Genomic DNA, 115,343 nt, shown 5'->3' with positions numbered 1-115,343 from the left:
CACCAAAGCCCGCGCGGCAGTCTATAAACGCACCAGCGCGATGTTAAGCGAGATTATTACTGAGGATCGCGAACATCTGTCATTAATTCAACGGCATGGCTGGCAGGGAACCGAAGAAGGCAAACATACCGGCAACATGGCGGATGAGCCAGAAACTAAGCCATCGTAATCAGAAAGTGTGATGTAGCACACGCTTTACAACTAACTGTTTGTTTTTGCGCAACTGTAATGAGGCGAGTCCAGGGGCATAGCGTGGACTCGCCAGCAGAATATAAAATTTTCCTCAACATCATCCTCGCACCAGTCGACGACGGTTTACGCTTTACGTATAGTGGCGACAATTTTTTTTATCGGGAAATCTCAATGATCAGTCTGATTGCGGCGTTAGCGGTAGATCGCGTTATCGGCATGGAAAACGCCATGCCGTGGAACCTGCCTGCCGATCTCGCCTGGTTTAAACGCAACACTTTAAATAAACCCGTGATTATGGGCCGCCATACCTGGGAATCCATCGGTCGTCCTCTGCCAGGACGCAAAAATATTATCCTCAGCAGTCAACCGGGTACGGACGATCGCGTAACGTGGGTTAAATCGGTGGATGAAGCCATCGCCGCGTGTGGTGACGTACCGGAGATTATGGTGATTGGCGGTGGACGCGTTTATGAGCAGTTCCTGCCCAAAGCGCAAAAACTGTATCTGACGCATATCGACGCAGAAGTGGAAGGCGACACCCATTTCCCGGATTACGAGCCGGATGACTGGGAATCGGTATTCAGCGAATTCCACGACGCCGATGCGCAGAACTCTCACAGCTATTGCTTTGAGATTCTGGAGCGGCGGTAATTCTGTATATTAGAATTCCGGCATCACTGATACGTGCAGATATCCGTGTATACTAGACGTATAAATTGTACAGGAGCACGATATCATGACTGCAAAACGTACCACACAAAGTGTGACCGTCACCGTCGACCGTGAGTTAGTCAATCGCGCTCGTGATGCAGGGTTAAATATGAGCGCCACCCTTACGGTTGCGCTCAATGCTGAACTTAAAAAACATGCAGCAACACGTTGGCGTGAAGAGAACGCAGAAGCTATCGCTGCGTTAAATCAATTGGCTGATGAAACCGGATGTTTCTCTGATGAGTACCGGAGCTTCTAGCGATGCAATTTACGGTATACCGCAGTCGCGGCAGGAACGCCGCGTTTCCCTTTGTTATCGATGTTACCAGCGACATTATTGGTGAGATTAATCGCCGTATCGTTATTCCATTAACACCTATTGAACGATTTAGCCGTATTCGCCCACCAGAACGGCTTAACCCAATCCTTTTACTGGTAGATGGCAAAGAATATGTGCTCATGACGCATGAGACTGCCACTGTTCCAGTTAACGCGCTGGGAACGAAATTTTGCGATGCCAGCGCGCACCGAACGTTGATTAAAGGAGCATTAGATTTTATGCTCGACGGGATTTAAGACGCGACCGCCTCTCCTTCGCCCAAATCCTTATGCCGGTTCGACGGCTGGACAAAATACTGTTTATCTTCCCAGCGCAGGCAGGTTAATGTACCACCCCAGCAGCAGCCAGTATCCAGCGCGTAAATACCTTCTGGCGTACCTTTGCCCTCCAGCGATGCCCAGTGACCAAAGGCGATGCTGTATTCTTCAGCGACAGAGCCAGGAATCGCAAACCACGGTTTCAGTGGGGCAGGGGCCTCTTCCGGCGATTCTTTGCTGTACATATCCAGTTGACCGTTCGGGAAGCAAAAACGCATACGGGTAAAGGCGTTGGTGATAAAACGCAGTCTTCCCAGCCCCCGCAATTCCGGTGACCAGTTATTTGGCATATCGCCGTACATAGCGTCGAGAAAGAAGGGATAGGAGTCACTCGACAATACTGCTTCTACGTCGTGAGCACACTCTTTGGCTGTCTCTAAGTCCCACTGCGGCGTGATCCCCGCGTGAGCCATCACCAGTTTTTTCTCTTCGTCGATTTGCAGCAGAGGCTGGCGACGCAGCCAGTTAAGCAGCTCGTCGGCGTCCGGCGCTTCCAGCAGCGGTGTCAGGCGATCTTTGGGTTTATTACGGCTGATCCCGGCGAATACCGCCAGCAGATGCAGATCGTGATTACCCAGAACCAGACGCACGCTGTCGCCTAAGGATTTTACATAGCGCAGAACATCAAGCGAACCAGGCCCGCGCGCGACCAGGTCGCCCGTCAGCCAGAGGGTATCTTTCCCAGGGGTAAATTCCACTTTATGCAGCAATGCGATCAGTTCATCGTAACAACCATGAACGTCGCCAATAAGGTATGTCGCCATATTATTTTAATGAATGAGTATTGGAACGGAGAGTCGGAATACAGGAATGTCGATGCTGAATGGAACGCCATTTTCATCGATCATTTCGTAGTGACCCTGCATGGTGCCCATCGGTGTTTCAATAATCGCACCGCTGGTGTACTGGTACTCTTCGCCAGGGGCGATATGCGGCTGAACGCCCACCACACCTTCGCCCTGGACTTCGGTTTCACGGCCATTGCCGTTGGTGATCAGCCAGTAACGCCCCAACAACTGCACTGGCGCTCGCCCCAGGTTGCGTATGGTTACGGTATAAGAAAAAACGTAACGTTCATTATCAGGTGAAGATTGCGCTTCAATGTAAACACTTTGAACCTGAATACACACTCGGGGCGAATTGATCATCGTTAACTCTCCTGCAAAGACGCGTTCTCCGCCAGATAGTTCGCCATCTGGCAATATTGCGCGACAGAGATATTTTCCGCTCGCATCGCCGGGTCGATGCCCATTCCCGTTAACACCTCGACGCTAAACAGGTTGCCGAGGCTGTTACGAATGGTTTTACGACGCTGGTTAAAGGCTTCGGTGGTGATACGGCTTAACACGCGAACATCTTTAACCGGGTAAGGCATCGTTGCATGAGGAACCAGGCGCACGACGGCGGAATCCACTTTTGGTGGTGGTGTAAAGGCTGATGGCGGTACTTCCAGCACCGGGATCACGTTGCAATAATATTGAGCCATGACGCTTAATCGACCATACGCTTTGCTGTTCGGTCCTGCAACCAGACGATTCACCACCTCTTTTTGCAACATAAAGTGCATGTCGGCAATGGCATCAGTATAGCTAAACAGATGGAACATCAACGGCGTGGAGATGTTATACGGCAGGTTACCGAAAACTCGTAGCGGCTGCCCCATTTTCTCGGCCAGCTCACCGAAGTTAAAGGTCATCGCATCCTGCTGATAAATCGTCAGTTTCGGGCCTAAGAACGGATGCGTTTGCAGACGTGCCGCCAGATCGCGGTCAAGTTCGATGACCGTCAGCTGGTCCAGACGTTCGCCGACCGGTTCGGTCAATGCCGCCAGACCGGGGCCGATTTCGACCATCGCCTGACCCTTCTGCGGGTTAATGGCAGAAACAATGCTGTCGATCACGAACTGATCGTTGAGAAAGTTTTGCCCGAAGCGTTTACGGGCTAAGTGGCCCTGGTGGACTCGTTTATTCATTGGGTATTAACAATCATTTTGATGGCGAGATTAAGCGCCGTAATAAAACTGCCGACATCGGCTTTGCCACGTCCCGCCAGTTCCAGCGCGGTGCCGTGGTCAACCGATGTGCGAATAAAGGGCAGGCCCAGCGTAATGTTCACACCGCGCCCGAAGCCCTGGTATTTTAGCACGGGAAGACCCTGATCGTGGTACATCGCCAGCACCGCGTCGGCGTTGTCGAGATATTTAGGCTGAAACAGGGTATCGGCAGGCAAAGGCCCGTTGAGTTTCATCCCCTGCGCCCGTAACTCGTCGAGCACCGGAATGATGGTGTCTATCTCTTCCGTGCCCATATGACCGCCTTCACCTGCGTGCGGATTCAGTCCACAGACCAGAATGCGCGGCTCAGCAATACCAAATTTGGTTTGCAAATCGTGATGCAAAATAGAAATGACTTCATGCAGCAGTGGTGGGGTGATGGCGTCAGCGATATCACGTAGCGGTAAATGCGTCGTTGCCAGCGCCACGCGAAGTTCTTCGGTTGCCAGCATCATCACGACTTTTTTTGCCTGCGAGCGTTCTTCGAAAAACTCGGTATGACCGGTAAACGGAATACCAGCGTCGTTAATGACGCCTTTATGCACGGGGCCGGTAATCAGTGCGGCAAATTCACCGTTCAGACAGCCATCACACGCTTGCGCCAGCGTCTCTACCACGTAATGCCCATTTTCAACCGTTAATTGCCCCGCAGTCACAGGTGCACGTAGCGCGACAGGAAGTAGCGTTAATGTGCCCGCAGTTTGCGGTTGGGCAGGGGAGTCTGGGGAATAAGGGCGGAGTGTAAGCGGCAAACCGAGCATCGCTGCCCGGTCGGTAAGGAGAGTGGCATCGGCACAAACAACCAGTTCGACCGGCCACTCACGCTGTGCAAGCTGGACAACTAAGTCCGGGCCAATCCCGGCGGGCTCGCCGGGAGTGATCACAACACGTTGGGTTTTAACCATTAGTTGCTCAGGATTTTAACGTAGGCGCTGGCACGTTGTTCCTGCATCCAGCTTGCTGCTTCTTCCGAGAACTTACGGTTCATCAGCATGCGGTATGCACGATCTTTCTGCGCAGCGTCGGTTTTATCAACATTACGGGTATCCAGCAGTTCGATTAAATGCCAGCCGAATGAAGAGTGAACCGGTGCACTCATTTGGCCTTTGTTCAGGCGGGTGAGTGCGTCACGGAACGCCGGATCAAAAATGTCCGCTGTTGCCCAACCGAGATCGCCGCCCTGGTTAGCAGAACCTGGATCCTGCGAGAACTCTTTCGCTGCGGCAGCAAAAGTCGTTTTACCACTCTTGATATCAGCAGCAATTTGCTCCAATTTCACACGGGCCTGTTCGTCAGTCATGATCGGCGACGGTTTCAGCAGAATATGGCGAGCATGAACTTCGGTCACCGAGATATTTTTGCTTTCGCCGCGCAGATCGTTAACTTTCAGGATATGGAAGCCAACGCCGGAACGAATCGGGCCAACAATGTCGCCTTTCTTCGCGGTGCTTAATGCCTGGGCGAAGATCCCCGGCAACTCCTGAATACGGCCCCAGCCCATCTGGCCGCCGTTCAGCGCCTGCTGGTCGGCAGAATGAGCAATCGCCAGCTTACCGAAATCAGCGCCGTTACGCGCCTGATCGACAATGGCGCGCGCCTGGCTTTCCGCTTCGTTCACTTGATCAGAGGTTGGGTTTTCCGGCAGCGGGATCAGGATGTGGCTCAGGTTCAGCTCAGTGCTGGCGTCGTTTTGGTTACCCACCTGCTGCGCCAGGGATTCGACTTCCTGCGGCAGGATGGTGATGCGACGACGCACCTCGTTGTTACGCACTTCAGAGATAATCATCTCTTTGCGGATCTGGTTACGATAGGTGTTGTAGTTCAGACCATCGTAAGCCAGACGGCTGCGCATTTGATCCAGCGTCATGTTGTTCTGTTTCGCGATGTTAGCAATCGCCTGATCCAGCTGCTCATCGGAGATTTTCACTCCCATTTTCTGCCCCATCTGCAAGAGGATTTGATCCATGATCAAACGTTCCATGATTTGGTGGCGCAGCGTCGCGTCATCAGGAAGTTGCTGCCTTGCCTGGGCGGCATTCATTTTTACCGACTGCATTAATCCATCAACGTCGCTTTCCAGCACGACGCCGTTATTGACGACGGCTGCGACTTTATCGACTACCTGGGGGGCAGCGAAACTGGTATTCGCGATCATCGCGATACCGAGAAGCAGCGTTTTCCAGTTCTTCATACTTTTTCCATTTCAATTAACCGCACTGCGGATTACGTGGTAAATCAACAAATCACAAAGAGTTTTGATACGGCAGAATGTTCGAACGCAGCATCTCTTGCGTACCGAGACCGTAGTTAGAGCTCAGGCCGCGAAGTTCGATGTTAAAGCCGATTGCGTTGTCATATACCGCATGTTGTTTATCGTTATCCCAACCGTTCAGCTTCCGCTCGTAACCGACGCGAATCGCATAACAGCAGGAGCTGTATTGCACGCCTAACATAGAGTCGGCTTGCTTGTTCGCATTGGTGTCGTAGTAGTAAGCCCCGACAATTGACCAACGATCGGCGATTGGCCAGCTGGCGACTGCGCCTACCTGCGAAATACCGTTTTTGTACTGCTCGGCAGTGGAATAGTACTTAGGCAGCGTAGCCTGAATATATTCCGGGCTGGCGTAACGGTAGTTCAGCTGTACCAGACGGTCTTCATCCCGGCGATATTCAATGCTGGAACTACTGGTCGCCACGTTATCCAGGCGAGTGTCGTACTGAATCCCGCCACGCAGTCCCCAACGTTCGGAAATGCGCCAGTAGGTGTCGCCTGCCCACACCAGTGATCCCGTTTTGTCGTCATTCTCCCATGTTATGTTGTCATCGCCAGTGCGAGACTCCGTGAAATAGTAGATTTGACCAACGGAAATATTAAAACGTTCAACGGCTGCGTCATCATATACGCGAGTTGTGACACCGGTCGTCACCTGGTTAGCAGAAGCAATACGGTCAAGACCACCGTAAGTCCGATCCCGGAAGAGGCCAGAGTAGTCAGATTGCAGCAGAGACGAGTCGTAGTTGTAGATGTCGCTCTGATCGCGATACGGCACATACAAATATTGTGCGCGCGGTTCCAGCGTCTGGGTGTAACCCGGTGCCAGCATCTCCATATCGCGCTCGAAGACCATTTTGCCGTCAACTTTAAATTGCGGCATTACACGGTTAACAGAATCTGCCAACTTATTGTTTTGCGGATTGCTGTTATACCAGTCAAGATTGGTCTGTTGATAGTGCGTCGCCATCAGTTTGGCTTCGGTATTCAGACTACCCCAGTTATTCGACAACGGAAGATTGATTGTCGGTTCAAGGTGCAGACGTGTGGCTTCTGGCATATTGCTATTGGTATTTACAAAATGCACAGCCTGACCATAGATGCGGGTATCAAACGGACCGAGATCGTTATGGTAGTAGTTGACGTCTAACTGCGGTTCAGCGGCGTAGCTGTTGCCACTGTTATCGTCAAAGACCTGGAATTGTTTGGTTGAAAGCGTAGCGTCAAAGTTCTGCACCGCATAGCCAACGCTGAATTTTTGCGTTGCGTAACCATCGGTACTGGAACCATATTTATTATCAAAATCGTTGAAATAGGTCGGGTCGCTGACTTTGGTGTAGTCGATGTTAAAGCGCCAAACCTGGTCCATCACTCCGGAGTGTTGCCAGTAGAACAACCAACGGCGTGAATTGCTATCTTCTGGATGTTCATCTTCATAGACTTTATCCGAAGGCAGATAATCCAGTTCCATCAAGCCTGCGCCTGCCTGGGTGAGATAACGGAATTCGTTCTCCCACATGATGTTGCCACGACGATGCATATAATGCGGCGTGATGGTGGCATCCATATTTGGCGCGATGTTCCAGTAATATGGCAGATAGAACTCAAAGTAGTTGGTGGTGGTGTATTTGGCGTTCGGGATCAAGAAACCAGAACGGCGTTTATCACCCACCGGCAACTGCAAATACGGGCTGTAAAAGATCGGAACCGGACCCACCTTAAAGCGGGCGTTCCAGATCTCCGCAACTTGTTCTTCGCGGTCATGAATAATTTCGCTACCTACCACGCTCCAGGTATCAGAACCTGGCAAACAGGAAGTAAAGCTACCGTTATCCAGAATGGTGTAGCGGTTTTCGCCACGTTGTTTCATCAGGTCCGCTTTACCACGACCCTGGCGACCCACCATCTGGTAATCACCTTCCCAGACGTTGGTATCTTTGGTGTTCAGATTCGCCCAGCCTTTCGGCCCTTTGAGGATCACCTGGTTATCGTCGTAATGGACATTACCGAGCGCATCAACAGTACGTATCGGCTCCGGTTGTCCTGGTGCCTCTTTTTGATGGAGCTGCACTTCGTCGGCCTGCAGACGGCTGTTACCCTGCATGATATCTACGCTGCCAGTAAACACGGCGTCATCGGGGTAATTCCCCTTTGCGTGGTCAGCATTAATCGTCACGGGTAAGTCGTTAGTATCGCCCTGTACCAGAGGACGGTCATAGCTTGGCACGCCCAACATACACTGTGAGGCGAGGTCGGCTGCCAGTCCCTGTTGACTGTAAAGGGCGGTGGCAATCATGGTGGCCAGGAGAGTGGGGATACGTTTTTTCATACGTTGATTTTATTGTTCCATCATCGGTAACGTTGCGCGTGACAAACGGTCAGAGACTAACGTACTCGTCATCTCTACGCTAGTGTTAATCCTGTCCGAATAGCGTCAGTGGTGTTAGGCACGGCATTGAATGACAGGTATGATAATGCAAATTATAGGCGATGTCCCACAATTGACCGCAGCCGGAAAACGGTAAAAGCACCTTTATATTGTGGGAGATAGCCCTGATATCCGTGTGTCGATTTGGGGAATATATGCAGTATTGGGGAAAAATCATTGGCGTGGCCGTGGCCTTACTGATGGGCGGCGGCTTTTGGGGCGTTGTATTAGGTCTGTTAATCGGCCATATGTTTGATAAAGCCCGCAGCCGCAAAATGGCGTGGTTCGCCAACCAGCGCGAGCGTCAGGCGCTGTTTTTTGCCACCACTTTTGAAGTGATGGGGCATTTAACCAAATCCAAAGGACGTGTTACTGAGGCTGATATTCATATTGCCACATTGCTCATGGATCGGATGAATTTACACGGTGCTTCCCGTACTGCGGCGCAAAATGCATTCCGGGTGGGAAAATCAGACAATTACCCGCTGCGCGAAAAGATGCGTCAGTTTCGCAGTGTCTGCTTTGGTCGTTTTGACTTAATTCGTATGTTTCTGGAGATCCAGATTCAGGCAGCATTTGCCGATGGTTCACTGCATCCAAACGAACGGGCGGTGTTGTATGTGATTGCTGAAGAGTTGGGGATCTCCCGCGCCCAGTTTGACCAGTTTCTGCGCATGATGCAGGGCGGAGCGCAATTTGGCGGCGGTTATCAGCAGCAGTCTGGCGGTGGTAACTGGCAGCAAGCGCAGCGTGGCCCGACGCTGGAAGATGCCTGTAACGTGCTGGGCGTGAAGCCGACGGATGATGCAACCACCATTAAACGTGCCTACCGTAAGCTGATGAGTGAACACCATCCCGATAAGTTGGTAGCGAAAGGTTTACCGCCAGAGATGATGGAGATGGCGAAGCAAAAAGCGCAGGAAATTCAGCAGGCGTATGAGCTGATAAAGCAGCAGAAAGGATTTAAATAAGTTTTAGGGCGAGTCAGACATTGTAGGCCGGATGCGGCGTGAACGCCTTATCCGGCCTACCGAGCTGCACCAGCGTGACTATTAAAAATCCGCAGGCGCCTTAAACGTCATACTATTGCCATATGCCGGATGGGTAATCGTCAACATCTCTGCATGTAGCAGCAAACGCGGTGCCATCGCCCTGGCTTCTGGTGAAGCATAAAAACGATCGCCGAGAATCGGATGACCCAGCGCCAGCATATGCACACGTAGCTGATGCGAACGTCCGGTAACCGGCTTTAACACCACTCTTGCCGTGTTATCCGCCGCATAATCCACCACTTCATATTCCGTCTGCGCAGGCTTCCCCGTTTCGTAACAGACTTTCTGTTTCGGGCGGTTTGGCCAGTCGCAAATCAATGGCAGATCTATCAGACCTTCGGCGGGGGATGGATGCCCCCAGACGCGAGCCACATACTGCTTTTTCGGCTCGCGCTCGCGGAACTGGCGTTTTAATTCCCGTTCCGCCGCTTTGGTCAGCGCCACTACAATCACGCCGCTGGTGGCCATATCCAGACGATGCACCGATTCTGCCTGCGGATAATCACGCTGAATGCGCGTCATCACGCTGTCTTTGTGCTCTTCCAGACGCCCCGGCACAGACAACAAACCGCTCGGCTTGTTGACCACCATAATGTGGTCATCCTGATACAGGATAACCAGCCAGGGTTCCTGCGGTGGATTGTAGTTTTCCATCCCCATTTTCGACTCCGTTACTGATGCGTCACAACGATTAAACGCAGGGCATCCAGACGCCAGCCTGCCTGATCCAGGCTTTCCATCACCTGCTGACGGTTGCTCTCAATGGCGGTCAACTCGTCGTCACGAATGTTCGGGTTCACCGCGCGCAGAGCTTCCAGACGCGACAGTTCCGCAGACAGTTTTTCGTCAGCTTCGTTACGCGCCGCATCAATCAGTGCACGAGCAGACTTCTCAATCTGCGCTTCACCCAGTTGCAGGATAGCGTGAACCTCTTGCTGGACGGCGTTAACCAGCTTGCTACCGGTGTGGCGATTCACTGCGTTAAGCTGACGGTTAAAGGTTTCAAACTCTACCTGCGCCGCCAGGTTGTTGCCGTTTTTATCCAACAGCATACGTACCGGCGTCGGCGGCAGGAAGCGGTTAAGCTGCAACTGCTTCGGCGCTTGTGCTTCAACCACGTAAATCAGCTCCACCAACAGCGTACCTACCGGCAACGCTTTGTTTTTCAACAGTGAAATCGTACTGCTACCGGTATCGCCAGAAAGGATCAGATCCAGACCGTTGCGGATCAGCGGATGTTCCCAGGTAATAAACTGCGCATCTTCACGCGCCAGCGCCACTTCACGATCAAAGGTGATGGTGATGCCATCTTCCGACAGACCCGGGAAGTCCGGCACCAGCATGTGATCGGACGGTGTCAGCACGATCATGTTGTCGCCGCGATCGTCCTGATTGATACCAATAATATCGAACAGATTCATGGCGAAGGCGATCAGGTTGGTATCGTCATCCTGCTCTTCAATGCTTTCTGCCAGTGCCTGGGCTTTTTCGCCACCGTTGGAGTGGATCTCCAGCAGGCGGTCACGCCCCTGCTCCAGCTGTGCTTTCAGGGCTTCATGCTGCTCGCGGCAGTTTTTGATCAGCTCATCAAAGCCTTCGGTTTGATCGGGTGAAGCCAGGTAGTTAATCAGATCGTTGTACACGCTATCGTAAATAGTGCGTCCGGTCGGGCAGGTGTGCTCGAAGGCATCAAGACCCTCGTGATACCAGCGCACCAGCACTGACTGAGCGGTTTTTTCCAGATAAGGTACGTGGATCTGAATATCGTGCGCCTGACCGATACGATCCAGACGACCAATACGCTGCTCCAGCAGGTCTGGGTTGAACGGCAGATCGAACATTACCATGTGGCTGGCGAACTGGAAGTTACGCCCTTCAGAACCGATTTCCGAGCACAGCAGCACTTGTGCGCCGGTATCTTCTTCAGCGAACCATGCGGCTGCGCGGTCACGTTCGATAATCGACATGCCTTCGTGGAACACCGCTGCGCGAATACCTTCACGCTCGCGCAGCACCTGCTCCAGTTGCAGCGCGGTGGCGGCTTTAGCGCAGATCACCAGCACTTTCTGAGAGCGATGGCTGGTCAGGTAGCCCATCAGCCACTCAACGCGCGGATCGAAGTTCCACCAGGTGGCGTTATCACCTTCAAATTCCTGATAAATACGCTCCGGGTAGAGCATATCGCGGGCGCGGTCTTCCGCACTTTTACGTGCGCCCATGATGCCGGAGACTTTAATAGCCGTCTGATATTGCGTCGGCAGCGGCAGTTTAATAGTGTGTAGCTCGCGTTTCGGGAAGCCTTTCACACCGTTACGGGTGTTACGGAACAGCACGCGGCTGGTGCCGTGGCGATCCATCAGCATCGAAACCAGCTCCTGACGGGCGCTCTGGGCATCTTCGCTGTCGCTGTTTGCTGCTTGCAACAGCGGCTCGATATCCTGCTCGCCGATCATCTCGCCAAGCATGTTCAGTTCGTCATTGCTCAGTTTGTTACCTGCCAGCAGCATGGCAACGGCGTCCGCAACCGGACGATAATTTTTCTGCTCTTCAACGAATTGCGCAAAATCGTGGAAACGGTTCGGGTCCAGCAGACGCAGACGGGCGAAGTGGCTTTCCATCCCCAGCTGTTCCGGGGTTGCGGTCAGCAGCAGAACGCCAGGCACATGCTCTGCCAGTTGTTCAATGGCCTGATATTCACGGCTCGGCGCATCTTCGCTCCACACCAGGTGATGCGCTTCATCGACCACCAGCAGGTCCCACTCGGCTTCACAGAGATGTTCCAGACGCTGTTTGCTACGACGGGCAAAATCCAGCGAGCAAATCACCAGCTGTTCGGTGTCGAACGGGTTGTAGGCATCGTGCTGGGCTTCGGCGTAACGCTCATCATCAAACAGGGCAAAGCGCAGGTTGAAACGGCGCAGCATTTCTACCAGCCACTGATGCTGTAAGGTTTCCGGGACGATAATCAGCACACGTTCAGCAGCGCCAGAGAGCAACTGCTGATGCAGGATCATCCCAGCTTCAATGGTTTTCCCTAAACCCACTTCGTCAGCCAGCAGAACGCGCGGCGCGTGGCGGCGACCAACATCATGAGCGATGTTGAGCTGGTGCGGGATCAGACTGGTACGCTGACCGCGCAGGCCGCTGTACGGCATACGGAACTGTTCGCTGGAATACTTACGTGCGCGATAACGCAGCGCAAAGCGATCCATACGGTCGATCTGCCCGGCAAACAGGCGGTCTTGCGGTTTGCTGAACACCAGTTTGCTATCAAGGAAAACTTCGCGCAGGGGCACGCCGGCTTCTTCAGTATCCAGGCGAGTACCGATATAGGTCAGCAAGCCATTTTCTTCTTTTACTTCTTCGACTTGCATCTGCCAGCCGTCGTGGCTGGTAATGGTATCACCAGGGTTGAACATCACGCGGGTCACGGGGGAATCACTGCGTGCGTACAGACGGTTTTCACCAGTAGATGGGAAAAGCAGAGTGACAGTTCGCGCATCCACCGCGACAACGGTTCCAAGTCCCAATTCGCTTTCTGTATCGCTGATCCAGCGTTGACCAAGTGTAAAAGGCATATGTGTTCGGCTCTATATCTTTAATTGCAGGCAATAACTACCCGCTACCGGGCTTATGTGGTAGTGGCGTTATTCAGGTCCAGGAATGGAAAGGGCGCTATGGTACTGGATGGCAAAGGATTCGTCACGCATCAAAATGGTATCTGGCGAACTCTTTTTTTTGCTCAAAATAGCCCAAGTTGCCCGGTCATAAGTGTAGCAAAATTATCCTCAATAAAGGGGAGTATTCCTTCCGCCACCGGTTGAAGCTGGCGAGTCAGATAGTGTTCGTAATCCAGCGGTGAACGTTGATAGTCCAGCGGCTCCGGGCCGTTAGTGGTCCAGACATATTTAATGGTGCCTCGGTTCTGATATTGCAAGGGGCGTCCGCGCTTTTGGTTTTCTTCATCGGCAAGGCGAGCGGCGCGTACATGAGGCGGCACATTACGCTGATATTCGCTCAGTGGGCGGCGTAGCCGTTTGCGGTAAACCAGCCGTGCATCCAGTTCACCTGCCATCAGTTTGTCGATGGTTTCGCGGATATAATCCTGATATGGCTCGTTGCGAAAGATGCGCAAATACAGCTCCTGCTGAAACTGCTGAGCCAGTGGTGTCCAGTCGGTACGCACGGTTTCCAGCCCTTTAAACACCATCCGCTGCTTGTCGCCTTCCTGAATCAGTCCGGCGTATCGCTTCTTACTGCCGGTATCGGCTCCGCGAATAGTTGGCATCAGAAAACGGCAGAAATGAGTTTCATACTCCAGTTCCAGCGCACTGGTCAGCCGTTGTTTTTGCAGCGTTTCCGCCCACCAGGTGTTAACGTGCTGCACCAGTGCACGACCGATTTTCGCCGCCTCTTCTTCGCAATGAGCGCCTTTCAGCCAGACAAACGTTGAGTCGGTATCGCCATAGATCACGTCATAGCCCTGCGCTTCAATCAACGCTTTGGTTTGCCGCATGATCTGATGACCGCGCATGGTGATCGAGGACGCCAGGCGCGGATCGAAGAATCGGCAGGCGGTGGTGCCGAGTACACCATAAAATGCATTCATGATGATTTTCAGTGCCTGCGACAGGGGCTTATTGCCCTGACGTTTGGCTTCATCGCGGCCGTGCCAGATGTTAGTTACGATCTCTGGCAGGCAATGTTTTTCCCGCGAGAACCAGGCTTCGAGAAAACCTTCGGTGCTGTGCTCTGGATCAGGCTGCGCCATGCCTTCCACCAGCCCGACGGGATCAATCAGAAAGGTGCGGATGATCGATGGGTACAGGCTTTTGTAGTCCAGCACCAGCACCGAATCATACAGCCCTGGTTGCGAATCCATCACGTAGCCGCCAGGGCTGGCGTGCGGTGGAACTTCGCCGAGATTGGGCGCGACATATCCGGCGCGATGCATTCGCGGGAAATAGAGATGACCAAACGCCGCCACCGAGCCCCCGTGGCGGTCTACCGGCAGGCCGTTAACCGTCGCTCGTTCGAGCAAAAACGGCATGATTTCGGTTTTGTGGAAGATCTGGGTGACCAGTTCGCAATCTTTCAGGTTATAAGTCGCCAGTGCGGGCTTATCTTCGGCGAAACGGCGGTCAATTTCGTCCATCCGATCCCACGGGTTATCGATAGATTTTCCTTCGCCTAATAACTCCTGAGCGACGGTTTCCAGCGAGAACGAAGAGAAATTCCAGAATGCGGATTTCAGCGCCTCGATACCGTCGATAATCAGTCGCCCTTTGGCCTGGGCAAAAAAGACACCGTTTTTAAAGCCGTGCTCGCGCCACTCCAGCTCGCTGTTATCGCGCCCCAGCCGCAGCGGAATACGATAACGCTCGGCATGTTTTTGCAGCATTCGCAGATCGAACTGCACCACGTTCCAACCGATGATCACATCAGGATCGTAGTTGGCAAACCAGGCGTTGAGTTTTTCCAGCAGTTGCGGACGGCTGGCGACGTACTCCAGTTCGAAATCAAGTGAGGAAGCGTCGCCATTCTCTGGCCCCAGCATATAAACGATGCGCTGCCCACAGCCTTCCAGGCCGATACAGTACAGCTCACCGTGGCGGGTAGTTTCAATATCTATAGAGACCCACTTGAGCGGCGGGCGGTAGTCGGGATGCGGTTTCAGACGGGCATTAACGATAGCGCCATCACGCAAATCACCCTCGACCCACACAGGAGCGGTAATAAACCGCTCCATCAGATAGCGTTCAGGCGGGCGCACATCGGCCTCGTAAACGGTAACGCCACTTTCACGCAGGCGCTTCTCGTAATTCATCAACTGGCGATGGGCGCGACAGTAAAGGCCATACACCGGCTGACGGTGAAAATCCTTTAACGCCAGCGACGTCAGGCGAAATCCTTGCTCACCCTGCAAAATATGTTGAGCGCGGGGAACGTGATCGGCGGGAATAAACGCCACGGACTCTTGCGGCGCAAGCGTAACCTGCAACGGCCCGTTGTCCGTCGCTAACCAAAAGGAAACTTCGGTTCCTTGCGGGGTATCCCGCCAGTGTCGGGTTAAGATAAAACCTGCCTGCGCCACGTTGAAAATCCAATAAAAAACCAGGCTTGAGTATAGCCTGGTTTTGGTTGACTGGCTGTGGTTTTATACAGTCATTACTGCCCGTAATATGCCTTCGCGCCATGCTTACGCAGATAGTGCTTATCCAGCAACGTTTGTTGCATATCCGGTAACTGCGGCGCTAACTGGCGGCAGAAAATCCCCATATAAGCGACTTCTTCCAGCACGATGGCGTTGTGCACCGCATCTTCGGCATTTTTACCCCACGCAAATGGACCGTGAGAATGCACCAGTACGCCTGGCATTTGCGCCGCGTCGATCCCCTGTTTTTTGAAAGTTTCAACGATGACGTTACCGGTCTCCCACTCATATTCGCCGTTGATTTCCGCATCGGTCATTTTACGCGTACAGGGAATGGTGCCGTAGAAATAGTCGGCGTGGGTGGTGCCGGTTGCCGGAATCGACTGACCTGCCTGCGCCCAGATGGTGGCGTGGCGGGAGTGCGTATGCACAATGCCACCAATGGACGGGAATGCCTGATAGAGCAGCCGGTGAGTTGGCGTGTCGGAGGAGGGCTTTTTCTTGCCTTCAACCACTTCACCGGTTGCGATACTGACCACGACCATATCGTCGGCGGTCATGGTGCTGTAATCGACGCCGGAAGGTTTGATCACAAAGACGCCGCGCTCGCGATCAACGGCGCTGACGTTGCCCCAGGTCAGCGTGACCAGGTTGTGTTTTGGCAGCGCCAGATTGGCTTCTAATACCTGACGTTTGAGATCTTCTAACATGTTAACTCCAGAGAGGTCATTTCCCCTCACCCCGACCCTCTCCCCAAAGGGGCGAGGGGGAAAAGAATGCCGGATGCGCTTTGCTTATCCGGCCTACAAAATCTCAGCGCGTAGGCCTGATAAGACGCGCCAGCGTCGCATCAGGCGTTGAAAGCCCGATGCGGCTAATTAGCGACGAAATCCGTAATACACTTCGTTCCAGCGCAGCGCGTCTTTAAACGCTGGCAGGCGGGTGTCGTTATCAATCACCGTGATTTCAATGTCGTGCATCTCGGCAAACTGGCGCATATCGTTCAGGTTCAGCGCATGGCTGAAAACGGTATGGTGCGCGCCACCAGCAAGGATCCACGCTTCGGAAGCAGTTGGCAGATCCGGCTGTGCTTTCCACAACGCATTCGCTACCGGCAGTTTCGGCAGGGAGTGCGGGGTTTTCACCGTGTCGATGCAGTTAACCAGCAGACGATAACGATCGCCGAGATCAATCAGGCTGGCGACAATGGCCGGACCGGTTTGGGTGTTGAAGATCAGGCGGGCAGGATCGTCTTTACCGCCAATGCCAAGGTGCTGAACGTCGAGGATCGGTTTCTCTTCTGCGGCGATCGACGGGCAGACTTCCAGCATATGGGAGCCGAGCACCAGGTCATTACCTTTCTCGAAGTGATAGGTGTAATCCTCCATAAAGGAGGTGCCGCCCTGCAGACCGGTTGACATCACCTTCATGATGCGAAGCAGGGCGGCAGTTTTCCAGTCGCCTTCGCCCGCAAAGCCGTAGCCCTGCTGCATCAGACGCTGTACGGCCAGACCAGGAAGCTGTTTCAGACCGTGCAAATCTTCAAAGGTGGTGGTGAACGCGTGGAAGCCACCTTGTTCCAGGAAACGCTTCATCCCCAGCTCAATACGTGCCGCTTCCAGCACGTTCTGCCGTTTTTCGCCGTGGATTTGTGTGGCAGGCGTCATGATGTAGCTGCTTTCATACTCATCGACCAGCGCGTTAACATCGCCATCGCTGATGGAGTTCACCACCTGCACCAGATCGCCAACCGCCCAGGTATTCACCGAGAAACCGAACTTGATCTGTGCGGCAACTTTATCGCCGTCAGTGACCGCCACTTCACGCATGTTATCGCCAAAACGGCAGACTTTCAGATGACGCGTATCCTGTTTAGAGACCGCCTGGCGCATCCAGGAGCCGATACGCTCATGCGCTTGTTTATCCTGCCAGTGACCGGTAACGACGGCATGTTGCTGACGCATACGCGCGCCGATGAAGCCGAACTCGCGGCCGCCGTGCGCGGTCTGGTTCAGGTTCATAAAGTCCATATCGATACTGTCCCACGGCAGCGCCGCGTTAAACTGGGTGTGGAATTGCAGCAACGGTTTGTTGAGCATGGTCAGGCCGTTGATCCACATTTTTGCCGGGGAGAAAGTGTGCAGCCACACCACCAGACCGGCGCAACGATCGTCGTAATTGGCGTCGCGGCAAATAGCAGTGATTTCATCCGGCGTGGTACCCAGCGGTTTCAGCACCAGTTTGCAGGGCAGTTTCGCTTCTGTATTCAGCGCATTAACAACGTGCTCGGCATGTTGGGTGACCTGACGCAGGGTTTCCGGGCCATACAGATGCTGGCTACCAATGACAAACCACACTTCATAATTATCAAAAATCGTCATTTTCGTGTCCTTATAGAGTCGGAACGGCCTGGGCAGCCTGTGCCGGGGCGGAAGTTGGAAGATAGTGTTGTTCGGCGCTCATCGCCCATTGCTGATAGCGGCGATAAAGCTGTTCAAAGCGTTGTGCCTGTTCGCTGCGCGGTTGTAGGGTTTTCTCTACCGCACTGGCCATTTTTTGCTGTGCTGATGGGATGTCTGCGTGTACTTTCGCGGCGACGGCAGCGAAAATTGCCGCACCGAGCGCACAGCACTGGTCAGAGGCTACAATTTGCAGCGGGCGATTCAGCACGTCGCAGCAGGCCTGCATAATGACCTGGTTTTTCCGCGCGATGCCGCCCAGCGCCATCACGTTATTGACGGCGATTCCCTGATCGGTGAAGCACTCCATGATTGCGCGTGCGCCAAAGGCGGTGGCGGCAATCAAACCGCCGAACAGCAGCGGAGCGTCGGTAGCGAGGTTCAGATCTGTAATCACCCCTTTCAGGCGTTGGTTCGCGTTCGGTGTGCGACGACCGTTAAACCAGTCGAGCACCACCGGCAGGTGATCCAGAGAAGGATTTTTGGCCCACGCCTCGGTCAGCGCCGGAAGCAGTTGTTTTTGGCTGGCGTTGATTTGCTCTTTCAGTTCCGGATATTGGGCGGCGAGCTGTTCCAGAGGCCAGCCGAGTACGCGACCAAACCAGGCGTAGATATCACCAAATGCCGATTGACCTGCTTCCAGACCGATAAATCCAGGCACCACGCTGCCATCAACCTGGCCGCAAATGCCTTTCACCGCGCGTTCGCCGACGCTGTGTTTGTCGGCAATCAGAATGTCGCAGGTGGAAGTGCCGATAACTTTTACCAGCGTGTTAGGCTGTGCACCCGCGCCGACCGCGCCCATATGGCAGTCAAACGCGCCGCCGGAAATCACTACACTTTCAGGCAAACCGAGACGCTGCGCCCATTCCGGGCATAAGGTGCCCACCGGAATATCGGCAGTCCAGGTGTCAGTGAACAACGGGGAAGGTAAATGACGGTTGAGGATCGGATCCAGCTCATCAAAGAAACTGGCTGGTGGCAGGCCACCCCAGCTTTCATGCCACAGTGATTTATGCCCGGCGCTGCAACGTCCGCGACGAATATCCTGCGGGCGCGTGGTGCCGGAAAGCAGGGCAGGAACCCAGTCGCACAGCTCAATCCACGATGCGGCAGATTGCGCAACGGCGCTGTCCTGACGGGTAACGTGGAGAATTTTCGCCCAGAACCATTCGCTGGAATAAATACCGCCAATATAGCGGGAGTAGTCAACTTTGCCCGGTGTGTGACATAAGCGGGTGATCTCTTCCGCTTCTTCAACCGCTGTGTGGTCTTTCCACAATACGAACATTGCGTTCGGGTTTTCGGCAAACTCCGGGCGCAGCGCCAGCACGTTGCCGTCGGCGTCGATTGGCGCAGGCGTGGAGCCGGTGCTGTCCACGCCAATACCGACCACTTCATCCCGTTGTTCGGCGCTAAGCTCTGCAAGCACGGTTTTCAGCGCCGCTTCCATTGACTCAATGTAGTCACGCGGATGATGACGGAACTGGTTATTCGGGGCATCACAAAATTGCCCTTTCTGCCAACGGGGATACCACTCTACGCTGGTGGCGATCTCTTCACCGGTGGCGCAGTCCACCGCCAAAGCTCGCACAGAATCACTGCCAAAATCGAGGCCAATTGCAATCGCCATCGTTTCACTCCATCCAAAAAAACGGGTATGGAGAAACAGTAGAGAGTTGCGATAAAAACAGTCAGGCAGTATTCGCTAATCTTATGGATAAAAATGCTATTGCATAGCAAAGTGTGACGCCGTGCAAATAATCAATGTGGACTTTTCTGCCGCGATTATAGACACTTTTGTTACGCGTTTTTGTCATGGCTTTCGTCCCTCCTTGTTACAAAATGCTTTTCACAAGCGGGGTTGTCGGTTGGATTAGTGAAGATAGCCCACCAGAGACGCAATGCTGATGATGTTTAATGCAATATGGACAATTGGTTTCTTCTCTGATTGGCGGGAGTATGAAAAGTATGGCTGAAGCGCAAAATGATCCCCTGCTGCCGGGTTACTCGTTTAACGCCCATCTGGTGGCGGGTTTAACGCCGATTGAGGCCAACGGTTATCTCGATTTTTTTATCGACCGACCGCTGGGAATGAAAGGCTATATTCTCAACCTCACCATTCGTGGACAGGGTGTGGTGAAAAATCAGGGACGAGAATTTGTCTGCCGGCCGGGCGATATTTTGCTGTTCCCTCCGGGCGAAATTCATCATTACGGTCGTCATCCGGAGGCTCGTGAATGGTATCACCAGTGGGTTTACTTTCGTCCGCGCGCCTACTGGCACGAATGGCTTAACTGGCCGTCGATATTTGCCAATACCGGTTTCTTTCGCCCGGATGAAGCGCACCAGCCGCATTTCAGCGACCTGTTTGGGCAAATCATTAACGCCGGGCAAGGGGAAGGGCGCTATTCGGAGTTGCTGGCGATAAATCTTCTTGAGCAATTATTACTGCGGCGCATGGAAGCGATAAATGAGTCGCTCCATCCACCGATGGATAATCGGGTACGCGAGGCTTGTCAGTACATCAGCGATCATCTTGCGGACAGCAATTTTGATATCGCCAGCGTCGCGCAGCATGTTTGCCTGTCGCCGTCGCGTCTGTCGCATTTGTTCCGCCAGCAGTTAGGGATTAGCGTCTTAAGCTGGCGCGAGGATCAACGCATTAGTCAGGCGAAGCTGCTTTTGAGCACCACCCGGATGCCTATCGCCACAGTCGGGCGCAATGTTGGCTTTGATGATCAACTCTATTTCTCGCGGGTATTTAAAAAATGTACCGGGGCGAGTCCGAGTGAGTTCCGTGCCGGTTGTGAAGAAAAAGTGAATGATGTAGCTGTCAGGTTGTCATAACTGGTAACGAATCAGACAATTGATGGCTTGACGGAGTGGCAATGGGTTTGCAGAATCCCTGCTTCGTCCCTTTGACAGGCACATTATGCAAGCATTGCTGGAACACTTTATTACCCAATCCACCGTGTACTCATTGATGGCGGTGTTATTGGTGGCTTTTCTGGAGTCGCTGGCGCTGGTCGGGTTGATTCTACCCGGTACGGTGCTGATGGCGGGGCTGGGGGCGCTGATTGGCAGTGGCGAGTTAAGTTTCTGGCACGCCTGGCTGGCAGGGATCATTGGCTGCCTGATGGGCGACTGGATCTCCTTCTGGCTGGGCTGGCGTTTTAAAAAGCCGTTGCATCGCTGGTCATTTCTGAAGAAAAACAAAGCACTACTCGATAAAACCGAACATGCGCTGCATCAGCACAGCATGTTCACCATTCTGGTCGGTCGTTTTGTCGGCCCGACGCGTCCGCTGGTGCCAATGGTGGCGGGGATGCTGGATCTGCCGGTGGCGAAATTTATCACGCCAAATATTATCGGCTGTTTGTTGTGGCCGCCGTTTTACTTCCTGCCGGGGATTCTGGCGGGCGCGGCGATTGATATTCCTGCCGGGATGCAGAGCGGTGAGTTTAAGTGGCTGTTGCTGGCGACGGCGGTGTTTTTGTGGGTTGGTGGCTGGCTGTGTTGGCGGTTATGGCGCAGCGGTAAAGCAACTGACCGTTTAAGTCATTATTTGTCGCGTGGTCATTTGTTGTGGCTGACACCGTTGATATCTGCCACTGGCGTGGTGGCGCTGGTGGTGTTAATTCGCCATCCGTTGATGCCGGTGTATATCGATATTTTGCGGAAAGTGGTTGGGGTTTAGGGGATAGTTTGCACTGGCGCTGGTTTGTTCCCCTCACCCTAACCCTCTCCCCAGAGGGGCGAGGGGACTGTACGTGCGCTTTTAACCTTTAATTCCCAACAGAGGCGAAGCACTCGCCTTACCGCTCAACAACTCATCGGTCTTACCCTGCCAGGCGATGCGCCCGTCGGCGACCACCACCGAGCGCGTGGCGATCCGCGCCGCATCTTCCACACTGTGCGACACCATCAATAGCGTCATTTTTTGCTGCTGGCAGCTCGTGCTCACCAGCGTCAGCATCTCCTGACGCAGCGCCGGATCGAGCGCGGAGAAGGGTTCATCGAGCAATAAAATGGGCTGTTCACGCACCAGACAACGCGCTAACGCCACGCGCTGCCGTTGACCGCCGGAAAGCTCGCCCGGTAACCGTGCCATTAAATTATCAATCCCCATTTGACGGGCGATAGCGTGCATTTTCTCCTGCTGTACCGCGTTCAGCTTCAATCCCGGATTCAACCCCAGCCCGATGTTCTGCGCCACCGTCAGGTGACTGAACAGGTTGTTCTCCTGAAACAGCATCGACACCGGGCGGCGTGACGGCGGCGTTGTGGTGTGATCAACGTCATTGATAGTCAGCGAGCCACTGGCAGGCGTCAGAAAACCGGCGATCAAATTCAGCAGGGTACTTTTACCTGCGCCGCTTGGCCCGAGGATCGCCACCTGCTCGCCGCGTTCCACCGTTAGGCTAAAACGCATCGGTAAATGGTGGTAAAGCCAGGTGATATCAGTCAGTTTTAACATTTCGCCCCGGTAGTTTTTCAATCACGGTAAACAGCATAAAACAGAGCAGCAGCAGAATTAACGCGGTGACCGCGCCGTCCTGGCTGCGGTATGAGCCAATTTGCTGGTAGAGATAAAACGGCAGGGTGCGGAAATCATCGTTACCGAACAACGCCACTACGCCAAAATCACCAATCGACAGCACGCAGGCAAAGGCCAGCGCCTGCGCCAGTGGGCGTTTCAGGGCACGCAGTTCCACCACTTTTAAGCGCGACCAGCCTTCAATGCCCAGCGACTGACACAACATGCTGTAGCGGGCGGTAATATCGCGCATCGGGTTTTCCAGCACTTTCAGCGCGTAAGGGATTGCCATTAACGCATTGGTGAAAATCACAATGCCGTCAGCAGATTGCGGCAGGCCAGTAGTGTTGTTGAGCAGCAAAAAGAAACCCGTTGCCAGCACAATACCCGGCATGGCGAGGATTAGCATTCCGCTCATCTCCAGCGCCTGACCCGCCAGTATTTTTTGCCGCGCCCGCAGTTCGCGACTGCTCCATAGCAGCATCATGGTCAGCACCACGCACAATACGCCTGCCGCCAGCGCAATACGCAACGAGGTCCACAGCGCCTGCCACAGCACTGGTTGCGTCAGCACTTCCGGCAATTGGCGATTTACCCCATCGACGATCACCGCCAGTAACGGTGGCAGCAACAACAGCAGCGCCAACACAATCAACACAGTGTCACAAATGCGGCTGTGCAGACGATCGTCCGGGTCACGCCAGCCTTGCAGCAGCGTGGTGCCGGGCGCAATGGCCTTACTTAATCGCTGACTCAACAGCACCAGCCCGAGGCAGCAGACCATCTGGATCAACGCCAGCATCGCCGCGCGGGCAGGATCGTAGTCGTAACTCAGCGCCTGATAGATTGCCAGCTCGATAGTGGTCGCCTGTGGCCCGCCGCCCAGCGATAGCACGGTGGCGAAGCTGGCAAAACAGAGCATAAAGATAAGCGCAGTAACTGGCGGGATTTGTCGCCGTAACCACGGCCATTCGACGAAACGAAAGAAGTGCCAGCCGCGCATCCCAAGCTGTGCGGCAAGCTGGCGCTGCTCGCCGGGGATATTTTCCAGTGCCTGGAGTAATAAACGGCTCGCCATCGGCAGATTAAAAAATACGTGCGCCAGCAAAATACCTTGCAGGCCGTAGGGCGAAAAGGTCCATTCCAGACCGAGCGTTTGCCAGAGCGATGCCAGCCAGCCCTGACGACCATAGACGCTAAGAATACCAAAAACGGCGACCAGCACCGGCAGGATCAAGGTCATGGCGCACAGACGCAGCAGCGCCAGGCGTCCAGGAAAGCGTCTGCGATAGAGGGCGCGGGCAAGGAATATCGCGGGTACGACAGAAAGCAGCGCCGAGAGAAACGCCTGCCAGAAGGAGAAGCGCACCACGTGCCACAGGTAACTGTCCTGCCAGATTGTTGCCCAGTCACCCTGCGGCGCGTTCCACCACAGGGCGAGAAACGCCGCCAGTGCAACCGCCACCACAAGCGTAGCGGCGCTTACGCCTGGAATTAACCAGCCGGGAATTAACGGCTGACGGCGCGTTGCCATTCGCTAATCCATGCCTGACGTTGTGCCGCCACTTCGGCTGGCGTGAACTCCAGCGTGGTTGCTGGTTTGGTCAATTGTTCAAAACCGGCAGGCAGCGTGACGTTTGCCACCGGATACATCCAGTTGCCGGTTGGGATCGCATTCTGGAAAGCCGGAGAAACCATAAACTGGAGGAATTTTTGCGCCAGCTCCGGCTGCTTGCTGGCAGCGGTGCGGGCGGCGACTTCCACCTGCAGATAGTGACCTTCGCTGAAGTTGGCGGCGGCGTAGTTATCTTTCTTCTCTTCGAGAATGTGATAAGCCGGAGAGGTGGTATAACTCAGTACCAGATCGCTTTCGCCTTTTAAAAACAGGCCGTAGGCTTCGCTCCAGCCTTTGGTGACCGTGACGGTTTTCTTCGCCAGTTTCTGCCAGGCCTGCGGGGCGTCATTGCCGTAGACTTTTTGCATCCACAGCAGCAGGCCCAGCCCCGGCGTACTGGTGCGCGGATCTTCATAAATCACCCGCCAGTTCTGATCGCTCTCAACCAGCTCCTTCAGGCTTTGCGGCGGATTTTTCAGTTTGTTCTTGTCATAGACGAAGGCGAAGTAGCCGTAATCAAACGGTACGAAAGTGTCATTATTCCAGCCGCCGGGAACGTTAACGGCATCGGCTGCCACGCCGCTTTTGGCAAACAGTCCGGTTTTGCTGGCGGCGTCTAACAGATTGTTATCCAGCCCCAGCACCACATCGGCTTTACTGTTTTTGCCTTCCATCCGCAGGCGGTTGAGCAGTGAGACACCATCTTCCAGCGCCACCAGTTTCAGTTCGCAATTACAGTCGGCTTCAAAGGCTTTTTTGACCACCGGACCAGGCCCCCAGTCGGCGGCAAAGGAGTCGTAGGTATAAACAGTCAGAACGGGTTTAGCGAAAACGGGCGCTGTGCACAGCAACAGCAGGGGAAGACATTTTTTTAACACTTTGCACCTCAAAAAAGAGTGGCAAAGGACTTGAGAAGGAGCCTCAAATCCCTTCGCCGGCGTTATCCGGATCAGGTTCGACGGGTATTTTCTCAGCGCACGCGTCTGCGTGGCACCCCGTTGAGAACGGCGTTAGTGTAGTGATTTTGTTATCAACCAGCAATCATGGATCCGGTGGCGCAAACCACGCTGATTTAAAATCGAACCAGCCGAGGGTATTCATGCGCAGACCGCGCATACTACGTTGCCCCTGAATGATCAACCAGTGGTGGATCAGCGGCACCATCGCTTTGCTGGCGACCAGTTGCTGGCACCAGTTCGCCAGATTCATCTCGCCATTACGCCAGCGGGCGGCGTCGGCTTGCCAGTCGATCGGAATACAGTGTTGTAGCAGCGGCACCTCGCACAAGTGCGCGAACAGCGAAAAATCCAGCGGCAGCGTAAAGTTGGCGCTGTTAAGCCAGATGTCGCTTTCGATCTCACCTTCGTGCCATTGATCGTAGCTGATCTCATTGATGTTAAGCGTCACCTGATGACTTGCCAGAATTTGCTGCATGATCCTGGCAATTACCCGATGTTCAATATGATCCTGGTAAAAGGTCAGGGTGAGATGTTCCAGTCCGGCGGGTTTTTCGCAATGCGTGGGGCGGGCATGGTGCCAACGGGGAAGCAACCCATAGGCCGGGAACCAGAGTTGTTGGTACTGTTCCTCGGCGAAATAAACCAGATTGGTCGGCGAAAGCACATAGCTTACCCAGTCTCTGACTTGCTGATTCGCCCCGCGATGGGTGCGGCTGTCGAACAGTAAATAATAGCAACCTTCCTCCAGGCGGCTTTCAATCTCTTTTTCCTCGCCCTGCGGCCCTTTCAGCATCAGCCCTCCGGCTGGCTCGTCGGCAATTTCCGGCAAGACCCAGACGTTAACCTCGTCGATTAGCGCGCGATAACCGAAGAAGTCATCGAATGCCTGAATTTTCAACTGATTGGCGCTGTTACGCATTACCGCATACGGACCAGTGCCGATGGGATGGCTGGCAAAGTTGCTGAGGGTTTCCCATTCACGCGGCAGGATCATCGCCGGAACTTGCCCCAGCAGTAACGGCAACCAGCGGTCTGGCTGTGTGAGATGGATATCCAGCGTCCAGGGCGTCGGCGATACAATTTCAGCAATGTGGGAGTAGAGCGGCAGCGTATTGATCCGTTTCAAAGAGGCAATTACGTCGTCCATTTCCAGTTCACGCCCATGATGAAAATGAACTCCCGGACGTAAAAAGAAACGCCAGTGAAGCGGAGAAATTTGTTGCCAGTGGTGGGCGATGTCCGCTTCCAGTTCCCCATTTTCCTCATTTATGCGGGTTAACGCGCTGAAGATTTGCCGGGCGATATGCGTTTCGGAACGGCGTAATGCGCTGCCAGGCATCAGGTTGCGCAACGGACGATAGTAGAGGACGCGCAGGATGTGCCGCCCCTGGCGGAAGCTACGCCCCAGATGAGAAACCAGCATTTGCCGCACAGCGGTTTTATCACCAACGAGTTGCACCAGTTGGTCGATACGATCCTGTTCCAGTAAGTCCTCTGCCCGCTGTTGTTGTAGCGCCAGCCCGGTATAGAGAAACGTTAAACGCGAGCGTTTGCCGCGCCCGACTTCCGCTTCCCACGTCAGCCAGCCGCGATCCTGCATGGTGTTGAGCAGGGTGCGCATATGACGGCGGGAGCAGCTCAATAACTCCGCCAGTTCGTTCAGCGTTGTCTCCTGCGATTTACCCTCGCAGCATTGCCACAGGCGGATGAACTGTTGTTGCAGACGAGCAGATGGCATAAAAGGGGAACTCCTGCGCAAAAGTCAGCAATTTTATTTTCCCTATATTAAGTCAATAATTCTTAACGATGAAGCAATGAGGTATCCCATGCGTCAGTTTTATCGGCACTATTTTATCGTGACAGAGAAGATGTGCTGGCTTCGCGGGTTAATCGTTCTACAACGTTTAGTCATGCCTGAAGAACGGATACCGTGGGAGGGGAGTTACTTTGACTACTGATTTGCAGACATCATGTGTGACTGAGTATTGGTGTTAATCGCCACGCCAGCAGTGAATACCTGCTGGCTTTTTTCTTTTTGGCGATTGAGTGCCGGACGGAGTACAAACTAACGCATAAACGCCGGTTGCTTCTCTTCATAAGACGCAATGGCGTCGTCGTGCTGCAGGGTCAGACCGATGCTGTCCAGACCATTCATCATGCAGTGGCGGCGGAAGGCATCAATAGCAAAGCGATAAGTTTTATCACCCGCTTTCACTTCTTGAGCTTCCAGATCCACATCGAAATGAATTCCCGGATTGGCTTGCACCAACGCAAACAGCTCATCCACTTCGGCATCGCTTAATTTCACCGGCAGCAACTGGTTGTTAAAGCTGTTACCGTAAAAGATATCGGCGAAACTCGGCGCAATCACCACTTTAAAACCGTAATCAGTCAACGCCCACGGCGCGTGCTCACGCGAGGAACCGCAGCCGAAGTTTTCCCGCGTCAGTAAAATGGATGCGCCCTGATATTGCGGGAAGTTCAGCACGAAATCCGGGTTTGGCTGTTGGCCTTTTTCATCGAGAAAACGCCAGTCGTTAAACAGATGCGCGCCAAAACCAGTGCGCGTCACTTTCTGCAAAAACTGTTTCGGGATGATTGCATCTGTGTCGACATTGGCGGCATCCAGCGGAACCACCAGGCCTGTGTGTTTGATAAATTTCTCTGCCATGGTGTGCTCCTTATTTAATGTTGCGGATATCGGCAAAATGACCAGTAACAGCAGCGGCGGCAGCCATTGCCGGGCTGACCAGATGCGTACGCCCGCCGCGCCCCTGGCGGCCTTCAAAGTTACGGTTGCTAGTGGAGGCACAACGTTCGCCCGGATTCAGACGATCGTTGTTCATCGCCAGACACATTGAGCAGCCAGGCAAGCGCCATTCAAAACCGGCTTCAATAAAGATTTTGTCCAGACCTTCTGCTTCTGCCTGGGCTTTTACCGGACCGGAGCCGGGAACCACCAGCGCCTGTACGCCTGGCGCGACTTTCCGGCCTTTGGCGATTTCCGCTGCCGCGCGTAAATCTTCAATGCGCGAGTTGGTGCAGGAACCAATAAACACTTTGTCGATAGCGACTTCAGTCAGCGGAATACCCGGTTTCAGCCCCATATAGGCCAGTGCTTTTTCTGCCGACGCGCGTTCAACCGGATCGGCAAATGAAGCGGGATCAGGGATATTCTCGTTAACGGAGATCACCTGTCCTGGGTTAGTTCCCCAGGTCACCTGCGGGGCGATCTCTTCTGCCTGTAAAGTAACAACGGTATCGAAAGTTGCACCTTCGTCGGTTTGCAGGGTTTTCCAGTAGGCAACGGCGTCGTCGAAATCTTTGCCCTTCGGCGCATGAAGACGGCCTTTGACATAGTTAAAGGTGGTTTCGTCTGGTGCAACCAGACCGGCTTTCGCGCCCATTTCGATTGCCATATTACACAGGGTCATACGACCTTCCATGCTCAAATTGCGGATCGCTTCGCCGCAAAATTCCACCACATGCCCGGTGCCGCCTGCGCTGCCAGTTTTACCGATAATCGCCAGTACGATATCTTTTGCGGTAATACCTGGTGCGGCTTTGCCCTGAACTTCAATTTTCATGGTCTTTGCGCGTCCCTGTTTCAGGGTTTGCGTTGCCAGCACGTGTTCAACTTCGGAAGTGCCGATACCAAAGGCCAGTGCGCCAAACGCACCGTGAGTGGCGGTATGAGAGTCACCGCAAACAATGGTCATTCCTGGTAACGTCACGCCCTGTTCTGGTCCCATCACGTGGACGATCCCTTGATACGGGTGATTCAGGTCATACAGCTCGACGCCAAATTCTTTGCAGTTTTTGATCAGCTCCTGCATCTGGATGCGCGCCATTTCTCCGCAGGCATTAATGTCTTTGGTCTGGGTAGAGACGTTGTGATCCATGGTGGCGAAGGTTTTACCCGGCTGACGCACCGGGCGACCGTGGGCGCGCAGACCATCGAACGCCTGCGGTGAGGTCACTTCGTGTACCAGATGGCGGTCGATATATAACAGCGGGGTTTCGTTTTCGGCTTCGTAAACTACGTGAGCGTCGAACAATTTTTCGTATAACGTCTTAGCCATGATTACACCCCTTCAGCCACATAGCGGGCAATGATATCGCCCATTTCATCGGTACTAACGGCGGCAGCACCACGGGCTAAATCTCCGGTGCGAATGCCTTCTTCTAATGCGCGGTTAATGGCGCGTTCAATGGCGGAAGCCGCATCATCGGCATCCAGGCTGTAGCGCAGCAGCAGCGCCAGCGACAGAATTTGCGCAATCGGGTTGGCGATATTTTTGCCTGCGATATCTGGTGCCGAGCCGCCCGCCGGTTCATACAGTCCAAAACCTTGCTCGTTCAGGCTGGCGGAAGGCAACATGCCCATCGAGCCAGTGATCATTGCGCATTCATCAGAAAGAATGTCGCCAAACAGGTTGGAGCACAGCAGAACGTCAAACTGCGATGGATCTTTAATCAGCTGCATGGTGGCGTTGTCGATGTACATATGCGCCAGTTTGACATCCGGGTATTCAATGGCGATCTCGTTAACGATCTCCCGCCATAAAATAGAGGATTGCAGCACGTTGGATTTATCGATTGAGGTAACTTTGTGGCGACGCTTGCGGGCAGATTCAAACGCGATGCGGGCAATACGCTCGATCTCAAAACGGTGGTACACCTCGGTATCAAACGCTTTTTCATATTGTCCGCTACCTTCGCGGCCTTTGGGCTGACCGAAATAGATGCCGCCAGTCAGTTCGCGCACACACAGGATGTCGAAGCCGTTAGCGGCAATGTCTGCGCGCAGCGGGCAGAACGCTTCCAGCCCCTGATACAGTTTTGCCGGACGCAGGTTGCTGAATAATTTGAAGTGCTTACGCAAAGGCAACAGCGCGCCGCGTTCTGGTTGCTGGTCTGGTGGTAAATGTTCCCACTTCGGGCCACCAACTGAGCCAAACAGCACAGCATCGGCTTGCTCACAACCTTCAACCGTCGCAGGTGGCAGTGGCTGCCCGTGGTTATCAATGGCTGCGCCGCCTACATCGTAATGGCTGGTGGTGATGCGCATCGCAAAGCGGTTACGCACGGCGTCCAGCACTTTCAGCGCCTGGGTCATCACTTCCGGCCCGATCCCATCTCCGGGCAATACGGCAATATGGTAATTCTTCGACATCACACGGTTTCCTTGTTGTTTTCGTTGTGTTGAGCTTTGCGTTGCAACTCTTTTTCGACTTCTGCGGCGCGCCAGATATTGTTCAGCACGTGTACCATCGCTTTGGCGGAGGACTCGACAATATCGGTAGCCAGGCCGACGCCGTGGAAGCGGCGACCGTTGTAGTTGGCAACAATATCCACCTGACCCAGCGCATCTTTACCGTGGCCTTTGGCGGTCAGGCTGTATTTCACAAGTTCGACGTTATAGTCAGTGATGCGGTTAATTGCCTGGTAGACGGCATCGACCGGACCGTTACCATTGGCGGCTTCCGCTTTTACTTCCTCGCCACAGACCAGTTTGACGGCAGCGGTGGCGATATCGTTAGAACCAGACTGCACGCTGAAGTAATCCAGACGGAAATGCTCCGGTTCTTCTTGCTGTTTACCGATGAAGGCCAGCGCCTCCAGGTCGTAATCAAACACCTGACCTTTCTTATCTGCCAGCTTCAGAAACGCGTCGTACAGGTTGTCTAAATTATATTCACTTTCTTTATATCCCATCTCATCCATGCGGTGTTTCACCGCCGCACGACCGGAACGAGAGGTCAAATTCAACTGGATTTGGTTCAGACCAATAGATTCTGGTGTCATGATTTCGTAATTTTCGCGATTTTTCAGCACGCCATCCTGGTGAATGCCGGAGGAGTGCGCGAACGCACCGCTGCCGACAATGGCTTTGTTTGCCGGAATCGGCATATTACAAATCTGGCTAACTAACTGGCTGGTGCGCCATATTTCCTGGTGATTAATGGCGGTGTGGACGTTGAGGATATCCTTACGTACCTTGATCGCCATGATCACTTCTTCCAGCGAACAGTTACCGGCACGCTCGCCGATCCCGTTCATCGCGCCTTCTACCTGCCGCGCGCCGGCATGTACCGCCGCCAGTGAGTTGCCGACCGCCAGACCCAAATCATCGTGGGTATGTACGGAAATAATGGCTTTATCGATGTTGGGTACGCGTTCATACAGGCCGCTGATGATTCCGGCGAACTCAAACGGCATGGTGTAGCCCACGGTATCCGGAATGTTGATGGTGGTGGCACCGGCGTTAATCGCCGCTTCGACCACTCGCGCCAGGTCGGCAATCGGTGTGCGTCCGGCATCTTCGCAAGAAAATTCAACATCATCGGTGTAATTACGTGCGCGTTTCACCATATAAATAGCGCGTTCGATCACCTCATCCAGCGTGCTGCGCAGCTTGGTGGCGATGTGCATTGGGGAGGTGGCAATAAAGGTATGAATACGGAAGGCTTCGGCGACTTTCAGAGATTCGGCCGCTACGTCGATATCTTTTTCCACGCAGCGGGCTAACGCACATACGCGGCTGTTTTTAACCTGGCGGGCGATGGTTTGCACTGATTCAAAATCGCCCGGCGAAGAGACGGGGAAACCGACTTCCATCACGTCAACCCCCATACGCTCAAGACCCAGCGCAATTTGCAGTTTTTCTTTCACACTCAAGCTTGCCTGTAACGCCTGTTCACCGTCGCGCAATGTGGTATCGAAAATAATGACTTGCTGGCTCATGGTTTGGGTCCTTGTCTCTTTTAGAGCGCCTCGCTTCGGGCATAAAAAAACCCGCGCAATGGCGCGGGTTTTTTGTTTGACTGCGTGCTGGCTTAATGCTGAATGCCGCTCACTCGTCTACCGCGCAAAGAAGATGCGTTTAGTAGTAGTAGACCGATAAAGCGAACGATGTGAGTCATTAAATCAGCTCCAGATGAATGCGATATGCTTTTAGAGTTACTGGATACAAAAACGGATGTCAACCCTGATGCAACAAAAACGTCCCGCCAGCATGAGTTTTGCATGAGTTGAATTAGCTAATTGTGCTGCGCGGGTTTAAACAGTCGATATTAATTTCTGCTTAACTACACATTCCTTTCATTGGTGGACATACTTCAGAATAATTTATGGCATTTAATCAATGAGGTAAGAAGGAGGGAAATTTATTCGTTACCCTGTCTATCCTGATGATTTGTATTGAATTATATTTTGAGTGAATGTTTTGATATTGATTTTATGAATATTATTGATCGATTAATGTTAAGGATTAATGCATCAAATATATAAATTAATTATTAAATGCGCACGTTTAATCCATTTTTTGGATGATTGAGTATTCGCGGGAGTTATGATTAGATTGTTTTCGCAACAAAAACATTATGGATTATTATGCTGTGGTGAATGACTCTGCGCACGGCAATGGATTCTGTTTTTATCAGAACCCGTATCTTTATGTTTTCCTAATTTTACGCATTTTTCTTTTTCTTATTTTATATGCATGGTAAATCATATTTTTCAGGATTATTTCTCTGCATTCCAATAAGGGAAAGGGAGTTAAGTGTGACAGTGGAGTTAACTATGTCAGAGGTAAAAACAGATCATCCAGAAATTGCGGAGTTAAGCAAGCCACAGCTACGCATGGTCGATCTAAACTTATTAACCGTTTTCGATGCCGTGATGCAGGAGCAGAACATTACCCGTGCCGCGCATGTTCTGGGTATGTCGCAACCAGCGGTCAGTAACGCTGTTGCACGCCTGAAGGTGATGTTTAATGACGAACTGTTTGTTCGTTATGGGCGTGGTATCCAACCGACTGCCCGCGCTTTTCAACTTTTTGGCTCTGTACGTCAGGCGCTGCAATTAGTGCAAAACGAATTACCCGGTTCAGGTTTTGAGCCGGCCAGCAGCGAACGTGTATTCCATCTTTGCGTTTGCAGCCCGTTAGATAGCATTCTGACCTCGCAGATTTATAATCACATTGAGCAAATCGCGCCAAATATTCATGTGATATTCAAGTCTTCATTAAACCAGAACACCGAACATCAGCTACGTTATCAGGAAACGGAGTTCGTTATTAGTTATGAAGACTTCCATCGTCCTGAATTTACCAGCGTGCCATTATTTAAAGATGAAATGGTACTGGTAGCCAGCAAGAACCATCCGACTATTAAAGGACCATTACTGAAACATGACGTTTATAACGAACAACATGCGGCAGTTTCGCTCGATCGTTTCGCGTCGTTTAGTCAACCGTGGTACGACACAGTAGATAAACAAGCCAGTATCGCGTATCAGGGCATGGCAATGATGAGCGTCCTTAGCGTGGTGTCGCAAACCCATCTGGTTGCTATTGCGCCGCGTTGGCTGGCTGAAGAGTTCGCTGAGTCCTTAGAGTTACAGGTATTACCGCTGCCATTAAAACAAAATAGCAGAACCTGTTATCTCTCCTGGCATGAGGCTGCCGGGCGTGATAAAGGCCATCAATGGATGGAAGAGCAATTAGTCTCTATTTGTAAACGTTAAGCAAAGGCAGAATAAATCAGGCGCGTAGTTCTGGTTTATTCTGCATTTTTTATTAAATGTAGAATTTTATTCTGAATACATGTTTGCCCTGATTTTAGAAATAATGAAAAAATAGAGAAATTGCTGTAACTGGTCGAATTTGACCGATTTATTATCAATTCTGTCCGCCATTCTGGATTATTTTATCGTTTATTTTCTCCTTTCCTCCTGTTTATTCTTATTTCTTCACGCTTGTGACTCTGCTTGTCAATTGCTTAAGCAAGATCGGACGGTTAATGTGTTTTACACACTTTTTCCGCCAAACAGTGAGGCAAGCCATGGAGATGTTGTCTGGAGCCGAGATGGTCGTCCGATCGCTTATCGATCAGGGCGTTAAGCAAGTATTCGGTTATCCCGGAGGCGCGGTCCTTGATATTTACGATGCATTGCATACCGTGGGCGGTATTGATCACGTATTAGTTCGTCATGAGCAGGCAGCGGTACATATGGCCGATGGCCTGGCGCGCGCGACCGGAGAAGTGGGCGTTGTGCTGGTGACATCGGGTCCTGGAGCCACCAACGCAATTACCGGTATCGCCACCGCCTATATGGACTCCATTCCGCTGGTTATCCTTTCCGGGCAGGTGGCAACCTCGCTGATAGGTTACGATGCCTTTCAGGAGTGTGACATGGTGGGAATTTCCCGGCCGGTGGTTAAACACAGTTTTCTGGTTAAGCAAACGGAAGACATTCCGCAGGTGCTGAAAAAGGCTTTCTGGCTGGCGGCAAGCGGGCGTCCTGGTCCGGTGGTGGTTGATTTACCGAAAGATATTCTTAATCCGGCGAACAAATTACCTTACGTCTGGCCGGAATCGGTCAGTATGCGCTCGTATAACCCGACAACGTTGGGTCATAAAGGGCAGATTAAACGTGCACTACAAACGCTGGCTGTGGCGAAAAAACCGGTCGTTTACGTAGGCGGTGGCGCAGTGACTGCGGCTTGCCATCAACAACTCAAACAGATTATTGAGCAACTTAATCTTCCTGTCGTCTCGTCATTAATGGGATTAGGCGCGTTTCCGGCAACGCATCGTCAGGCGCTGGGAATGCTGGGAATGCACGGCACTTACGAAGCCAATATGACAATGCATAATGCCGATGTCATTTTTGCGGTTGGCGTACGCTTTGATGATCGCACTACTAACAATCTGGCAAAGTACTGCCCAAATGCGACGGTGTTACATATTGATATCGATCCAACCTCTATCTCAAAAACCGTGACCGCCGACATCCCGATCGTTGGCGATGCGCGGCTGGTGTTGGATCAAATGCTGGAGTTGCTGGCACAAGAAACGGCTCACCAACCGTTGGATGAAATCCGTGATTGGTGGCAGAAAATTGAACAGTGGCGCGCTCGCCAGTGCCTTAAATACGACACTCGGAGCGAAAAGATTAAACCGCAGGCAGTGATCGAGACACTCTGGCGACTGACGAAGGGGGACGCTTACGTTACGTCCGACGTCGGGCAGCACCAGATGTTCGCCGCACTTTATTATCCTTTCGACAAACCGCGTCGCTGGATCAACTCCGGTGGCCTTGGCACCATGGGTTTTGGTTTACCTGCGGCACTGGGCGTCAAAATGGCGCTGCCGGAAGAAACTGTGGTCTGCGTTACTGGCGACGGCAGTATTCAGATGAATATTCAGGAGCTGTCTACAGCCTTGCAATACGAGCTTCCGGTGCTGGTGGTGAATCTTAATAACCGCTATCTGGGGATGGTGAAACAGTGGCAGGACATGATCTATTCCGGCCGTCATTCACAATCTTATATGCAATCTCTGCCAGATTTCGTCCGCCTGGCAGAAGCCTATGGTCATGTTGGTATCCAGATTTCGCGCCCGGATGAGCTGGAAAGTAAACTTGGCGAGGCGCTGGAACAGGTACGAAATAATCGCCTGGTATTTGTTGATGTCACCGTCGATGGCAGTGAGCACGTTTATCCGATGCAGATTCGCGGGGGCGGAATGGATGAAATGTGGTTAAGCAAAACGGAGAGAACCTGATTATGCGCCGGATATTATCAGTATTACTCGAAAATGAATCAGGCGCGTTATCCCGCGTGATCGGCCTTTTTGCCCAGCGTGGCTATAACATTGAAAGCCTGACCGTTGCGCCAACCGACGATCCGACATTATCGCGTATGACCATCCAGACCGTGGGCGATGAAAAAGTGCTTGAGCAGATCGAAAAGCAATTACACAAGCTGGTCGATGTGTTGCGCGTGAGCGAGCTGGGGCAGGGTGCGCACGTTGAGCGGGAGATTATGCTGGTGAAAATTCAGGCCAGCGGCTATGGACGTGACGAAGTGAAACGCAATACGGAAATATTTCGTGGGCAAATCATTGATGTCACGCCTTCGCTTTATACCGTTCAACTGGCAGGCACCAGCGATAAACTCGATGCATTTTTAGCATCGATTCGCGATGTGGCGAAAATTGTTGAAGTTGCCCGCTCTGGCGTCGTCGGTCTTTCGCGCGGCGATAAAATAATGCGTTGAGAATGATCTCAATGCGCAATTTGCAGCCCAATAAGTCACGTTGGGCTTTTTTTGCGAATTTAGTAGGAACCTGGAATAAAAGCAGTTGCCGCAGTTAATTTTCTGCGCTTAGATGTTAATGAATTTAATCCATACCATTACAATAGTTATGGTTTTTACATTTTACGCAAGGGGCAATTGTGAAACTGGATGAAATCGCTCGGCTGGCGGGAGTGTCGCGGACCACTGCAAGCTATGTTATTAACGGCAAAGCGAAGCAATACCGTGTGAGCGACAAAACCGTTGAGAAAGTCATGGCAGTGGTGCGTGAGCACAATTACCACCCGAATGCCGTGGCGGCTGGGCTTCGTGCTGGACGCACACGTTCTATTGGTCTTGTTATCCCCGATCTTGAGAACACAAGTTATACCCGCATTGCTAACTATCTTGAACGCCAGGCGCGTCAACGCGGTTATCAGCTACTCATTGCTTGTTCCGAAGATCAGCCAGACAACGAAATGCGTTGTATTGAGCATCTTTTACAACGTCAGGTCGATGCCATCATTGTTTCGACTTCGCTGCCGCCAGAGCATCCTTTCTATCAACGCTGGGCTAATGACCCGTTCCCGATTGTCGCGCTGGATCGCGCCCTCGATCGTGAACATTTCACCAGCGTGGTTGGTGCCGACCAGGATGATGCTGAAATGTTGGCGGAAGAGTTACGTAAGTTTCCGGCCGAAACGGTACTTTATCTTGGCGCGCTGCCGGAGCTTTCTGTCAGCTTCCTGCGTGAGCAGGGTTTCCGTACTGCCTGGAAAGATGATCCGCGCGAAGTGCATTTCCTTTATGCCAATAGCTATGAGCGGGAAGCTGCTGCCCAGTTATTCGAAAAATGGCTGGAAACGCATCCGATGCCGCAGGCGCTGTTCACTACCTCTTTTGCATTGTTGCAGGGAGTGATGGATGTCACGCTGCGCCGCGATGGTAAACTGCCTTCCGATCTGGCGATTGCCACCTTTGGCGATAACGAATTGCTCGACTTCTTACAATGTCCTGTGCTGGCAGTGGCTCAGCGTCATCGGGATGTCGCAGAGCGCGTGCTGGAGATTGTCCTGGCGAGTCTGGATGAGCCGCGTAAGCCAAAACCAGGTTTAACGCGCATCAAACGAAATCTCTATCGTCGCGGCGTCCTCAGCCGTAGCTAAACGTTAAACAAAAAATGATGCGCTGGTTGATTGCGGCTGGCGCATTGAGTACGTAATTGGACATCAATATCCTTTATGTAAATAAGACTATTCCTGACTATTATCCATAAGACCTTCTAAATATCTCACCAATTAACTTCATTCGATGTGCTTAATGATAATTAAGTCGTAACGATGGATTGCAATTGCATTATTTTGTTACATGCAAATCGGCAATTGCCGATTAAACAAACACTTTTCTAATCTTTTACGCAAAGTCGCTGGCGTCAGGCATGGCGCGTGCGCAACAGGGACTGTTATCCGGGGGCGATATGTCCTAAAATGCCGCTCGCGTCGCAAACTGACACTTTATATTTTCATTAAGGAAAAAGAAGTCGTTTTTAAAACGGTAATGATGAGTGGGATTTTTTCTTACAACTATTCATAACGTTAATTTGCTTCGTTCGTTGGGCGATTTTTAAACAATGCAGATATTAGTCGTAAACATCGGGTTTTTTGCTTCGGTAAGGAATGTTCCTGGCTTGACAAGCTTTTCCTCCGCTCCGTAAACTCCTTTTAGTGGGAATTTGTGGGATAAAGTGGTAATTGGGAGAAGACTGGCATGTTCCGGGGAGCAACGTTAGTCAATCTCGACAGTAAAGGGCGCTTATCGGTGCCCACCCGTTATCGGGAAGAGCTGCTCGGGAACGCTGCCGGTCAAATGGTGTGTACCATTGACATTCATCACCCATGTCTGCTGCTTTACCCCCTTCCTGAATGGGAAATTATCGAGCAAAAATTATCGCGTCTGTCGAGCATGAACCCGGTTGAGCGCCGTGTGCAGCGCCTTCTGTTAGGTCATGCCAGCGAATGTCAGATGGATGGCGCAGGTCGATTGTTAATCGCGCCAGTACTGCGGCAACATGCCGGGCTGACAAAAGAAGTGATGTTGGTTGGACAGTTCAATAAGTTTGAGCTGTGGGATGAAACAACCTGGCATCAACAAGTCAGGGAAGATATCGACGCAGAACAGTTGGCTACCGAAAACTTATCGGAGCGGCTGCAGGACTTGTCTCTATAAAATGATGGAAAACTATAAACATACTACGGTGCTGTTGGATGAAGCCGTAAATGGCCTCAATATCCGTCCTGACGGTATCTACATTGATGGAACTTTTGGTCGCGGTGGTCACACACGTCTGATCCTCTCGCAGCTTGGCGAAGAGGGGCGTTTGCTGGCGATCGATCGCGACCCGCAGGCTATTGCCGTTGCGAAGACTATTGATGATCCGCGCTTCTCCATCATACATGGACCTTTCTCCGCGCTGGGCGAATACGTCGCCGAGCGTGATCTTATCGGCAAGATTGATGGCATTCTCCTCGATCTTGGCGTCTCTTCACCGCAACTCGATGATGCTGAACGCGGTTTTTCCTTTATGCGCGATGGCCCGCTGGACATGCGTATGGATCCGACGCGCGGTCAATCCGCTGCTGAATGGCTACAAACTGCCGAAGAAGCCGATATCGCCTGGGTATTAAAAACGTATGGCGAGGAGCGTTTCGCTAAACGCATTGCGCGCGCCATTGTCGAGCGTAACCGTGAACAGCCGATGACCCGTACCAAAGAACTGGCGGAAGTCGTTGCTGCCGCAACGCCGGTGAAGGACAAATTCAAACATCCTGCGACCCGTACCTTCCAGGCGGTGCGCATCTGGGTAAACAGTGAACTGGAGGAGATAGAGCAGGCGCTAAAAAGCTCGCTCAACGTGTTGGCGCCAGGTGGGCGGCTTTCGATCATCAGTTTTCATTCGCTGGAAGACCGTATTGTGAAACGCTTTATGCGTGAAAACAGTCGTGGTCCGCAAGTACCGGCAGGATTACCGATGACTGAAGAGCAGCTCAAAAAACTGGGTGGCCGTCAGTTGCGAGCATTAGGCAAGTTGATGCCGGGCGAAGAAGAGGTGGCAGAGAACCCTCGTGCCCGTAGTTCAGTTCTGCGTATTGCAGAGAGGACGAACGCATGATCAGCAGAGTGACAGAAGCTCTAAGCAAAGTTAAAGGATCGATGGGAAGCCACGAACGCCATGCCTTGCCTGGCGTCATCGGTGACGATCTTTTGCGATTTGGGAAGCTGCCACTCTGCCTGTTCATTTGCATTATTTTGACGGCGGTGACTGTGGTGACCACAGCACACCATACCCGTTTGCTGACCGCTCAGCGCGAACAACTGGTGCTGGAGCGAGACGCTTTAGACATTGAATGGCGCAACCTGATTCTTGAAGAGAACGCGCTCGGCGACCATAGCCGGGTGGAAAGGATCGCTACGGAGAAGCTGCAAATGCAGCATGTCGATCCATCACAAGAAAATATCGTAGTGCAAAAATAAGGATAAACGCGACGCATGAAAGCAGCGGCGAAAACGCAGAAACCAAAACGTCAGGAAGAACATGCCAACTTTATCAGTTGGCGTTTTGCGTTGTTATGCGGCTGTATTTTACTGGCGCTGGCTTTTCTGCTCGGGCGCGTAGCGTGGTTACAGGTTATCTCCCCGGATATGTTGGTGAAAGAGGGCGACATGCGTTCTCTTCGCGTTCAACAAGTATCCACCTCACGCGGCATGATTACTGACCGCTCTGGTCGCCCATTAGCGGTAAGTGTGCCGGTAAAAGCGATCTGGGCTGACCCAAAAGAAGTGCATGACGCTGGCGGTATCAGCGTCGGTGACCGCTGGAAGGCGCTGGCTAACGCGCTTAACATTCCACTGGATCAGCTCTCAGCCCGCATTAACGCCAACCCGAAAGGACGCTTTATTTATCTGGCGCGTCAGGTAAACCCTGACATGGCGGACTACATCAAAAAACTGAAACTGCCGGGGATTCATCTGCGTGAAGAGTCTCGCCGTTACTATCCGTCCGGCGAAGTGACCGCTCACCTCATCGGCTTTACCAACGTCGATAGCCAGGGGATTGAGGGCGTCGAGAAGAGTTTCGATAAATGGCTTACCGGGCAACCTGGTGAACGTATTGTGCGTAAAGACCGCTACGGTCGCGTAATTGAAGATATTTCTTCTACCGACAGCCAGGCGGCGCACAACCTTGCGCTGAGTATTGATGAACGCCTGCAGGCGCTGGTTTATCGCGAACTGAACAACGCGGTGGCCTTTAACAAGGCGGAATCCGGTAGTGCCGTGCTGGTGGATGTCAACACTGGCGAAGTGCTGGCGATGGCTAACAGCCCGTCATACAACCCCAACAATCTGAGTGGCACGCCAAAAGAGGCGATGCGTAACCGTACCATCACCGACGTCTTTGAACCAGGTTCAACCGTCAAGCCGATGGTGGTGATGACCGCGTTGCAGCGCGGCGTGGTGCGAGAAAACTCAGTACTGAATACCGTTCCTTATCGAATTAACGGCCACGAAATCAAAGACGTGGCGCGCTACAGCGAATTAACCCTGACCGGGGTATTACAGAAGTCGAGTAACGTCGGTGTTTCCAAGCTGGCGTTAGCGATGCCGTCCTCAGCGTTAGTAGATACTTACTCACGTTTTGGACTGGGAAAAGCGACCAATTTGGGGTTGGTCGGAGAACGCAGTGGCTTATATCCTCAAAAACAACGGTGGTCTGACATAGAGAGGGCCACCTTCTCTTTCGGCTACGGGCTAATGGTAACACCGTTACAGTTAGCGCGAGTCTACGCAACTATCGGCAGCTACGGCATTTATCGCCCGCTGTCGATTACCAAAGTTGACCCCCCGGTTCCCGGTGAACGAGTCTTCCCGGAATCCATTGTCCGCACCGTGGTGCATATGATGGAAAGCGTGGCGCTACCGGGCGGCGGCGGCGTGAAGGCGGCGATTAAAGGCTATCGTATCGCTATTAAAACCGGTACTGCGAAAAAGGTCGGGCCGGACGGTCGCTACATCAATAAATATATTGCTTATACCGCAGGCGTTGCGCCTGCGAGTCAGCCGCGCTTCGCGCTGGTTGTTGTTATCAACGATCCGCAGGCGGGTAAATACTACGGCGGCGCCGTTTCCGCGCCGGTCTTTGGTGCCATCATGGGCGGCGTATTGCGCACCATGAACATCGAGCCGGATGCGCTGACAACGGGTGATAAAAATGAATTTGTGATTAATCAAGGCGAGGGGACAGGTGGCAGATCGTAATTTGCGCGACCTTCTTGCTCCGTGGGTGCCAGACGCACCTTCGCGAGCACTGCGAGAGATGACACTCGACAGCCGTGTGGCTGCGGCGGGCGATCTCTTTGTAGCTGTAGTAGGTCATCAGGCGGACGGGCGTCGATATATCCCGCAGGCGATAGCGCAAGGTGTGGCTGCCATTATTGCAGAGGCGAAAGATGAGGCGACCGACGGTGAAATCCGTGAAATGCACGGCGTACCGGTCATCTATCTCAGCCAGCTCAATGAGCGTTTATCTGCACTGGCGGGCCGCTTTTACCATGAACCCTCTGACAATTTACGTCTCGTGGGCGTAACGGGCACCAACGGCAAAACCACGACTACCCAGCTTCTGGCGCAGTGGAGCCAACTGCTTGGCGAAACCAGCGCGGTAATGGGCACTGTTGGTAACGGCCTGCTGGGGAAAGTCATCCCGACGGAAAATACCACCGGATCGGCAGTTGACGTTCAGCATGAGCTGGCGGGGCTAGTGGATCAGGGCGCGACTTTTTGCGCGATGGAAGTTTCCTCCCACGGACTGGTACAGCACCGTGTGGCGGCATTGAAATTTGCGGCGTCGGTCTTTACCAACTTAAGCCGCGATCACCTTGATTATCATGGTGATATGGAACACTACGAAGCCGCGAAATGGTTGCTTTATTCTGAACATCATTGCGGTCAGGCGATTGTTAACGCTGATGATGAAGTGGGTCGCCGCTGGCTGGCAAAACTACCAGACGCGGTTGCGGTGTCGATGGAAGACAATATCAATCCGAACTGTCACGGCCGTTGGCTGAAAGTGACCGATGTGAACTATCACGACAGCGGTGCGACTATCCGCTTCACCTCAAGCTGGGGCGATGGCGAAATAGAAAGTCGCCTGATGGGCGCTTTTAACGTCAGCAACCTGATGCTGGCGCTGGCGACACTGCTGGCGCTGGGTTATCCGCTGGCCGATCTGCTAAAAACCGCCGCACGTCTGCAACCGGTTTGCGGACGTATGGAAGTGTTCACTGCGCCAGGCAAACCGACGGTGGTGGTGGATTACGCTCACACGCCAGATGCGTTGGAAAAAGCCTTACAGGCGGCGCGTCTGCACTGTGCGGGCAAGCTGTGGTGCGTCTTCGGCTGCGGCGGCGATCGTGATAAAGGCAAGCGTCCACTGATGGGCGCAATTGCCGAAGAGTTTGCTGACGTGGCGGTGGTGACGGACGATAACCCGCGTACCGAAGAACCGCGCGTCATCATCAACGATATTCTGGCGGGAATGTTAGATGCCGGACATGCCAAAGTGATGGAAGGCCGCGCTGAAGCGGTGACTTGCGCCGTTATGCAGGCTAAAGAGAATGATGTGGTGCTGGTCGCGGGCAAAGGCCATGAAGATTACCAGATTGTTGGCAACCAGCGTCTGGACTACTCCGATCGTGTCACGGTGGCGCGTCTGCTGGGGGTGATCGCATGATTAGCGTAACCCTTAGCCAACTGGCGAACATTCTCAACGGTGAACTGCAAGGGGCAGATATCACCCTTGATGCCGTAACGACTGACACCCGTAAACTGACGCCGGGCTGCCTGTTTGTTGCCCTGAAAGGCGAACGTTTCGATGCCCATGATTTTGCCGACCAGGCGAAAGCTGGCGGCGCGGGCGCGCTGCTGGTTAGCCGTCCGCTGGACATCGAGCTGCCACAGTTAATCGTCAAGGATACGCGTCTGGCGTTTGGTGAACTGGCTGCATGGGTTCGCCAGCAAGTTCCGGCGCGCGTGGTTGCTCTGACCGGTTCCTCCGGCAAAACCTCTGTGAAAGAGATGACGGCGGCGATTTTAAGCCAGTGCGGGAAGACGCTTTATACGGCTGGCAACCTCAACAATGACATCGGCGTGCCGATGACGCTGCTGCGCTTAACGCCAGAATACGACTACGCAGTCATTGAACTTGGTGCGAACCATCAGGGCGAAATTGCCTGGACAGTAAGCCTGACCCGCCCGGAAGCCGCGCTGGTCAACAACCTGGCGGCGGCGCATCTGGAAGGCTTCGGTTCTTTGGCGGGCGTGGCAAAAGCGAAAGGCGAAATCTTTACCGGCCTGCCGGAAAACGGTATCGCCATTATGAATGCCGACAACAACGACTGGCTGAACTGGCAAAGCGTGATTGGCTATCGCAAAGTGTGGCGTTTCTCACCCAATGCCGCCAACAGTGATTTTACCGCCACCAATATTCATGTGACCTCGCACGGTACTGAATTTACGCTGCAAACTCCAACGGGTAGCGTCGATGTCCTGCTGCCGCTGCCGGGGCGTCACAATATTGCGAATGCATTGGCTGCTGCGGCGCTCTCCATGTCCGTGGGCGCAACGCTTGATGCCATCAAAGCAGGGCTGGCAAATCTACAGGCTGTTCCTGGCCGTTTGTTCCCCATCCAACTGGCGGAAAACCAGTTGCTGCTCGACGACTCCTACAACGCTAACGTCGGCTCCATGACCGCCGCTGTTCAGGTTCTGGCTGAGATGCCGGGCTACCGTGTACTGGTCGTTGGCGATATGGCGGAACTGGGGGCTGAAAGCGAAGCCTGCCATGTACAGGTGGGCGAAGCGGCAAAAGCTGCCGGTATTGACCGTGTATTAAGCGTGGGAAAACAAAGTCATGCTATTAGTACCGCCAGCGGTGTGGGCGAACATTTTGCTGATAAAACTGCGTTAATTACGCGTCTTAAATCACTGATTGCTGAGCAACAGGTAATTACGGTTTTAGTTAAGGGTTCACGTAGTGCTGCCATGGAAGAGGTAGTACGCGCTTTACAGGAGAATGGGACATGTTAGTTTGGCTGGCCGAACATTTGGTCAAATATTATTCCGGCTTTAACGTCTTTTCCTATCTGACGTTTCGCGCCATCGTCAGCCTGCTGACCGCGCTGTTCATCTCATTGTGGATGGGGCCGCGCATGATTGCTCATCTGCAAAAACTCTCCTTTGGTCAGGTGGTGCGTAACGATGGCCCGGAATCGCACTTTAGCAAGCGCGGTACGCCGACCATGGGCGGGATTATGATCCTGACAGCGATTGTGATCTCCGTACTGCTGTGGGCTTACCCGTCTAACCCGTATGTCTGGTGCGTACTGGTAGTGCTGGTCGGCTACGGCATCATTGGCTTCGTTGATGACTATCGCAAAGTCGTGCGTAAAGACACCAAAGGGTTGATCGCACGTTGGAAGTATTTCTGGATGTCGGTCATTGCGCTGGGTGTTGCTTTCGCTTTGTACCTTGCCGGGAAAGACACGCCAGCAACGCAACTGGTTGTACCGTTCTTTAAAGATGTGATGCCGCAGTTAGGTTTGTTCTACATCCTGCTGGCCTACTTCGTTATTGTCGGCACCGGTAACGCGGTAAACCTGACCGATGGTCTTGATGGCCTGGCGATTATGCCGACCGTATTTGTCGCTGGTGGTTTTGCGCTGGTGGCGTGGGCGACCGGCAACATGAACTTTGCCAGCTATTTACACATACCGTATCTGCGACATGCAGGGGAACTGGTCATTGTCTGCACCGCGATAGTCGGGGCAGGGCTGGGATTCCTGTGGTTTAACACCTATCCGGCGCAGGTCTTTATGGGTGACGTAGGTTCGCTGGCATTAGGCGGCGCGTTGGGCATTATCGCCGTACTGCTGCGTCAGGAATTCCTGCTGGTGATTATGGGCGGCGTGTTTGTCGTCGAAACCCTGTCGGTTATTTTGCAAGTCGGCTCCTTTAAACTGCGCGGGCAACGTATTTTCCGCATGGCGCCGATTCATCACCACTATGAACTGAAAGGCTGGCCGGAACCGCGCGTCATTGTACGTTTCTGGATTATTTCGCTGATGCTGGTCCTGATTGGTCTGGCAACGCTGAAGGTACGTTAATCATGGCTGATTACCTGGGTAAAAATGTCGTCATTATCGGCCTGGGCCTCACCGGGCTTTCTTGCGTGGACTTTTTCCTTGCTCGCGGCGTGACGCCGCGCGTAATGGATACGCGTATGACACCGCCAGGCCTGGATAAATTACCCGAAGCGGTGGAGCGTCATACTGGCGGTCTCAATGATGAATGGCTGATGGCGGCAGATCTGATTGTCGCCAGCCCCGGTATTGCGCTGGCGCATCCTTCCTTAAGCGCCGCTGCCGATGCGGGAATTGAAATTGTTGGCGATATCGAACTGTTCTGCCGCGAAGCACAAGCGCCTGTCGTGGCGATCACCGGTTCTAACGGCAAAAGCACTGTCACCACCTTAGTGGGGGAAATGGCGAAAGCAGCAGGCGTTAACGTTGGCGTGGGTGGCAACATTGGCCTGCCAGCATTGATGCTGCTGGATGCTGAGTGCGAGCTGTACGTGCTGGAACTGTCAAGCTTCCAGCTGGAAACGACATCCAGCTTACAGGCGGTGGCGGCGACGATTCTGAACGTGACTGAAGATCATATGGATCGCTATCCATTTGGTTTACAGCAGTATCGTGCGGCAAAACTGCGTATTTACGAAAACGCAAAAGTTTGCGTGGTTAATGCCGATGATGCCTTAACGATGCCGATTCGCGGTGCGGATGAACGTTGCGTCAGCTTCGGCGTCAATATGGGTGACTATCACCTGAATCATCAGCAGGGTGAAACCTGGCTGCGGGTGAAAGGCGAGAAAGTGTTGAACGTGAAAGAGATGAAACTTTCCGGGCAGCATAACTACACCAATGCGCTGGCAGCACTGGCGCTGGCTGATGCCGCAGGTTTACCGCGTGCCAGCAGCCTGAAAGCGTTAACCACGTTTACCGGTCTGCCGCATCGCTTTGAAGTGGTGCTGGAGCATAACGGTGTGCGCTGGATTAACGATTCGAAAGCGACCAATGTCGGCAGTACCGAAGCGGCGCTGAATGGCCTGCACGTAGACGGCACGCTGCATTTGTTGCTGGGCGGCGATGGTAAATCGGCAGACTTCAGCCCACTGGCGCGCTATCTGAATGGCGATAACGTGCGTCTGTATTGTTTCGGTCGTGATGGCGCACAGTTGGCGGCGTTACGCCCGGAAGTGGCAGAGCAAACCGAAACTATGGAACAGGCGATGCGCTTGCTGGCTCCGCGTGTTCAGCCGGGAGATATGGTTCTGCTCTCCCCGGCCTGTGCCAGCCTTGATCAGTTCAAGAACTTTGAACAACGAGGCAATGAGTTTGCCCGTCTGGCGAAGGAGTTAGGTTGATGCGTTTATCTCTCCCTCGCCTGAAAATGCCGCGCCTGCCAGGATTCAGTATCCTGGTCTGGATCTCCACGGCGCTAAAGGGCTGGGTGATGGGCTCGCGGGAAAAAGATACCGACAGCCTGATCATGTACGATCGCACCTTGCTGTGGCTGACCTTCGGCCTCGCGGCGATTGGCTTTATCATGGTGACCTCGGCGTCAATGCCCATAGGGCAACGCTTAACCAACGATCCGTTCTTCTTCGCGAAGCGTGATGGCGTCTATCTGATCCTGGCGTTCATTCTGGCGATCATTACGCTGCGTCTGCCGATGGAGTTCTGGCAACGCTACAGTGCTACGATGCTGCTCGGATCAATCATCCTGTTGATGATCGTGCTGGTGGTGGGTAGCTCGGTTAAAGGGGCATCGCGTTGGATCGATCTTGGCTTGCTGCGTATCCAGCCAGCTGAACTGACCAAGCTGTCGCTGTTTTGCTATATCGCCAACTATCTGGTGCGCAAAGGCGATGAAGTGCGTAACAACCTGCGCGGCTTCCTGAAACCGATGGGCGTGATTCTGGTGTTGGCCGTGTTGCTGCTGGCACAGCCTGACCTTGGTACGGTGGTGGTGTTGTTTGTGACTACGCTGGCGATGCTGTTCCTGGCTGGGGCGAAATTGTGGCAGTTCATCGCCATTATTGGCATGGGGATTTCAGCGGTTGTGTTGCTGATCCTCGCCGAACCGTACCGTATTCGTCGTGTTACCGCATTCTGGAACCCGTGGGAAGATCCTTTCGGCAGCGGCTATCAGCTGACGCAATCGCTGATGGCGTTTGGTCGCGGCGAACTGTGGGGACAAGGTTTAGGTAACTCGGTACAAAAACTGGAGTATCTGCCGGAAGCGCACACTGACTTTATTTTCGCCATTATCGGCGAAGAACTGGGGTATATCGGTGTGGTGCTGGCGCTTTTAATGGTATTCTTCGTCGCTTTTCGCGCGATGTCGATTGGTCGTAAAGCGTTAGAAATTGACCATCGTTTTTCCGGTTTTCTCGCCTGTTCAATTGGCATCTGGTTTAGTTTCCAGGCGCTGGTTAACGTCGGCGCTGCGGCGGGGATGTTACCGACCAAAGGTTTGACATTGCCGCTCATCAGTTACGGTGGTTCGAGCTTACTGATTATGTCGACAGCCATCATGATGCTGTTGCGTATTGATTATGAAACGCGTCTGGAGAAAGCGCAGGCGTTTGTACGAGGTTCACGATGAGTGGTCAAGGGAAGCGATTAATGGTGATGGCAGGCGGTACTGGCGGACATGTGTTCCCGGGGCTTGCGGTTGCGCATCATTTAATGACCCAGGGGTGGCAAGTTCGCTGGCTGGGTACTGCCGATCGTATGGAAGCGGACTTAGTGCCGAAGCACGGTATCGAGATCGACTTTATTCGTATCTCTGGTTTGCGCGGCAAGGGTATTAAAGCGTTACTCGCAGCTCCGTTGCGTATCTTTAACGCCTGGCGTCAGGCGCGGGCGATTATGAAAGCGTATAAACCTGACGTGGTGCTCGGTATGGGCGGCTACGTTTCAGGCCCAGGAGGTCTGGCAGCGTGGTCGTTAGGTATTCCGGTCGTACTTCATGAACAAAACGGTATTGCGGGCTTAACCAATAAATGGCTGGCGAAGATTGCGACCAAAGTGATGCAGGCGTTTCCAGGCGCTTTCCCTAATGCGGAAGTGGTGGGTAATCCTGTTCGTACCGATGTGCTGGCGCTGCCGTTGCCGCAGCAACGTCTGGCTGGACGTGAAGGTCCGGTTCGTGTGTTGGTAGTGGGTGGTTCTCAGGGCGCACGCATTCTTAACCAGACAATGCCGCTGGTTGCAGCAAAGCTGGGCGATTCAGTCACTATCTGGCATCAGAGTGGCAAAGGTTCGCAACAATCCGTTGAACAGGCGTATGCCGAAGCGGGGCAACCGCAGCATAAAGTGACGGAATTTATTGATGATATGGCAGCGGCGTATGCGTGGGCGGATGTCGTCGTTTGCCGCTCCGGTGCGTTGACGGTGAGTGAAATCGCTGCGGCGGGGTTACCAGCATTGTTTGTGCCGTTTCAGCATAAAGACCGCCAGCAATACTGGAATGCGTTACCGCTGGAAAAAGCGGGCGCAGCCAAAATTATCGAGCAGCCACAGCTTACCGTGGATGCTGTCGCCAACACCCTGGCCGGGTGGTCGCGAGAAACCTTATTAACCATGGCAGAACGCGCCCGTGCTGCATCCATACCGGATGCCACCGAGCGAGTGGCAAATGAAGTGAGCCGGGCTGCCCGGGCGTAATTGTGGCGATGCCTTTTGCATCGCATGAATTTGAGAAGTTAATGGCGTAAAGAATGAATACACAACAATTGGCAAAACTGCGTTACATCGTGCCCGAAATGCGTCGCGTTCGGCACATTCACTTTGTCGGCATCGGTGGTGCCGGTATGGGCGGTATTGCCGAAGTTCTGGCCAATGAAGGGTATCAGATCAGTGGTTCAGATTTAGCGCCAAATCCGGTTACGCAGCAGTTAATGAACCTGGGAGCGACTATTTACTTCAACCATCGCCCGGAAAACGTGCGCGACGCCAGCGTGGTCGTTGTTTCCAGTGCAATTTCTGCCGACAACCCTGAGATTGTTGCCGCTCATGAAGCGCGTATTCCGGTGATCCGTCGCGCGGAAATGCTGGCTGAGTTAATGCGTTTTCGTCATGGCATCGCCATTGCCGGAACGCATGGCAAAACGACAACCACCGCGATGGTTTCCAGCATCTATGCGGAAGCGGGTCTCGATCCAACTTTCGTTAACGGTGGGCTGGTAAAAGCGGCTGGCGTTCATGCGCGTTTAGGGCATGGCCGCTACCTGATTGCCGAAGCAGATGAGAGCGATGCATCGTTCCTGCATCTGCAACCCATGGTGGCGATTGTCACCAATATCGAAGCCGACCATATGGATACCTACCAGGGCGACTTTGAGAATTTAAAACAGACCTTTATTAATTTTCTGCACAACCTGCCGTTTTACGGTCGTGCGGTAATGTGTGTTGACGATCCGGTGATCCGCGAATTGTTACCGCGCGTGGGGCGTCAGATCACGACTTACGGCTTCAGCGAAGATGCCGATGTGCGTGTAGAAGATTACCAGCAGATTGGCCCGCAGGGGCATTTTACGCTGCTGCGCCAGGACAAAGAGCCGATGCGCGTTACCCTGAACGCGCCTGGTCGTCATAATGCGCTGAACGCGGCGGCTGCGGTTGCGGTTGCTACGGAAGAGGGGATTGACGACGATGCTATTCTGCGTGCGCTGGAGAGCTTCCAGGGAACCGGTCGTCGCTTCGATTTCCTCGGTGAATTCCCGCTGGAGCCGGTCAACGGTAAAAGCGGTACAGCAATGCTGGTTGATGACTACGGTCACCATCCGACCGAAGTGGACGCCACCATAAAGGCGGCTCGTGCAGGCTGGCCGGATAAAAACCTGGTAATGCTGTTTCAGCCGCACCGTTTTACCCGTACTCGCGACCTGTATGACGATTTTGCCAATGTACTGACTCAGGTTGATACCCTGTTGATGCTGGAAGTTTATCCGGCAGGTGAAGCACCGATTCCGGGAGCGGATAGCCGTTCGCTGTGCCGCACGATTCGTGGACGTGGGAAAATTGATCCTATTCTGGTGCCAGATCCGGCGCAGGTAGCCGAGATGTTAGCACCAGTATTAACCGGTAACGACCTGATTCTCGTGCAGGGTGCGGGTAATATTGGAAAAATTGCCCGTTCTTTAGCTGAAATCAAACTGAAGCCGCAAACTCCGGAGGAAGAACAACATGACTGATAAAATCGCGGTTCTGTTGGGCGGAACCTCCGCAGAGCGGGAAGTTTCTCTGAATTCTGGCGCTGCTGTGTTAGCCGGGCTGCGCGAAGGCGGCGTCGATGCACATCCTGTTGACCCGAAAGAAGTTGACGTGACGCAACTGAAATCGATGGGATTTCAGAAAGTATTTATCGCTCTGCACGGGCGCGGCGGTGAAGACGGCACATTGCAGGGGATGCTTGAGCTGATGGGACTGCCTTATACCGGCAGCGGAGTGATGGCATCTGCGCTTTCAATGGATAAACTACGCAGCAAACTGCTGTGGCAAGGTGCCGGTTTACCGGTCGCTCCGTGGGTGGCGTTAACCCGCGCAGAGTTTGAAAAAGGCCTTAACGATAAGCAGTTAGCCGAAATTTCTGCCCTGGGTTTACCATTAATCGTTAAGCCGAGCCGCGAAGGTTCCAGCGTGGGAATGTCAAAAGTAGTAGCAGAAAATGCTCTACAAGATGCATTAAGATTGGCATTTCAGCACGATGAAGAAGTATTGATTGAAAAATGGTTAAGTGGGCCGGAGTTCACGGTTGCGATACTCGGTGAAGAAATTTTACCGTCAATACGTATTCAACCCGCCGGAACCTTCTATGATTATGAGGCGAAGTATCTCTCTGATGAGACACAGTATTTCTGCCCCGCAGGTTTAGAAGCGGCACAAGAGGCCAATTTGCAGGCATTAGTGCTGAAAGCATGGACGACTTTAGGTTGTAAAGGATGGGGGCGTATTGACGTCATGCTGGACAGCGATGGACAGTTTTATCTGCTGGAAGCCAATACCTCTCCGGGTATGACCAGCCACAGTCTGGTGCCGATGGCGGCACGTCAGGCAGGCTTAAGCTTCTCGCAGTTGGTAGTACGAATTCTGGAACTGGCGGACTAATATGTCGCAGGCTGCTCTGAACACGCGAAACAGTGAAGAAGAAATTTCTTCTCACCGCAATAATGGAACGCGTCTGGCGGGGATACTTTTCCTGCTGACGGTTTTAACGACTGTGTTGGTGAGCGGCTGGGTCGTGTTGGGCTGGATGGAAGATGCGCAACGCCTGCCGCTCTCAAAGCTGGTGTTGACCGGTGAACGCCATTACACGCGTAATGACGATATCCGGCAGTCGATCCTGGCATTGGGTGAGCCGGGTACTTTTATGACTCAGGATGTCAACATCATCCAGACGCAAATTGAACAACGCCTGCCGTGGATTAAGCAGGTGAGCGTCAGAAAGCAGTGGCCTGATGAATTGAAGATTCATCTGGTTGAATATGTGCCGATTGCGCGGTGGAATGATCAACATATGGTAGACGCCGAAGGAAACACCTTCAGCGTGCCGCCAGATCGCACCAGCAAGCAGGTGCTCCCGATGTTGTATGGCCCGGAAGGCAGCGCCAATGAAGTGCTGCAAGGTTATCGCGAAATGGGGCAAATGCTGGCAAAGGACAGATTTACTCTGAAGGAAGCGGCAATGACCGCGCGGCGTTCCTGGCAGTTGACGCTGAATAACGATATTAAGCTCAACCTTGGCCGGGGCGATACGATGAAACGTTTGGCTCGCTTTGTAGAACTTTATCCGGTTTTACAGCAGCAGGCGCAAACCGATGGCAAACGGATTAGCTACGTTGATTTGCGTTATGACTCTGGAGCGGCAGTTGGCTGGGCGCCCTTGCCGCCGGAGGAATCTACTCAGCAACAAAATCAGGCACAGGCAGAACAACAATGATCAAGGCGACGGACAGAAAACTGGTAGTAGGACTGGAGATCGGCACCGCGAAGGTTGCCGCTTTAGTAGGGGAAGTTCTGCCCGACGGTATGGTCAATATCATTGGTGTGGGCAGCTGCCCGTCACGTGGTATGGATAAAGGCGGGGTTAACGACCTCGAATCTGTGGTCAAATGCGTACAACGCGCTATTGACCAGGCAGAATTGATGGCTGATTGCCAGATCTCTTCGGTATACCTGGCGCTTTCTGGTAAGCACATCAGCTGCCAGAATGAAATTGGTATGGTGCCCATTTCTGAAGAAGAAGTGACGCAAGAAGATGTGGAAAACGTCGTCCATACCGCGAAATCGGTGCGTGTGCGCGATGAGCATCGTGTGCTGCATGTGATCCCGCAAGAGTATGCCATTGATTATCAGGAAGGGATCAAAAATCCGGTAGGACTTTCGGGCGTACGAATGCAGGCAAAAGTGCACCTGATCACATGTCACAACGATATGGCGAAAAACATCGTCAAAGCGGTTGAACGTTGTGGGCTGAAAGTTGACCAACTGATATTTGCCGGACTGGCATCAAGTTATTCGGTATTGACGGAAGACGAACGTGAATTGGGAGTCTGCGTCGTCGATATCGGTGGTGGTACAATGGATATCGCCGTTTATACCGGTGGGGCATTGCGCCACACCAAGGTAATTCCTTATGCTGGCAATGTGGTGACCAGTGATATCGCCTATGCCTTTGGCACGCCGCCAAGCGACGCCGAAGCGATTAAAGTTCGCCATGGCTGCGCGTTGGGTTCCATCGTCGGTAAAGATGAGAGCGTGGAAGTGCCGAGCGTAGGTGGGCGACCACCGCGTAGTCTGCAACGTCAGACGCTGGCGGAGGTGATTGAGCCACGGTATACCGAGTTGCTCAACCTGGTCAACGAAGAGATATTGCAGCTGCAGGAAAAGCTTCGCCAACAAGGCGTGAAACATCACCTGGCGGCGGGCATTGTATTAACCGGTGGCGCGGCGCAGATCGAAGGACTTGCCGCCTGCGCTCAGCGCGTGTTTCATACGCAGGTGCGTATTGGCGCGCCGCTGAATATCACCGGTTTAACTGATTATGCTCAGGAGCCGTATTACTCGACGGCTGTGGGATTGCTTCACTACGGGAAAGAGTCACATCTTAACGGTGAAGCGGAAGTAGAAAAACGTGTTACAGCATCAGTTGGCTCGTGGATCAAGCGACTCAATAGTTGGCTGCGAAAAGAGTTTTAATTTTTATGAGGTCGACGGTGATTACGGCCTCAGGCGACAGGCACATATCGGAGAGAAACTATGTTTGAACCAATGGAACTTACCAACGACGCGGTGATTAAAGTCATCGGCGTCGGCGGCGGCGGCGGTAATGCTGTTGAGCACATGGTGCGTGAGCGCATTGAAGGTGTTGAATTTTTCGCGGTAAATACCGATGCACAGGCGCTGCGTAAAACGGCGGTTGGGCAGACGATTCAGATCGGTAGTGGTATCACCAAAGGACTGGGAGCTGGCGCTAATCCAGAAGTTGGCCGTAATGCGGCTGATGAGGATCGCGATGCACTGCGTGCGGCGCTGGAAGGTGCAGACATGGTATTTATTGCAGCAGGTATGGGGGGTGGTACTGGTACAGGTGCTGCGCCGGTCGTTGCTGAAGTGGCAAAAGATTTGGGTATCCTGACCGTTGCTGTCGTGACTAAGCCTTTCAACTTTGAAGGCAAGAAGCGTATGGCCTTCGCGGAGCAGGGGATCACTGAATTGTCCAAGCATGTGGACTCATTGATCACCATCCCGAACGACAAACTGCTGAAAGTGCTGGGGCGTGGTATCTCCCTGCTTGATGCGTTTGGCGCCGCGAACGATGTGCTGAAAGGCGCAGTTCAGGGTATCGCCGAACTGATTACTCGTCCGGGTCTGATGAACGTGGACTTTGCAGACGTACGTACCGTGATGTCTGAAATGGGCTACGCAATGATGGGTTCTGGCGTGGCGAGCGGTGAAGATCGTGCGGAAGAAGCGGCTGAAATGGCTATCTCTTCTCCGCTGCTGGAAGACATCGACCTGTCTGGTGCGCGCGGCGTGCTGGTTAACATCACAGCGGGCTTCGACCTGCGTCTGGATGAGTTCGAAACCGTAGGTAACACCATCCGTGCATTTGCTTCGGATAACGCAACTGTGGTTATCGGTACTTCTCTTGACCCGGATATGAACGACGAACTGCGTGTAACCGTGGTTGCAACAGGTATCGGCATGGACAAACGTCCTGAAATCACTCTGGTGACCAATAAACAAGTTCAGCAGCCAGTGATGGATCGTTACCAGCAGCATGGTATGGCACCGCTGACGCAAGAGCAGAAACCGGTAGCTAAAGTGGTGAACGACAATACGCCGCAAACCGCGAAAGAGCCGGATTATCTGGATATCCCTGCTTTCCTGCGTAAGCAAGCTGACTAAGATTAAGCTGGAATTTGGGTTACCAGGCTCTTTGTGCTAAACTGGCCTGCCGAATGTATAGTACACTTCGGTTGGATAGGTAATTTGGCGAGATAATACGATGATCAAACAAAGGACACTTAAACGTATCGTTCAGGCGACGGGTGTCGGTTTACATACCGGCAAGAAAGTCACTCTGACGTTACGCCCTGCGCCGGCCAACACCGGGGTCATCTATCGTCGCACCGACTTGAATCCACCGGTAGATTTTCCGGCCGATGCCAAATCTGTGCGTGATACCATGCTCTGTACGTGTCTGGTCAACGAGCATGATGTACGGATTTCAACCGTTGAGCACCTGAATGCTGCGCTTGCGGGCTTAGGCATCGATAACATCGTTATCGAAGTTAACGCACCGGAAATCCCGATCATGGACGGTAGTGCCGCTCCGTTTGTTTACCTGCTGCTTGATGCTGGTATCGACGAGCTGAACTGCGCCAAGAAATTTGTTCGCATCAAAGAGACTGTTCGTGTCGAAGATGGCGATAAGTGGGCTGAATTTAAGCCGTACAATGGTTTTTCGCTGGATTTCACCATCGATTTCAACCATCCGGCTATCGATTCCAGCAATCAACGTTATGCGATGAACTTCTCTGCTGATGCATTTATGCGCCAGATCAGCCGTGCGCGTACGTTCGGTTTCATGCGTGATATCGAATACCTGCAGTCTCGAGGTTTGTGCCTGGGCGGCAGTTTCGATTGTGCCATCGTTGTTGACGATTATCGCGTACTGAACGAGGACGGTCTGCGTTTTGAAGACGAATTTGTGCGTCACAAAATGCTCGACGCGATCGGTGACTTGTTCATGTGCGGTCACAACATTATTGGTGCATTTACCGCTTATAAATCCGGTCATGCACTGAATAACAAATTGTTGCAGGCTGTCCTGGCAAAACAGGAAGCCTGGGAATATGTGACCTTCCAGGACGACGCAGAACTGCCGTTGGCCTTCAAAGCGCCTTCAGCAGTACTGGCATAACGACATTTATACTGTCGTATAAAATTCGACTGGCAAATCTGGCACTCTCTCCGGCCAGGTGAACCAGTCGTTTTTTTTTGAATTTTATAAGAGCGATAAGAAACGGTGCGAACGCTGTTTTCTTAAGCACTTTTACGCACAACTCATCTTCATTCCTGCTGTGGACTTCGGGCTTTAATGATAAGATTTGTGCGCTAAATACGTTTGAATACGATCGGGATGGCAATAACGTGAGTGGAATACTGACGCGCTGGCGACAGTTTGGTAAACGCTACTTCTGGCCGCATCTCTTATTAGGGATGGTCGCGGCGAGTTTAGGTTTGCCTGCGCTCAGCAATGCCGCCGAGCCGAACGCGCCTGCAAAAGCGACAACTCGCAACCACGAGCCTTCCGCCAAAGTTAACTTTAGTCAGTTGGCATTGCTGGAAGCGAACACGCGTCGCCCGAACTCAAACTATTCCGTTGATTACTGGCATCAGCACGCAATTCGCACGGTAATCCGTCATCTTTCCTTCGCAATGGCGCCGCAAACGCTGCCCGTTGCCGAAGAATCTTTGCCTCTTCAGGCGCAACATCTTGCTTTACTGGATACGCTCAGCGCGCTGCTGACTCAGGAAGGCACGCCGTCTGAAAATGATTATCGCATTGATTATGCGCATTTTACCCCGCAAACAACATTTAGCACGCCCGTCTGGATAAGCCTGGCGCAAGGCATCCGTGCAGGCCCTCAACGCTTCAGCTAACAACAATAAACCTTTACTTCATTTTATTAACTCCGCAACGCGGGGCGTTTGAGATTTTATTATGCTAATCAAATTATTAACTAAAGTTTTCGGTAGTCGTAACGATCGTACCCTGCGCCGGATGCGCAAAGTCGTCAATGTCATCAATGCCATGGAACCGGAGATGGAAAAACTCTCCGACGAAGAGTTGAAGGGAAAAACCGCAGAGTTTCGCGCGCGCCTGGAAAAAGGCGAAGTGCTGGAAAATCTGATCCCGGAAGCCTTCGCAGTCGTGCGTGAAGCAAGTAAGCGCGTCTTTGGTATGCGTCACTTCGATGTACAGTTGCTCGGCGGTATGGTTCTTAATGAACGTTGCATCGCGGAAATGCGTACTGGTGAAGGTAAAACCCTGACCGCAACGCTGCCTGCTTACCTGAACGCACTAACCGGTAAAGGCGTGCATGTAGTTACCGTCAACGACTACCTGGCGCAACGTGACGCCGAAAACAACCGTCCGCTGTTTGAATTCCTTGGCCTGACTGTCGGTATCAACCTGCCGGGCATGCCAGCACCGGCAAAGCGCGAAGCTTACGCAGCTGACATCACTTACGGTACGAACAACGAATACGGCTTTGACTACCTGCGCGACAACATGGCGTTCAGCCCTGAAGAACGTGTACAGCGTAAACTGCACTATGCGCTGGTGGATGAAGTGGACTCCATCCTGATCGATGAAGCGCGTACACCGCTGATCATTTCCGGCCCGGCAGAAGACAGCTCGGAAATGTATAAACGCGTGAATAAAATTATTCCGCACCTGATCCGTCAGGAAAAAGAAGACTCCGAAACCTTCCAGGGCGAAGGCCACTTCTCGGTGGACGAAAAATCTCGCCAGGTGAACCTGACCGAACGTGGTCTGGTCTTGATTGAAGAACTGCTGGTGAAAGAAGGCATCATGGATGAAGGTGAGTCTCTGTACTCTCCGGCCAACATAATGCTGATGCACCACGTAACGGCGGCACTGCGCGCTCATGCGCTGTTTACCCGCGACGTCGACTACATCGTTAAAGATGGTGAAGTTATCATCGTTGACGAACACACCGGTCGTACCATGCAGGGCCGTCGCTGGTCCGATGGTCTGCACCAGGCTGTGGAAGCGAAAGAAGGTGTGCAGATCCAGAACGAAAACCAAACGCTGGCTTCGATCACCTTCCAGAACTACTTCCGTCTGTATGAAAAACTGGCGGGGATGACTGGTACTGCTGATACCGAAGCTTTCGAATTTAGCTCAATCTACAAGCTGGATACCGTCGTTGTTCCGACCAACCGTCCAATGATTCGTAAAGATTTGCCGGACCTGGTCTACATGACTGAAGCGGAAAAAATTCAGGCAATTATCGAAGATATCAAAGAACGTACTGCGAAAGGCCAGCCGGTGCTGGTGGGTACTATTTCCATTGAAAAATCGGAGCTGGTGTCAAACGAGCTGACTAAAGCCGGTATCAAACACAACGTCCTGAACGCCAAATTCCACGCCAACGAGGCGGCGATTGTTGCTCAGGCAGGTTATCCGGCAGCGGTGACTATCGCGACCAACATGGCGGGTCGTGGTACTGACATTGTGCTCGGTGGTAGCTGGCAGGCAGAAGTTGCCGCGCTGGAAAACCCGACCGCAGAGCAAATTGAGAAAATCAAAGCCGACTGGCAGGTGCGTCACGACGCAGTACTGGCGGCAGGTGGCCTGCATATCATCGGTACCGAGCGTCACGAATCCCGTCGTATCGATAACCAGTTGCGCGGTCGTTCTGGTCGTCAGGGGGATGCTGGTTCTTCCCGTTTCTACCTGTCGATGGAAGATGCGCTGATGCGTATTTTTGCTTCCGACCGAGTATCCGGAATGATGCGTAAACTGGGTATGAAGCCAGGCGAAGCCATTGAACACCCGTGGGTGACTAAAGCGATTGCCAACGCCCAGCGTAAAGTTGAAAGTCGTAACTTCGACATTCGTAAGCAACTGCTGGAATATGATGACGTGGCTAACGATCAGCGTCGCGCCATTTACTCCCAGCGTAACGAACTGCTGGATGTCAGCGATGTGAGCGAAACCATCAACAGCATTCGTGAAGATGTGTTCAAAGCCACCATTGATGCCTACATTCCGCCACAGTCGCTGGAAGAAATGTGGGATATTCCGGGGCTGCAGGAACGTCTGAAGAACGATTTCGACCTCGATTTACCAATTGCTGAGTGGCTGGATAAAGAACCCGAACTGCATGAAGAGACGCTGCGTGAGCGCATTCTGGCGCAGTCCATCGAAGTGTATCAGCGTAAAGAAGAAGTGGTTGGTGCTGAGATGATGCGTCACTTCGAGAAAGGCGTCATGCTGCAAACGCTTGACTCCCTGTGGAAAGAGCACCTGGCAGCGATGGACTATCTGCGTCAGGGTATCCACCTGCGTGGCTATGCACAGAAAGATCCGAAGCAGGAATACAAACGTGAATCGTTCTCCATGTTTGCAGCGATGCTGGAGTCGTTGAAATATGAAGTTATCAGTACGCTGAGCAAAGTTCAGGTACGTATGCCTGAAGAGGTTGAGGAGCTGGAACAACAGCGTCGTATGGAAACCGAGCGTTTAGCGCAAATGCAGCAGCTTAGCCATCAGGATGACGACTCTGCAGCCGCAGCTGCACTGGCGGCGCAAACCGGTGAACGCAAAGTAGGACGTAACGATCCTTGCCCGTGCGGTTCTGGTAAAAAATACAAGCAGTGCCATGGTCGCCTGCAATAAAAGCTAACAGTTGAAGTAAAAGGCGCAGGATTCTGCGCCTTTTTTATAGGTTTAAGACAATGAAAAAGTTGCAAATTGCGGTAGGTATTATTCGCAACGAGAACAATGAAATCTTTATAACGCGTCGCGCAGCAGATGCGCACATGGCGAATAAACTGGAGTTTCCCGGCGGTAAAATTGAAATGGGCGAAACGCCGGAACAGGCGGTGGTGCGTGAACTTCAGGAAGAAGTCGGGATTACCCCACAACATTTTTCGCTATTTGAAAAACTGGAATATGAATTCCCGGACAGGCATATCACTCTGTGGTTCTGGCTGGTCGAAGGTTGGGAAGGGGAGCCGTGGGGTAAAGAAGGGCAACCCGGTGAGTGGATGTCGCTAGTCGGTCTTAATGCCGATGATTTTCCTCCAGCCAATGAACCGGTAATTGCGAAGCTTAAGCGTCTGTAGGTCGGATAAGGCGTCACGCCGCATCCGACATTTGCACAAGATGCCTGATGCGACGCTGGCGCGTCTTATCAGGCCTACGTGCGGCATCAGACAAAATGTTACTGCTTTGGCTCTTCGCTCCAGTCATCACTCTCAGAAAGATCGCCGCTGCTGGGGATTCGTTTTTCTTCAGCAGCCCATTCTCCGAGGTCGATCAACTGACAACGTTTGCAACAAAATGGCCGAAACGGGCTGATTTCACCCCACACCACAGTTTTCCCGCAGGTTGGGCAATTCACCGTAATAGTTTCTGACATCGTAACTCCTTAGCAGCAAGCCAGTTCAAAATCCAGGCGCTCTGGCACCAGACCATTTTCACTGTCCAGCGGCATAAAACGAATCGCAAAACGGCTTTTATGACCGGAAATTTGCGGATAAAGCTGTGAATCAAGCGCCAGATTCAGCCGCAGCAGATCAGCGTCTTCGCCATTATCCTGATAAAAACCGTTCAGGCTGGTTTGTTTACGAAAAGGAGCCGACTGGCGAATCAGATCCAGCACCATGGTAAGTGCCTGGGTGAGCGGGTCCAGGCTGGCAATCCAGGTTTCTACCTGGCTGTCACGCTGTGACTGGGGTAAATGTAGCCAAATATGCAAAGTGGGCAAATCAAAGCTACAACAGCCGCCAGGTATGCTCAGACGCTGACGCACTAAGGCAATCAGCCTGTCTTCACGCAGAAATTGCCCGATACGCGGCGCAGAAATCAACACGCTACCCGCTGCTTTTAACTGCTGAATTAATGCTTCAATACGGCTCTGATCAACGCCTGGCACGCCAATCCAGGTCTGGAGTTTACGTTGCTGGCGGTCAAGCTCTTTCAATAGCTCAGTGCGCACTTCTCCGCGCTCGAAAACATCCAGCAATTCACTGACATTACGGAAGAAATGCAGAGCGCCAGCGTAGTCAACGATGGGTAAATTTACGGTGAGTTGTTGAATTAAAAACTCAATGCGCAGCCATGTACGCATTTTTTCATTTAGTGGATGTTCAAAAAGGACCTGGGTCTGCATTACGGTTTTTCCTGTGAGACAAACTGCGACGCAAGCTGCAAATAGTGTGCGTGCAGGCGGGCAACATCCGATGCAATAGCATCCGGTGCGCCGTTATTATCAATGACGTCATCTGCCACGGCAAGACGGGCTTCGCGCGTTGCCTGGGCAGCAAGAATTTGTTCGACATGCTCGCGAGTAACATCATCGCGCTGCATGGTACGCTTAAGTTGCGTTTCTGGGCTGACATCCACCACCAGCACACGATTCGCTTTTTTATACAGTGAGTTTTCTACCAGCAATGGCACAACCCACAGTATATAGGGGGAAGTTGCCTGCTGGATCTGACGTTGCGTCTCCTGCTGAATCAGCGGATGCAGCAGGGCGTTAAGCCAGTTTTTCTCTTCCGGGTTGGCGAAGATCCGCTCGCGCAAGACCCGGCGCTGCAATGAGCCATCAGCAGCAATCATGTCAGCGCCAAAGTGTTCAGCAATGGCACGTAGCGCAGGTGCACCTGGTTCAACCACCTGACGCGCAATAATATCGGCATCAATGACGTTAATTCCGAGGTCTGCAAACGCATTTGCAACGGTACTCTTGCCACTGCCAATGCCTCCCGTTAAGGCAACTATATACCTCATAATTTATATTCCCGGGAATTCATCATGATTATCAAAACGTTAAAAATGAGCGTACAAAAGCGAAATTGATGGAACGTTCGCTCATTATTTACCAGGTAAATTTATGGGATTGTAGCGTAAAAAAAGACAATTTCGCAGTCTTGCGCCACATCGATTAGTGCGTATGATAGCGTCACTGGAGTTGCGCTCTTATCCTTATAGCCATTAACCCCAGGAATCCGCACATGCGTATTGAAGAAGATCTGAAGTTAGGTTTTAAAGACGTCCTCATCCGTCCTAAACGTTCTACTCTTAAAAGTCGTTCCGATGTTGAACTGGAGCGTCAATTCACCTTCAAACATTCAGGTCAGAGCTGGTCCGGCGTGCCGATTATCGCCGCGAATATGGACACCGTAGGCACTTTTTCCATGGCCTCTGCGCTGGCTTCTTTTGATATTCTTACCGCTGTGCATAAACACTATTCTGTCGAAGAGTGGCAAGCGTTTATCAACAATTCTTCCGGTGATGTGCTGAAACATGTGATGGTTTCTACCGGCACGTCTGATGCGGATTTCGAAAAAACCAAACAAATTCTCGACCTGAACCCGGCATTAAACTTCGTTTGTATTGACGTGGCGAATGGTTATTCCGAACACTTCGTGCAGTTCGTTGCGAAAGCGCGTGAAGCGTGGCCGACCAAAACCATTTGTGCTGGCAACGTAGTGACTGGTGAAATGTGTGAGGAGCTTATCCTCTCCGGTGCCGATATCGTTAAAGTTGGTATTGGCCCAGGTTCTGTCTGTACAACTCGCGTCAAAACAGGCGTCGGTTATCCGCAACTTTCTGCGGTAATCGAATGTGCCGATGCTGCGCACGGTCTGGGCGGGATGATCGTCAGCGATGGTGGCTGCACCACACCGGGCGATGTCGCGAAAGCCTTTGGCGGCGGTGCTGATTTCGTGATGCTCGGCGGTATGCTGGCAGGCCACGAAGAGAGTGGTGGTCGCATTGTAGAAGAGAACGGCGAGAAATTTATGCTGTTCTACGGCATGAGCTCCGAGTCTGCGATGAAACGCCACGTTGGCGGCGTTGCGGAATATCGCGCTGCAGAAGGTAAAACCGTTAAGCTGCCGCTGCGTGGTCCGGTTGAAAATACCGCGCGTGATATTTTAGGCGGTCTGCGTTCAGCTTGTACATACGTTGGGGCTTCACGCCTGAAAGAGCTGACTAAGCGCACCACGTTTATCCGTGTGCAGGAACAAGAAAACCGTATCTTCAATAATCTGTAATCTCCCAATGCTGGCGTGGATCACCACGCCAGCGTTATCCCATCCCACTCATCGCATCGCCTAAATGGAAAATTGGCAGGTACATTGCCACCACTAGCGTACCGATAATTCCTCCTGTAATGACCAGCAACGCCGGTTCCAGTAAGGCTGCAAGATTATCTGCCAGCGCCAGCGTGTTATCCCGATGATGGTGGGCGAGATTCTCCAGCATGAGATCCAGCGAGCCGGATGCCTCTCCTGTTCTCACTAATTGCAAACAGAGTGGGCTAAACTCACCGGCATTTTTTAGCGCCAGCCAGATGGGCTGACCGTTACTGATATCGTGCTGGATTTGTGTCAGAAGTTGCGTCCAGTACGGGCAGCGCATTGTTTCTCTGACGCTCTCAACCCCTTGTAAAAAAGTAATTCCTGCACTTTGTGTCAGCGCCAGAATCGTAAAAATCTGCGTGAGTTTTTGTCCCCGCATCAGGGAACCCATAATTGGGATGCGTAACAGCAATTTCTGTCGCACGATAAGCCAGGTCGGACGGCGCATCAGCAACTTATTGGCTATCGCCAGCAGAAAGCCGAACAACACCAGCAACCAGCCCCATTCACTACTAAAGTCTGCCAGCGTCATGATCCCCTGCGTTAGCGCCGGTAGTGGGGTATTAAAGGTCTTATAGATAGCGGCAAACTCCGGCAGAACAAAATGCAGCATTGCCATAACCACCATGATTGCCATCGCTAAAATGATGATGGGATAACGCAACGCTGATTTCACTTTGTCGGTCAACTGACGTTGGGCTTTTTGCTGGCGCGCCAGTTCAAAGCAGCATTCATCCAGCTTACCGGTCAGTTCACCCGTGCGGATCATCGCCTGATAGAGCGGTGGGAAAACCTCTGACCAGGGTAATAAGGCATTGGAAAAGGCAACGCCCTGTTCGAGATCGTGCGCCAGCGATTGCAGCAATACTTGCCATTGCTTACAGGGATGCTGTTCCGCCAGCAGCGCCAGCCCTTCAGAAAGGGTTAAGCCGGCTTTGAGTAGCGTCGCCAGTTGATGAATGACTTCCGCGCTTTTATCTCCTCGCCACTGTGCAGGATTGATGGCGATTCGCTTCAGACGCAGTGGGGTAACCGTCTGTTGCTGTAGCGCAAAAATCAACAAAGTACGGCTTTCTGCCCATAGCATCCCATCTTGCATATTGCCGTCGCCGGTTATGCCATGCCAGCGCCAGAGTTGCTTACTCGCCATGCGGCATCCCCAATACGCGGATTAACTCTTCAAAGGTGGTTAAGCCTTGCTCCACGGCCAGGCAGCCGTTTTCAAAAAGCGTGCGCATTCCCGCCTGTCGGGCGTGCGTTTCCAGCGATTCAACGTCGGTATTAGCGGAAATAATCTGACGTATGACCGGTGTTATAGGCAGAACTTCAAACAAGGCCGTGCGACCATAAAAACCGTGGTAGCAGTGTCTACAACCGGGTGCTTGCCAGCGGGGCAGCGGCGATGTCCATACATTGTCGGGAATATGGATGGGTTCCCCTTGCTGCAGGCGACAATGCGGGCAAAGTTTGCGTACCAGCCGCTGGGCTATCACCAGCGTGAGCGCCGATGAAAGCATCCAGCGAGCAACGCCCATTTGCTGTAAACGCACCAGCGTTTCGCAGGTGGAATTAGTGTGTAGCGTGGACAATACCAGATGACCCGTTTGCGCGGCTTTAATGGCGATTTCTGCCGTTTCGCCATCGCGGATCTCTCCGATCATGATGACATCGGGATCCTGGCGTAATAACGCGCGCAAAACGCCCTGAAAGGTAAGACCGGCACGTGGATGGATTTGCGTCTGGTTTAGCCCGGCGATGGGGATCTCAACCGGATCTTCGACGCTACAAATATTAATATCAGCGGTATTCAGCGTTTGCAGGGCGCTATAAAGCGTGACGGTTTTTCCGCTTCCGGTTGGCCCAGTTACCAGCACCAGTCCTTGTGGTTGCTGTAGGGCATGAGCAAAGTCCGCCAGTTGTAACGGCTGCATTCCCAGCGTGTTGACATCCAGCGCCTGGTTTACCTGCTGTAACAACCGTAATACCACCTTTTCACCGCCCCGACATGGCAAGGTTGCAATACGAAATGAGACGGCGTTCCCTGCCAGTTCGACAGTGAATTGCCCGTCCTGCGGCAGGCGATGTTCCGCAATATCCAGGCTTCCCAGCACTTTTAATCTGGCGGTTAATGCGGCTCCGGCATCCCGTGGAACATCTGGTAAAGGATGCAGCACGCCGTCGATACGCAAGCGGATACGGTAGGCGCTGTTCGCTGGTTCGATATGAATATCAGACGCGCGTTGTTCCAGCGCAGATTGTAACGTTTGGGTCAGCAACTCTGCCTTGAGCTGATGTTTCTCCTGAACGGTTACGGGCAACGTTTGTTGTGAGCGGCTGGCATGGCCTTCCATTTGCTGGCGCGTCCAGCAGGTGATCTCAATGCGTTTAGTGGTGGCAAAATGTAAGGCATCGAGGAATTCATGCGAAGGCGCATCGACTACCGCAACATGAACCACCTCTTCGCTGGCATCCAGCAAGACTCCCTGATAACGCAGACACAGGGCGGTGAGCTGTGAAATATTCATTGCCGCTCCTTAGTTGGCGTCATCAAAGCGGAAGACATCTTCGCAGGCTTGCTGCAATGCGCTGTCACTTTGAATATTGCAGTTGCGCGTCCAGCCGGTGACGCCGTTTGCGTTATCCCAACCCGGTGTCATGATGACGTTTAAACCATTAAGACTTTCTTGCCCGGTCAGCGACACCACGCCCTTCGCCACGCTCATGGCAGAGACATAGCGAGTGGTGGTGGGCGAGGGGATACCATTGCTACCGCCGTCACAGGTGTCTAATCCACCATGTTCCAGCGCGCACAATTCTACGGCAGTACGGTAAGGCACAAAGGTTTGTAGCATGTCGGTGAGTGCTGCTTTGCGCAGGTAGTTCTGATAAGCGGGAATGCCGATGGCGCTTAAAATGGCAATGATGCCAATAACCACCATCAGTTCGATAAGTGTAAAACCGCGTTGCTTGTCCATCTGTTTCGCTCCTTGATTTCGTTGGCGCTACTTTGGCAAACGCCATCGGTACAGGCGAGGGGCAAAAAACGAAACGGGAAGGTGGCTTCCGGGGTTTTTTATTACGTTGCAGCGAAAGACAAGAAATTTGCGAGGCGTTACGAAGAAAGTTGGGGAAGGGAAGATTATCCGCCCGCTACGGAGCGGATAAATCTGTCAGGAATTAGCGAAAACGCATTGAGAGATCGAGTGCCTGTACGTGTTTAGTTAGTGCACCGACGGAGATAAAGTCCACGCCCGTTTCGGCAAATTCGCGCAGTGTTTTGTCGGTGACGTTGCCAGACACTTCCAGTAGCGCCTTGCCGTTGGTGCGTTTGACGGCTTCGCGCATCTGTTCTGTTTCGAAGTTATCCAGCATGATGATATCGGCACCTGCTTTCAGGGCTTCATCAAGTTCTTCCAGATTTTCTACTTCGATTTCTACTGGCGCATCAGGGTGCAGCCAGGACGCTTTTTCGACCGCCTGACGCACTGAGCCGGAGGCAATAATATGGTTTTCTTTGATCAGGAAGGCGTCAGAAAGCCCCAGACGGTGATTCGCTCCGCCGCCGCAAAGTACCGCGTATTTCAGAGCCGAACGCAGACCCGGCAAGGTTTTGCGCGTATCCAACAACTGCGTGTTGGTGCCTTCCAGTAATTCGACATAGTGGCGAACCTTACTGGCAACCCCGGAAAGAGTTTGCACAAAATTGAGCGCCGTGCGTTCGCCCGTTAACAGCACGCGGGATGGGCCTTCAAGTTCGAACAAGGGTTGATTGGCGTGGATGAGTTCGCCGTCATCCACATGCCAGATAATGGTGACATCGTCGCCTGCCAGTTGAATAAACACCTCTTCAACCCAGCGTTTGCCGCAAAATACGCCATTTTCGCGGGTGATCACCGTGGCATGAGAGCGAGAATTTTCCGGTAAAAGTTTTGCCGTAATGTCGTTGTTGGCATCAACTGTTCCGCCTAAATCTTCTCGCAGCGCCTGAGCCACCGCGCCGGGGATATCGAGATTAATGCGTTCCAGCAGCTCGTCACGTCGGGTGTCAGGGTTATAGCGGCGAGGCGGCATGTTAAAACTCCAGATAGCTAACGAATCATAAGGTAGAAACATGCTACTCTGAACCGGGTATTAGCACCACATATAAGGAGATCCTGCATGTTGTTAGAACAGGGGTGGCTGGTCGGCGCGCGCCGCGTTCCCTCACCACATTACGATTGCCGCCCGGATGACGAAACACCCACCCTGCTGGTGGTGCACAATATTAGCCTGCCGCCAGGTGAGTTTGGCGGTCCGTGGATTGATGCATTATTCACCGGAACTATTGATCCGCAGGCACATCCCTTCTTTGCTGAGATCGCCCATTTGCGCGTTTCCGCCCACTGTTTGATTCGCCGTGATGGTGAAATTGTCCAGTATGTTCCTTTCGATAAACGCGCCTGGCACGCGGGGATATCTCAGTATCAAGGTCGCGAACGCTGTAATGATTTTTCTATTGGGATTGAGCTGGAAGGCACCGACACGCTGGCTTATACCGATGCGCAGTATCAGCAACTGGCGGCGGTTACGCGGGCGCTGATTCATCGCTATCCAGATATCGCTAATAATATGACGGGGCATTGCGATATTGCGCCGGATCGTAAAACCGATCCTGGTCCTGCATTTGATTGGGCACGGTTTCGTGCGCTGGTCAGCAAGGAGACAACATGACGCTATTCACAACCTTACTGGTGTTAATTTTTGAGCGCCTGTTTAAGTTGGGCGAGCACTGGCAGCTTGATCACCGTCTTGAAGCGTTCTTTCGGCGGGTGAAACATTTTTCGCTGGGGCGCACGTTAGGTATGACCATTATTGCTATGGGGGTGACTTTTTTGCTGTTGCGCGCGTTGCATGGGTTATTGTTCAACGTCCCGACGCTGCTGGTATGGCTGTTGCTTGGTTTACTGTGTATTGGCGCGGGTAAAGTGCGTCTCCATTATCATGCATATCTGACAGCCGCTTCACGTAACGATAGCCATGCCCGTTCCACAATGGCTGGCGAATTAACCATGATTCATGGTGTTCCTGCAGGTTGTGATGAACGTGAGTTCTTGCGCGAACTGCAAAATGCACTGCTGTGGATCAATTTCCGTTTTTACCTGGCGCCGCTGTTCTGGTTGATTGTAGGGGGAACCTGGGGGCCAGTTACGCTGATGGGTTATGCGTTTTTGCGTGCATGGCAATACTGGCTGGCGCGTTACCAGACGCCGCATCATCGTTTACAGTCCGGCATTGATGCCGTGCTTCATGTGCTGGATTGGGTGCCGGTTCGCCTTGCGGGCGTGGTATATGCCTTGATCGGTCACGGTGAAAAAGCATTACCTGCCTGGTTTGCTTCGCTGGGTGATTTCCATACTTCGCAATATCAGGTGTTAACGCGTCTGGCGCAGTTCTCTCTGGCGCGTGAACCGCATATCGATAAGGTGGAGACGCCGAAAGCAGCGGTTTCAATGGCGAAGAAAACTTCGTTCGTGGTTGTGGTGGTGATTGCGCTACTGACGATTTACGGAGCGTTAGTGTAAAGATTGTAGCCCTCACCCAGCGCGGGTGAGGGCGTAGAGAAATTAATGCGCTTTTACGGCTTTTGCGGTTTTCTCTTTAAACAGATAGCCGATGCCTAACACGAGCAGCCATACCGGGATCAGGTAAACCGAAATCGCCATTCCCGGCGTCATCAGCATAATTACCAGTACCGCCGCCATAAACAGCAGGCAGATCCAGTTACCCAGCGGATAGAGCAGAGCAGGGAAACGGGTAGCCACACCTTGTGCTTGTTTGGCGCGACGGAATTTCATATGCGCAAGGCTAATCATCGCCCAGTTGATCACTAGTGCAGATACCACCAGCGCCATTAACAGTCCGAATGCGGACTCTGGGGCAAGGTAGTTAATCAGTACGCACAATGCCGTAACCAACGCAGAGACCAGAATGGTGTTTACCGGTACGCCGCGTTTATCGACGGAAGCGAGCATTTTCGGTGCGTTCCCCTGTTGTGCCAGACCGAACAACATACGGCTGTTGCAGTAGACGCAACTGTTGTAAACCGAAAGCGCCGCCGTCAACACCACGATATTCAGGGCGTTAGCGACAAAAGTATCGCCCAACTCGTGGAAGATCAGCACAAACGGACTGGTATCGGCGGTAACGCGCGTCCACGGCATCAGGGAGAGCAGAACGGCTAAGGAACCAATGTAGAAAATCAGGATGCGGTAGATAACCTGGTTAGTCGCTTTGGGAATACTTTGCTCCGGGTTATCTGCTTCTGCTGCGGTGATGCCTACCAGTTCCAGACCGCCGAACGAGAACATGATAATCGCCATCATCATCACCAGCCCGGTGAAGCCGTGCGGCAGGAAGCCACCTTGATCCCACAGGTTGCTAACGCTCGCCTGCGGGCCACCGTTGCCGCTGAACAGCAGCCAGCCACCGAAGATGATCATCGCCACCACCGCGATAACTTTGATAATGGCAAACCAGAACTCCATCTCGCCAAACACTTTAACGTTGGTCAGGTTGATGGCATTGATCACCACAAAGAATACGGCGGCCGAAGCCCAGGTGGGGATTTCCGGATACCAGAACTGAATGTATTTGCCGACGGCAGTAAGCTCTGCCATGGCAACTAAAACGTACAGTACCCAGTAGTTCCAGCCAGAGGCGAAACCAGCAAAACTGCCCCAGTATTTATAAGCAAAGTGGCTGAAGGAGCCTGCTACCGGTTCTTCGACCACCATTTCACCTAACTGACGCATGATCAGAAAGGCGATAAAACCGGCAATAGCGTAACCCAGGATAATCCCTGGCCCTGCGGACTGTATTACGGAGGCGCTTCCCAGGAATAGTCCTGTCCCTATCGCGCCACCCAGCGCGATAAGCTGGATATGGCGGTTTTTAAGGCCGCGCTTTAGCTGCTCGCCGTGCTGTTGACCTTCCATCATGAAACCTCGTGCGGTGATTGTTTTTTTGATCTACGCAGTGATGCGTGTGTAAGTTTGCAATTCCGTTTGTTGTATTAATTTGTTTACATCAAAAACGTTTGAATTGTTACAAAGGGACTTCCGTCAGATCAAGAATAATGGTATGCGCCAGTGAATGCACTCGCTTTATGCCAGGTTGAAGATGAGTTGCCTAAAAAGAAATCGTTTGTAAAGGAAAGCCCCGAAACACCCCATCGCAATAAATGAATATAAATTCATTTTAATGGCATTAAAAATCGAAAAATTGGTAAGTGAATCGGTTCAATTTGGATTTTTATAGTTTAATAAACGTTAAAAAAACCATTGCTCACGTAAAGTCTACATTTGTGCATAGTTACAACTTTGAAACGTCATATGTGTCAAGTTGTTAAAATGTGCACAGTTTCATGATTTCAATCAAAACCTGTATGGACATAAGGTGAATACTTTGTTACTTTAGCGTCACAGACATGAAATTGGTAAGACCAATTGACTTCGGCAAGTGGCTTAAGACAGGAACTCATGGCCTACAGCAAAATCCGCCAACCAAAACTCTCCGATGTGATTGAGCAGCAACTGGAGTTTTTGATCCTCGAAGGCACACTTCGTCCGGGCGAAAAACTCCCACCGGAACGCGAACTGGCGAAACAGTTCGACGTCTCCCGTCCCTCCTTGCGTGAGGCGATTCAACGTCTCGAAGCGAAGGGCTTGTTGCTTCGTCGCCAGGGTGGCGGCACTTTTGTCCAGAGCAGCCTCTGGCAAAGTTTCAGCGATCCGCTGGTGGAGCTGCTCTCCGACCATCCTGAATCACAGTATGACTTGCTCGAAACACGACACGCCCTGGAAGGTATCGCCGCTTATTACGCCGCGCTGCGTAGTACCGATGAAGACAAGGAACGCATCCGTGAACTCCATCACGCCATAGAGCTGGCGCAGCAGTCTGGCGATCTGGACGCGGAATCAAATGCCGTACTCCAGTATCAGATTGCCGTCACCGAAGCGGCCCACAATGTGGTTTTGCTTCATCTGCTAAGGTGTATGGAGCCGATGTTGGCTCAGAATGTCCGTCAGAACTTCGAATTGCTCTATTCGCGTCGCGAGATGCTGCCGCTGGTGAGTAGTCACCGCACCCGCATATTCGAAGCGATTATGGCCGGTAAGCCGGAAGAAGCGCGCGAAGCATCACATCGCCATCTGGCCTTTATCGAAGAAATTTTGCTCGACAGAAGCCGTGAAGAGAGTCGCCGTGAGCGTTCTCTGCGCCGTCTGGAGCAACGAAAGAATTAGTGATTTTTCTGGTGAAAATTAGCCAGAAGATGTTGTAAATCAAGCGCATATAAAAGCGCGGCAACTAAACGTAGAACCTGTCTTATTGAGCTTTCCGGCGAGAGTTCAATGGGACAGGTTCCAGAAAACTCAACGTTATTAGATAGATAAGGAATAACCCATGTCAGAACGTTTCCCAAATGACGTGGATCCGATCGAAACTCGCGACTGGCTCCAGGCGATCGAATCGGTCATCCGTGAAGAAGGTGTTGAGCGTGCTCAGTATCTGATCGACCAACTGCTTGCTGAAGCCCGCAAAGGCGGAGTCAACGTAGCCGCAGGCACCGGCGTCAGCAACTACATCAACACCATCCCCGTTGAAGAACAACCGGAGTATCCGGGTAATCTGGAACTGGAACGCCGTATTCGTTCAGCTATCCGCTGGAACGCCATCATGACGGTTCTGCGTGCATCCAAAAAAGATCTGGAACTGGGCGGCCACATGGCATCCTTCCAGTCTTCCGCAACCATTTATGATGTGTGCTTTAACCACTTCTTCCGTGCACGCAACGAGCAGGATGGCGGCGACCTGGTTTACTTCCAGGGTCACATCTCTCCGGGCGTTTACGCTCGTGCTTTCCTGGAAGGTCGTCTGACTCAGGAGCAGCTCGATAACTTCCGTCAGGAAGTTCACGGCAATGGCCTCTCTTCCTATCCGCACCCGAAACTGATGCCGGAATTCTGGCAGTTCCCGACCGTATCTATGGGTCTGGGACCGATTGGTGCTATTTACCAGGCTAAATTCCTGAAATATCTGGAACACCGTGGCCTGAAAGATACCTCTAAACAAACCGTTTACGCGTTCCTCGGCGACGGTGAAATGGACGAACCGGAATCCAAAGGTGCGATCACCATCGCTACCCGTGAAAAACTGGATAACCTGGTCTTCGTTATCAACTGTAACCTGCAGCGTCTTGACGGCCCGGTCACCGGTAACGGCAAGATCATCAACGAACTGGAAGGCATCTTCGAAGGTGCTGGCTGGAACGTGATCAAAGTGATGTGGGGTAGCCGTTGGGATGAACTGCTGCGTAAAGATACCAGCGGTAAACTGATCCAACTGATGAACGAAACCGTTGACGGCGACTACCAGACCTTCAAATCGAAAGATGGCGCGTACGTTCGTGAACACTTCTTCGGTAAATATCCTGAAACCGCAGCACTGGTTGCAGACTGGACTGACGAGCAGATCTGGGCACTGAACCGTGGTGGTCACGATCCGAAGAAAATCTACGCAGCATTCAAGAAAGCGCAGGAAACCAAAGGCAAAGCGACAGTAATCCTTGCTCATACCATTAAAGGTTACGGCATGGGCGACGCGGCTGAAGGTAAAAACATCGCGCACCAGGTTAAGAAAATGAACATGGACGGTGTGCGTCATATCCGCGACCGTTTCAATGTGCCGGTGTCTGATGCAGATATCGAAAAACTGCCGTACATCACCTTCCCGGAAGGTTCTGAAGAGCATACCTATCTGCACGCACAGCGTCAGAAACTGCACGGTTATCTGCCAAGCCGTCAGCCGAACTTCACCGAGAAGCTTGAGCTGCCGAGCCTGCAAGACTTCGGCGCGCTGCTGGAAGAGCAAAGCAAAGAGATCTCTACCACTATCGCTTTCGTTCGTGCCCTGAACGTGATGCTGAAGAACAAGTCGATCAAAGATCGTCTGGTACCGATCATCGCCGACGAAGCGCGTACTTTCGGTATGGAAGGTCTGTTCCGTCAGATTGGTATTTACAGCCCGAACGGTCAGCAGTACACCCCGCAGGACCGCGAGCAGGTTGCTTACTATAAAGAAGACGAGAAAGGTCAGATTCTGCAGGAAGGGATCAACGAGCTGGGCGCAGGTTGTTCCTGGCTGGCAGCGGCGACCTCTTACAGCACCAACAATCTGCCGATGATTCCGTTCTACATCTATTACTCGATGTTCGGCTTCCAGCGTATCGGCGACCTGTGCTGGGCGGCTGGCGACCAGCAAGCGCGTGGCTTCCTGATCGGCGGTACTTCCGGTCGTACTACCCTGAACGGTGAAGGTCTGCAGCACGAAGATGGTCACAGCCATATTCAGTCGCTGACTATCCCGAACTGTATCTCTTACGACCCGGCTTACGCTTACGAAGTTGCTGTCATCATGCATGACGGTCTGGAGCGTATGTACGGTGAAAAACAAGAGAACGTTTACTACTACATCACTACGCTGAACGAAAACTACCACATGCCGGCAATGCCGGAAGGTGCTGAGGAAGGTATCCGTAAAGGTATCTACAAACTCGAAACCATTGAAGGTAGCAAAGGTAAAGTTCAGCTGCTGGGTTCCGGTTCTATTCTGCGTCACGTCCGTGAAGCAGCACAGATCCTGGCGAAAGATTACGGCGTAGGTTCTGACGTATATAGCGTGACCTCCTTCACCGAACTGGCGCGTGATGGTCAGGATTGTGAACGCTGGAACATGCTGCACCCGCTGGAAACTCCGCGTGTTCCGTACATTGCTCAGGTGATGAACGACGCTCCGGCAGTGGCATCTACCGACTATATGAAACTGTTCGCTGAGCAGGTTCGTACTTACGTACCGGCTGACGACTACCGCGTCCTGGGTACTGATGGCTTCGGTCGTTCCGACAGCCGTGAGAACCTGCGTCACCACTTCGAAGTTGATGCTTCCTATGTAGTGGTTGCGGCGCTGGGCGAACTGGCTAAACGTGGCGAAATCGATAAGAAAGTGGTTGCTGACGCAATCGCCAAATTCAACATCGATGCAGAAAAAGTTAACCCGCGTCTGGCGTAAGAGGTAAAAGAATAATGGCTATCGAAATCAAAGTACCGGACATCGGGGCTGATGAAGTTGAAATCACCGAGATCCTGGTCAAAGTGGGCGACAAAGTTGAAGCCGAACAGTCGCTGATCACCGTAGAAGGCGACAAAGCCTCTATGGAAGTTCCGTCTCCGCAGGCAGGTATTGTTAAAGAGATCAAAGTCTCTGTTGGCGATAAAACCCAGACCGGTGCACTTATTATGATTTTCGATTCCGCCGACGGTGCAGCTGACGCTGCACCTGCTCAGGCAGAAGAGAAGAAAGAAGCAGCTCCGGCAGCAGCACCAGCGGCAGCGGCGGCAAAAGACGTTAACGTTCCGGATATCGGCAGCGACGAAGTCGAAGTGACCGAAATCCTGGTGAAAGTGGGCGATAAAGTTGAAGCTGAACAGTCGCTGATCACCGTAGAAGGCGACAAGGCTTCTATGGAAGTTCCGGCGCCGTTTGCGGGCACCGTGAAAGAGATCAAAGTGAATGTTGGCGACAAAGTGTCCACCGGCTCGCTGATCATGATCTTCGAAGTTGCGGGTGAAGCAGGTGCGGCAGCTCCGGCTCCGGCGGCTAAACAGGAAGCAGCTCCTGCAGCAGCACCAGCGCCAGCGGCTGGCGTGAAAGAAGTTAACGTTCCGGATATCGGCGGTGACGAAGTTGAAGTGACCGAAGTGATGGTGAAAGTGGGCGACAAAGTTGCCGCTGAACAGTCACTGATCACCGTAGAAGGCGACAAAGCCTCTATGGAAGTTCCGGCTCCGTTTGCAGGTGTTGTGAAGGAACTGAAAGTCAACGTTGGCGATAAAGTGAAAACTGGCTCGCTGATTATGATCTTCGAAGTTGAAGGCGCAGCGCCTGCGGCGGCTCCGGCGAAACAGGAAGCGGCAGCGCCGGCTCCGGCAGCAAAAGCTGAAGCTCCGGCAGCAGCACCGGCTGCGAAAGCCGAAGGCAAATCTGAATTTGCTGAAAACGACGCTTACGTTCACGCGACTCCGCTGATCCGTCGTCTGGCTCGCGAGTTTGGCGTTAACCTGGCGAAAGTGAAGGGCACAGGCCGTAAAGGTCGTATCCTGCGCGAAGACGTTCAGGCTTACGTGAAAGAAGCTATCAAACGTGCAGAAGCGGCTCCGGCGGCGACTGGCGGCGGTATCCCAGGCATGTTGCCGTGGCCGAAGGTGGACTTCAGCAAGTTTGGTGAAATCGAAGAAGTGGAACTGGGCCGTATCCAGAAAATCTCTGGCGCGAACCTGAGCCGTAACTGGGTGATGATCCCGCATGTTACTCACTTCGACAAAACCGATATCACCGAGCTGGAAGCGTTCCGTAAACAACAGAACGAAGAAGCAGCGAAACGTAAGCTGGATGTGAAGATAACCCCAGTTGTCTTCATCATGAAAGCCGTTGCTGCGGCACTTGAGCAGATGCCTCGCTTCAACAGTTCTCTGTCGGAAGACGGTCAGCGTCTGACCCTGAAGAAATACATCAACATCGGTGTGGCGGTGGATACCCCGAACGGTCTGGTTGTTCCGGTATTCAAAGACGTCAATAAGAAAGGCATCATCGAGCTGTCTCGCGAGCTGATGACCATTTCCAAGAAAGCGCGTGACGGTAAGCTGACTGCAAGCGAAATGCAGGGCGGTTGCTTCACCATCTCCAGCATTGGTGGCCTGGGTACTACCCACTTCGCGCCGATTGTGAACGCACCGGAAGTGGCTATCCTCGGCGTTTCCAAGTCCGCGATGGAGCCGGTGTGGAATGGTAAAGAGTTCGTGCCGCGTCTGATGCTGCCGATTTCTCTCTCCTTCGACCACCGCGTGATCGACGGTGCTGATGGTGCCCGTTTCATTACCATCATTAACAACACGCTGTCTGATATTCGCCGTCTGGTGATGTAAATAAAAGAGCCGGCCCAACGGCCGGCTTTTTTTCTGGTAATCTCATGAATGTATTGAGATTATTAGCGAATAGACAAATCGGTTGCCGTTTGTTGTTTAAAAATTGTTAACAATTTTGTAAAATACCGACGGATAGAACGACCCGGTGGATAATGGGCGTCATAAAAAAAGCGTCAGACCCGCCGGAGATAAATATATAGAGGTCATGATGAGTACTGAAATCAAAACTCAGGTCGTGGTACTTGGGGCAGGCCCCGCAGGTTACTCTGCTGCCTTCCGTTGCGCTGATTTAGGTCTGGAAACCGTAATCGTAGAACGCTACAACACCCTCGGCGGTGTTTGCCTGAACGTCGGCTGTATCCCTTCTAAAGCACTGCTGCACGTAGCAAAAGTTATCGAAGAAGCCAAAGCTCTGGCTGAACACGGTATCGTCTTCGGTGAACCGAAAACCGATATCGACAAGATTCGTACCTGGAAAGAGAAAGTGATCAATCAGCTGACCGGTGGTCTGGCTGGTATGGCGAAAGGCCGCAAAGTAAAAGTGGTCAACGGTCTGGGTAAATTCACCGGGGCAAACACCCTGGAAGTTGAAGGTGAGAACGGTAAAACCGTGATCAACTTCGACAACGCGATCATCGCAGCGGGTTCTCGCCCGATCCAACTGCCGTTTATTCCGCATGAAGATCCGCGTATCTGGGACTCCACTGACGCGCTGGAACTGAAAGAAGTACCAGAACGCCTGCTGGTTATGGGTGGCGGTATCATCGGTCTGGAAATGGGAACCGTATACCACGCGCTGGGTTCACAGATTGACGTGGTTGAAATGTTCGACCAGGTTATCCCGGCGGCTGACAAAGACATCGTTAAAGTCTTCACCAAACGTATCAGCAAGAAATTCAACCTGATGCTGGAAACCAAAGTCACTGCTGTTGAAGCGAAAGAAGACGGTATTTATGTGACGATGGAAGGCAAAAAAGCACCGGCTGAACCGCAGCGTTACGACGCCGTGCTGGTAGCGATTGGTCGTGTGCCGAACGGTAAAAACCTCGACGCAGGCAAAGCTGGCGTGGAAGTTGACGACCGTGGCTTCATCCGCGTTGATAAACAACTGCGTACCAACGTACCGCACATCTTTGCTATCGGCGATATCGTCGGTCAGCCGATGCTGGCACACAAAGGTGTTCACGAAGGTCACGTTGCTGCTGAAGTTATCGCCGGTAAGAAACACTACTTCGATCCGAAAGTTATCCCGTCTATCGCTTATACCGAACCAGAAGTTGCATGGGTGGGTCTGACCGAGAAAGAAGCGAAAGAGAAAGGCATCAGCTACGAAACCGCCACCTTCCCGTGGGCTGCTTCTGGTCGTGCTATCGCTTCCGACTGCGCAGACGGTATGACCAAGCTGATTTTCGACAAAGAATCTCACCGTGTGATCGGTGGTGCGATTGTCGGTACTAACGGCGGCGAGCTGCTGGGTGAAATCGGTCTGGCAATCGAAATGGGTTGTGACGCGGAAGACATCGCGCTGACCATCCACGCGCACCCGACTCTGCACGAGTCTGTGGGTCTGGCGGCAGAAATATTCGAAGGTAGCATCACCGACCTGCCGAACCCGAAAGCGAAGAAGAAGTAATTTTTCGTGTGCCGGAACATCTGGCAAATTAAGAAGCGGCTATTCTGGCCGCTTCAGATTGTTGACAAAGTGCTCGTTGTTGATGCCGGATAAGCTTGCGCATCGGGCGATTCGATGTTTGTCATCAGTCTTAAGCGGCTAACAACGCCGCTTTTTTTACGCCTGCAATTTACCTTTCCTGTCTTCTTGCTCCACGCTCAGACAACCGTTCACGTACCGCTGACCGTTGTTCGTTATTCAGCCTGGCAGTATGGTTACTGTCGTTTAGACGTTGCGGGCGGTTCTCCTGAACTTTCTCCCGAAAAACCTGACGTTGTTCAGGAGATGCCGATTGAATACGCTGGCGGGCGTTATCACGCTGTTGTTGGTTCAGTGGGCGCTGCTCAGGTGATGCAGACTGAATATGCTCACGCGCCGCCTCTCTTCGCTGCTGGTTCTGCGGGTTAGTTCGCATTTTCTCGCGTACCGCCTGGCGCTGTTCGGGTGAGGCGGACTGAATACGCTCACGCGCCGCCTCTCTTCGCTGCTGGTTCTGCGGGTTAGTCTGCATTTTCTCGCGGACCGCCTGGCGCTGCTCAGGTGACGCGGACTGATAACGCTGGCGAGCGGCATCCTTTTGCTGCTGGGTCAGTGGTTGGCGACGGCTGAACTCGCGAAAATCTTCATAATTGCCATAGTGTTCCGCTTCATTAAATCGCTGTGCCGCAGCCTGACGCTGGGTATCGCGTGTAGTCTCAGGTGTGGAGTGTGTTCGTTGCCGAAACTGGCTTGCCGCAGCCTGACGCTGACTGTCGCGCGACGGTGCAGGAAGCGACGTGGCGCTCATGCCGCCACTGACATCGGTTTGATGAAACCGCTTTGCCATATCCCTGTCATGATAAGGCACACCATCTCGATAGTTTGGGTTGTGCCGCCATGCCATATTCTTATCAGTAAGATGCTCACCGGTGATGCGGTTGAAATTGTTGACGTCGATATTGATGTTGTCACCGTTGTGTTGCCAGCCGTTGCCGTCACGATGACCGCCATCGTGATGATAATCATCATCGTCATGATGATGATGGTCATGATCGTCGTCATCCCAGTCGATGCTGCTGAATAACGCGTATGTAGTGGCGACGCCCATGCTGTAGCCGAAACCGCGCACAAAGCTGTCAACAAACGGTTCTCCGGCTGGCGGCGGCAGGTAAACCGGCGGATACGCGGAATTGGCCCAGTTCCCGTAAACCACGGTCGGGTTATAGTTGGGAATATAAACCATATCCGGATTGGTTGGTTCGATAGTTATTACGGTTGGTGCAGGCTCTGCAATGACGGGGCTGGCTGTTGAAACGGTATTGGATGGTATGACGGGAGCCGTGACAGCCTGTTTTACCGGTACAGCTTTCTTCGTTGTCGTAATGACTTTCTGTTCGGTTGATGACTTCAGCGATCCGGTTTGTTGCGCCAGTTGACGCAAACGCTGTACCGAGTCCATTACATCCTGCGGCTGCGCCAGAAACGCATCGCCGAGGTTTTGTACCCACTGCGGGTTTTCGCCCATCAATGCCATCAGCTGTGGAAACGCCACCAGTGATTTGACGCTGGCATCCCACGGCTGGTCAGCTACTGCCTGAATAGCAGCGTCACCTTGTTTAAGTGGATTATCGTGCGACCATTGCACTGCTTGCGCAACGTTTGCCGGATAGGTTGATGCCATTAACACTTGTGAAAGCAGAGAATCGGGGTACAGCGCGACAGGCGCGACCCATTGATCAATTTGTGCAGTACTGAAGGTAGATTTGACGACGGCGGGCGTTACTGGCAGCGCGGAAACCGTTGCAGGAAGCGTAGCTGTAGTGACAACAGGCACAGTTTGCGCTTCTACAGGCGTTTCCACAGTGCGGGTTTTTACATACAAAGCACCGGAAGCGGCACAAAGCCCGGCACTGCAAATTAGCGCCAGCACATGGGGTTTAAACGGCAAAGTCATTTTCATAATTCGGATCTCAAGGAAATCGCAATGGTCGGCGAACTGCCACCCGCAGGTGCTGTGAATCCGAGTATAAAGAGGCGGTAGTTTAAATTTTGACTAATCTTGGGATTCGTTGAGAAAGGTGATTATCACCATGCGAATTAACGAAGTTTTTACGAAGGGAAACAATCTCTAGACCATCCTTAACGATTCAGCCACTTTTTTATGTTGCTTTTTTGTAAACAGATTAACACATCGTCAAAATCCTGCTATTCTGCCCGTTGCGGTACTGGGCATTTACCCTACAAACTGCTGTCTCACAGGAGCGTGAAGAGAATCGCCTGCCGCACTATGACAATGAGAGCGAGGAGAACCGTCGTGCTAGAAGAATACCGTAAGCACGTAGCTGAGCGTGCCGCTGAGGGGATTGCGCCCAAGCCCCTGGATGCAAACCAAATGGCCGCGCTTGTAGAGCTGCTGAAAAACCCGCCTGCGGGCGAAGAAGAATTCCTGTTAGATCTGTTAACCAACCGAGTTCCCCCTGGCGTCGATGAAGCCGCCTATGTAAAAGCTGGTTTCCTTGCTGCTGTCGCGAAAGGCGAAGCCAAATCCCCACTGTTGACTCCAGAAAAAGCCATTGAACTGCTGGGCACCATGCAGGGTGGTTACAACATTCATCCGCTGATCGATGCGCTGGACGATGCCAAACTGGCGCCAATTGCCGCCAAAGCACTGTCTCATACGCTGCTGATGTTCGATAACTTCTATGATGTAGAAGAAAAAGCTAAAGCAGGCAACAAATACGCGAAGCAGGTTATGCAGTCCTGGGCGGATGCCGAATGGTTCCTGAATCGCCCGGCGCTGGCTGAAAAACTGACCGTTACCGTTTTCAAAGTTACCGGCGAAACCAACACTGATGACCTCTCTCCGGCACCGGATGCGTGGTCACGCCCGGATATCCCACTGCACGCGCTGGCGATGCTGAAAAATGCCCGTGAAGGTATTGAGCCAGACCAGCCAGGCGTTGTTGGGCCGATCAAACAGATTGAAGCCCTGCAACAGAAAGGTTTCCCGCTGGCGTACGTCGGTGACGTTGTGGGCACGGGTTCTTCGCGTAAATCCGCCACTAACTCCGTACTGTGGTTTATGGGCGATGATATTCCGCATGTGCCAAACAAACGCGGTGGCGGACTGTGCCTCGGCGGCAAAATTGCACCAATCTTCTTTAACACGATGGAAGATGCCGGCGCACTGCCAATTGAAGTGGATGTTTCTAACCTGAATATGGGCGACGTGATTGACGTTTACCCTTACAAAGGTGAAGTACGTAACCACGAAACCAACGAACTGCTGGCGACCTTCGAACTGAAAACTGACGTACTGATCGATGAAGTACGTGCGGGTGGTCGTATTCCGCTGATTATCGGTCGTGGCCTGACCACCAAAGCGCGTGAAGCACTTGGTCTGCCGCACAGCGATGTCTTCCGTCAGGCGAAAGATGTCGCTGAAAGCGATCGCGGCTTCTCGCTGGCGCAGAAAATGGTTGGTCGTGCCTGTGGCGTGAAAGGCATTCGTCCGGGCGCTTACTGTGAGCCGAAAATGACTTCGGTCGGTTCTCAGGACACCACCGGCCCAATGACCCGTGATGAACTGAAAGACCTGGCGTGCCTGGGCTTCTCGGCTGACCTGGTGATGCAGTCTTTCTGTCACACAGCGGCTTATCCGAAGCCGGTTGACGTTAACACACACCACACGCTGCCGGACTTCATTATGAACCGTGGCGGTGTGTCGCTGCGTCCGGGTGATGGCGTAATCCACTCCTGGCTGAACCGTATGCTGCTGCCGGATACCGTGGGTACTGGCGGTGACTCTCATACTCGTTTCCCGATTGGTATCTCCTTCCCGGCGGGTTCTGGTCTGGTGGCATTTGCTGCCGCGACTGGCGTTATGCCGCTGGATATGCCGGAATCCGTTCTGGTGCGCTTCAAAGGCAAAATGCAGCCGGGCATTACCCTGCGCGATCTGGTACACGCGATCCCGCTGTATGCGATCAAACAAGGTCTGCTGACCGTTGAGAAAAAAGGTAAGAAAAACATCTTCTCTGGTCGCATTCTGGAAATTGAAGGTCTGCCGGATCTGAAAGTTGAGCAGGCATTTGAGCTGACCGATGCGTCCGCCGAGCGTTCCGCTGCCGGTTGTACCATTAAGCTGAACAAAGAGCCGATTATCGAATACCTGAACTCCAACATCGTTCTGCTGAAGTGGATGATCGCGGAAGGTTACGGCGATCGTCGTACCCTCGAACGTCGTATTCAGGGCATGGAAAAATGGCTGGCGAATCCTGAGCTGCTGGAAGCCGATGCGGATGCGGAATACGCGGCAGTGATCGACATCGATCTGGCTGATATTAAAGAGCCAATCCTCTGTGCACCGAACGATCCAGACGACGCACGTCCGCTGTCTGCGGTACAGGGTGAGAAGATCGACGAAGTGTTTATCGGTTCCTGCATGACCAACATCGGTCACTTCCGTGCCGCCGGTAAACTGCTGGATGCGCATAAAGGACAGTTGCCGACCCGCCTGTGGGTAGCACCGCCAACCCGTATGGATGCTGCGCAGCTGACGGAAGAAGGCTACTACAGCGTCTTCGGTAAGAGCGGCGCGCGTATTGAGATCCCGGGCTGTTCCCTGTGTATGGGTAACCAGGCGCGTGTGGCGGACGGTGCGACGGTGGTTTCCACCTCTACCCGTAACTTCCCAAACCGTCTGGGTACTGGCGCGAACGTCTTCCTGGCTTCTGCGGAGCTGGCTGCTGTCGCGGCACTTCTTGGCAAACTGCCAACGCCGGAGGAGTACCAGACCTACGTTGCGCAGGTAGATAAAACTGCCGTTGATACTTACCGTTATCTGAACTTCAACCAGCTTTCTCAGTACACCGAAAAAGCGGATGGGGTGATTTTCCAGACTGCGGTTTAAAAAGTCAGCGCACGCGCTGCGCATAAACGAGACAATGCCCGGAGAATGTGATTCCCGGGCATTTTTTTATTTCTAAACCATCGCCGTTCCGCTGTTTTTCTCCGGTAAGGCTGCGATAATTACATCAATGGCGCAATGCGATTTCGGCGCATTGCCGGGAGCAGAGGAACACACTATGGATTACGAATTTCTGCGCGATATTACCGGAGTGGTAAAGGTGCGTATGTCCATGGGGCATGAAGTGGTCGGGCACTGGTTTAATGAAGAGGTGAAAGAAAACCTGGCCTTGCTTGATGAAGTGGAAGACGCCGCGCGCACGCTCAAAGGTAGCGAACGTTCCTGGCAGCGGGCAGGGCATGAGTACACGCTATGGATGGACGGCGAAGAGGTGATGATTCGCGCCAATCAACTGGAATTCGCTGGCGATGAAATGGAAGAGGGGATGAACTACTACGACGAAGAAAGCCTGTCGCTGTGCGGCGTTGAGGATTTTCTTCAGGTGGTGGCGGCTTACCGCAATTTCGTGCAACAGAAGTAACTAAATCAGGCGGAGCCTCGGTGCTCCGCCTGAGCCGTTAAATAGCTGGCATATTGCGCCCGTAATAAATCTCGCGCATTTCTTTCCACAGCGCAGCGGTAATTTCTTTGCGCTCGCTGTCGGTCAAATCTTCCGGTTTGGTGTGGAACATGTAGTGCTTAAGGTCGAACTCTTTAAGCAACATCTTGGTATGGAAGATATTTTCCTGATAGACGTTTACATCCACCATGTCATACAGCGCCTTCATATCCTCAGACATAAAGTTCTGAATCGAATTAATCTCATGGTCGATAAAGTGCTTCATTCCGTTGATGTCACGGGTAAAACCGCGCACGCGATAATCAATGGTTACGATATCAGACTCAAGCTGGTGGATCAGGTAATTCAGCGCCTTCAGCGGGGAAATCACGCCGCAGGTGGAGACTTCTATGTCGGCGCGGAAGGTACATAAACCGCCTTCAGGATGGCTTTCCGGGTAGGTATGTACGCAAATATGACTTTTATCGAGATGGGCAACCACGGCTTCTGGCAGCGGGCCGGGGTGTTCTGTTTTGTCGATAAGTTTCGGATCAACCGGCTCTTCGCTCACCAGAATAGTGACGCTGGCACCCTGTGGTTCGTAATCCTGGCGGGCGATGTTAAGAATATTGGCTCCGATAATGGAACAGGTTTCTGACAGGATTTCGGTCAGACGGTTGGCATTATAGAGTTCATCGATATAAGCAATATAACCGTCGCGCTCTTCGGCGGTTTTGGCGTAGCAGATATCGTAAATACAAAAACTCAGACTTTTGGTCAGATTATTAAAGCCATGCAGTTTCAGTTTTTTCAATTTCTTATCTTCTCCTTAGGACGGCTGTGAAGCCAGTGCGTCTTGCAGATACTGAGGTAAGGCAAAAGCTGCCGTATGGACTGCCGGGTTGTAATAACGGCATTTCAGGCCAGAAGCGAGAAAACGCGCCTGAATAATTTCGGTAGAGAGATGGCGTAAGGCGTCGTTATCTGTCGCCCATGCAAAGGTCATGATGCCGCCGTAATAGGTCGGGATCGCCGCCTGATAAAAGCCAACGTCGCTGAAGTAATGGCTGAGTTTGCGATGGCTGTCGATGGCCTCTTCCTGCTGTAAAAAGCAGACGCCGTTCTGCGCGACGAAAATACCGCCAGGATTCAGGCAGCGTTTGCAACCTTCATAAAATGCTGAGGTGAACAGGCTTTCGCCGGGACCGATGGGATCGGTACAGTCGGAGATGATCACGTCGAAGGTCTGGCTGGTTTGATTAACGAAATTGACGCCATCGTCGATCACCAGTTTAAAGCGCGGATCGTCGTAGCTACCGGCGTTATGGTTTGGCAGATACTGACGGCAGAACGACACGACACCCGCATCGATTTCCACCATCGTGATTGACTCAACGTTTTTATGCCGGGTCACTTCTCGCAGCATGGCACCGTCACCGCCGCCGATGATCAGCACATGTTTCGCGTGACCGTGAGCCAGTAGCGGAACATGGGTCATCATCTCATGATAGATAAACTCGTCGCGCTCGGTGGTTTGTACTACGCCATCCAGCGCCATCACGCGACCAAATGCGGCGTTCTCAAAAATGATCAGATCCTGGTGATCGGTCTTTTCATGATACAGAACATTATCTACAGCAAAGTACTGCCCAAACTGGTCGTGTAGCGTTTCATGCCACCGTTTTTTTTCGGCCATGGGTTGATACCTCCTTTGTTAACACCCGTAAAAAAAGGGCGCAACATAATAGCTAACATTGACCGCAGATGCACGGTCAATATTTCTACAAAAAGGTATCAGGGATTATTTGACGTAGGCAAGCAGGCTTAAGGAATCGCGAGCCAGGGCTTTGCACTTTTTAGCGACGGGAATACCAATACCGCTGAGATCTCGATAGCTATCTTCACCGAGAGATTTCATGTCGAAGGTGTCGTAGTTGCTGAGATCCCACTGGTTTTGCTGGGCGAAAAAGACCAGTGCGCGACGAATTTGCCCGTTAGGTAAGTTCTGGTAACCGCAATCGTTCTTCAGAAAAACAAAAACAGCCGTTAAATCGGCCATATCTTCGGCTTCAGACTCGCTGAGCGCGTAACTGTTTGCGCATACAGCCATCAGGCTGCCGAATAATACTGTTCTGAAAAACGTCTTCATTGCTTCTACCAGGACTTAAAGATGATAAACGTTAGCACACTGCGAGCGAGGCGACGACCATTATTGTGGATTAAATTGTGTCTGTGGCTTGACCTTCCTGTAAGGGGAAGGACTATGCTCAACGTTTGATTTTGTTTCGCCTGCTTAAGAATAAGGAAATAACTATGCAACGTCGTGATTTCTTAAAATATTCCGTCGCGCTGGGCGTGGCTTCGGCCTTGCCGCTATGGAGCCGCGCAGTATTTGCGGCGGATCGTCCAACGTTACCGATCCCTGATTTGCTCACGACCGATGCCCGTAATCGTATTCAGTTAACTATTGGTGAAGGCCAGTCCAGCTTTGCTGGGAAAACGGCGACCACCTGGGGTTACAACGGCAATCTGCTGGGGCCGGCGGTGAAATTACAGCGCGGCAAAGCGGTAACGGTTGATATCTATAACCAACTGGCGGAAGAGACGACGTTGCACTGGCACGGGCTGGAAGTGCCGGGTGAAGTGGACGGCGGCCCGCAGGGGATTATTCCGCCTGGCGGTAAACGCACGGTGACGTTGAACGTTGATCAACCTGCCGCTACCTGCTGGTTCCATCCGCATCAACACGGCAAAACCGGGCGTCAGGTGGCGATGGGGCTGGCTGGTCTGGTGGTGATTGAAGATGACGAGATCCTGAAATTAATGCTGCCAAAACAGTGGGGTATTGATGATGTCCCGGTGATTGTTCAGGATAAAAAATTTAACGCTGACGGGCAGATTGATTATCAACTGAATGTGATGACCGCCGCCGTGGGCTGGTTTGGCGATACGCTGCTGACCAACGGTGCTATCTACCCGCAACATGCTGCTCCGCGTGGCTGGCTGCGTCTGCGTTTGCTCAATGGCTGTAATGCCCGCTCGCTCAATTTCGCCACCAGCGACAATCGCCCGCTGTATGTGATTGCCAGCGACGGTGGTCTGCTGCCTGAACCGGTGAAGGTGAGCGAGCTGCCGGTGCTGATGGGTGAGCGTTTTGAAGTGCTGGTGGAGGTTAACGACAACAAACCGTTTGATCTGGTGACGCTACCGGTCAGCCAGATGGGGATGGCGATTGCGCCGTTTGACAAGCCGCATCCGGTAATGCGTATTCAGCCGATTGCCATTAGTGCTTCAGGTGCCTTACCTGACGCGTTAAGTAGCCTGCCTGTTTTACCTTCGCTGGACGGATTAACGGTACGCAAACTGCAACTCTCTATGGACCCGATGCTCGATATGATGGGGATGCAGATGCTGATGGAGAAATATGGCGATCAGGCGATGGCCGGGATGGATCACAGTCAGATGATGGGGCATATGGGGCACGGCAATATGAATCATATGAACCACGGCGGGAAGTTCGATTTCCACCATGCCAATAAAATCAACGGTCAGGCGTTCGATATGAACAAGCCGATGTTTGCGGCGGCGAAAGGGCAGTACGAGCGTTGGGTTATTTCTGGCGTGGGTGACATGATGCTGCATCCGTTCCATATCCACGGTACGCAGTTCCGTATCTTGTCAGAAAATGGCAAACCGCCAGCGACGCATCGCGCAGGCTGGAAAGATACCGTTAAGGTGGAAGGTAATGTCAGCGAAGTGCTGGTGAAGTTTAATCACGATGCCCCGAAAGAACACGCTTATATGGCGCACTGCCATCTGCTGGAGCATGAAGATACGGGGATGATGTTAGGGTTTACGGTGTAAAAATACTGTATTCGGGAAGATGCCCGGATCTCTCCGGGCTTTAAACTGATGACAAACGCAAAACTGCCTGATGCGCTACGCTTATCAGGCCTACGCACCATACGATTTTGTAGGCCGAATAAGGCGTTTACGCCGCATCCGGCATGAACAAAGCGCACTTTGTCAGTAATCTGAGCGAATCTTACTTCACATCATCCGGCAGCGCATAAGCCACAATATAGTCGCCCATCTTCGTACCAAATGAACCGTGACCGCCTGCGGAGATCACCACATACTGCTTACCATTCACTTCATAGGTCATCGGTGTTGCCTGACCGCCCGCTGGTAGACGACCCTGCCACAGTTTTTCACCGTTGCTCATGTTGTAAGCGCGCAGGTAGTTATCTGCCGTAGCGGCAATAAACAGCACGTTACCTGCCGTGGAGATTGGTCCGCCAAGCATCGGCATACCCATGTTGAACGGCACCGGAACCGGCATCGGGAACGGCATACTGTCCTGCGGCGTACCAATACGTTTCTTCCACACCACTTCATTGGTTTTCAGATCCAGCGCCGAAATATAACCCCATGCTGGCTGTTTACACGGCAGACCAAATGGTGAAAGGAACGGATTGAGCGTGACGCCATACGGTACACCGTACTGCGGCTGAATACCGGATTCCGTACCCGTGCCTTTGGCATCTTTCGGTTGTTCCATTGGGTTGCCAGGGCCGCGCGGGATCAGTTTCGAAACAAATGGCAGCGCCATTGGGTTGGCAATTGCCACTTCACGATTCGGATCAACGGAAATCCCGCCCCATTCGAACATCCCCAGGTTACCCGGGAATACCAGCGTACCCTGTTCAGATGGTGGGGTGAAAATGCCTTCATAGCGCATCTGGTGGAACATCACGCGGCACACCAGTTGGTCAAACATGGTAGCGCCCCACATATCCGCGCCGCTCAAATCTTTCGTCGGACGGAAGCTCAGTTCAGAGAACGGTTGGGTCGGGGTAACGTAATCGCCTTTCGCTGCGCCTTGTGGCACTGGTTTTTCCGGGGCAGGAACCACCAGTTCACCATTACGACGATCGAGCACAAAAATGTTGCCGGTTTTCGCAGGAGCATAAATAACCGGCACCTTCTGACCATTAACGGTGATATCCGCCAGCGTCGGCTGTGCCGGAAGATCCATATCCCACAGGTCGTGGTGAACGGTCTGGTAGCTCCACGCCAGTTTCCCGGTAGTCGCATTCAGCGCCAGAATCGAGCTGGCATAACGTTCCTGTTCCGGAGTGCGGTTACCGCCCCAGATATCTGGCGTGGTCACGCCCATCGGCAAATACACCAGATCCAGCTTCGCGTCATAGGCCGCAGGTGCCCAGGAGTTTGGCGAGTTAAAAGTAAATGTGTGTTCGTCAGAGGGGATCGCGTTCGGATCTTTCGCGCCCGGATCAAAAGCCCACAGCAGCTTCCCGGTGTTGACATCAAAACCACGGATCACGCCAGACGTTTCGCGGGTTGAGAAGTTGTCGGTGACTGAACCGGCCATTACGATGGTTTTATCGGTGATAATCGGCGGCGAAGTTGGCTCATACAGACCCGGCTTCGTGTCCGGCATATTGCTTTGCAGGTTGAGCACGCCTTTATCGGCGAAGGTTTCGCACAGCTTGCCGTTTTCAGCATTAATCGCAATCAGGCGGCCATCATTCACCGGAAGAATGATACGACGCGGGCAATCCGCCATCACTTCCGGCGAAGCGGTTTCAGCTTTGGCTTCATGATAAGAGACGCCACGGCAGGTTACGTGCTGGAAAGACTCGTTGGTTTTCAGCTCAGGATCGTAGTGCCATTTCTCTTTGCCGCTGGCGGCATCGAGTGCAAACAGGCGCTGGTGAGCGGTGCACAGGTAAAGCGTGTCGCCCACTTTAATTGGCGTCACTTCATTGGTGATTTCGCCCGGATCGTTCGGCTGTTTCACATCACCCGTGCGAAATACCCAGGCTTCTTTCAGGTTGTGGACGTTATCGGCGTTAATTTGTTTCAGAGGCGAAAAGCGTTGGCCTTCCTGATTGCGGCCATAGGCAGGCCAGTCCTGATCGGCAACGGGGGAGATGGCTTCTGCTGGTGTGGCATCGGCGCTTAAGGTGCCATTGATTTCCTGCGGATCGTTAAATCCCGCCCAGGTGAGAATTCCGCCGCTAATCAGCAACGCCACTACCAGCGCGGCAACTGCGCCACTGGAAGGAATGACCAGGCGACGCCAGACAAACGGCAGGATCAGCCAGATGCCGAAGAAGACCAGAATGTCGCTGCGCGGGGTCAGCGCCCAGAAATCGAAACCGACTTCCCAGACGCCCCAAATCATGGTGCCGAGCAGCAGAGCCGCGTACAGCCAAAGCGCGGCGCGTTTACTGCGCCACAGCATCCAGGCGACGCCGAGCATCACAAGGCCTGCAATAGGATAGTACCAGGAGCCGCCAATCGCGACCAGCCAGCCTCCGCCAATGAGAAGATACAGCCCGCAAAGAGCTGCAAAAAGGGCTGTTAGCGTGACGAGTAATCGTCGCGAGCCGGTATTGTTAATTGCCATAAAGAAACACCATTTCAATTCATTAATATTTTAGTAGCAATTAATTATAGGTTTTAACATGTGTGATCGTCATCACAATTTGAGCTTTATTAACAGATTCCGCCAATGAATAGTTTTACTGGTATACTGCGTGTCTTGCGCTTTGCTGCGGTGCCGAAGCCAGCCCGTGCGAAGTGATTTGTTTTTAAATCATATGGTTAGAGATATGAAACATACTGTAGAAGTAATGATCCCCGAAGCGGAGATTAAAGCGCGTATCGCCGAACTGGGTCGTCAGATTACTGAGCGTTACAAAGACAGCGGCAGCGATATGGTGCTGGTAGGCCTGCTGCGTGGCTCATTTATGTTTATGGCGGACCTGTGCCGTGAAGTTCAGGTATCTCATGAAGTCGACTTTATGACCGCCTCCAGCTACGGTAGCGGCATGTCCACCACCCGTGATGTGAAAATCCTCAAAGATCTGGATGAAGATATCCGTGGCAAGGACGTGCTGATTGTTGAAGATATCATCGACTCGGGTAATACACTGTCGAAAGTGCGTGAAATCTTAAGCCTGCGCGAACCGAAGTCGCTGGCGATTTGTACGCTGCTGGATAAACCGTCCCGCCGTGAAGTGAACGTCCCGGTAGAATTTATCGGTTTCTCGATCCCGGATGAGTTTGTGGTGGGTTACGGTATTGATTACGCACAGCGTTACCGCCATCTGCCGTATATCGGCAAAGTGATTCTGCTGGACGAGTAAGTGCGGATTTGCCGGATGTGTTGCATCCGGCATGGCGAATTTATTTGTGGTTGATGTGCTTCAGCTTGAGGTTGGAAATCCCGTGGCGGTAACGTTGCTCCAGGGTTTCGCGGTTGGTGGCTGTGACATCCAGGTCACGCAGTAAGCCGTCGTGAATGCCGTAAGCCCAGCCGTGAATGGTGACTTTCTGCCCGCGTTTCCACGCTGATTGCATAATGGTGGAGTGACCCAGGTTATATACCTGTTCCATTACGTTCAGTTCGCACAGGGTATCCAGACGACGTTCCGGCGGCATTTCGCCGAGCAATGAGCTATGTTTGAACCAGATATCGCGGATGTGCAGCAGCCAGTTGTTGATTAGTCCCAGTTCCGGGTTTTCAACAGCAGCTTGCACGCCGCCGCAACCATAGTGGCCACAGATAATAATATGTTCAACTTCGAGAACATCCACTGCATACTGAACCACGGAGAGGCAGTTTAGATCGGTGTGAATGACCAGGTTAGCAACATTACGGTGAACAAAGAGTTCGCCCGGCTCAAGACCGGTTAAACGTTCTGCAGGAACGCGACTGTCGGAACATCCAATCCATAGAAAGCGCGGTTTTTGCGCTTGTGCCAGTTTCTCAAAAAACCCGGGATCCTCTTCCACCAGCATTTTTGACCATAGTGCATTATTGCTGATGAGTGTATCTATGTCTTTCATGGAGGTTAACGACCTGTAACCAAATAATTACGTTTGGCTAATATAGGGCAACTCCGGGACGATTTAAACCACAGATAAAGTGTAAGAACGTAAGGTAAGTAAAAATTTATGACCATTGCACTGGAACTTCAACAGCTTAAAAAAACCTATCCAGGCGGCGTTCAGGCGCTTCGTGGAATAGATTTGCAGGTCGAGGCGGGTGATTTTTATGCGCTTCTGGGGCCGAATGGGGCCGGGAAATCGACCACTATCGGTATTATCAGCTCGCTGGTAAATAAGACCTCCGGGCGCGTCAGCGTATTTGGTTACGATCTTGAAAAAGATGTCGTCAACGCCAAACGCCAGTTGGGGCTGGTGCCGCAGGAATTTAACTTCAACCCGTTTGAAACCGTACAGCAAATAGTGGTGAATCAGGCGGGGTACTACGGCGTAGAGCGCAAAGAAGCGTACATCCGCAGCGAAAAGTATCTTAAACAGCTCGATCTATGGGGAAAGCGTAACGAACGTGCACGTATGTTATCTGGCGGGATGAAGCGCCGTTTAATGATTGCACGCGCACTGATGCACGAGCCTAAACTGCTGATTCTTGATGAACCGACAGCAGGCGTGGATATCGAACTTCGCCGCTCAATGTGGGGCTTTTTGAAGGATTTAAACGACAAAGGCACCACCATCATTCTCACCACGCACTACCTGGAAGAAGCAGAAATGCTGTGCCGCAATATCGGCATTATTCAGCACGGTGAACTGGTGGAGAATACCTCGATGAAGGCGCTGCTGGCGAAGCTGAAATCGGAAACCTTTATTCTCGATCTGGCGCCGAAAAGCCCGTTGCCGAAACTCGATGGCTATCAGTATCGACTGGTAGATACCGCCACGCTTGAAGTTGAAGTGCTGCGTGAGCAGGGGATCAACAGTGTGTTTACGCAGTTAAGCGAGCAGGGCATTCAGGTATTAAGTATGCGTAACAAAGCCAACCGTCTGGAAGAGCTGTTTGTTTCACTGGTTAATGAAAAACAAGGAGATCGCGCATGATGCATCTTTACTGGGTGGCGTTAAAAAGCATCTGGGCGAAAGAAATTCATCGCTTTATGCGTATCTGGGTGCAGACGCTGGTGCCGCCGGTCATCACCATGACCCTTTACTTTATTATCTTCGGCAACCTGATTGGTTCGCGCATTGGTGATATGCATGGCTTCAGCTATATGCAGTTCATCGTACCGGGGCTGATCATGATGTCGGTGATCACCAATGCCTACGCCAACGTTGCATCATCATTTTTTGGTGCCAAGTTCCAGCGTAATATTGAAGAGTTGCTGGTAGCGCCGGTTCCAACGCACGTGATTATCGCCGGATATGTCGGCGGTGGTGTCGCGCGCGGGTTGTTTGTTGGTATTCTGGTGACGGCGATCTCGCTGTTCTTTGTGCCGTTTCAGGTGCATTCGTGGGTATTCGTTGCTTTAACGCTGGTGCTCACAGCGGTGTTGTTCTCCCTTGCGGGTTTGCTGAACGGTGTGTTTGCCAAAACATTCGATGACATCAGCCTGGTGCCAACCTTTGTGTTAACGCCACTCACGTATTTGGGCGGGGTCTTTTACTCCCTGACTTTGCTGCCGCCGTTCTGGCAGGGGCTGTCGCATCTGAACCCGATCGTTTATATGATCAGTGGTTTCCGCTACGGCTTCCTCGGCATTAATGATGTGCCGCTGGTCACTACTTTTGGCGTACTGGTTGTTTTTATTATTGCGTTTTATCTGATCTGCTGGTCGCTGATCCAGCGTGGGCGCGGCTTGCGTAGCTAAGTCTATCTCCTCTCCTCCGGATGCGGGGGAGGGGAGTTTTGACGGCTATCACCCTTTATCAACACTGGTCAGGGTAGACTGATTTTCGGCTAAGGAGGAAAGCGATGTTAGGTTGGGTCATTACCTGTCACGACGATAGGGCGCAAGAGATACTGGATGCGCTGGAAAAAAAACATGGTGCACTTATCCAGTGTCGGGCAGTGAATTTCTGGCGTGGGTTAAGTTCAAATATGCTTAGCCGCATGATGTGCGATGCTCTGCATGAAACGGACTCTGGCGATGGGGTGATTTTTTTAACCGATATAGCAGGCGCTGCACCTTATCGCGTTGCGTCGTTATTAAGCCACAAGCATTCTCGTTGTGAAGTCATTTCTGGGGTGACGTTACCGTTAATTGAGCAGATGCTCCCCTGTCGGGAGACAATGTCCAGTGCGGCATTTCGAGAGCATATCGTGGCATCAGGAGCACCTGAAGTCAGTAGCCTCTGGCATCAGCAACAAAAGAATCCCCCTTTTGTCCTCAAGCACAATTGGTTCGAGTATTAAATCGCATTCTGATTTTGCTACACTAACTGCGTTGTTTCTCGCCTGGTAGTTTCCTCATGATTAAAAAGATAATTTTCCTGGTGCTGCTGGTTTCATCTGCTGTCAGCGCAGCACTTCCCACGCGTTATATGCAAACCACTCAGGATGCGACTATCTGGGGAAAAATTGGCGACAACACGGTAACAGTCGGTAACATTCGTGCCGGGCAGATTATTTCGGTCATCCCAACCGCAGCCGATTATTATGAATTCAATTTTGGTTTTGCTACGGGATATATTGATAAAGGCCATCTTGAACCTGTACAAGGGCGGCAAAAAGTTGAAGATGGTCTGGGCGATCTGAATAAACCACTGAGCAACCAAAATCTTATTACCTGGAAAGATACGCCGGTATATAACGCGCCCGATGCAGGCAGTGCGCCATTTGGCGTGCTGGCCGATAACTTGCGTTATCCCATTATCAATAAATTGAAAGATCGCCTGAATCAAACCTGGTATCAAATTCGTATTGGCGAACGTCTGGCCTATATCAGTGCGCTGGATGCGCAGCAGGATAATGGTATTCCTGTATTGACCTACCATCATATTTTACGCGATGAAGAGAATACCCGTTTTCGGCATACTTCGACCACGACCTCGGTACGTGCATTCAATAACCAGATGACCTGGTTGCGCGACAGGAGATATACCACGTTGACCTTGTATCAACTGGAAGGATATCTGCGTAATTCGATGAATCTACCCGCTCGCGCGGTTGTGCTGACGTTTGATGATGGTTTGAAGTCGGTGAGTCGGTATGCATATCCCATTCTGAAAAAATACGGTATGAAGGCGACGGCATTTATTATTACCTCGCGTATTAAACGCCATCCACAAAAATGGAATCCACAGTCATTACAGTTTATGAGTATTTCTGAACTGCATGACGTCAGCGATATTTTTGATTTCCAGTCACATACCCATTTTTTGCATCGTGTGGATGGTTATCGCCGCCCCATATTACTTAGCCGCAGTGAGCATAATATTTTGTTTGATTTTGAACGTTCACGTCGGGCGCTGACGCAATTTAATCCGCATGTATTGTATCTTTCTTATCCGTTTGGCGGATTTAATGCCAAAGCGGTTAAAGCGGCAAATGATGCCGGATTTCATCTGGCGGTGACGACCATGAAAGGTAAAGTTAAACCGGGGGATAATCCCTTGTTGCTAAAACGGCTTTATATCTTAAGAACGGATTCGCTGGAGACGATGTCGCGGCTGGTGAGTAACCAGCCGCAGGGGTGATTATCAGGCAACCTGAACCGGGATCGCTTTTGCGGTACGTTTCATTTCGTTGTCGCCTTCAAAGTAGGCGACGTTTGGCCGCCAGGTACGGGCTTCGGCATCTGGCATAGTGACGAAGCTGGCGATGATGACAATATCGCCGACGCTGGCGCAGTGAGCCGCCGCGCCGTTGACAGAAATAATTCTCGAACCGCGCTCTGCCGCGATGGCGTAGGTGGAGAAACGCTTGCCGTTGGTGACATTCCAGATATCAATGGCTTCGTTTTCGAGAATACCGGCTGCGTCAAGAAAATCCTGGTCAATGGCGCAAGAACCTTCATAGTGCAGGTCCGCATGAGTCACTTTCACGCGGTGGAGTTTGCCCTGCAGCATCGTGCGAATCATAACTTCTACCTTTCTACCCTGTCGTTAACGAAGCAGGCGGAGCCTGCTTTGAGAAAATTCTCACGCAGTATTGCCCGATTTTTGTTTAGTGTCTACTCATCTGACGGCATTTGCATCAGCAGTTTGCGTACCGCGCCGAAGCCCGCCATGCAACGCCTGTAACCGATTGAAATTTCTCTGAACGCTGCTCGGTAAACAACAAAGAGGCGGCTGACGACTGCGTGCCTTGACTGGATACTGCCTTCACGCAAGACAACACGGAAGGCAGGTAAGATGGACGCACCAAGTACCACGCCGCATGACGCGGTGTTTAAACAATTTTTAATGCATGCGGATACCGCTCGCGACTTCCTCGACATACACCTGCCTGAGGAATTGCGTGAGATCTGCGATCTCAACACGCTGCATCTGGAGTCGGGAAGTTTCATCGAAGAGAGCCTGAAAGGGCACAGCACCGACGTGCTCTATTCCGTGCAAATGCTGGGTAATCCCGGCTATCTGTATGTCGTGATTGAGCATCAAAGTAAGCCGGACAAAAAAATGGCCTTTCGCATGATGCGCTACTCTATTGCTGCCATGCACCGACATCTGGAGGCTGACCACGATAAGCTGCCGCTGGTGGTGCCGATTCTGTTTTATCAGGGCGAGGCCACACCTTACCCGCTCTCCATGTGCTGGTTTGATATGTTTTACTCACCGGAACTGGCGCGACGCGTCTACAACAACCCTTTCCCGCTGGTGGATATCACCATCACGCCGGATGACGAAATCATGCAGCACCGGCGGATTGCGATCCTCGAACTGCTGCAAAAACATATTCGCCAGCGCGACTTAATGTTATTGCTGGAGCAACTGGTCACGCTGATTGACGAAGGGTACACTAGCGGAAGTCAGTTAGTTGCCATGCAAAACTATATGCTGCAACGCGGTCATACTGAACAAGCGGATTTGTTTTACGGTGTGGTGAGAGACAGGGAATCGGGAGGGGAGTCTATGATGACGTTGGCGCAGTGGTTTGAAGAGAAGGGAAGACAGGAGGTAAGACAGGCGGTGAGACAGGAGGTAACACAGGAAGTAAGACAGGAAGTAAGTCAAGAATTCGCCCAACGTCTTCTGAGTAAAGGAATGTCTCGGGAAGACGTTGCAGAGATGGCAAATTTACCTCTTGCTGAGATTGATAAACTGAGTAATTAAGTTGTCGGTATTATCAGTTATAGCCAGATAATTGTTATTGTTAACTGACCAGATAATTAAGGGAACCTATGGACATAAAGACACGGAGAGAAACCAGGCAGACGTTGGCGCAGTGGTTTGAAGATAAGGGATTTCAGAAGGCGTATCAGGAGGCGTTTCAGAAGGGATATCAAGAGGGACTCCAGAAGGAAAGGCAGGAATTCGCCAAGCGTCTTTTGAGTAAAGGGATGTCTCGAGACGATGTTGCAGAAATGGCAAATTTACCTTTTGCTGAGCTTGATAAGCTGATTAACTAAGTTGCCTGCGATATGAATAATTGCTTACAGACGTCATCGCCATGACGTGGGCAAATGAATAACTGGCACCATCAGCCGTAGCGCCAGTTAAATATTACGCCAGCTCGACCATTTTGTTGTCGATCAGGCGAGCATCGCCAAGCCAGGCGGCTACCAGAATCACGGCGCGTTTACTGTTTTCAGTGACTTCCAGCAACGTGTCAGCATCACGAATCTGAATATCATCGGCGCGGAAACCTTTTTCATTCAGTTCTTGCCCTGCAATAGCAATAATCTCATCAAGATCCCGCTCTCCAGCCTGCAATTTGTCTGCAATCGAACATAAAACCTTGTACAGACCTGGCGCAATTTTGCGTTGTTCTGCCGTCAGATAACCGTTACGAGAACTGAGCGCCAGACCGTCTTTGGCGCGCATAATTGGCACACCGACAATCTCAATATCAAAGCCCATATCGGCAACCATTTTGCGGATCAGCGCCAGTTGCTGAAAATCTTTTTCACCGAAGCAGGCGATATCGGGCTGGACCAGGTTGAACAGTTTGCTGACGATGGTCGAAACGCCACGGAAATGGCCTGGGCGGCTGGCGCCTTCCAGCATGGTGGACAGCCCCGGAACGTCAACATAGGTGTGGGTTTCTGTACCGTTCGGGTAGATCTCTTTTACTGATGGAGCGAAAACCAGATCCACTTTACGTTTGTTTAGCTTCTCGCAGTCTTCCTGCAAGGTGCGTGGATAGCGAGCCAGGTCTTCCGGGCGGTCGAATTGCATCGGGTTAACGAAAATACTGACGACGACCACATCGGCGCGGGCTTTGGCTTCATCGACCAGCTTCATATGGCCATCGTGCAGGTTACCCATGGTAGGCACCAGCGCCACTCGCTTGCCTTCCATACGCAGGCGGCGAATTTGCTGGCGCAGCAGCGGAAGGGTTTCGATAATTAACACAACGTGACTCCTTAATGGAAACTGTGTTCTTCGCCCGGGTAAACGCCGGACTCCACTTCAGCCATATACTGCCGCACAGCCGCGCGGATGTCGCCCGCTTCGGCAAGGAAATTTTTGGCGAATTTAGGGATGTGACCACCGGTTATGCCGAATGCGTCGTGCATCACGAGGATTTGTCCGTCGGTTACATTCCCCGCGCCAATACCGATAACCGGAATCGCCAGCGCCTCGGTAATACGTTTTGCCAGCTCAACCGGCACGCATTCCAGCACCAGCAATTGTGCGCCTGCGGCTTCTAACGCTAATGCGTCATTGAGTAAACGGTCGCCTGCATCGCCGCGCCCTTGCACTTTATAACCGCCGAAAATATTCACCGACTGCGGCGTTAAGCCCAAATGCCCACACACCGGAACGGCACGTTCGGTCAGCATTTGAACTGTTTCTACCAGCCAGGCACCGCCTTCGATTTTGACCATATTCGCACCCGCGCGCATGACAGTTGCGGCGTTTTCAAATGCTTGTTCAGGAGTGGCATAAGCCATAAATGGCAGGTCAGCCAGCAGCAGACAGTTTGGCGCACCGCGACGAACGGCGGTTGTGTGGTAGGCGATATCTTCCACAGTGACGGGGAGGGTGGAGTCATGTCCCTGAACCGTCATTCCAAGGGAATCACCCACCAGCATGACGTTAATTCCTTCATCGGCAAACAATTTTGCAAAGCTATAGTCGTAAGCAGTGATGGTGGCGAAGCGTTTTTTGTCCTGTTTACATTTTTGCAGCAGGGAAATGGTAGTCGGTTTCATAACGTGTCCTGATGGCTAATGTCAGATCTGTTGGCATTCTATCAGGCGGAGAAGGGGGGGCAATCGTTTTAGTGGGGCACATCGTCAGTTGCCTGACGATGTGCCTTATGTGAATCAAGGGTAGGTGATCTGGAAAGTACTGGTCGCTTTAAATTCCCCTGGGGTAATCTGGTTACTCCCATCCTGCTTTAATGTTGCCTGGAAATGAAGGGGCTGGGAAGTTCCCCGATCCATTTCAGGATAAATACCGCCACTACTGTCAGTTTCAGATTCATAATCTTTGTAAACTGAACTATTGTTATTTGGTTCGAGAATAACTTTTTGTGAATGTACAGAGTTGGGTAAGCCTTCAATAAGAACGCCAACGCCCGTAGCACTATCTGAACTTGTTAATGTATTACCCAGCAACTGTCGATTTGAAATCCCAACTTTTGTCGATGTCATTTTTGCTTCAATGTTGCGTATGCGGATACAGTTTTGCAGGGAAATATCAAAGGGGACTGGCGACGCTGAATTTGAAGATATTTGTCCCGCAGTGTACTCCCCTAAATTAACCGTTGAACCACTGACGGTGGGACCGGTAAGTACGGATGTAAAACAGGTGGGCAACGTAATATATAAGTTTACCAGGTTAAAGTCGATATAGATATAATCACTGCTAATATTTCGACCAGCGTTATAGGATTTAAAACTATATAAATAATTTGAAGTGGTCTTTAATCCAACCCGCTGATTAGCTGTTGGATTAAATGTTTGATCAGTATAAAATTCAATGGCGAGATTCTGAACTATACCACCGATAGACCAGTATGAGCCTTCTTTATTTGCATAGTTATTGCAATAACGCTGTAGGTTTGTGTTGCTAATATTGAAACTAAAAATGTATTTATCTTGTTCACCAATATAAAACTCATTGATAGAGGCCACTGTATTCCAGGCCGTCCAGATTTTCGATATTTTTAGTGTGTAATAGAGGCCTGGAACAGTAGTTTCAAATAATTGATGTCCACCGTAACTTTTGCCTGAATTAACCATTTTATGCTCTAGAGTCATCGGCGCACCACTGGCACTGCTACTTGTATTACAAAAAAGTACGCCGTCTCCGTCGACGCCTGCAGAGTCTAGCTCTATAAAATTTAGGATGACTCCAGTTGGGCCAAGTTGAGTTGGTTTATAAAATACAAGATTGTTCGTACCCGCCGAATAACGAAATGTCGCCCTACCTCCTGTAGTTGGACCTGCAAAACCTGTAGGTGGTCCCTCATTACCAGCAATAATACTGGTGTTGTTAGCCTTTGCTGTAACACTCAAAATCAGCACGCATATAAACGTTAAAAAATGAAACACTGCTTTCATAATCACTCCATTGAACATAAAATTATCTTATCCAATATCAGCGTATTTATTCATAATAAATATCAATTAAGACATTACTGGTGACTTGTCCGGATGTTATAGGCACGGAAGTATTGATTTTTTGCATTCGCGCATAAAATTTCCAGGTGGAATTATTCATTGCTGATGTCATTACTGGATAGAATGATCGAGAAGTTCCTGTACTACTTAGAACATTAAATTTATTTGCCGGATCCTGGATGGAAAAAATGACTACGCCGACATTAGTCGCCCCTGCCGCATTATCGTTAGCAAAAATTTGTTGGGAGCCTGCTGCCATCACGCCATTGAGTGCTCTGAAGTCTATATGCAACTGACTGAGAACATCTCCTGTTTCCTGAAATGCGCAGTCTGTAACAGTAACTGTAAATTCTTTTCCCCCAGGTTGATAATCTTCTGGGGATGTATTATCGGAAAAGTATCCCACACCGACGACCCCCAGATCGATATTACCCAGATTACTGACTCCGCTTTGACAGGTACTATTCTTTACATTTGCCGTCATATCAATATCCATGCCGGCAATAGCGGGAGAGGCCGTGGACAATATTAAAGACAAAAACAAACCTGTTTTTTTCATCATATTACGTTGGGTGGGATGCATGGTGAGTTCCTGAATATGATGGCCTGTTAGTTGTAGGTTACGGTGAATGTTGCCGGAGCAGAAAAGGTTCCGGCGGTGACATTACTGACAGTTTTGTCTTTATCCACTACCAGGCGGGCGCTCATTGGGTAATCCACAACATTGTTGCCCGTTGCAGTTGCGATCGTGACTTCTTTATTTGCAGGTGCAACGCAACTAAATTGTGCCGCATTGCCTACTGCGGGAGTAGTCGTACTCCAGACTTCTACGGCAACGGCGCTTGCTTTACCTGTGCCGGTAGAACCATTGGCAAAACCGGGACCATCGTTATTTATTCCTTCACAAGTTGCGCGTTTAGTCAGATTAATCTGGGCTTTTTTCCCAGGAATACCTGCACAGTCTTTAAACTGTAATTTAAACGTTTTAATCTTGGATTTGGCATTGATTTCAGAAATATAAACATCACCAAATTCCACAACAGATATGGGTTGATTGCTATCATTGAGCAGCTTTGCGTCGCAGGTCCCCATCTCTACAGTAGTAACAACAGTCAGTCCAAGGCTATCAGTAGCCGCATATAAAGGATTAGTGAACTGAAATACCGCCAGAGCTAAACCAATGGATAATCCAGAACGTAATTTTTTATTTATCATTACTGTCATCCTTATTATTCATAGATGAAATTGAATGTCGCTTTTGCGCGAAAGTTTCCTGGAACGCCTTGTCCTGCCGATGTCTCGCGTAGCGCAACGGTCATTGCAAGACCACTGGTATTGATTTCTGTTAAACTCCAGCGAATTTTTTCTGCGCTGTTTGGTTTCAGAAATGTTGAATCATCTGCACTCTGCCTTTTTATTCCCATACCTATATAATCGGTTGTTGAGGAGGAATCCGATGCAAGTGGGATAATCAGTTTTGGAGAGGTGCCGGACTGATTACCTGACAGGGTAGTGTCGATCCAACTGATTCCGCTGCTACACCCACTGGCAACTAATTTAAAGTCTGCCTGGGCTTCTGTTGCTGCATTAACAATTTTATCCAGCCCCATATTGGGCATTCTTAATGTGTAATTATCGTTTCCATCATTTGTGACGCTAGAGCCATTTAATGCAGTCAGAGTGATATTACAGGTTGTTGCTTTAACTGTTGCCGTAAAATCAACATTAATATCTTCAGCGAACGCTGATGGTGATAATAGCAATCCCATCAGTATCACTAATTTATGCGGTATCATTTTTATCATTTGCATCCCTTATGGTTACTGAATTTGACAACTAATCCCATTGATAATAAGCGTTTGTGCTATTTTTTCTGGCTCTGCATTTTGTTGATAATGGGCAAGACAACTGACAGGTTTACCCTCTTCGAGCCATTTAACCTGGATATTTCCCTGTTGTTCGATACCACGAACAAAAGCCTGACCACCTTGACCAACATTGCCAATAACATTGCCTCGTTCGTCATATATATCTGCCGCAAAAGGAATGTTTTGACCATCACTGCGTTTAATGTTCAAAATGGCAGATTGTCCCTGTACCGTTTCAAAACCGGCGAAGATCACTGACCCCTGACGTGGTACGGCAACTGTACTGGTGCTTTTCAATTCAACATCATTTTCAATATCTGTAATATCCAGAGCAATGCGGTTTTCATGATAAGGAGAAAGCGCACTGGTAACGCCATAGCCCCAGCGATCGACCGTACTATTACCGTAATTTATGCGAGCGCCTTTTGCTCCAGGGGCCTGAACAACTGCCAGTGTGTCTGAGTCGCTGAAACTGTCATTACTGAATGTCAGACCACCGCGATGTAGTACAAAACCACCGTCAGTATTGAGAGAAAATTGACGGCTGTTATCGCTACTTGCGGAAACTGAACCAGCCAACGTACCCCAGGGGGATTCATAACTGGCATAGCCTCCGATATAGCTCAAATTGTTACTGGATTTATTCATCGTATAGCCAGTATTCACGCTGTAACTGACACGATTGTTTTCACTAAAACCACTGCTGCTGACATTGAGTTGGTTGTTGCCTTTAAAGTCACTATTTAACTGAGTATCAATAGTCTGAAAGCCAGAATCGCGGTGTTCTGTACCCAGAAGCTTTTCAATAGGAATGGTGAAACTGAGATAAACACTGTCTTCGTCTTCACCTTGTTGAGACCATGAACGCTGTGCACTGATGCTATAACTGCCCCAGGATGCACTATTACTGTAACCTATTGAGTAATTGCTCCGACTTTGCCCGGAAACCCAGTAGTCAGACCAACTTCCGGAAAGATAAAACGAACCGTAATCTTCTTTTTCATATTTCAGAGGCTGGTTAATACTTACCGTAACCTGATTTTTCATGCGTGAGTAATTGCGCATGGATTGCGGTTCAAGATCTTGTTCTGGATGCTTTACCTCATCAATCAGAGTCAGAGCATCATTGAGGCCAAGGTAGTTTTGTGTTGAGTAACGATAAGCTGCGATATTGAATGAAGTGCGTGTATCTTCGAACAATTTATTCCATGAAAGACGATAACTTTGCCCCTGATATGTTTTATCGTCCGGGATGCGGACATTGGAGTGAGTCACATCGACAGAAAATGCGCCAAGGCTGGTATTAAGGCCAAGCCCCAGTAATCCTGCGGTGTAGTTATTATCGGTAAGTTGAATACCTGTATAACCCGTCAGGTAGTTGTTTAAACCATAGTAATAGCTGGCCTGGAATAAGTTAGGCTCATCTTGAATATCATCTTTTAATACCTGACCACCGCTGATATCCCACCGACCAACGCCTGGACGTAACATTTGTACTACCGATGAAAATGGCTGTGAAAAAGTGCGTTTGCTTCCATCGGATTCTTCAATTGTGATGATCAGATCGCTGCCATAGCCTGATGGGCTGAGATCATCAATGGTAAATGCGCCAGGCGGTACAGTCGTTTCATAGATCTTATAACCACCCTGAGTAACGGTAACTTTTGCGTTAGTGTTGGCGACGCCATGAATAATCGGGGCAAAGCTGGCCAACGCCGGAGGTAACATTCTACTGTCGCTATAAAAGCGAATACCGCGAATACTGACCGAATCAAATGTTTCACCAGTGGTATATGATTCGCCAATAATTAGTTGTGAGCGTAATGAAGCGAGATCGCGTTGTAGATACCGATTCTGAAAATCATAATCGCCATTAGAATTGGTCATCCAGCTGTAGTTACCTGAGGCGCGCAAGCGCCATGCTCCTAAATTTACGCCACCGTTAAATGCGGTATAAATGCTGTCATTTTTCCTGTCAGGACTTTCACTGTGATAACCGTTGATGTTGTAAGACAGCATGGCGGCGTTAATACCGTCTTCCCACAATGAAGGATCAACATAGTTTTGATAATTCTTCATTACCCATGCCTGGGGAACATCAATATCCAGACGTTGATCGTTCACATCATAACGGACAGATGCCTGTGGAATCATTGCTGCAATGTTGAGGCAATCGCCCAGTTCTTCATCACGCTCAAGCAAGACGATTGTTTCGCTTATCGCCTCTGGTGGCGTAATGTGAAACTGATACAAATTCTTCAGCGTGATACAGGCCAGTGCGTTTTTTTTCCCTTCAACAACAATAAAAGGGATGCTCTGATTGGTAACCGGTTGATTATTAACATAAATACTTACGTCATAAATACCCGGTAGCGTGGGGTTGCCCTCACTGTATCGACTAAGGTCAATATTGGAAGTATTCTGTCCCATCAGGAAGGTTGGGTCGTATTCAACTTGTTCTGCGCTTAGGCAACTGGAGCTATAAAGCAGCGCGCAAAACGTAGCGATCTGCGTGAGGTTGTGATGAATTATCGTTGTTTTATAGGGCACGTTCTGCTTCCTGCTACGTTATATCTTTGCCAAATTACAGCCTGGCTTCGCCTTCAATTGCGCCACCAAAATCGTTAATGGCGTAGAAATGCACTTTTGCTGAGGCAGTTTTGCCGCTGATACCATTTACCTTGATGACATCGTCACTGAATGGCGCAACCATCTTCATATCAAGCGGATAGCGTTTGCCATTGGCTTCTAAATCGCCACTACTAAAAGAGACGTGATAAGGCGTTGGATTAGAAACGCGTAATGCCGTTTGGCCTCCAGCAGCAGCCCAGGACCATTTCAGGGCTAGCGGAGCTTCAGAAGGATTCCCACTTAAACCTTCCGGGCGATAAAAAAGTTTGATTCGGGTGCGAAATGCCAACTGGAGCAGGCTTTGATCAGCCACTTTTTCGGCGTCAGGTTTTGGCGGAACTTCCAGCACGTTAAACCAGAACACACTTTCTTTGTCTTTTGGCAGAGGAGTGCTGGCGGTATACATCAGTTTGATGGTTTGACCCCGTTTTGCATCAATACGGGATACGGGGGGAGTTGCAGTAAATGGCACGGAAATAGAACCTGGCTCGGCATTATCATCACCCGTGTCTAACCAACTCTGAACAAGTAAAGGATTATTGCCTTTATTTTCCAGACGAACATTTACGCTTTTTTGATCACTTTTATAAATGACACGCGTACCAGAAATTACAATATCCGCTAACGCTGGTGCGCTAAAAGCCATACAAGCCGCGATACAAAATGCTGCTGTATGTTTGGTATTTAAAAACATAAACCATCCCTGACAGAGTTAATAGGAACAAGGGAATAAACATCAGGAGTCTTTCTCACGGATGTTATTCCCTATATAAATTCAATCAATTCATTTGATTGATGAATAATTACCGGTAAGTTACGGTATATGCTGTATTGGTTCTTACAAAACCAGCGGTCGCAGCCGTGCTTGCATCTTCACGAACGTAAGAGGCTTTGAAATCAAACGTTGCAGATTTTGATGTGGCATCCAGCGGTTTTGAATAGATATCGCCTGTGTTATTGATTTTAACTTGTTTAATAGTAGAACCATCAATGTTGTGCAGAGCGATATTCACACCAACAGACGGGGTGTTGATGGACATATCGTTATTCAGCGTACCTTTGCTGTTACCAAAGAAAACGGTGCCAAACGTCATATCAGCGGTAGTGCCAGGTGCTGGGTTAGCTTTGCTGCAGTCAACAGTGATGCTAAAAGGTTTAGCTTTGGCACCAACGGTTGTTTCCAGTACGCCGTCAGAGATATCAGCAACGGTAGCGGTTTGCAGCAGGATCAGACCATCATTATTGCCGCCATCAACACGCGTTTCACAGGTATTATCTACTACCAGACCGCTGATGTTTAACTGACCACCATCTAAAGCTGCTGAAGCAGAACCTGCAACCATTGCCAGCACCAGGCCGGACAGGGCAAAACCTAATTTTTTAGACATAAAAATCCTTGAATAATATTCCATAAGCAGATGACTTATCTTGTAACACCGGCGTCAATACATAACGGATGTGCAACAAATAAGTTTGTTAATGATAGATGCCTGAACTTACCAAATGTTACAACCATTCATCATTAAGCCGCATATTGTGCATATCTAATATTATAAATCCACTTAATTAGATTTTAAGTAAAACTAAATTTTAAAATGGTGAAGGATGGTGTATGGAAGTTGGGAGTATTCAGAGATATTAATATCCAATAAAGGATAACTCTTATTATCTTAATCGAATTTATTTGGCAATTGAGGTGGGGGTATTTTCAGAAAAAATTTATATTCAGTGCAAAAATGAATTACCATTTATTTAATTTACTGAAGCCTTTTGTTTTTAAAAGACCAACTAAATTGTCCCCATCAGGAAATACCACGTCAGGCGCAATCTCAAACAGCGGCCACAGCATAAAGCCACGATTTTTCATATCGTAGTGTGGAACGGTCAGGCGTTCGGTATTTATCACTTCATTACCAAACAGCATGATATCGAGATCCAGCGTGCGCGGTCCCCAACGTTCAGCTTTGCGGACGCGGCCTTGCTGCAATTCAATACGCTGTGTGTGATTGAGTAACTCTTCAGGTGCGAGAGTGGTTTCCAGCGCCACGGCAGCATTCAGATAATCAGGTTGATCCTGCGGACCCAGCGGCGGGGTGCGGTAAAACGAAGAAATGGCAAGAATGCGGCTTTCAGGGATATCGCCTAATGCTTTCACGGCAGCATTGACCTGCTCCAGCGGAGAGGCCAGATTGCTGCCTATGGCAATATATGCCACTGTCATGCGGTGCCCTCACGACGTGGTGCGCGTTTGCGTGGGCGGCGAGTACGACGACGAGCTGACGGTTCTTCATCCAGTTCGTTAAGCATCCCTTTTTGGTCTGGCGGCGCGGAAACCTGGAACTCACCCCACCATTTCACCAGACGTTGCAGTTCAGCGTTACGCTCAACTTCAGCTCGCAAGGCCAACAGGTCGTAAGCCGCACGGAACTTTGGATGCTCCAGCAGTTTCCATGCGCGTTTACCCTGACGACGGGACATACGCAACTGTAGCTGCCAGATATCGCGGGTTAAAGTCGTCAGACGTTTCGGGATCGCCAGTGAACGGCAGGCTTCGTCCAGCACATCGTTCATCGCCAGCGCGAAAGCGTCGTGATAGGTCAGGCCGCTTTCCTGGGCGATCTTCTGTGCTGTTTCCAGCAGTGGATACCAGAACATGGCGGCAAACAGGAACGCCGGGTTCACACGCATATCGTTATGGATACGCGTATCGGTATTCTTCAGAACCTGCTCAATGATCCGCTCCATCGGGCTGTCGCCATTTTCCGTGAAGTAACGGGTAATGGTCGGGAACAGCGGCTGGAACAGATGATATTCACACAGCAGTTTATAGGTTTCGTAACCGTAGCCCGCTTGTAGCAGCTTAAGAGACTCTTCAAACAGGCGCGCCGGAGGGATATCGTTCAGCAGGGTAGCGAGGCGAGGGATCGGTTCTGCGGTTTCCGGGCTGATGCGCATACCCAGTTTTGCTGCAAAACGTACCGCGCGCAGCATACGTACCGGATCTTCACGGTAGCGCGTTTCCGGGTTACCAATCAGACGGATAACACCGTCTTTCAGATCTTTCATGCCGCCAACGTAATCACGGACGGTAAAATCTGCGACGCTGTAATACAGGCTGTTGATAGTAAAATCGCGGCGCTGGGCGTCTTCTTCGATGGAACCGAAAATGTTGTCGCGCAGCAACATGCCATTTTGCCCGCGTTGGGAGGTCGTGCGGTCGCTGACGTTACCTTCGTGGTGTCCACGGAAGGTTGCGACTTCGATAATCTCCGGGCCAAACATCACATGAGCAAGACGGAAACGGCGACCCACCAGGCGGCAGTTACGGAATAGTTTACGCACCTGCTCAGGCGTGGCGTTGGTGGTCACGTCAAAATCTTTCGGCTTTTTGCCAAGTAACAGGTCGCGCACGCCGCCGCCAACCAGCCAGGCTTCGTATCCCGCTTTATTGAGCCTGTACATTACCTTCAGGGCATTTTCACTGATATCTTTGCGGGAGATAGCATGTTGCTCACGCGGGATCACCGTCACCTGGGGACGGGCGGCAGCCTGTTCAGCCTCGCTTTCCTCGCGGCTTAGCACCTTGCGGCAAAAATTAGCGACTCGGGTAAAAATAGTACACCTCGGTAGTGTCAAACATCATTCAGGACAAAAAAATAGCGGCTAATCATAGCTCAGCATGACGCATTTGAGAATGTTGAATTTACAATTGCCGACTCAGGCACGGCGGTCAGCGTCCAGTTTTTGACGGCTGACTGAAGGATTTGCTCGACGCTGAAATCCTGCCAGTGTGTTTCTGCCTGCTGACCCAGAAATTGAAGCGCGGCGATTAACACCGGGCGAGGATCGCCTTTCGGCAACGCAGGCGCATGATTCTGCTTGGAAAGTTTAGCGCCTTGTGCGTTAAGCGCCAGCGGCAAATGAATGTAATCTGGCACCTGCCAGCCAAAAAGCTGGTACAGCGAGATTTGTCGCACCGTCGGTTCAATCAAATCTGCGCCACGGACAATTTCTGTCACGCCCAGGAAGTGATCGTCAACCACCACTGCCAGGTTATAGGCGAACAAACCGTCACGGCGATGAATAATAAAATCTTCCCGCGCCAGTTTTTCGTCAGCGTGAATAATACCGCGCAGCTGATCGGTAAACTGGGTGACCGGATGCTGCTGGCGGATGCGTACTGCTGCGTTTTCTGGGGAATGATGTAATTCACGGCAATGACCGTCGTAAATACCGCCAATGCTGTGAATACGCGCACGCGTACAGGTGCAGTAATAACTTAGCCCTTGCTCACGTAACCAGGCGAGTGCTTCGCGATAGGCGTCATGACGTTGCGATTGCCAGAGAACATTGCCGTCCCAGTACAGACCGTAATGTTCCAGCTGGCGCAGGATTGTCTCTGCGGCACCGGGAACTTCACGAGGCGGGTCGATATCTTCAATGCGTACCAGCCAGCGACCTTGCCGGGCGCGTGCCTGTAGATAGCTACCAAGCGCGGCAATCAGAGAGCCAAAATGAAGCTCGCCGGAAGGAGAGGGGGCGAAGCGACCAATATAGTGTGTGTCTGTCATCTCGTTGAACAAAAAATAAGGCGGGAGCATTTCCCGCCTGTGGTAAACGTGATGGAACGGCTGTAATTAGCCAGCCATCTGTTTTTCGCGAATTTCAGCCAGCGTTTTGCAGTCGATGCACAGATCGGCTGTCGGGCGCGCTTCCAGACGACGAATACCAATTTCAACACCGCAGGATTCGCAGTAGCCGAAATCTTCGTCTTCCACTTTTTTCAGCGTCTTCTCGATCTTTTTGATCAGCTTACGCTCGCGATCGCGGTTACGCAGTTCGAGGCTGAACTCTTCTTCCTGGGCTGCACGGTCTACCGGGTCCGGGAAGTTGGCTGCTTCATCCTGCATATGTGTAACGGTGCGATCGACTTCATCCCTGAGTTGATTACGCCATGCTTCCAGAATACGACGGAAGTGCGCCAGCTGGGCTTCATTCATATACTCTTCGCCCGGCTTCTCCTGATATGGTTCCACCCCAGCGATGGCGAGAATACTCAGGGACGATGTTTTACGGTTTTGCCCTTCTTGCATGTTGCTTCTCCTTAACACGCACTATCGATCCCCATGTTCGGGGGAAAAATGAGGCCGCTATAAATAGCAGATGCTTTTCCGGATAGCAATTATCTAAACGTAACACTTGACAACTGTGTGAGGAAAAGCGTATTTGCGCACGCGACCAGAATGTAAATTAACCAGTTACTTACTTTACTACAATGTAACCGGCAGTGATTTTTTAAGAGCCATGCCTTCAGCAGAAAGTTCCGCTTTATAAGCCAGAATTTCTACCCCCTTCTGTTGAGCCTCTGACAATAGTTGCGCGTATTTCTCATCGATGTGGCGCGCGGGTGAAAACCGTGTAATGGCTGAATGCAGCACGGCAAAAAAAATCACTGCACGCTGACCTTCAGCTGCTACGCTCATCAACTCCCGAAGATGTTTCTGACCTCGTTCAGTGACTGCATCGGGAAAGTATCCCTGTTCATTTTCCGCTAACGTAACCGATTTCACTTCAATATAGCAGTCAGGTCGAAACCTCGCCTGTAACATGAAGTCAATACGACTGCGCTCGGCGCCGTATTTTACTTCGCTTTTCAGCGAGCTATAGCCTGACAGTTCCGAAATATCCCCATTGAGGATAGCCTCTTTCGTCAATCTGTTTGCCCAAAGTGTATTGACGCAAATAAATGCACCGCTTTGGCTTTGGGTCAATTCCCAGGTGTGTGGATATTTCCGTTTTGTGTTGTCGGAAGTGGAATACCAGACGGTATCGCCAGGCGTTGCACAACCGGTCATCGCACCTGTATTAGGGCAGTGTAGCGTTAATTCGCGGCCATCGGGTGTGATCACATCGGCTAAAAAGCGTTTATAACGCTGAACCAGCGTGGCGCGTTGTAGAGGGGGTGAAAATTTCATTGTGACAACCCTTGTTATTGCGTCAGTGTCCAGCGTTTTAGCGGCGTGTAGCGTGTGCGCCCACGGGCAAACGAGGAGGCGTAGAGGGTAAACTCCGTCACCGCATATGACCAGTTAAAACCAGGCTGCGGGATTGTCACCGCCTCGCTGGCGTCGCGCAATAAGGTGATATGCGGATGAAACGGTCGATTGCTTTGAAAACAACCACTGCGAGCGGCCTGCGAACGGAGCATATTTGCTAACTGGATTAAGCCGCGCGGTGGCTGGCGCATCCCTAACCACACCACGCGCGAACGCAGCCACTGACCGGCGTCATCAAGCGTCAGAGTGAAGCCCGGTTGACGAATACGTCCGGCTAAAAGAGAAAGCGCCTTCTCTTTCTCTGCGCTCACTTCGCCTAAAAACGCCAGCGTCAGATGCAAATTTTCGGCGGCAACCGGGCGCCCCGCTTCTGGCGGAAATTGTGCGGCACGCCAGTGGATAATCTGTTCGCGAATTTCTGCGGGTAAGTCGATGGCAAAGAACAGCCGTTGCGGTTCAGACATGTGAGGCACTCGGTTATGAATTACCGCGATGCTACAATGTGGCGCGAAGAATGTTAACCCTCAGGAGCGTTTTGTGTCGTCGTTGCCCGTTGCTGCCGTCTTACCTGAATTACTTGCTGCTCTCGATACCGCACCGCAGGTGTTATTAAGCGCGCCGACCGGAGCCGGGAAATCGACCAGGCTGCCGCTGCAACTGCTGGCGCATCCAGGCATTAACGGAAAAATTATCCTGCTGGAGCCACGGCGTCTGGCGGCACGTAACGTTGCGCAACGACTGGCGGAGCTGCTTAACGAAAAGCCTGGTGACACGGTTGGCTACCGGATGCGTGCGCAAAATTGCGTGGGGCCGAATACCCGACTGGAAGTCGTTACTGAAGGTGTACTGACGCGCATGATCCAACGCGATCCAGAACTAAGCGGCGTCGGTATGGTGATCCTTGATGAATTTCATGAACGCAGCTTGCAGGCTGATCTGGCGTTGGCGCTATTGCTGGACGTGCAACAAGGGCTGCGCGATGACTTAAAGCTGCTGATTATGTCGGCTACGCTGGATAATGACCGCTTACAGCAGATGCTGCCAGAAGCGCCGGTTGTTGTTTCTGAAGGACGTTCTTATCCGGTTGAACGCCGTTATTTGCCGCTGCCTGCTCATCAACGCTTTGACGAAGCCGTCGCGGTTGCTACCGCCGAATTGCTGCGTCAGGAAAGCGGATCATTACTGCTATTTTTACCCGGCGTCGGAGAAATTCAGCGCGTTCAGGAACAACTGGCTTCGCGCATCGGCAGTGATGTGTTGCTCTGCCCGCTGTATGGTGCGTTGTCGCTGAACGATCAGCGAAAAGCGATCCTCCCCGCACCACAAGGAATGCGCAAAGTGGTGCTGGCGACCAATATTGCTGAAACCAGTTTAACTATTGAAGGTATTCGTCTGGTGGTAGACAGCGCCCAGGAGCGTGTAGCGCGCTTTGATCCGCGCACGGGGCTTACGCGACTGATTACTCAACGCGTTAGTCAGGCATCAATGACGCAACGCGCCGGGCGTGCCGGGCGTCTGGAGCCGGGCATTTGTTTACATCTGATAGCCAAAGAACAGTCAGAACGCGCTGCCGCGCAAAGTGAACCGGAGATCTTACAAAGCGATCTCTCCGGTTTGCTGATGGAATTACTGCAATGGGGATGCAGCGATCCGGCGCAGATGAGCTGGCTGGATCAACCGCCAGCGGTGAATCTACAGGCGGCGAAACGTCTGTTACAAATGCTGGGGGCGCTGGACGGTGATCGGCTAAGCTCGAAAGGGCAGAACATGGCGACGCTGGGTAACGACCCGCGTTTAGCGGCAATGCTGGTGAGTGCGAATAGCGACGACGAAGCCGCGACCGCCGCAAAAATTGCCGCCATTCTCGAAGAGCCGCCACGGATGGGGAATAGCGATCTGGGTGTGGTGTTTTCGCGCAATCAACCGGCCTGGCAGCAACGCAGTCAGCAACTGTTAAAACGCTTAAATGTGCGTGGTGGCGAGGCAGACAGTTCGCTTATCGCGCCGCTTCTCGCCAGGGCGTTTGCCGATCGTATTGCTCGCCGCCGTGGGCAAGAGGGGCGCTATCAACTGGCGAACGGCATGGGAGCGATGCTGGACACCGATGATGCCTTAAGCCGCCATGAATGGCTGGTAGCGCCGTTATTATTGCAGGGCAGCTCCTCGCCGGATGCGCGAATTTTACTGGCGCTACCGGTCGATATTGATGAGTTAGTACAACGCTGCCCGCAGCTGCTATATCAATCTGACACCGTTGAATGGGACGATGTTCAAGGTACGTTGAAAGCCTGGCGTCGGCTGCAGATTGGTCAGCTCACAGTAAAAGTACAGCCGCTGGCGAAACCGTCGGAAGATGAATTACATCATGCAATGCTCAACGGTATTCGCGATAAAGGTCTAAGCGTACTTAACTGGACGCCGGAAGCGGAACAGCTACGTTTGCGTTTGCTGTGTGCTGCGAAGTGGCTACCGGAATATGACTGGCCAGCGGTTGATGAGGCAAATTTGCTGGCGACGCTGGAAACGTGGCTGCTGCCACATATGACCGGAGTGCATTCACTGCGAGGTCTGAAATCACTCGATATTTATCAGGCGCTGCGCGGATTACTTGATTGGGGAATGCAGCAACGGCTGGATAGTGAACTTCCTGCGCATTACACTGTGCCGACGGGAAGCCGGATCGCCATTCGTTATCATGAAGATAACCCCCCTGCGCTGGCGGTGAGAATGCAGGAGATGTTTGGCGAAGCCACCAATCCGACGATTGCCCAGGGGCGCGTGCCGTTGGTGCTGGAGCTGCTTTCACCCGCCCAAAGGCCGCTGCAAATCACGCGTGATTTAAGCGCCTTCTGGCAAGGGGCGTATCGCGAAGTGCAAAAAGAGATGAAGGGGCGTTATCCCAAACATGTCTGGCCGGACGACCCCGCCAACACCGCGCCGACGCGCCGGACGAAAAAGTATTCGTGAGGTTGGTTTTCTCCCTCTCCCTCAAGGGAGAGGGAACCGATCGAGCACAAAATTTGAGAGATATCTTCTTCTGTCTTGCAACGGAAGAACAGAAAATCGGGCTTTTGCGCCTGAATATTGCGGAGAAAAAGTATGGCCGGGAATGACCGCGAGCCAATTGGACGCAAAGGGAAACCGACGCGTCCTGTCAAACAAAAGGTAAGCCGTCGTCGTTATGAAGATGACGATGATTATGATGACTATGAGGATGAAGAACCGATGCCGCGCAAAGGTAAAGGCAAAGGGCGTAAGCCTCGTGGTAAACGCGGCTGGCTCTGGCTGCTACTGAAACTGGGCATCGTATTTGCGGTGTTAATCGCCGTTTATGGGGTTTATCTCGATCAAAAAATTCGCAGCCGTATTGATGGCAAGGTCTGGCAATTGCCAGCGGCAGTTTATGGTCGGATGGTAAACCTTGAGCCAGACATGACCATCAGCAAGAACGAGATGGTGAAACTGCTGGAGGCAACCCAGTATCGTCAGGTGTCGAAGATGACCCGTCCTGGCGAATTTACCGTGCAGGCTAACAGCATTGAGATGATCCGCCGTCCGTTTGATTTCCCGGATAGTAAAGAAGGGCAGGTGCGTGCGCGTCTGACCTTTGATGGCGATCATCTGGCGACCATCGTCAATATGGATAACAACCGTCAGTTCGGTTTCTTCCGCCTTGATCCGCGACTGATAACGATGATCTCTTCGCCAAACGGCGAGCAACGTCTGTTTGTGCCGCGCAGTGGCTTCCCGGATCTGCTGGTGGATACCTTGCTGGCGACGGAAGACCGGCATTTCTACGAGCATGACGGTATCAGCCTCTACTCCATCGGACGTGCGGTTCTGGCGAACCTGACTGCCGGACGCACGGTGCAGGGGGCGAGTACGCTGACGCAACAGTTGGTGAAAAACTTGTTCCTTTCCAGTGAGCGTTCTTACTGGCGTAAAGCGAACGAAGCTTACATGGCGCTGATCATGGATGCGCGTTACAGCAAAGATCGTATTCTTGAGCTGTATATGAACGAGGTGTATCTCGGTCAGAGCGGTGACAACGAAATCCGTGGTTTCCCGCTGGCGAGCCTGTATTACTTTGGGCGTCCGGTGGAAGAGTTGAGCCTTGATCAGCAGGCGCTGCTAGTTGGTATGGTGAAAGGTGCGTCAATTTACAACCCGTGGCGTAACCCGAAACTGGCACTGGAGCGGCGTAATCTGGTGCTGCGATTGCTGCAACAACAGCAGATTATTGATCAAGAACTCTACGACATGTTGAGTGCGCGTCCGCTGGGCGTTCAGCCGCGCGGTGGGGTAATCTCTCCACAGCCTGCTTTTATGCAACTGGTACGTCAGGAGCTGCAGGCGAAACTGGGCGATAAAGTGAAAGATCTCTCCGGCGTGAAGATCTTCACTACCTTTGACTCGGTGGCTCAGGACGCCGCAGAAAAAGCTGCCGTGGAAGGCATTCCGGCACTGAAGAAACAGCGTAAGTTGAGCGATCTGGAAACGGCGATTGTGGTCGTCGACCGCTTTAGTGGCGAAGTTCGTGCGATGGTCGGTGGTTCAGAACCGCAATTTGCGGGCTATAACCGTGCGATGCAGGCGCGTCGTTCGATTGGTTCACTGGCAAAACCGGCGACTTATCTGACGGCCTTAAGCCAGCCGAAAATCTATCGCCTGAATACGTGGATTGCCGATGCGCCCATCGCGCTGCGTCAGCCGAACGGTCAGGTCTGGTCACCGCAGAACGATGATCGTCGTTATAGCGAAAGCGGTAGAGTGATGCTGGTGGATGCGCTGACGCGTTCGATGAACGTGCCAACGGTAAATCTGGGGATGGCGCTGGGGCTGCCTGCGGTTACGGACACCTGGATTAAGCTGGGCGTGCCGAAAGATCAGCTGAATCCGGTTCCGGCGATGCTGCTGGGGGCGTTGAACCTGACGCCAATCGAAGTGGCACAGGCATTCCAGACTATCGCCAGCGGCGGTAACCGCGCACCGCTTTCTGCACTGCGTTCAGTGATTGCTGAAGATGGTAAAGTGCTCTATCAGAGCTTCCCGCAGGCGGAACGCGCTGTTCCGGCGCAGGCGGCGTATCTGACACTATGGACCATGCAACAGGTTGTGCAGCGTGGTACGGGTCGTCAGCTTGGGGCTAAATATCCAAATCTGCATCTGGCAGGGAAAACAGGGACTACCAACAACAACGTTGATACTTGGTTTGCGGGCATTGACGGCAGCACGGTGACCATCACCTGGGTAGGCCGCGATAACAACCAGCCAACTAAACTGTATGGCGCCAGTGGGGCGATGTCGATTTACCAGCGTTATCTGGCGAACCAG

102 protein-coding genes and 1 riboswitch (2 of these 103 cut by a window edge) are annotated in these 115,343 nt (G+C 51.9%); of the genes, 51 read left to right on the top strand and 51 right to left on the bottom strand.

The window, feature by feature from the left end; translation table 11 throughout:
- From kefC to C3D30_RS14035, 4 genes are all read left to right on the top strand, one after another.
- A protein-coding gene (gene kefC, locus C3D30_RS14055) for a glutathione-regulated potassium-efflux system protein KefC (protein WP_105287013.1) crosses the window boundary here: on the top strand, positions 1-169 show its final stretch. It extends 1,691 nt beyond the left edge of the window; the window shows 169 of its 1,860 coding nt (coding positions 1,692-1,860); the start codon falls outside the window, past its left edge; it ends in the stop codon at positions 167-169.
- A 194-nt stretch (positions 170-363) separates the two neighbouring features.
- The gene (gene folA, locus C3D30_RS14045) at positions 364-843 is read left to right on the top strand and encodes a type 3 dihydrofolate reductase (RefSeq protein WP_000624375.1); all 480 of its coding nucleotides are present in this window, start codon (positions 364-366) and stop codon (positions 841-843) included.
- 85 nt (positions 844-928) lie between these two features.
- Positions 929-1,162, top strand: a complete 234-nt coding sequence (locus tag C3D30_RS14040; RefSeq protein ID WP_000125566.1) for a type II toxin-antitoxin system CcdA family antitoxin — start codon at positions 929-931, stop codon at positions 1,160-1,162.
- 2 nt (positions 1,163-1,164) lie between these two features.
- The gene (locus C3D30_RS14035) at positions 1,165-1,479 is read left to right on the top strand and encodes a CcdB family protein (RefSeq protein ID WP_001160966.1); all 315 of its coding nucleotides are present in this window, start codon (positions 1,165-1,167) and stop codon (positions 1,477-1,479) included.
- Here the strand turns inward: C3D30_RS14035 and apaH are convergent.
- From apaH to lptD, 6 genes are read right to left on the bottom strand one after another with little or no spacing between them, the layout of a single operon-like run.
- Positions 1,476-2,324: a bis(5'-nucleosyl)-tetraphosphatase (symmetrical) ApaH gene (apaH, locus tag C3D30_RS14030; RefSeq protein WP_105287012.1), complete on the bottom strand. Its 849-nt coding sequence runs from the start codon at positions 2,322-2,324 to the stop codon at positions 1,476-1,478. The two genes, C3D30_RS14035 and apaH, sit on opposite strands and share 4 nt — an antisense overlap.
- A 6-nt stretch (positions 2,325-2,330) precedes the next feature.
- Positions 2,331-2,708, bottom strand: coding sequence for a Co2+/Mg2+ efflux facilitator ApaG/CorD (apaG, locus tag C3D30_RS14025; RefSeq protein ID WP_000610905.1), 378 nt, complete (start codon positions 2,706-2,708; stop codon positions 2,331-2,333).
- Positions 2,709-2,710: 2 nt separating this feature from the next.
- The gene (rsmA, locus tag C3D30_RS14020) at positions 2,711-3,532 is read right to left on the bottom strand and encodes a 16S rRNA (adenine(1518)-N(6)/adenine(1519)-N(6))-dimethyltransferase RsmA (RefSeq protein ID WP_001042779.1); all 822 of its coding nucleotides are present in this window, start codon (positions 3,530-3,532) and stop codon (positions 2,711-2,713) included.
- Positions 3,529-4,518 (bottom strand): 4-hydroxythreonine-4-phosphate dehydrogenase PdxA, encoded by a 990-nt coding sequence (gene pdxA, locus C3D30_RS14015; protein ID WP_105287011.1) that lies wholly within the window; start codon positions 4,516-4,518, stop codon positions 3,529-3,531. Before pdxA ends, rsmA begins: the two co-directional genes overlap by 4 nt.
- On the bottom strand, positions 4,518-5,804 hold the full coding sequence (gene surA, locus C3D30_RS14010; RefSeq protein ID WP_105287010.1) for a peptidylprolyl isomerase SurA: 1,287 nt from the start codon (positions 5,802-5,804) through the stop codon (positions 4,518-4,520). The genes pdxA and surA overlap by 1 nt, the downstream gene beginning before the upstream one ends.
- Before the next feature lie 52 nt (positions 5,805-5,856).
- Positions 5,857-8,214 carry an LPS assembly protein LptD gene (gene lptD, locus C3D30_RS14005; protein ID WP_000746181.1) on the bottom strand — a complete coding sequence of 786 codons (2,358 nt, stop codon included), beginning with the start codon at positions 8,212-8,214 and terminating at the stop codon, positions 5,857-5,859.
- 254 nt (positions 8,215-8,468) lie between these two features.
- On the opposite strand from lptD, the gene djlA reads away from it, so the two are divergent.
- Positions 8,469-9,284, top strand: a complete 816-nt coding sequence (djlA, locus tag C3D30_RS14000) for a co-chaperone DjlA (protein WP_001200584.1) — start codon at positions 8,469-8,471, stop codon at positions 9,282-9,284.
- Positions 9,285-9,365: 81 nt separating this feature from the next.
- Here djlA and rluA read toward each other — a convergent pair whose 3' ends face one another.
- The 6 genes from rluA to araB all read right to left on the bottom strand — a co-directional run bounded on the left by rluA (position 9,366) and on the right by araB (position 19,611).
- Positions 9,366-10,025: a bifunctional tRNA pseudouridine(32) synthase/23S rRNA pseudouridine(746) synthase RluA gene (rluA, locus tag C3D30_RS13995; RefSeq protein WP_000525168.1), complete on the bottom strand. Its 660-nt coding sequence runs from the start codon at positions 10,023-10,025 to the stop codon at positions 9,366-9,368.
- An 11-nt stretch (positions 10,026-10,036) separates the two neighbouring features.
- On the bottom strand, positions 10,037-12,943 hold the full coding sequence (rapA, locus tag C3D30_RS13990) for an RNA polymerase-associated protein RapA (RefSeq protein ID WP_001116984.1): 2,907 nt from the start codon (positions 12,941-12,943) through the stop codon (positions 10,037-10,039).
- 164 nt (positions 12,944-13,107) lie between these two features.
- Positions 13,108-15,459, bottom strand: coding sequence for a DNA polymerase II (gene polB / locus C3D30_RS13985; RefSeq protein ID WP_105287009.1), 2,352 nt, complete (start codon positions 15,457-15,459; stop codon positions 13,108-13,110).
- 74 nt (positions 15,460-15,533) lie between these two features.
- On the bottom strand, positions 15,534-16,229 hold the full coding sequence (gene araD, locus C3D30_RS13980; protein WP_016159397.1) for an L-ribulose-5-phosphate 4-epimerase: 696 nt from the start codon (positions 16,227-16,229) through the stop codon (positions 15,534-15,536).
- A 168-nt stretch (positions 16,230-16,397) separates the two neighbouring features.
- Positions 16,398-17,900, bottom strand: a complete 1,503-nt coding sequence (gene araA / locus C3D30_RS13975) for an L-arabinose isomerase (protein ID WP_000151749.1) — start codon at positions 17,898-17,900, stop codon at positions 16,398-16,400.
- Positions 17,901-17,910: 10 nt separating this feature from the next.
- Positions 17,911-19,611 (bottom strand): ribulokinase, encoded by a 1,701-nt coding sequence (araB, locus tag C3D30_RS13970; protein WP_105287008.1) that lies wholly within the window; start codon positions 19,609-19,611, stop codon positions 17,911-17,913.
- A gap of 338 nt (positions 19,612-19,949) precedes the next feature.
- On the opposite strand from araB, the gene araC reads away from it, so the two are divergent.
- Both araC and C3D30_RS13955 read left to right on the top strand, forming a co-directional pair.
- Complete coding sequence (gene araC / locus C3D30_RS13960; RefSeq protein ID WP_016159393.1) at positions 19,950-20,828, top strand: arabinose operon transcriptional regulator AraC; 879 nt, start codon at positions 19,950-19,952, stop codon at positions 20,826-20,828.
- A gap of 85 nt (positions 20,829-20,913) precedes the next feature.
- Positions 20,914-21,678, top strand: a complete 765-nt coding sequence (locus C3D30_RS13955; protein ID WP_001148380.1) for a DedA family protein — start codon at positions 20,914-20,916, stop codon at positions 21,676-21,678.
- 81 nt (positions 21,679-21,759) lie between these two features.
- On the opposite strand, the gene thiQ is transcribed toward C3D30_RS13955, so the two are convergent.
- The 9 genes from thiQ to leuL form a co-directional block, all read right to left on the bottom strand.
- The gene (thiQ, locus tag C3D30_RS13950; protein ID WP_105287007.1) at positions 21,760-22,458 is read right to left on the bottom strand and encodes a thiamine ABC transporter ATP-binding protein ThiQ; all 699 of its coding nucleotides are present in this window, start codon (positions 22,456-22,458) and stop codon (positions 21,760-21,762) included.
- Positions 22,442-24,052: a thiamine/thiamine pyrophosphate ABC transporter permease ThiP gene (gene thiP / locus C3D30_RS13945; protein WP_105287006.1), complete on the bottom strand. Its 1,611-nt coding sequence runs from the start codon at positions 24,050-24,052 to the stop codon at positions 22,442-22,444. The genes thiQ and thiP overlap by 17 nt, the downstream gene beginning before the upstream one ends.
- Complete coding sequence (gene thiB, locus C3D30_RS13940; protein ID WP_105285286.1) at positions 24,028-25,011, bottom strand: thiamine ABC transporter substrate binding subunit; 984 nt, start codon at positions 25,009-25,011, stop codon at positions 24,028-24,030. Before thiB ends, thiP begins: the two co-directional genes overlap by 25 nt.
- 30 nt (positions 25,012-25,041) lie before the next feature.
- A riboswitch (TPP riboswitch) is annotated at positions 25,042-25,141 on the bottom strand.
- A gap of 33 nt (positions 25,142-25,174) precedes the next feature.
- Entirely contained in the window at positions 25,175-26,830 is a 1,656-nt protein-coding gene (sgrR, locus tag C3D30_RS13935; protein ID WP_010350058.1) for a DNA-binding transcriptional regulator SgrR, read from the bottom strand.
- A 327-nt stretch (positions 26,831-27,157) separates the two neighbouring features.
- Positions 27,158-27,763, bottom strand: coding sequence for a 3-isopropylmalate dehydratase small subunit (gene leuD, locus C3D30_RS13925; protein WP_105287005.1), 606 nt, complete (start codon positions 27,761-27,763; stop codon positions 27,158-27,160).
- Positions 27,764-27,773: 10 nt separating this feature from the next.
- The gene (gene leuC / locus C3D30_RS13920) at positions 27,774-29,174 is read right to left on the bottom strand and encodes a 3-isopropylmalate dehydratase large subunit (RefSeq protein ID WP_001140670.1); all 1,401 of its coding nucleotides are present in this window, start codon (positions 29,172-29,174) and stop codon (positions 27,774-27,776) included.
- Positions 29,175-29,176: 2 nt separating this feature from the next.
- Positions 29,177-30,268: a 3-isopropylmalate dehydrogenase gene (leuB, locus tag C3D30_RS13915; RefSeq protein ID WP_105287004.1), complete on the bottom strand. Its 1,092-nt coding sequence runs from the start codon at positions 30,266-30,268 to the stop codon at positions 29,177-29,179.
- Positions 30,268-31,839 carry a 2-isopropylmalate synthase gene (leuA, locus tag C3D30_RS13910; RefSeq protein ID WP_000082870.1) on the bottom strand — a complete coding sequence of 524 codons (1,572 nt, stop codon included), beginning with the start codon at positions 31,837-31,839 and terminating at the stop codon, positions 30,268-30,270. Before leuA ends, leuB begins: the two co-directional genes overlap by 1 nt.
- Positions 31,840-31,931: 92 nt before the next feature.
- Positions 31,932-32,018, bottom strand: coding sequence for a leu operon leader peptide (leuL, locus tag C3D30_RS13905; protein ID WP_001300467.1), 87 nt, complete (start codon positions 32,016-32,018; stop codon positions 31,932-31,934).
- Positions 32,019-32,676: 658 nt separating this feature from the next.
- Here leuL and leuO point away from each other — a divergent pair.
- From leuO to mutT, 24 genes are all read left to right on the top strand, one after another.
- Positions 32,677-33,621, top strand: coding sequence for a transcriptional regulator LeuO (gene leuO / locus C3D30_RS13900; protein ID WP_010345415.1), 945 nt, complete (start codon positions 32,677-32,679; stop codon positions 33,619-33,621).
- 317 nt (positions 33,622-33,938) lie between these two features.
- Complete coding sequence (ilvI, locus tag C3D30_RS13895) at positions 33,939-35,663, top strand: acetolactate synthase 3 large subunit (protein ID WP_105287003.1); 1,725 nt, start codon at positions 33,939-33,941, stop codon at positions 35,661-35,663.
- 2 nt (positions 35,664-35,665) lie between these two features.
- Positions 35,666-36,157 (top strand): acetolactate synthase small subunit, encoded by a 492-nt coding sequence (ilvN, locus tag C3D30_RS13890; protein ID WP_010355142.1) that lies wholly within the window; start codon positions 35,666-35,668, stop codon positions 36,155-36,157.
- Positions 36,158-36,168: 11 nt separating this feature from the next.
- Positions 36,169-36,255 (top strand): fruR/shl operon leader peptide, encoded by an 87-nt coding sequence (locus C3D30_RS20385; RefSeq protein ID WP_123058462.1) that lies wholly within the window; start codon positions 36,169-36,171, stop codon positions 36,253-36,255.
- 81 nt (positions 36,256-36,336) lie between these two features.
- The gene (cra, locus tag C3D30_RS13885; protein WP_000762401.1) at positions 36,337-37,341 is read left to right on the top strand and encodes a catabolite repressor/activator; all 1,005 of its coding nucleotides are present in this window, start codon (positions 36,337-36,339) and stop codon (positions 37,339-37,341) included.
- 601 nt (positions 37,342-37,942) lie between these two features.
- A complete protein-coding gene (gene mraZ / locus C3D30_RS13880) occupies positions 37,943-38,401 on the top strand; it encodes a division/cell wall cluster transcriptional repressor MraZ (protein ID WP_000488288.1) in 459 nt (152 codons plus the stop codon).
- 1 nt (position 38,402) lies between these two features.
- Positions 38,403-39,344 carry a 16S rRNA (cytosine(1402)-N(4))-methyltransferase RsmH gene (gene rsmH / locus C3D30_RS13875; protein ID WP_105287002.1) on the top strand — a complete coding sequence of 314 codons (942 nt, stop codon included), beginning with the start codon at positions 38,403-38,405 and terminating at the stop codon, positions 39,342-39,344.
- Positions 39,341-39,706 (top strand): cell division protein FtsL, encoded by a 366-nt coding sequence (gene ftsL, locus C3D30_RS13870; RefSeq protein ID WP_000625658.1) that lies wholly within the window; start codon positions 39,341-39,343, stop codon positions 39,704-39,706. The genes rsmH and ftsL overlap by 4 nt, the downstream gene beginning before the upstream one ends.
- 15 nt (positions 39,707-39,721) lie before the next feature.
- A complete protein-coding gene (ftsI, locus tag C3D30_RS13865) occupies positions 39,722-41,488 on the top strand; it encodes a peptidoglycan glycosyltransferase FtsI (protein ID WP_000642204.1) in 1,767 nt (588 codons plus the stop codon).
- The gene (murE, locus tag C3D30_RS13860; protein ID WP_105287001.1) at positions 41,475-42,962 is read left to right on the top strand and encodes a UDP-N-acetylmuramoyl-L-alanyl-D-glutamate--2,6-diaminopimelate ligase; all 1,488 of its coding nucleotides are present in this window, start codon (positions 41,475-41,477) and stop codon (positions 42,960-42,962) included. Before ftsI ends, murE begins: the two co-directional genes overlap by 14 nt.
- Positions 42,959-44,317: a UDP-N-acetylmuramoyl-tripeptide--D-alanyl-D-alanine ligase gene (gene murF / locus C3D30_RS13855; protein ID WP_105287000.1), complete on the top strand. Its 1,359-nt coding sequence runs from the start codon at positions 42,959-42,961 to the stop codon at positions 44,315-44,317. The genes murE and murF overlap by 4 nt, the downstream gene beginning before the upstream one ends.
- A complete protein-coding gene (mraY, locus tag C3D30_RS13850; RefSeq protein ID WP_000964122.1) occupies positions 44,311-45,393 on the top strand; it encodes a phospho-N-acetylmuramoyl-pentapeptide-transferase in 1,083 nt (360 codons plus the stop codon). Before murF ends, mraY begins: the two co-directional genes overlap by 7 nt.
- Before the next feature lie 2 nt (positions 45,394-45,395).
- Complete coding sequence (murD, locus tag C3D30_RS13845; protein ID WP_000796425.1) at positions 45,396-46,712, top strand: UDP-N-acetylmuramoyl-L-alanine--D-glutamate ligase; 1,317 nt, start codon at positions 45,396-45,398, stop codon at positions 46,710-46,712.
- Positions 46,712-47,956 (top strand): cell division protein FtsW, encoded by a 1,245-nt coding sequence (gene ftsW / locus C3D30_RS13840; RefSeq protein WP_010345404.1) that lies wholly within the window; start codon positions 46,712-46,714, stop codon positions 47,954-47,956. Before murD ends, ftsW begins: the two co-directional genes overlap by 1 nt.
- Positions 47,953-49,020: an undecaprenyldiphospho-muramoylpentapeptide beta-N-acetylglucosaminyltransferase gene (gene murG, locus C3D30_RS13835; protein ID WP_000016579.1), complete on the top strand. Its 1,068-nt coding sequence runs from the start codon at positions 47,953-47,955 to the stop codon at positions 49,018-49,020. Before ftsW ends, murG begins: the two co-directional genes overlap by 4 nt.
- Positions 49,021-49,073: 53 nt before the next feature.
- Positions 49,074-50,549 carry a UDP-N-acetylmuramate--L-alanine ligase gene (murC, locus tag C3D30_RS13830; RefSeq protein WP_001096081.1) on the top strand — a complete coding sequence of 492 codons (1,476 nt, stop codon included), beginning with the start codon at positions 49,074-49,076 and terminating at the stop codon, positions 50,547-50,549.
- The gene (ddlB, locus tag C3D30_RS13825) at positions 50,542-51,462 is read left to right on the top strand and encodes a D-alanine--D-alanine ligase (protein ID WP_000130076.1); all 921 of its coding nucleotides are present in this window, start codon (positions 50,542-50,544) and stop codon (positions 51,460-51,462) included. Before murC ends, ddlB begins: the two co-directional genes overlap by 8 nt.
- Position 51,463: 1 nt before the next feature.
- Complete coding sequence (gene ftsQ, locus C3D30_RS13820) at positions 51,464-52,294, top strand: cell division protein FtsQ (RefSeq protein ID WP_000075731.1); 831 nt, start codon at positions 51,464-51,466, stop codon at positions 52,292-52,294.
- The gene (gene ftsA, locus C3D30_RS13815) at positions 52,291-53,553 is read left to right on the top strand and encodes a cell division protein FtsA (protein WP_000588474.1); all 1,263 of its coding nucleotides are present in this window, start codon (positions 52,291-52,293) and stop codon (positions 53,551-53,553) included. The genes ftsQ and ftsA overlap by 4 nt, the downstream gene beginning before the upstream one ends.
- 60 nt (positions 53,554-53,613) lie before the next feature.
- The gene (gene ftsZ / locus C3D30_RS13810) at positions 53,614-54,765 is read left to right on the top strand and encodes a cell division protein FtsZ (RefSeq protein ID WP_000462777.1); all 1,152 of its coding nucleotides are present in this window, start codon (positions 53,614-53,616) and stop codon (positions 54,763-54,765) included.
- A 100-nt stretch (positions 54,766-54,865) separates the two neighbouring features.
- Complete coding sequence (gene lpxC / locus C3D30_RS13805) at positions 54,866-55,783, top strand: UDP-3-O-acyl-N-acetylglucosamine deacetylase (RefSeq protein ID WP_000595482.1); 918 nt, start codon at positions 54,866-54,868, stop codon at positions 55,781-55,783.
- A gap of 230 nt (positions 55,784-56,013) precedes the next feature.
- Positions 56,014-56,526 carry a secA translation cis-regulator SecM gene (gene secM / locus C3D30_RS13800; RefSeq protein ID WP_000014328.1) on the top strand — a complete coding sequence of 171 codons (513 nt, stop codon included), beginning with the start codon at positions 56,014-56,016 and terminating at the stop codon, positions 56,524-56,526.
- Positions 56,527-56,587: 61 nt separating this feature from the next.
- Positions 56,588-59,293 carry a preprotein translocase subunit SecA gene (secA, locus tag C3D30_RS13795; RefSeq protein ID WP_105286999.1) on the top strand — a complete coding sequence of 902 codons (2,706 nt, stop codon included), beginning with the start codon at positions 56,588-56,590 and terminating at the stop codon, positions 59,291-59,293.
- A gap of 59 nt (positions 59,294-59,352) precedes the next feature.
- On the top strand, positions 59,353-59,742 hold the full coding sequence (gene mutT, locus C3D30_RS13790) for an 8-oxo-dGTP diphosphatase MutT (RefSeq protein ID WP_105286998.1): 390 nt from the start codon (positions 59,353-59,355) through the stop codon (positions 59,740-59,742).
- 98 nt (positions 59,743-59,840) lie between these two features.
- On the opposite strand, the gene yacG is transcribed toward mutT, so the two are convergent.
- Genes yacG through coaE form a run of 3 tightly spaced genes read right to left on the bottom strand, consistent with a single transcriptional unit; the run spans position 59,841 to position 61,411 of the window.
- Complete coding sequence (gene yacG / locus C3D30_RS13785) at positions 59,841-60,038, bottom strand: DNA gyrase inhibitor YacG (RefSeq protein WP_000005033.1); 198 nt, start codon at positions 60,036-60,038, stop codon at positions 59,841-59,843.
- A gap of 9 nt (positions 60,039-60,047) precedes the next feature.
- A complete protein-coding gene (gene zapD, locus C3D30_RS13780; RefSeq protein WP_001194741.1) occupies positions 60,048-60,791 on the bottom strand; it encodes a cell division protein ZapD in 744 nt (247 codons plus the stop codon).
- Positions 60,791-61,411, bottom strand: coding sequence for a dephospho-CoA kinase (gene coaE / locus C3D30_RS13775; RefSeq protein ID WP_001269534.1), 621 nt, complete (start codon positions 61,409-61,411; stop codon positions 60,791-60,793). Before coaE ends, zapD begins: the two co-directional genes overlap by 1 nt.
- 24 nt (positions 61,412-61,435) lie before the next feature.
- Between coaE and C3D30_RS20495 the strand changes: the two genes are divergently transcribed.
- Positions 61,436-61,480 (top strand): hypothetical protein, encoded by a 45-nt coding sequence (locus tag C3D30_RS20495; protein WP_176241868.1) that lies wholly within the window; start codon positions 61,436-61,438, stop codon positions 61,478-61,480.
- A gap of 155 nt (positions 61,481-61,635) precedes the next feature.
- A complete protein-coding gene (guaC, locus tag C3D30_RS13770; RefSeq protein ID WP_001217350.1) occupies positions 61,636-62,679 on the top strand; it encodes a GMP reductase in 1,044 nt (347 codons plus the stop codon).
- A gap of 34 nt (positions 62,680-62,713) precedes the next feature.
- Here the strand turns inward: guaC and hofC are convergent, their stop codons facing one another.
- From hofC to nadC, 4 genes are all read right to left on the bottom strand, one after another.
- Positions 62,714-63,916 carry a protein transport protein HofC gene (gene hofC, locus C3D30_RS13765; RefSeq protein ID WP_105286997.1) on the bottom strand — a complete coding sequence of 401 codons (1,203 nt, stop codon included), beginning with the start codon at positions 63,914-63,916 and terminating at the stop codon, positions 62,714-62,716.
- Entirely contained in the window at positions 63,906-65,291 is a 1,386-nt protein-coding gene (gene gspE, locus C3D30_RS13760; protein WP_105286996.1) for a type II secretion system protein GspE, read from the bottom strand. Before gspE ends, hofC begins: the two co-directional genes overlap by 11 nt.
- 9 nt (positions 65,292-65,300) lie before the next feature.
- Positions 65,301-65,741, bottom strand: a complete 441-nt coding sequence (ppdD, locus tag C3D30_RS13755; protein ID WP_000360898.1) for a prepilin peptidase-dependent pilin — start codon at positions 65,739-65,741, stop codon at positions 65,301-65,303.
- A 202-nt stretch (positions 65,742-65,943) separates the two neighbouring features.
- Positions 65,944-66,837 (bottom strand): carboxylating nicotinate-nucleotide diphosphorylase, encoded by an 894-nt coding sequence (nadC, locus tag C3D30_RS13745; RefSeq protein WP_105286995.1) that lies wholly within the window; start codon positions 66,835-66,837, stop codon positions 65,944-65,946.
- A gap of 87 nt (positions 66,838-66,924) precedes the next feature.
- Between nadC and ampD the strand changes: the two genes are divergently transcribed.
- On the top strand, positions 66,925-67,476 hold the full coding sequence (ampD, locus tag C3D30_RS13740) for a 1,6-anhydro-N-acetylmuramyl-L-alanine amidase AmpD (protein WP_000923717.1): 552 nt from the start codon (positions 66,925-66,927) through the stop codon (positions 67,474-67,476).
- Positions 67,473-68,327 (top strand): beta-lactamase regulator AmpE, encoded by an 855-nt coding sequence (ampE, locus tag C3D30_RS13735; RefSeq protein WP_105286994.1) that lies wholly within the window; start codon positions 67,473-67,475, stop codon positions 68,325-68,327. The genes ampD and ampE overlap by 4 nt, the downstream gene beginning before the upstream one ends.
- A 42-nt stretch (positions 68,328-68,369) precedes the next feature.
- Here ampE and aroP read toward each other — a convergent pair whose 3' ends face one another.
- Positions 68,370-69,743, bottom strand: a complete 1,374-nt coding sequence (gene aroP, locus C3D30_RS13730) for an aromatic amino acid transporter AroP (RefSeq protein ID WP_077630333.1) — start codon at positions 69,741-69,743, stop codon at positions 68,370-68,372.
- 540 nt (positions 69,744-70,283) lie between these two features.
- On the opposite strand from aroP, the gene pdhR reads away from it, so the two are divergent.
- The 4 genes from pdhR (at position 70,284) to lpdA (ending at position 77,418) form a co-directional block, all read left to right on the top strand.
- On the top strand, positions 70,284-71,048 hold the full coding sequence (gene pdhR / locus C3D30_RS13725) for a pyruvate dehydrogenase complex transcriptional repressor PdhR (protein ID WP_000331776.1): 765 nt from the start codon (positions 70,284-70,286) through the stop codon (positions 71,046-71,048).
- A gap of 160 nt (positions 71,049-71,208) precedes the next feature.
- Positions 71,209-73,872: a pyruvate dehydrogenase (acetyl-transferring), homodimeric type gene (aceE, locus tag C3D30_RS13715; RefSeq protein ID WP_000003836.1), complete on the top strand. Its 2,664-nt coding sequence runs from the start codon at positions 71,209-71,211 to the stop codon at positions 73,870-73,872.
- 14 nt (positions 73,873-73,886) lie between these two features.
- Positions 73,887-75,785 carry a pyruvate dehydrogenase complex dihydrolipoyllysine-residue acetyltransferase gene (aceF, locus tag C3D30_RS13710; RefSeq protein WP_105286993.1) on the top strand — a complete coding sequence of 633 codons (1,899 nt, stop codon included), beginning with the start codon at positions 73,887-73,889 and terminating at the stop codon, positions 75,783-75,785.
- A gap of 208 nt (positions 75,786-75,993) precedes the next feature.
- Positions 75,994-77,418, top strand: coding sequence for a dihydrolipoyl dehydrogenase (gene lpdA / locus C3D30_RS13705; RefSeq protein ID WP_000102484.1), 1,425 nt, complete (start codon positions 75,994-75,996; stop codon positions 77,416-77,418).
- Positions 77,419-77,587: 169 nt separating this feature from the next.
- Here the strand turns inward: lpdA and C3D30_RS13700 are convergent, their stop codons facing one another.
- Positions 77,588-79,396: a DUF3300 domain-containing protein gene (locus C3D30_RS13700; RefSeq protein WP_105286992.1), complete on the bottom strand. Its 1,809-nt coding sequence runs from the start codon at positions 79,394-79,396 to the stop codon at positions 77,588-77,590.
- A 354-nt stretch (positions 79,397-79,750) separates the two neighbouring features.
- Here C3D30_RS13700 and acnB point away from each other — a divergent pair, with 354 nt between their 5' ends.
- Positions 79,751-82,348, top strand: a complete 2,598-nt coding sequence (acnB, locus tag C3D30_RS13690; RefSeq protein WP_010350028.1) for a bifunctional aconitate hydratase 2/2-methylisocitrate dehydratase — start codon at positions 79,751-79,753, stop codon at positions 82,346-82,348.
- Between the two features lie 175 nt (positions 82,349-82,523).
- Positions 82,524-82,886 carry a protein YacL gene (yacL, locus tag C3D30_RS13685; RefSeq protein ID WP_010350025.1) on the top strand — a complete coding sequence of 121 codons (363 nt, stop codon included), beginning with the start codon at positions 82,524-82,526 and terminating at the stop codon, positions 82,884-82,886.
- A gap of 37 nt (positions 82,887-82,923) precedes the next feature.
- Here the strand turns inward: yacL and speD are convergent, their stop codons facing one another.
- From speD to C3D30_RS13670, 3 genes are all read right to left on the bottom strand, one after another.
- Positions 82,924-83,718: an adenosylmethionine decarboxylase gene (gene speD, locus C3D30_RS13680; protein ID WP_000734283.1), complete on the bottom strand. Its 795-nt coding sequence runs from the start codon at positions 83,716-83,718 to the stop codon at positions 82,924-82,926.
- Between the two features lie 15 nt (positions 83,719-83,733).
- Entirely contained in the window at positions 83,734-84,600 is an 867-nt protein-coding gene (speE, locus tag C3D30_RS13675; RefSeq protein WP_000818482.1) for a polyamine aminopropyltransferase, read from the bottom strand.
- 105 nt (positions 84,601-84,705) lie between these two features.
- A complete protein-coding gene (locus C3D30_RS13670) occupies positions 84,706-85,053 on the bottom strand; it encodes a YacC family pilotin-like protein (protein ID WP_000846617.1) in 348 nt (115 codons plus the stop codon).
- 164 nt (positions 85,054-85,217) lie between these two features.
- On the opposite strand from C3D30_RS13670, the gene cueO reads away from it, so the two are divergent.
- On the top strand, positions 85,218-86,768 hold the full coding sequence (gene cueO, locus C3D30_RS13665; RefSeq protein WP_105286991.1) for a multicopper oxidase CueO: 1,551 nt from the start codon (positions 85,218-85,220) through the stop codon (positions 86,766-86,768).
- 181 nt (positions 86,769-86,949) lie between these two features.
- On the opposite strand, the gene gcd is transcribed toward cueO, so the two are convergent.
- A complete protein-coding gene (gene gcd / locus C3D30_RS13660; protein WP_105286990.1) occupies positions 86,950-89,340 on the bottom strand; it encodes a quinoprotein glucose dehydrogenase in 2,391 nt (796 codons plus the stop codon).
- A 205-nt stretch (positions 89,341-89,545) separates the two neighbouring features.
- Between gcd and hpt the strand changes: the two genes are divergently transcribed.
- Positions 89,546-90,082 carry a hypoxanthine phosphoribosyltransferase gene (hpt, locus tag C3D30_RS13655; protein WP_000683335.1) on the top strand — a complete coding sequence of 179 codons (537 nt, stop codon included), beginning with the start codon at positions 89,546-89,548 and terminating at the stop codon, positions 90,080-90,082.
- Between the two features lie 40 nt (positions 90,083-90,122).
- On the opposite strand, the gene can is transcribed toward hpt, so the two are convergent.
- Positions 90,123-90,785: a carbonate dehydratase gene (can, locus tag C3D30_RS13650; RefSeq protein WP_000651596.1), complete on the bottom strand. Its 663-nt coding sequence runs from the start codon at positions 90,783-90,785 to the stop codon at positions 90,123-90,125.
- Between the two features lie 108 nt (positions 90,786-90,893).
- Here can and C3D30_RS13645 point away from each other — a divergent pair, with 108 nt between their 5' ends.
- The 4 genes from C3D30_RS13645 (at position 90,894) to C3D30_RS13630 (ending at position 94,415) form a co-directional block, all read left to right on the top strand.
- Positions 90,894-91,820, top strand: a complete 927-nt coding sequence (locus tag C3D30_RS13645) for an ABC transporter ATP-binding protein (RefSeq protein ID WP_000150637.1) — start codon at positions 90,894-90,896, stop codon at positions 91,818-91,820.
- The gene (locus C3D30_RS13640; protein ID WP_000972201.1) at positions 91,817-92,587 is read left to right on the top strand and encodes an ABC transporter permease; all 771 of its coding nucleotides are present in this window, start codon (positions 91,817-91,819) and stop codon (positions 92,585-92,587) included. The genes C3D30_RS13645 and C3D30_RS13640 overlap by 4 nt, the downstream gene beginning before the upstream one ends.
- A 104-nt stretch (positions 92,588-92,691) precedes the next feature.
- The gene (locus C3D30_RS13635) at positions 92,692-93,132 is read left to right on the top strand and encodes a PTS sugar transporter subunit IIA (RefSeq protein ID WP_000901973.1); all 441 of its coding nucleotides are present in this window, start codon (positions 92,692-92,694) and stop codon (positions 93,130-93,132) included.
- 56 nt (positions 93,133-93,188) lie between these two features.
- Positions 93,189-94,415: a polysaccharide deacetylase family protein gene (locus C3D30_RS13630; protein WP_105286989.1), complete on the top strand. Its 1,227-nt coding sequence runs from the start codon at positions 93,189-93,191 to the stop codon at positions 94,413-94,415.
- Positions 94,416-94,418: 3 nt separating this feature from the next.
- On the opposite strand, the gene panD is transcribed toward C3D30_RS13630, so the two are convergent.
- On the bottom strand, positions 94,419-94,799 hold the full coding sequence (gene panD / locus C3D30_RS13625; protein WP_000621508.1) for an aspartate 1-decarboxylase: 381 nt from the start codon (positions 94,797-94,799) through the stop codon (positions 94,419-94,421).
- 273 nt (positions 94,800-95,072) lie between these two features.
- Between panD and C3D30_RS13610 the strand changes: the two genes are divergently transcribed.
- Both C3D30_RS13610 and C3D30_RS13605 read left to right on the top strand, forming a co-directional pair.
- Positions 95,073-95,993 carry an Rpn family recombination-promoting nuclease/putative transposase gene (locus C3D30_RS13610; RefSeq protein ID WP_000339895.1) on the top strand — a complete coding sequence of 307 codons (921 nt, stop codon included), beginning with the start codon at positions 95,073-95,075 and terminating at the stop codon, positions 95,991-95,993.
- A 68-nt stretch (positions 95,994-96,061) separates the two neighbouring features.
- A complete protein-coding gene (locus tag C3D30_RS13605) occupies positions 96,062-96,289 on the top strand; it encodes a hypothetical protein (protein ID WP_105286988.1) in 228 nt (75 codons plus the stop codon).
- A 94-nt stretch (positions 96,290-96,383) separates the two neighbouring features.
- Here the strand turns inward: C3D30_RS13605 and panC are convergent, their stop codons facing one another.
- The 15 genes from panC to thpR all read right to left on the bottom strand — a co-directional run bounded on the left by panC (position 96,384) and on the right by thpR (position 110,473).
- Positions 96,384-97,235 carry a pantoate--beta-alanine ligase gene (gene panC, locus C3D30_RS13600; protein WP_000905367.1) on the bottom strand — a complete coding sequence of 284 codons (852 nt, stop codon included), beginning with the start codon at positions 97,233-97,235 and terminating at the stop codon, positions 96,384-96,386.
- A gap of 11 nt (positions 97,236-97,246) precedes the next feature.
- Positions 97,247-98,038, bottom strand: a complete 792-nt coding sequence (panB, locus tag C3D30_RS13595; protein WP_105286987.1) for a 3-methyl-2-oxobutanoate hydroxymethyltransferase — start codon at positions 98,036-98,038, stop codon at positions 97,247-97,249.
- Positions 98,039-98,152: 114 nt separating this feature from the next.
- The gene (locus C3D30_RS13590) at positions 98,153-99,394 is read right to left on the bottom strand and encodes a fimbrial-like adhesin (RefSeq protein ID WP_105286986.1); all 1,242 of its coding nucleotides are present in this window, start codon (positions 99,392-99,394) and stop codon (positions 98,153-98,155) included.
- A gap of 46 nt (positions 99,395-99,440) precedes the next feature.
- On the bottom strand, positions 99,441-100,037 hold the full coding sequence (locus C3D30_RS13585; protein ID WP_000553774.1) for a fimbrial-like protein: 597 nt from the start codon (positions 100,035-100,037) through the stop codon (positions 99,441-99,443).
- A 26-nt stretch (positions 100,038-100,063) separates the two neighbouring features.
- The gene (gene yadL / locus C3D30_RS13580; protein ID WP_105286985.1) at positions 100,064-100,678 is read right to left on the bottom strand and encodes a fimbrial-like protein YadL; all 615 of its coding nucleotides are present in this window, start codon (positions 100,676-100,678) and stop codon (positions 100,064-100,066) included.
- 5 nt (positions 100,679-100,683) lie between these two features.
- On the bottom strand, positions 100,684-101,259 hold the full coding sequence (locus C3D30_RS13575; protein ID WP_016159368.1) for a fimbrial protein: 576 nt from the start codon (positions 101,257-101,259) through the stop codon (positions 100,684-100,686).
- Positions 101,260-101,274: 15 nt separating this feature from the next.
- A complete protein-coding gene (locus C3D30_RS13570) occupies positions 101,275-103,872 on the bottom strand; it encodes an outer membrane usher protein (protein ID WP_105286984.1) in 2,598 nt (865 codons plus the stop codon).
- A gap of 34 nt (positions 103,873-103,906) precedes the next feature.
- On the bottom strand, positions 103,907-104,647 hold the full coding sequence (locus C3D30_RS13565) for a fimbrial chaperone (RefSeq protein WP_105285885.1): 741 nt from the start codon (positions 104,645-104,647) through the stop codon (positions 103,907-103,909).
- Positions 104,648-104,756: 109 nt separating this feature from the next.
- Entirely contained in the window at positions 104,757-105,341 is a 585-nt protein-coding gene (locus C3D30_RS13560; RefSeq protein ID WP_021550212.1) for a fimbrial protein, read from the bottom strand.
- 353 nt (positions 105,342-105,694) lie between these two features.
- Positions 105,695-106,174, bottom strand: a complete 480-nt coding sequence (folK, locus tag C3D30_RS13555) for a 2-amino-4-hydroxy-6-hydroxymethyldihydropteridine diphosphokinase (RefSeq protein WP_105286983.1) — start codon at positions 106,172-106,174, stop codon at positions 105,695-105,697.
- On the bottom strand, positions 106,171-107,568 hold the full coding sequence (pcnB, locus tag C3D30_RS13550; protein WP_206748363.1) for a polynucleotide adenylyltransferase PcnB: 1,398 nt from the start codon (positions 107,566-107,568) through the stop codon (positions 106,171-106,173). The genes folK and pcnB overlap by 4 nt, the downstream gene beginning before the upstream one ends.
- A gap of 59 nt (positions 107,569-107,627) precedes the next feature.
- Positions 107,628-108,524 (bottom strand): tRNA glutamyl-Q(34) synthetase GluQRS, encoded by an 897-nt coding sequence (gene gluQRS / locus C3D30_RS13545; RefSeq protein WP_176242447.1) that lies wholly within the window; start codon positions 108,522-108,524, stop codon positions 107,628-107,630.
- A gap of 66 nt (positions 108,525-108,590) precedes the next feature.
- Positions 108,591-109,046: an RNA polymerase-binding protein DksA gene (gene dksA, locus C3D30_RS13540; RefSeq protein WP_001155227.1), complete on the bottom strand. Its 456-nt coding sequence runs from the start codon at positions 109,044-109,046 to the stop codon at positions 108,591-108,593.
- Between the two features lie 177 nt (positions 109,047-109,223).
- Complete coding sequence (gene sfsA / locus C3D30_RS13535; RefSeq protein WP_000672746.1) at positions 109,224-109,928, bottom strand: DNA/RNA nuclease SfsA; 705 nt, start codon at positions 109,926-109,928, stop codon at positions 109,224-109,226.
- Between the two features lie 14 nt (positions 109,929-109,942).
- The gene (thpR, locus tag C3D30_RS13530; protein WP_001294673.1) at positions 109,943-110,473 is read right to left on the bottom strand and encodes an RNA 2',3'-cyclic phosphodiesterase; all 531 of its coding nucleotides are present in this window, start codon (positions 110,471-110,473) and stop codon (positions 109,943-109,945) included.
- Positions 110,474-110,546: 73 nt separating this feature from the next.
- Between thpR and hrpB the strand changes: the two genes are divergently transcribed.
- Both hrpB and mrcB read left to right on the top strand, forming a co-directional pair.
- The gene (gene hrpB / locus C3D30_RS13525; RefSeq protein ID WP_010351088.1) at positions 110,547-112,976 is read left to right on the top strand and encodes an ATP-dependent helicase HrpB; all 2,430 of its coding nucleotides are present in this window, start codon (positions 110,547-110,549) and stop codon (positions 112,974-112,976) included.
- A 132-nt stretch (positions 112,977-113,108) separates the two neighbouring features.
- A protein-coding gene (gene mrcB / locus C3D30_RS13520) for a bifunctional glycosyl transferase/transpeptidase (protein WP_000918199.1) crosses the window boundary here: on the top strand, positions 113,109-115,343 show its 5' portion. Its footprint extends 270 nt past the window's final position; only the first 2,235 of its 2,505 coding nucleotides appear in the window; its start codon is at positions 113,109-113,111; its stop codon lies off the right edge, out of view.

Source organism: Escherichia sp. MOD1-EC5433 (assembly GCF_002966005.1).
GTDB lineage: Bacteria > Pseudomonadota > Gammaproteobacteria > Enterobacterales > Enterobacteriaceae > Escherichia > Escherichia ruysiae.
The sequence above is the reverse complement of the archived record's forward strand: the minus strand, read 5'-3'. Positions and strand labels throughout refer to the sequence as shown.

What these genes read in the sequence shown, in the direction of transcription:
- folA (WP_000624375.1), top strand. Translation starts at nt 364, where the DNA reads ATGATCAGTCTGATTGCGGCGTTAGCGGTAGATCGCGTTATCGGCATG.
- C3D30_RS14040 (WP_000125566.1), top strand. Translation starts at nt 929, where the DNA reads ATGACTGCAAAACGTACCACACAAAGTGTGACCGTCACCGTCGACCGT.
- C3D30_RS14035 (WP_001160966.1), top strand. Translation starts at nt 1,165, where the DNA reads ATGCAATTTACGGTATACCGCAGTCGCGGCAGGAACGCCGCGTTTCCC.
- apaH (WP_105287012.1), bottom strand. Translation starts at nt 2,324, where the DNA reads ATGGCGACATACCTTATTGGCGACGTTCATGGTTGTTACGATGAACTG.
- apaG (WP_000610905.1), bottom strand. Translation starts at nt 2,708, where the DNA reads ATGATCAATTCGCCCCGAGTGTGTATTCAGGTTCAAAGTGTTTACATT.
- rsmA (WP_001042779.1), bottom strand. Translation starts at nt 3,532, where the DNA reads ATGAATAAACGAGTCCACCAGGGCCACTTAGCCCGTAAACGCTTCGGG.
- pdxA (WP_105287011.1), bottom strand. Translation starts at nt 4,518, where the DNA reads ATGGTTAAAACCCAACGTGTTGTGATCACTCCCGGCGAGCCCGCCGGG.
- surA (WP_105287010.1), bottom strand. Translation starts at nt 5,804, where the DNA reads ATGAAGAACTGGAAAACGCTGCTTCTCGGTATCGCGATGATCGCGAAT.
- lptD (WP_000746181.1), bottom strand. Translation starts at nt 8,214, where the DNA reads ATGAAAAAACGTATCCCCACTCTCCTGGCCACCATGATTGCCACCGCC.
- djlA (WP_001200584.1), top strand. Translation starts at nt 8,469, where the DNA reads ATGCAGTATTGGGGAAAAATCATTGGCGTGGCCGTGGCCTTACTGATG.
- rluA (WP_000525168.1), bottom strand. Translation starts at nt 10,025, where the DNA reads ATGGGGATGGAAAACTACAATCCACCGCAGGAACCCTGGCTGGTTATC.
- rapA (WP_001116984.1), bottom strand. Translation starts at nt 12,943, where the DNA reads ATGCCTTTTACACTTGGTCAACGCTGGATCAGCGATACAGAAAGCGAA.
- araD (WP_016159397.1), bottom strand. Translation starts at nt 16,229, where the DNA reads ATGTTAGAAGATCTCAAACGTCAGGTATTAGAAGCCAATCTGGCGCTG.
- araA (WP_000151749.1), bottom strand. Translation starts at nt 17,900, where the DNA reads ATGACGATTTTTGATAATTATGAAGTGTGGTTTGTCATTGGTAGCCAG.
- araB (WP_105287008.1), bottom strand. Translation starts at nt 19,611, where the DNA reads ATGGCGATTGCAATTGGCCTCGATTTTGGCAGTGATTCTGTGCGAGCT.
- araC (WP_016159393.1), top strand. Translation starts at nt 19,950, where the DNA reads ATGGCTGAAGCGCAAAATGATCCCCTGCTGCCGGGTTACTCGTTTAAC.
- C3D30_RS13955 (WP_001148380.1), top strand. Translation starts at nt 20,914, where the DNA reads ATGCAAGCATTGCTGGAACACTTTATTACCCAATCCACCGTGTACTCA.
- thiQ (WP_105287007.1), bottom strand. Translation starts at nt 22,458, where the DNA reads ATGTTAAAACTGACTGATATCACCTGGCTTTACCACCATTTACCGATG.
- thiP (WP_105287006.1), bottom strand. Translation starts at nt 24,052, where the DNA reads ATGGCAACGCGCCGTCAGCCGTTAATTCCCGGCTGGTTAATTCCAGGC.
- sgrR (WP_010350058.1), bottom strand. Translation starts at nt 26,830, where the DNA reads ATGCCATCTGCTCGTCTGCAACAACAGTTCATCCGCCTGTGGCAATGC.
- leuD (WP_105287005.1), bottom strand. Translation starts at nt 27,763, where the DNA reads ATGGCAGAGAAATTTATCAAACACACAGGCCTGGTGGTTCCGCTGGAT.
- leuC (WP_001140670.1), bottom strand. Translation starts at nt 29,174, where the DNA reads ATGGCTAAGACGTTATACGAAAAATTGTTCGACGCTCACGTAGTTTAC.
- leuB (WP_105287004.1), bottom strand. Translation starts at nt 30,268, where the DNA reads ATGTCGAAGAATTACCATATTGCCGTATTGCCCGGAGATGGGATCGGG.
- leuA (WP_000082870.1), bottom strand. Translation starts at nt 31,839, where the DNA reads ATGAGCCAGCAAGTCATTATTTTCGATACCACATTGCGCGACGGTGAA.
- leuL (WP_001300467.1), bottom strand. Translation starts at nt 32,018, where the DNA reads ATGACTCACATCGTTCGCTTTATCGGTCTACTACTACTAAACGCATCT.
- leuO (WP_010345415.1), top strand. Translation starts at nt 32,677, where the DNA reads ATGTCAGAGGTAAAAACAGATCATCCAGAAATTGCGGAGTTAAGCAAG.
- ilvI (WP_105287003.1), top strand. Translation starts at nt 33,939, where the DNA reads ATGGAGATGTTGTCTGGAGCCGAGATGGTCGTCCGATCGCTTATCGAT.
- ilvN (WP_010355142.1), top strand. Translation starts at nt 35,666, where the DNA reads ATGCGCCGGATATTATCAGTATTACTCGAAAATGAATCAGGCGCGTTA.
- C3D30_RS20385 (WP_123058462.1), top strand. Translation starts at nt 36,169, where the DNA reads ATGCGCAATTTGCAGCCCAATAAGTCACGTTGGGCTTTTTTTGCGAAT.
- mraZ (WP_000488288.1), top strand. Translation starts at nt 37,943, where the DNA reads ATGTTCCGGGGAGCAACGTTAGTCAATCTCGACAGTAAAGGGCGCTTA.
- rsmH (WP_105287002.1), top strand. Translation starts at nt 38,403, where the DNA reads ATGATGGAAAACTATAAACATACTACGGTGCTGTTGGATGAAGCCGTA.
- ftsL (WP_000625658.1), top strand. Translation starts at nt 39,341, where the DNA reads ATGATCAGCAGAGTGACAGAAGCTCTAAGCAAAGTTAAAGGATCGATG.
- ftsI (WP_000642204.1), top strand. Translation starts at nt 39,722, where the DNA reads ATGAAAGCAGCGGCGAAAACGCAGAAACCAAAACGTCAGGAAGAACAT.
- murF (WP_105287000.1), top strand. Translation starts at nt 42,959, where the DNA reads ATGATTAGCGTAACCCTTAGCCAACTGGCGAACATTCTCAACGGTGAA.
- mraY (WP_000964122.1), top strand. Translation starts at nt 44,311, where the DNA reads ATGTTAGTTTGGCTGGCCGAACATTTGGTCAAATATTATTCCGGCTTT.
- murD (WP_000796425.1), top strand. Translation starts at nt 45,396, where the DNA reads ATGGCTGATTACCTGGGTAAAAATGTCGTCATTATCGGCCTGGGCCTC.
- ftsW (WP_010345404.1), top strand. Translation starts at nt 46,712, where the DNA reads ATGCGTTTATCTCTCCCTCGCCTGAAAATGCCGCGCCTGCCAGGATTC.
- murG (WP_000016579.1), top strand. Translation starts at nt 47,953, where the DNA reads ATGAGTGGTCAAGGGAAGCGATTAATGGTGATGGCAGGCGGTACTGGC.
- murC (WP_001096081.1), top strand. Translation starts at nt 49,074, where the DNA reads ATGAATACACAACAATTGGCAAAACTGCGTTACATCGTGCCCGAAATG.
- ddlB (WP_000130076.1), top strand. Translation starts at nt 50,542, where the DNA reads ATGACTGATAAAATCGCGGTTCTGTTGGGCGGAACCTCCGCAGAGCGG.
- ftsQ (WP_000075731.1), top strand. Translation starts at nt 51,464, where the DNA reads ATGTCGCAGGCTGCTCTGAACACGCGAAACAGTGAAGAAGAAATTTCT.
- ftsA (WP_000588474.1), top strand. Translation starts at nt 52,291, where the DNA reads ATGATCAAGGCGACGGACAGAAAACTGGTAGTAGGACTGGAGATCGGC.
- ftsZ (WP_000462777.1), top strand. Translation starts at nt 53,614, where the DNA reads ATGTTTGAACCAATGGAACTTACCAACGACGCGGTGATTAAAGTCATC.
- lpxC (WP_000595482.1), top strand. Translation starts at nt 54,866, where the DNA reads ATGATCAAACAAAGGACACTTAAACGTATCGTTCAGGCGACGGGTGTC.
- secA (WP_105286999.1), top strand. Translation starts at nt 56,588, where the DNA reads ATGCTAATCAAATTATTAACTAAAGTTTTCGGTAGTCGTAACGATCGT.
- mutT (WP_105286998.1), top strand. Translation starts at nt 59,353, where the DNA reads ATGAAAAAGTTGCAAATTGCGGTAGGTATTATTCGCAACGAGAACAAT.
- yacG (WP_000005033.1), bottom strand. Translation starts at nt 60,038, where the DNA reads ATGTCAGAAACTATTACGGTGAATTGCCCAACCTGCGGGAAAACTGTG.
- zapD (WP_001194741.1), bottom strand. Translation starts at nt 60,791, where the DNA reads ATGCAGACCCAGGTCCTTTTTGAACATCCACTAAATGAAAAAATGCGT.
- coaE (WP_001269534.1), bottom strand. Translation starts at nt 61,411, where the DNA reads ATGAGGTATATAGTTGCCTTAACGGGAGGCATTGGCAGTGGCAAGAGT.
- guaC (WP_001217350.1), top strand. Translation starts at nt 61,636, where the DNA reads ATGCGTATTGAAGAAGATCTGAAGTTAGGTTTTAAAGACGTCCTCATC.
- hofC (WP_105286997.1), bottom strand. Translation starts at nt 63,916, where the DNA reads ATGGCGAGTAAGCAACTCTGGCGCTGGCATGGCATAACCGGCGACGGC.
- gspE (WP_105286996.1), bottom strand. Translation starts at nt 65,291, where the DNA reads ATGAATATTTCACAGCTCACCGCCCTGTGTCTGCGTTATCAGGGAGTC.
- ppdD (WP_000360898.1), bottom strand. Translation starts at nt 65,741, where the DNA reads ATGGACAAGCAACGCGGTTTTACACTTATCGAACTGATGGTGGTTATT.
- nadC (WP_105286995.1), bottom strand. Translation starts at nt 66,837, where the DNA reads ATGCCGCCTCGCCGCTATAACCCTGACACCCGACGTGACGAGCTGCTG.
- ampD (WP_000923717.1), top strand. Translation starts at nt 66,925, where the DNA reads ATGTTGTTAGAACAGGGGTGGCTGGTCGGCGCGCGCCGCGTTCCCTCA.
- ampE (WP_105286994.1), top strand. Translation starts at nt 67,473, where the DNA reads ATGACGCTATTCACAACCTTACTGGTGTTAATTTTTGAGCGCCTGTTT.
- aroP (WP_077630333.1), bottom strand. Translation starts at nt 69,743, where the DNA reads ATGATGGAAGGTCAACAGCACGGCGAGCAGCTAAAGCGCGGCCTTAAA.
- pdhR (WP_000331776.1), top strand. Translation starts at nt 70,284, where the DNA reads ATGGCCTACAGCAAAATCCGCCAACCAAAACTCTCCGATGTGATTGAG.
- aceE (WP_000003836.1), top strand. Translation starts at nt 71,209, where the DNA reads ATGTCAGAACGTTTCCCAAATGACGTGGATCCGATCGAAACTCGCGAC.
- aceF (WP_105286993.1), top strand. Translation starts at nt 73,887, where the DNA reads ATGGCTATCGAAATCAAAGTACCGGACATCGGGGCTGATGAAGTTGAA.
- lpdA (WP_000102484.1), top strand. Translation starts at nt 75,994, where the DNA reads ATGAGTACTGAAATCAAAACTCAGGTCGTGGTACTTGGGGCAGGCCCC.
- C3D30_RS13700 (WP_105286992.1), bottom strand. Translation starts at nt 79,396, where the DNA reads ATGAAAATGACTTTGCCGTTTAAACCCCATGTGCTGGCGCTAATTTGC.
- yacL (WP_010350025.1), top strand. Translation starts at nt 82,524, where the DNA reads ATGGATTACGAATTTCTGCGCGATATTACCGGAGTGGTAAAGGTGCGT.
- speE (WP_000818482.1), bottom strand. Translation starts at nt 84,600, where the DNA reads ATGGCCGAAAAAAAACGGTGGCATGAAACGCTACACGACCAGTTTGGG.
- C3D30_RS13670 (WP_000846617.1), bottom strand. Translation starts at nt 85,053, where the DNA reads ATGAAGACGTTTTTCAGAACAGTATTATTCGGCAGCCTGATGGCTGTA.
- cueO (WP_105286991.1), top strand. Translation starts at nt 85,218, where the DNA reads ATGCAACGTCGTGATTTCTTAAAATATTCCGTCGCGCTGGGCGTGGCT.
- gcd (WP_105286990.1), bottom strand. Translation starts at nt 89,340, where the DNA reads ATGGCAATTAACAATACCGGCTCGCGACGATTACTCGTCACGCTAACA.
- hpt (WP_000683335.1), top strand. Translation starts at nt 89,546, where the DNA reads ATGAAACATACTGTAGAAGTAATGATCCCCGAAGCGGAGATTAAAGCG.
- can (WP_000651596.1), bottom strand. Translation starts at nt 90,785, where the DNA reads ATGAAAGACATAGATACACTCATCAGCAATAATGCACTATGGTCAAAA.
- C3D30_RS13645 (WP_000150637.1), top strand. Translation starts at nt 90,894, where the DNA reads ATGACCATTGCACTGGAACTTCAACAGCTTAAAAAAACCTATCCAGGC.
- C3D30_RS13640 (WP_000972201.1), top strand. Translation starts at nt 91,817, where the DNA reads ATGATGCATCTTTACTGGGTGGCGTTAAAAAGCATCTGGGCGAAAGAA.
- C3D30_RS13635 (WP_000901973.1), top strand. Translation starts at nt 92,692, where the DNA reads ATGTTAGGTTGGGTCATTACCTGTCACGACGATAGGGCGCAAGAGATA.
- C3D30_RS13630 (WP_105286989.1), top strand. Translation starts at nt 93,189, where the DNA reads ATGATTAAAAAGATAATTTTCCTGGTGCTGCTGGTTTCATCTGCTGTC.
- panD (WP_000621508.1), bottom strand. Translation starts at nt 94,799, where the DNA reads ATGATTCGCACGATGCTGCAGGGCAAACTCCACCGCGTGAAAGTGACT.
- C3D30_RS13610 (WP_000339895.1), top strand. Translation starts at nt 95,073, where the DNA reads ATGGACGCACCAAGTACCACGCCGCATGACGCGGTGTTTAAACAATTT.
- C3D30_RS13605 (WP_105286988.1), top strand. Translation starts at nt 96,062, where the DNA reads ATGGACATAAAGACACGGAGAGAAACCAGGCAGACGTTGGCGCAGTGG.
- panB (WP_105286987.1), bottom strand. Translation starts at nt 98,038, where the DNA reads ATGAAACCGACTACCATTTCCCTGCTGCAAAAATGTAAACAGGACAAA.
- C3D30_RS13590 (WP_105286986.1), bottom strand. Translation starts at nt 99,394, where the DNA reads ATGAAAGCAGTGTTTCATTTTTTAACGTTTATATGCGTGCTGATTTTG.
- C3D30_RS13585 (WP_000553774.1), bottom strand. Translation starts at nt 100,037, where the DNA reads ATGCATCCCACCCAACGTAATATGATGAAAAAAACAGGTTTGTTTTTG.
- yadL (WP_105286985.1), bottom strand. Translation starts at nt 100,678, where the DNA reads ATGACAGTAATGATAAATAAAAAATTACGTTCTGGATTATCCATTGGT.
- C3D30_RS13575 (WP_016159368.1), bottom strand. Translation starts at nt 101,259, where the DNA reads ATGATAAAAATGATACCGCATAAATTAGTGATACTGATGGGATTGCTA.
- C3D30_RS13565 (WP_105285885.1), bottom strand. Translation starts at nt 104,647, where the DNA reads ATGTTTTTAAATACCAAACATACAGCAGCATTTTGTATCGCGGCTTGT.
- C3D30_RS13560 (WP_021550212.1), bottom strand. Translation starts at nt 105,341, where the DNA reads ATGTCTAAAAAATTAGGTTTTGCCCTGTCCGGCCTGGTGCTGGCAATG.
- folK (WP_105286983.1), bottom strand. Translation starts at nt 106,174, where the DNA reads ATGACAGTGGCATATATTGCCATAGGCAGCAATCTGGCCTCTCCGCTG.
- gluQRS (WP_176242447.1), bottom strand. Translation starts at nt 108,524, where the DNA reads ATGACAGACACACACTATATTGGTCGCTTCGCCCCCTCTCCTTCCGGC.
- dksA (WP_001155227.1), bottom strand. Translation starts at nt 109,046, where the DNA reads ATGCAAGAAGGGCAAAACCGTAAAACATCGTCCCTGAGTATTCTCGCC.
- sfsA (WP_000672746.1), bottom strand. Translation starts at nt 109,928, where the DNA reads ATGAAATTTTCACCCCCTCTACAACGCGCCACGCTGGTTCAGCGTTAT.
- thpR (WP_001294673.1), bottom strand. Translation starts at nt 110,473, where the DNA reads ATGTCTGAACCGCAACGGCTGTTCTTTGCCATCGACTTACCCGCAGAA.